The following is a 112,320-nucleotide window of genomic DNA, read 5'->3' on the forward strand; positions in this document are numbered from 1 at the left end:
AACGGTCAATACGGGATGGTCGTAGACATGCAGGTGCAGAAGAGAGTGCAGCCTACTGTTGTCCTGTATTGCCCCGGAAATGAAAGTAATCAGGTTTGGAATTACTCGACGGGAGTGGCCTGCACGGGAACAACTGTACAAAGTGTGACACAGCGCAGTTTTGCGATCGGCACTGTGACGCCTGTAAACAGCCAGCCAGGTAACGGATTGCAGATTGAATGGACAGCAGACGCCGAAATCTAGGAGTGAACCCATGACCTATCAAATGACAACTTACGGAGTGCTGCGCATTGAGGATTCAGCATTTATCCCGCAGGACCTGACCAACCGGGACTGGCTTGAGTATCAAGAGTGGTTGCTGTCTGGTGGCCTGGTTTTGCCATTGAATGAAACACTCGAAAAGACTGCCTCGGATAGCTCCGTGAAAACTCTGGCAAAAAAATGGCTGGCAGGTATCAGTCGCCAACCATGATTCAATCCCGGCATCCAGGGAGGATTACGCATCATGCAAATAACTGAAAACAACCTTTTAAACATCATGCCAAACGCCCGCAGCCAAGCGGGCGTTTTTGTTTCTGCGCTCAACAGCGCCATGGCTAACCGTCGCATCGATACGCCCAAGCGCATCACTGCGTTTCTGGCGCAAATCGGCCACGAGTCGGGCCAGTTGCGGTACGTGCGCGAGTTGGGCAACAACCAGTACCTGAGCAAGTACGACACCGGCACTCTGGCGTTACGTCTGGGCAACACGCTTGAGGCCGATGGTGACGGACAAAAGTACCGGGGGCGTGGACTGATTCAGATCACCGGTCGCGCGAACTATCGCCAATGCAGCCTCGGGCTGTTCGGCGATGAGCGTCTGCTGTCCTTGCCGGAACTGTTGGAGCAGCCGCAATGGGCCGCCGAGTCCGCCGCGTGGTTCTGGGAAAAGAATGGCATGAACGAGCTCGCCGACCGCGACCAGTTCAACACCATCACCCGTCGTATCAACGGCGGGTTGAACGGCTTGCAGGATCGGCTCGAGATCTGGGCGCGAGCGAGGGCTGTGTTATGCCAATCACCTGGCGAGTGATCGGCATGACGTTGCTGGCCCTGGGGGCCGCGGCGCTGGGCTGGCAGGTTCAGGACTGGCGCTATGGACGGCAACTGGCCGAACAGGCTCGGTTAAACGCAGAAGTCCTCAAGCAACTGACCCTGACCGCCGCCACCGCGCAACAAGCCGAACAGGATAAACGTCTGGCCCTCGAGCAGCGGCTCGCAGCCAGTGAACAAACCCACTATCGAGCGCTGAGCGATGCCCAACGTGATCAGGATCGCCTGCGCGATCGTCTTGCCACTGCTGATGTGCGCCTGTCAGTCCTCCTCGACGCAGGCGACGTTGCCGCAGGCTGTGCAGTGCCAGCCGCCGCCGGCACCGGCGGCGTGGATCATGCAACCGTACGCGCCCCACTTGACCCGGCGCATGCTCAACGAATTGTCGCCATCACCGACGAAGGTGATCGCGGACTGATTGCCTTGCAGGCCTGTCAGGCCTATGTCAGAGCGTTGGCGACCGAACATTTTGAATAAGCTTGTGTATTGAAAGCACAACCGGCTCGTGTACGGTGGACGCATTCCACACGATCCGGAGAGCAACGTGAAAGAGATCACTCAACTGGCAGCCGAGCTTGGCCGACGTCTGCAAGTGCTCAATGCCCACGTCACCACCGCCGAGTCCTGCACCGGCGGCGGGATTGCCGAAGCCATCACGCGGATTCCAGGCAGCTCGGCGTGGTTCGAGGCCGGTTACGTGACGTACTCCAACCGACAGAAAAACCAGCAACTGAATGTGCCGGCCGAGTTGTTCGACTCGGTGGGCGCAGTCAGTCGCGAGGTGGTCGAGGCGATGGTGCGGGGTGCGCAGGCACAGAGCCTGGCGCGGTTCGCCGTGGCGGTCAGCGGTGTGGCCGGGCCCGACGGTGGCACGCCAAACAAACCGGTGGGCACTGTTTGGCTGGCCTGGGGCGTCGGCGATGTGGTTATCAGTGAAGTGCAGCACTTCGCGGGCAATCGCGATGAAGTCCGCCGACAAACGGTGAAGGCCGCGCTAGAGGGGCTCATGCGACTAGCGGCACGAGAAATCGAAAATCAGGGGTAGGCGATCCGCGAACGCTGTGGAATAATACTGGCTACTTATACAGGTGTTGGCCGTCAGGCCTTATTGATTACGTGAGGACTTTAATGGACGACAACAAGAAGAAAGCCTTGGCTGCGGCCCTGGGTCAGATCGAACGTCAATTCGGCAAGGGTGCCGTAATGCGTATGGGCGATCAGGACCGTCAGGCGATCCCGGCTATCTCCACTGGCTCTCTGGGTCTGGACATTGCACTCGGCATTGGCGGCTTGCCAAAAGGCCGTATCGTTGAAATCTATGGTCCTGAATCTTCCGGTAAAACCACACTGACACTGTCCGTGATCGCCCAGGCTCAAAAAGCTGGCGCGACCTGCGCATTCGTCGACGCCGAACACGCCCTCGACCCTGAGTACGCCGGCAAACTGGGCGTCAACGTTGATGACCTGCTGGTTTCCCAGCCTGACACCGGCGAACAAGCTCTGGAAATCACCGACATGCTGGTGCGCTCCAACGCGGTTGACGTGATCATCGTCGACTCCGTGGCTGCACTGGTGCCGAAGGCTGAAATCGAAGGCGAAATGGGTGACATGCACGTGGGCCTGCAAGCCCGTCTGATGTCCCAGGCGCTGCGTAAAATCACCGGTAACATCAAGAACGCCAACTGCCTGGTTATCTTCATCAACCAGATCCGCATGAAGATCGGCGTGATGTTCGGTAGTCCGGAAACCACCACCGGTGGTAACGCGCTGAAGTTCTACGCCTCGGTTCGTCTCGACATTCGCCGTACTGGCGCGGTGAAAGAAGGCGACGAAGTGGTCGGCAGCGAAACCCGCGTCAAGGTTGTGAAAAACAAGGTGGCTTCGCCGTTCCGTCAGGCCGAGTTCCAGATTCTTTACGGCAAGGGCATCTACCTCAACGGCGAGATGATCGACCTGGGCGTGCTGCACGGCTTCGTCGAGAAGTCCGGCGCCTGGTACGCCTATGAAGGCACCAAGATCGGTCAGGGCAAGGCCAACTCGGCCAAGTTCCTGGCAGACAATCCGGAAATCGCCAAGAAGCTCGAGAAGCAACTGCGTGACAAACTGCTGGCCCCGGCGGCAGACGTCAAGGCTTCGCTGGCCAAGGACAAAGTTGACGATATGGCTGAGGCCGATGTCGACGTTTGAAGTCTTTGAATGACACTTGTACTCGATACCCTCGTCGCGGTGCGGCGATCCGCCATGGACCTGCTCGCACGTCGCGAGCACGGTCGAGTCGAGCTGACGCGTAAACTGCGTCAGCGCGGCGCTGAGGCGGAAATGATCGAAACAGCCCTCGACCGTTTGACGGAAGAAGGGTTGCTTTCCGAAGCCCGTTATCTTGAAAGCTTTGTTTCCTACCGAGCCCGTTCCGGTTATGGCCCTCTGCGAATTCGCGAGGAGCTGAGCCAGCGTGGTTTGCAACGTGTCGATATCGAACTCGCCCTGCGCGAAAGCGGTATCAGTTGGCAGGAGCAACTTCAGGAAACCTGGCAACGGAAATTCTCCGGGCATTTGCCGATTGATGCCAGGGAACGGGCCAAACAAGGCCGCTTCCTGGCGTATCGGGGCTTCTCGATGGAGATGATCAACCGCTTGTTCAGCGGCAAAGGGATGGACGATTGAACGGTTGAAACGAAACGGCCCGCTATGAAAATAGCGGGCCGTTTTTTTTGCCTTCAAATTACCTTGGAAGGTTCTCGGCTGCGTTGGGCGGTTTGCGGTTGGGAATGGGTCCAGTTTTCCGGCAAGTTGATGTAGTCCACCAACTCCCTCAAGCGCCCTTGATTGCGGGCGGTAAAGGCAAAAGCCAAGCGCGACAGATGACTGAACTGGGCGTCGTCGTGTTCTTCGCCGCTGTAGGCATGCTGATGGAAATGGCCGCTCAAACACAGATCGGCAAAGGCTTCCTGCATATGCTCCATCGCCTGATCGCTGAGCTTGTGATTCATGCGAATCACGAATTGCCCCTTGAGCCAGCGACTGGAGTGGAAGTTGCTATAGAACTGGGTGATCTGTTCCACCGCTTCCTCGACGGTGTAGACCAATCGCATCAGCTTCATGTCGGTCGGCAGGATGTAGCGGTTTTCCTCCAGCTGCTGGCGGATGAAATCCATCGCGCCTTGCCAGAACGTACCGCCCGGTGAGTCCAGCAATACCACCGGAACCAGTGGGCTTTTGCCGGTCTGGATCAGTGTCAGCACTTCCAGTGCTTCATCCAGCGTGCCGAAGCCACCCGGGCACAGTACCAATGCGTCGGCCTCCTTGACGAAGAACAGCTTGCGGGTGAAGAAGAAGTGAAACGGAAGCAGGTTGCCGGTACCGTCCACGGTCGGGTTGGCATGTTGTTCGAAAGGCAGTGTGATGTTGAACCCGAGGCTGTGATCACGCCCTGCGCCTTCATGGGCGGCGGCCATGATGCCACCACCGGCACCGGTGATGACCATCATGTCCGAACTCGCCAGTTTCGCGCCGAGTTCCCGGGCCAATGCATACAGCGGATGCTCGACCGGCGTGCGCGCCGAGCCGAACACAGTGACCTTGCGTCGGCCCTTGAATTGTTCCAGAACCCGAAACGTCTGCTCCAGCTCGCGCAGGGCTTGCAACGTGATCTTGGCGTTCCAGCGGTTGTGGTCTTCCTGGGCCATGCGCAGCACAGTCAGGATCATGTCTCGGTAGATGGGAATATTTGGACTGTTGGTGGAAACACGGTTGAGTTGTTCTTCGACCTGGCTGATGAGGTCGGGGCCGCTTTCCTGAAAATGACGGCTGAGCAGGTCATTCGGTTGGTAAGGCATTCAACGTCTCCTTCTGCACAGAGCGGGTCGCCCTGACGCGCGGCGTCAGGGCTGCGCTGCGAAAACACACAATCGACAGTTCCTTTTCCTGCCGCTGACAACTGATCGTGAATACTCTGAATCTAGACCCTTGCGCGTGATTGCGCTGACTTGATCATTGCGCTGCATCGCGGCGGATGGCAATCGCTTGTTGATTGTCCGGTCGATGATTTCACCGTTCGTCCGAACGTGCGCCGAACGGCAAACCCTCTGATTAACTAACCTACAGGCACCTTGCTACAACTTGGCATTACTGACCGTATGCAAGGAGCACGCTATTCAAGGATTTGTCGATAGCAAGGAGGCGGGATACGTGGCCAGAGTGATTCTGGAAATCGATACGCAGCTGTATCGGATGTTGAAGGCGTCAGCCGAGACCAACCAGGTGAGTCTCGAAGAGGAGTGCTGCCGAAGGTTGGCAGGCGGGGAGCGGCGTTCTCGTTATTTACAGGCCCTGGTGGCCGAATTGCGCGCCGAGGATGAACAGCGGCGCGCCAATTCGCGATGATTACTTCTTTTTCGCCGGAGCGGCTTTCGGACAATCCGAATCCTGGTAGCTGGCAGCGCCAACAGCCTTGTTGGTTTTCACTTCGGTGAATTCGTAACGCATGATCGCGCCTTTGGCCATCAGCTTGCGGAACGATGGGTTGTTGCAAACCGAAGCACCCAACTGGAAATATACGGCTTTGGGGTCTGCGCGCATTTTGTCGGCGTGGCTCTTTTGTACGCTCAGGTGATTGATCAACTGAGTGCCTTCAACGGTGTAGCCCTGATCAAGAATGTCTTCGTTGATTGCCCGTGGCGTGCCGACGCTGCTTTGGGCGGCGACGTTGCGCAGCTCTCTGTTCAGATTCTGCTCACTCAAGGATGCAGCTTGAGCGGTGAAGGACGACGCCAGCAGAATGGCAGCGGTGGGAACGATAAGGCGCAGCATGAAACTCTCCTGGTTCAGTGACTGGTGTTTCGACCAGCCACGTGACTGTGCGTTCAGTGGCGGCGAATTATAGGGGAGCCGGTCTGGACGGTACAGGTTTGTCCCTGTCGCTCTGGTAAACTTCCGGTCTTTATTGCCCTGCCGAGTGTTGTTCGTGTCGAGTTTCCCTGCTGTGTGGCGCCGTCCGTGATCCATCATGCCCCCAACGCCGTAGCCCGTTTGCGTGATCAGCGCGAGGACGAGGGTATCAAGCCGATTCAGGCCCGAGGCTTTCGCTCCGAGCGTTGCCGCGACTGTCGGGTAATCATCAGTCATTGCCTGTGCGCCTGGCGGCCAAGCGTCGACTCCCGCTCGGGCGTGTGCCTGATCATGACCGGCAAGGAAGTGTTCAAACCGAGCAACACCGGTTGGCTGATTGCTGATGTGGTACGGGATAACCACGCATTCATCTGGTCACGTACCGAGCCCGACCCGCAGATGCTGGCACTGCTCAATGACCCACAGTGGCAGCCGTATCTGGTGTTTCCCGGGGAATATGTCGAGCCGTCGCGGGTGACCAACACCGTCGAGCTCGAAAGCGGCAAGCGCCCGCTGTTTATTCTGCTGGACGCGACCTGGACCGAGGCGCGCAAGATCTTCCGCAAGAGCCCTTACTTTGAGCGCTTGCCGATTCTCAGCCTGCTGCCCGACAAACTGTCGCGCTACCGGTTGCGCCGCTCGACCCGCAGTGAGCACCTGTGCACCGCCGAAGTCGCGGCGCTGTGTCTGGAACTGGCAGGTGACAGCGATGCAGCGTCGGCGCTGGACGCTTATTTCGATGTGTTCAGCCAGCATTATCTGGGCGCCAAACAGCAATTGGATGTGAATGAATCGACGCCGGCCCACGCCGAGTTGCAACCCTTTATACGAAAGCCGCAGGCGGACTTGGCCCAATAGTGGCCCATACTGCACATCGCGGCGGCCGTGTTGCTTGACCACCCCGTCTTCGCTGGGCATGCTTGGCGCCGATTAGGGTGCTGCCAAGGTTTGAAACGCCGTGTTTGCTGGTTATTGGCGTTGAACGTGCCCCTGTGGATGCCGCTGCAAGCGGCATCTTGAGTTGCTTTGGCCAGAGCCGAATAGACCGGGTCTGCCATCAAAAAACAGGATCATTTGAAAAATGGCCACATACGACATCCTGATTGCCGATGATCACCCCCTGTTTCGTAGCGCCCTGCATCAAGCAGTGACGCTGGGCCTTGGCCCGGATGTACGGCTGGTGGAAGTGGCGAGCATCGCCGAACTGGAAACGCGTCTGACAGAAAAGGCTGACTGGGATCTGGTCCTGCTGGATCTGAACATGCCCGGCGCTTTCGGGTTTTCCGGATTGGTGATGTTGCGCGGCCAATACCCGCAAATTCCGGTGGTGATGGTCTCGGCGCAGGAAGAAGCCTCGGTGATGGTCAAATCCCGCGAGTTCGGCGCCAGCGGCTTTATTCCCAAGTCCAGCGACCTCAGCGTAATTCAGGAAGCCGTGCGCAAAGTGCTCGATGGCGATGTGTTCTGGCCACCGCAAGCTTTTGAAGCGGTCAGCGTTTCTGCCGAAGCCAAAGCCGCCAGCGATGGCCTGGCCAGCCTGACCCCCCAGCAGTTCCGCGTATTGACCATGGTCTGCGAAGGCCTGTTGAACAAGCAGATTGCCTATGAGTTGAGTGTGTCGGAAGCGACCATCAAGGCTCATGTCACGGCGATCTTTCGCAAGCTGAATGTGCGTACCCGAACTCAGGCGGCATTGCTTCTGCAACAACTAGAGTCAATTCCAAGCCAGTAATGGCTGGCGCGTTCACGCTTTTTTGACTTTGGTTGATCTAGCTTTCCCACTCCTTTTTGGTTGGTTTCTACTTTATGTCACCTTTCAAGGGCCAGACCGGCCTGAAACGCATTCTCAACGCTTCCGGTTACTCGCTGGATGGTCTGCGCGCAGCCTTCACCGGCGAAGCGGCATTCCGCCAACTGGTGCTGCTCAATGTGGTGCTGGTGCCACTGACGTTTTTCCTGAATGTCAGCCGTGTTGAACAGGCGCTGTTGATCGCCGTGTGTTTGCTGGCGCTGATCGTCGAACTGCTGAACTCGGCAGTGGAAGCGGCCATCGACCGCATCTCGCTGGAGCTGCACCCACTGTCCAAGAACGCCAAGGACATGGGCAGCGCCGCGCAATTCGTGGCGTTGAGCATGATCGCGCTGGTGTGGGCAGTGATTCTGCTTTAAGCGATAGTCGGCAAGACGATCTCGTCGCTGCGCTGAACACCCGCGGTGAAAGCGCGGCACAGCTCGAGAAATTCGCGCATGGCCGAGGTCTGGTACTTCTGTTTGTGCCAGATGAAGTAGAACTGCCGCGCCAGATCCATATCTGGCGTTTCTACCGCCACCAGGCTGCCGCGCCGGAATGCATCACGCAGTGCCAGTCGCGAGATACAGCCAATCCCCAGCCCCGATTCCACCGCGCGTTTGATCGCTTCGGTGTGTTCCAGCTCAAGTCGGATATTCAGCGCGCTGCGATGGTGACGCATGGCCTGATCAAACGTCAGGCGCGTGCCGGAGCCTTGCTCGCGCAGAATCCATGCCTCGTGCGTCAACTCTTCCATGCTCGCGCTACCGCGTTTGGCCAGTGGATGCTGCGGCGCGCAGAACACCACCAGTTCATCCTCGACCCAGCTCTGCACTTCGATGTCCGGATGGCTGCAATCGCCTTCGATTAGACCCAGATCAATTTCATAGTGAGCGACCTGTTGCACGATGTTAGCCGTATTCTGCACGTGCAACTTCACCTGGCTTTCCGGATGGCGTTGCATGAAGCTGCCGATTAGCAGGGTCGCCAGGTAATTGCCGATGGTCAGCGTCGCACCGACTGCCAGTGAGCCGAAACCGGACTTGCCGTTGAGCAGGTCTTCGATCTCTTTGGCCTGATCAAGCAGGGCCACCGCTTGCGGCAACAGCTGTTTGCCGAGGGCGTTGAGGCTCAGCCGTTTGCCGGCGCGGTCGAACAGCTGGCAGCTGGACTGGCGCTCCAGTTCGGTGATCGAGGTGCTCGCCGCCGATTGTGAGAGGTTGAGCAGACCCGCAGCACGGGACACGCTTTCCTGTTGGGCGACGGCGACGAAGACTTGCAGTTGACGGAGAGTAAATCGCATATCGATATAACCGATAACCCTTATCTTAATAATCCAGTTAACAGATATTGTCGTCGCTATTAGAATGCGATGCAATTGCGCACCGTCGGCCTGCCATCATTGGCGTCAAGAGACGCGCAGACCCAATATCCAGGAGTCAAACGTACATGAGCAACATGAACCACGAGCGTGTCCTCAGTGTTCATCACTGGAACGATACCCTGTTCAGCTTCAAGTGCACCCGCGACCCGGGCCTGCGCTTCGAGAACGGGCAGTTCGTGATGATCGGCCTGCAACAACCAAATGGCCGCCCGCTTATGCGCGCTTACTCGATCGCCAGCCCGAACTGGGAAGAGCATCTGGAGTTCTTCAGCATCAAGGTGCCTGATGGCCCGCTGACTTCGCAGTTGCAGCACCTGAAGGAAGGCGACGAGATCATCATCAGCAAAAAGCCTACGGGCACGCTGGTACTGGATGACCTGAAACCCGGCAAACACCTTTACCTGCTCAGCACCGGCACTGGTCTGGCGCCGTTCATGAGCGTGATCCAGGATCCCGAAACCTACGAGCGTTTCGAAAAAGTGATCCTGTGCCACGGTGTTCGCTATGTGAATGAAGTCGCCTACCGCGAATTCATCACCGAGCACCTGCCACAGAACGAGTTCTTCGGCGAAGCGCTGCGCGACAAGCTGATCTACTACCCGACCGTGACCCGCGAACCGTTCGAGAATGAAGGTCGCCTGACCGATCTGATGCGCAGCGGCAAGCTGTTCAGCGACATCGGCCTGCCGCCGATCAACCCGCAGGACGACCGCGCCATGCTGTGCGGCAGCCCGAGCATGCTCGACGAGACCAGCGAAGTGTTGAACAGCTTCGGCCTGAAAGTCTCGCCGCGCATGCGCGAGCCGGGTGATTACCTGATCGAGCGTGCGTTCGTCGAGAAGTAAGACGCAATCCCTGTGGGAGCGAGCCTGCTCGCGAATGCGATCTGTCATTAACATTTATGTTGGCTGACACAACGCCTTCGCGAGCAGGCTCGCTCCCACAATAGGTGTTGTGGTGTGACAGCAAAAAGCCCGCGTTGCCTGAGAAGGCGGCGCGGGCTTTTTCGTTTTCGGGGGTTATGCGTTGGCGGGGATGACTTCGAGGACGAGAATCTGCTCAGGCACGGGGTAATGCCAGCGCACATCCAGATCCCAGAATTGTGCGCCGTATTCACGCTCCGGGGCTGGCGTCTGATACGCCGGGCGCGGATCCTGCGCCAAACACTGCTCGATCAACTCAACCAATGGCTCGGCCAGGCGCTGTGCGTGTGTGTGCGCTTGTTGCAGCGCTGTGTCCGTCCACTGCACGTCAATCAGTTGCGGCGCAGCGCTGGCGATACTGTTGGAGGGGTCGGTGATGATGTCGGCGTAAGGCACGTAAGGTTTGATGTCGAGAATCGGTGTGCCGTCGAGCAGATCGATACCTGAGATGAACAGGCGATTGGCTTCGACCTTGTCCAGTTTCACCACGGATTGGCCAATGCCATTCGGGCGGTGGGTGGCGCGAGTGGCGAACACGCCCATGGACTTGTTGCCGCCGAGCCGGGGAGGGCGCACTTTCAGACGCGGTTTTTCTTCCAGAGCCTGGTGGAACAGGAACAGCAGCCAGACGTGACTGACCTGTTCCAGACCCTGCACGGCGTCACCCTGATCGAACGGCGGCACCAGTTCCAGCACGCCACGGGCGGCGGGTGCCAATTGCGGTTGGCGCGGGATGGCGAACTTCTCCTTGAAGCAGGAGCGGACGAAGCCGATGGGGGAGACGCTGTAAGTCATGGTTTGAGGTCAGAAGCGGGATCAGGGCGGGCATGATAACCCTTCCAACCTCAAGTCTGGTGTTGGCAGGGCTGACGCCATCGCTGGCAAGCCAGCTCCCACGGGTTGTGTGGTGCACAAAATAACGGAAACGCTCGAGAACCTTGTGGGAGCTGGCTTGCCAGCGATAGCTTCACCGCCGATTCAGAGGCTGAACCCGCCATCCAGCGGAATGATATTCCCGGTCATATATGCCCCTGCTGTACTCGCCAGACTGATCGCCAGCGCCGCCATCTCTTCCTCTCGTCCCCAACGCTTCATCGGAATCAGCGCCGTGTCCTCGGCCAATGCCTGCTCATCGTTGCCAATATGCTGGGTCATCTTGCTCGGGAATCGGCCCGGTGCGATCACGTTGACGTTGATGTGCTGGCTCACCAGTTCGCGTGCCAGAATCCGTGACAACTGATGCAAGGCGGCCTTGCTCGGCCCATAGGCATAGGCCTGCTCGCCGAAGGAGGAAATCCCCGCCACCGATCCGATATTGATGATCCGCGCCGGATTTGCCGCTGAGCCAGCCTTGCGCAATAGCGGCAGAAACTGCTGAATGCAGCTGAACACCGACGTCACGTTGAGCTGCATGACTTTCTCCCAGCCCTTGACCGGGTAGCTCTCTAGCGGCGCGCCCCAGGTGGTGCCGGCGTTGTTCACCAGAATATCCAGATGAGTGATCTGCTCGGCCAATCGAGCGGCCAACTCCTGAACGCCTTCTTCAGTCGCCAGATTCGCTGCCACGCCGTGGCATATGCCCAACGCGCCGAGTTCTTCGGCCGTTTGATGACAGGCCTCGGCATCCCGGGCGCAGACGAAAACCCGGGCGCCGGCCTCGACGAAGGCCTTGGCGATCATTTTGCCGATACCACGAGTGCCGCCGGTCACCAGAGCGGTGCGGCCTTGCAGGGAAAAGTACGGGTGCATGGCGAGTCCTGAGTGTTAGGGATCAATACACCCTAGTCGTCAGACGCGAAAAGCGGAGCCACTATTTTTGCGAGGAATGGGGGGCCATGTGCCCAGCTTCGAGTTGCAAGCTGCAAGCTACAAATAAGAGCTTGCAGCTTGCGGCTCGTAGCTGGTTTTACGCTCTCACGCGCAGCGTGAGGCCCTTGAGGAAGTTGCGCAGCAGTTGATCGCCGCACGGACGGTAATTGGTGTGGCCAACCTTGCGGAACAGCGCGCTCAGCTCAGGCTTGGACACCGGGAACTCGGCAGCCTTGAGGATTGCGTGCATGTCGTCTTCTTTCAGTTCGAAGGCCACGCGCAGCTTTTTCAGAATGATGTTATTGGTCACCGGCACTTCGATCGGCTGCGGCGGACGGCTTTCGTCCTTGCCACGTTTGAAGATCACCAGGCCGTCGAGGAAGTGCGCGATGACTTCGTCCGGGCAGCGCACGAAGCCTTCTTCGTCTTCTTCTTTCTTGTCGAGGTATTTCACCAGGTCTTCGAGGGCGATTTCCATGCCGCCGGTCTTGGTGATTTCAACGACTTTCTTGTCGCTGATGTCGAGCATGTAGCGCACGCTGCGCAATACGTCGTTATGAATCATGTGAGCAATCCTGATCTTTCGCTGTGGGCATCGCGCGGGGCGCTGCCGAAAATGTGGGGCGGCAAAACAGAGTCGTCAGAACTTCTCTTTGCCGGACATGTAGCGCCATTGGCCGACTGGCACCTTGCCGATGGACACACCGCCAATGCGGATGCGGCGCACGCTGATAACCTTCAAGCCAACGGCCTGGCAGAGCTGGGCAATGATCCCCGGCTGCGGGTTTTTCATGGCGAAGCGCAGGCGGTTTTCGTTCTGCCAGCTGGCTTTGACTGCCGGCAACTCCTTGCCCTTGTGGGTGAGGCCGTGGGTCAAGCGGTTGAGGCCGTGAGCGACCATATCGCCCTCTACTTCAACCACGTATTCCTGCTCGATCTTGGCGGAGTCGGCGGTGAGCTTGCGCAGGATTTTCCAGTCCTGGGTGAATACCAGCAGACCGCTGGCATTGGCCTGCAGGTCGGCGCTGGTGCTCAGGCGCAGGAAGTGCCCGCGCAACGGGCGTTTGCCGTAGCGGTGCTCTTCGCTCAGGGTTTCGGCGCTGATCAGCTGCATTGCGCTGTCGGTATCGATGCCAGCCGGCACGTTGAGCAAAATAGTGACGGGCTCAGGCGCGGTGGCCTTGGCGTCTTTGTCGAGCTCGACCTTTTGGCCTTCGACCTTGAATTGCGGCTCGTCGATGACTTCGCCGTCCACGGTGACCCAGCCGCCCTCAATGAACAGCTCGGCCTCCCGGCGGGAGCAACCGACCAGTTCGATGAGGCGTTTGGAGAGGCGAATCGGGTCAGTCATGACAGGGCCGTAACAAAAAAGGGGTGTGCATTGTACCTGTGTGGCGCCGGTTAAGCCCGGTTCCATTTCGGTGCGTTCGCATTACTTGTGGGAGCTGGCTTGCCAGCGATGGCATCACCTCGATGTATTTGCCAGACCGCGGCGTCTGCATCGCTGGCAAGCCAGCTCCCACAAGGATCTATGTTGTGTCAGCCGTTACCCGAGCGTTGCTCGGTTTGGCGCAACCGCATGTGCAGCAGCGGATACGGCTGGCACATGCCATCGACTTCCGAGCGTCCGATCACTTCGAAACCCTGCTTGAAGTAAAACCCCAACGCTTGCGGGTTCTGTTCGTTGACGTCCAGTTCATCGGCGTTCAGGTGCTCCATGGCGTAACGCAATAATCGCTTGCCCAGGCCTTGGCCGCGATGCGCGGGGTCAATAAACAGCATCTCGATCTTGCCTGCCGCAACACCGGCAAACCCGGTGATGCGCTGGTGGCTGTCCTTGGTGCAGATCAGCATTACCGCGTCGAGGTAGCGGGTCAGCACCAGTTTGCGCAGCAGCTCGATATAGCTGTCGGGCAGAAAATCGTGGGTCGCGCGGACCGAGGCCTCCCAGACCTGGGTCAGTTCCTGATAATCGCTGAGTTTCGGCGTGTGGATGACCGAATGGTGGCGCATGCGCGTTTGCCTCTTGTCCGTTTCAAGGGAGTCCATCCCCCGGTAAACGATAGCCGTAAAAAAGCCCCGCATCTTCCAAAAAAGAGCGGGGCTTTGGGTCATTTTGTCGCGGTGTACGGCTTGGCGGATTCGTCGCTGGCTAAATCTACCCCCTCACCCCAGCCCTCTCCCCCAAGGGGGCGAGGGGGGAAGGGAGCCGATCTTCATGGTTTTCAGAGCTTGGGTTCGACTGGAAATCCAAATCGACGCCGCTCGGAAGAACAACCCGATCAGTCCCTTCTCCCTCCGGGAGAGGGTTAGGGTGAGGGGCTTTTGACGTTCAGATCAGATCTGCTCGGCCCACAAATCGTATTCGTCAGCATCCGTCACTTTGCACCAGACCTTGTCGCCCGGCTTGAGGTTGCTGCCGTTATCGATGAACACGTTGCCGTCGATTTCCGGGGCGTCGAAGAAGCAGCGGCCAACCGCGCCTTGCTCGTCGACTTCGTCCACCAGCACTTCGATTTCGCGGCCGATGCGCAGTTGCAGGCGCGCCGAGCTGATGGCTTGCTGGTGCGCCATGAAGCGGTCCCAGCGATCCTGCTTGACGTCGTCCGGCACGATGTCCAGATCGAGGTCATTGGCCGGTGCGCCTTCAACCGGCGAGTACTGGAAGCAGCCGACGCGGTCGAGCTGGGCTTCGGTCAGCCAGTTCAGCAGGTACTGGAAGTCTTCTTCGGTTTCGCCCGGGAAGCCGACGATGAAGGTCGAACGGATGATCAGGTCCGGGCAGATTTCACGCCAGTTCTTGATCCGCGCCAGGGTCTTGTCTTCAAACGCCGGGCGTTTCATCGACTTCAACACTTTCGGGCTGGCGTGCTGGAACGGGATGTCCAGGTACGGCAGGATCTTGCCGGCGGCCATCAACGGGATCAACTCGTCGACGTGCGGGTACGGGTAAACGTAGTGCAGACGCACCCAGACGCCCAGCGTGCTCAGCGCTTCGCAGAGTTCGGTCATGCGGGTTTTCACCGGCGCGCCGTTCCAGAAACCGGTGCGGTATTTCACATCAACGCCGTAGGCGCTCGTGTCTTGCGAGATCACCAGCAGCTCTTTGACGCCGGATTTGACCAGTCGCTGGGCCTCGTCGAGCACATCACCCACGGGACGGCTGACCAGTTTGCCGCGCATCGAGGGGATGATGCAGAAGCTGCAGCTGTGGTTGCAGCCTTCGGAAATCTTCAGGTAGGCGTAGTGGCGCGGAGTCAGCTTGATGCCTTGCGGCGGCACCAGATCGATCAGCGGGTTGTGGTCTTTGCGCGGCGGCACGACGTCGTGCACAGCGTTGACTACCTGCTCGTACTGCTGCGGACCGGTCACGGCCAGCACGCTCGGGTGCACGTTGCGGATGTTGCCTTCTTCTACGCCCATGCAGCCGGTGACGATGACCTTGCCGTTTTCCTTGATCGCTTCGCCGATCACTTCCAGAGATTCAGCCTTGGCCGAGTCGATAAAGCCACAGGTGTTGACCACCACGACGTCGGCGTCCTGATAAGTGGACACCACGTCATAGCCTTCCATGCGCAGCTGGGTCAGGATCCGTTCGGAGTCGACCAGAGCTTTCGGGCAACCCAGGGATACGAAGCCAACCTTTGGATTGGCTGGCGCAGGAGTGGTGGACATGTCTAACCTCGGTATTTTGTGACATCGATTGCCTGACGCGGGAATCGACGGATGGGCGCTTAGGGCGCGCCTCTGATCAAAAAGTGCGCAATTCTATCGACGAGCAGCTCTCTTGACCAGCTTTATGCAGGGAAATACGACGAGTGCTGCGCTATGCTTCGCGCCGTAGCGTTTTACTGAATTTTTACAGTCAAGAAAACGTCTGTTACAAGGCGTAAAAACGCGCATGCTGCACCACAAAGCATAGTGCTTCATTCGAAGAAGCCGGTCTGGAATCAGGAGTTGTTGGATGGGTCAGGCAAGTAGTCACGCGGCAGGCGCCGAGGGTTCGGCCTCTAAACCGCTGAGCATGCTGGTCGCGGCGGTCGGGGTGGTTTATGGCGACATCGGCACGAGCCCGTTGTACACCCTCAAAGAAGTGTTTTCCGGCGGTTACGGTGTGCCGGTCAATCACGATGGCGTGCTAGGCATTCTGTCGTTGATCTTCTGGTCGCTGATCTGGGTCGTGTCGATCAAATACATGATGTTCGTGCTGCGCGCCGATAACCAGGGCGAGGGCGGGATCATGGCACTCACCGCGCTGGCGCGACGAGCAGCGGGGGAACGCAAGAAGCTGCGGTCGTTGCTGGTGGTCTGCGGACTGATCGGTGCGGCGCTGTTTTACGGCGACAGCATGATCACCCCGGCGATTTCCGTTCTGTCGGCGATTGAGGGGTTGGGCCTGGCGTTCGATGGCATTGATCACTGGGTGGTGCCGCTGTCACTGGTCGTCCTGGTCGCGTTGTTTCTGATTCAGAAGCACGGTACGGCACGCATCGGCATCCTCTTCGGGCCGATCATGGTCACTTGGTTCCTCGTGCTCGGCGCCCTCGGTGTCTACGGCATCAGCCACTCGCCTGAAGTGCTGCACGCGATGAACCCGATGTGGGCGGTGAATTTCTTCGTCGTCCATCCCGGTATGGGCGTGGCTATTCTCGGCGCTGTGGTGCTGGCGCTGACCGGTGCCGAAGCGTTGTATGCCGACATGGGACACTTCGGCCGCAAGCCGATTGCCCGTGCGTGGTTCCTGCTGGTGCTGCCAGCGCTGATGCTCAACTACTTCGGTCAGGGCGCCTTGCTGCTGGAAAATCCGGAAGCGGCGCGTAACCCGTTCTATCTGCTGGCGCCGAGCTGGGCGTTGATTCCGCTGGTCGGGCTGGCGACGATGGCCACGGTGATCGCCTCGCAAGCGGTGATTTCCGGCGCGTTCTCCCTGACCCGTCAGGCGATCCAGCTCGGTTACATTCCGCGCATGTACATTCAGCACACCTCCAGTGACGAGCAGGGCCAGATCTACATCGGTGCGGTGAACTGGGCGTTGATGGTTGGCGTGGTGCTGCTGGTGCTGGGCTTCGAGTCGTCCGGCGCGCTGGCCTCGGCCTATGGCGTGGCGGTGACGGGCACCATGTTGATGACCACAATTCTGGTGTCGGCAGTCATGCTGCTGCTGTGGAAATGGCCACCGATCCTCGCGGTGCCGGTGTTGCTCGGCTTCCTGCTGGTGGACGGTCTGTACTTCGCCGCCAACGTGCCGAAGATCGTGCAGGGCGGTGCGTTCCCGGTGATCGCCGGTATCGCGCTGTTCGTGCTGATGACCACCTGGAAGCGCGGCAAGCAACTGCTGGTCGAGCGTCTCGACGAAGGCGCGCTGCCGCTGCCGATCTTCATCAGCAGCATCCGCGTGCAACCGCCGCATCGCGTGCAGGGCACCGCGGTGTTCCTCACTGCGCGTTCCGACGCCGTGCCACATGCGTTGTTGCACAACCTGTTGCATAACCAGGTATTGCACGAGCAAGTGGTGCTGCTGACGGTGGTTTATGAAGACATCCCGCGCGTACCACCATCCCGGCGTTTCGAGGTGGATGCCTACGGCGACGGCTTCTTCCGGGTGATCCTGCACTTCGGCTTCACCGACGAGCCGGACGTGCCGCAGGCGCTGAAGCTGTGCCATCTGGATGATCTGGACTTCAGCCCGATGCGCACGACGTACTTCCTCAGCCGCGAAACGGTGATTGCCTCGAAACTCGAAGGCATGGCGCGTTGGCGCGAGGCGTTGTTCGCGTTCATGTTGAAGAATGCCAACGGCAACCTGAGGTTCTTCAATCTGCCGCTGAACCGGGTGATTGAGTTGGGGACGCAGGTGGAGATGTAATCCCGTCCCATTGAAAAGCCCCCGTCAGCCTAGTGGCTGGCGGGGGCTTTTTTGTTTCTGGCTTAATCCACAAATCCAGATCAAAAGATCGCAGCCTTCGGCAGCTCCTACAGGTTTCGCATTCCATGTAGGAGCTGCCGGAGGCTGCGATCTTTTGATCTTCAAACCTCTACAAGCTTTCAGGCTTCTCTGCTTCGGACTCGGTCTTCGTGCGCGCAGGTCGTGGCAGCAGCGCTTGTATCACATCGTCGATCAGGGCCTTGCCCATCACCGTCAGATAGTGCGCGGCCCAGGCATGGCGGTCGGTGTCTTTGGCGTAGGCAGCGTCTTCTGCGAAGGATTTGGCGAGGTACAGCAGGTCGGAGGATTGGGACAAGGCATCGATGATCGGGATGCCGGAACGAACGTTGAAAAAGGCTTCATTTGCGTTGTAGAGGAAGGGGGTGAAGCCGATGGTTTTCAGATCAGATTGATTGCTCATGTTCAATTCCCTTGATTTCGAGAGCTGCCGCATCCGATACCAAGCGAATGGGTGGCAGCTGTGCGCAGGTTGGTAAACCGGGGAATCAAGGAAACCGGCACGCCCGAAAGCGTCCCACACACAGCTGCCATAACACTGGACAACAGACGGAAATACGCCTGAATCGTGTTAGGTGCGCTGTTGCGCCTTATTCCACCGGGTTACCAAGCCCGATCGCTGAATGGGTCAGCGACGTGCGGAGAGTATCCCGTCAAAAAACAGCGCAACAGGGCGGCAAGGCGCCGCAACACGCGGTTCGGAGTTTGCCTACAAGGTCTGTGGGCGTCATCCGATATTGCGAGACTGGAAGTAAACGAAACTAAACGTCTGGCAGATATGCCTGGAGGAATTGATATCCGAATCCAGCGCAATGCCCCGTGGGAGCGAGCCTGCTCGCGAATACGTACTGTCAGTCAACGAATCTGTTTACTGACCCACCGAATTCGCGAGCAGGCTCGCTCCCACAGGAAATTTTGGCGGCTGCCGGAATGTAAAAAGCCCCCGCAACTGCAAAGTGGCGGGGGCTTTTTGTTGGAGCGTTTCAGATCACTCTTCAGCCACCTGACTCGCCGCCTGACGCTTCTGGATCAAGTCCACCAGACGCTTTGCCAGCGCAGGATAGTTCTCATCGAAGTGATGACCACCCGGCAGTTTCACCGCTTCACCCACCGCAGTCTTGTCAGTGCAGCCGCTTTCATCGGCCTCTTCTTCACCATAAATGCACACGACCTTGGCCGGTGGCAGTTTGGCCATTTCCGGGCCGGTGGCGGCTTCTTTGCCGGCGTTGCCGAGCCAGCCTTCGACTTCGATTTCGAAACTGCCGGTGCGGGCGAAGGCCAGCAGGATGATTGCGTCGACGCGCTGCTGCTCGGTGTCCGGCAGGCGGTTGTAGATCGCCGGCAGGACGTCGGCGCCGAACGAATAACCGGTGAGGATGAAGCGCTTGGTGCCCCATTTCTGCCGGTAGTGTTGCATCAGTTCGGTCAGGTCCAGGGCGCTTTGTTCCGGGCTCTTGTGCTGCCAGTAGTAGCGCAGGGTGTCGATGCCGACGACCGGGTAGCCGATCTTGGCCATTTCACCGGCCACGTCGCGGTCCAGGTCACGCCAGCCGCCGTCGCCGGAGAGGAACAGGGTTACAGTGTCCTTGGCCTGACCGGCCGGCACTTCAACCACCGGGATCGCCAGACCACCATTGGCCTTGTCGCCACCGACGAGGATCTTGCGCAGTTCGTTGTTCAGCACTTGCGGCAGGTTGATGTCGTAGTCGCTGATGCTGGTTTCGGCGTTCGGTTGATCGCGCACAAAATCCGCGCTTGCGTCGTCCGGGTTGTCGTTCCACGCCACCAGCCAGTGGCCGTGGGCGGCGGCTTTCGGCAGCAGGTGAGTGCAACCGGGTTTTTCTAGCGCGAGGTCGACGGAGATGGCCTGAGCCTTGTCGTCCTTCTGCTCGGACAACCAGCGCCAGGCCAGCACGGCGCCCGGGCCGATGCCGCTCACGAGTGTGGCCGGGCCGTTCAGTTCACGCAGACCGGTTTGCAGGGCGCGGCTTTGCAGCAGGCAGTCCTTTGGCAGAATCACCTGAACGATCTGCGCCGAGGCGCTGCGGCTCAGGGTGCTCAGCTGTTTGTCGCTGAGTTTCTGTTCTTCGGTGACGGCCACCAGCACCTGCGCCTTGGGCTTGGTGCCAGGGATGACGCGGGTCATGGCGGTGCCATCGGCCGGTTTGAGCTGTTCGAGGGTCGGTTCCGGTGCCGGGCGTTTGAGGTACCAGAAACCGCCGCCGGCAATCACGGCCAGCACGATCAGTGCGGCCAGGATGTACTTCAGGGAGCGTTGAATCATCAGCGTTTCACCAATCCAGTCAAGCCGCCCGCGATCAGGGCAGCAGTGTCGGCCAGCGCCACCAACGGATCGAGTCCGGCGGGCACGGCCATATAACGGGGTTCCCAGTCAGGCTGGAATTTGTCTTTGAAGCGGCGCAAACCTTGGAAGTTGTACAGCTGCTCACCACGGCGGAAAACCATCGAGCCCAGCCGCTGGGTCAGCGGTGCACCACGCCGGGGTTGCAACCCCGACAACGGCACCATGCCCAGGCTGAAGCGCGCGTATCCGTGACTCTTATAGTGTTGAATCAGGCCGACCATCATGAATTCCATGGTCAGTTTTGGCGCGTCCGGGTGTGCGCGCATCAGGTCGAGACTGGCCAGGTCATGGCTGTAGGTCTCGAGCAGATTGGCAAACGCCACCGGGCGGCCTTCGAAGCGAATCACCGCGATGCGGAAATGCTTCAGGTAATCGTCGCTGAAACGGCCGAGGGAGAAGCCTTTCTCGCGCACGTTCTTTCCGGTCAGCCAGGCATCGGAAATCACCTTGAGCTCATCCATCGGCGCCTGACCCGGTTCATGGATCTCCAGCGACAGGCCGTCGCGGGTGCCCCGGTTCCAGGTGTAACGCAGATCCTTCATCTCCTTGCCCTTGGCTTCGAGGTCAAAGCGGGTGAGGTCGACCCGCGCTTCTTCGCCAAGCTTGATCGCAGTCAGGCCGATGTCCATGTAGTACGGCAGGTTTTCCGCGCGCACTTGATAGAACACAGGGCGGGCGTGGTGGATGTCGCACAGGTCGCGGAACTGCCAGATCATCTCGGCCCTTTGCTGGCCGGGGCCGATCGGGTCGTACAGGGCTACCAGACTGCGGCCACGGCGGGCGTACATCAGGAACGCTTCGTCGTTCTGGTGAAACAGCAACGCCTTGTCACCGGTCAGCGCGAGGCCGCCATCGGGTTGCGACGAGGCCATCAGAATCTTTGAGGCGCGATCCAGTTCGTCCGGCGTTGGCAGGTGAATGACCGGGCGCGCGGTGCGCAGCAACCAGGTCAGGGCAATCACCAGCAACAGTACTGCGGCGCCGAGCAGCGAACGCAGCCCGCGTGGGGCGTCAGCGTCGAGGGTGAACTGCCACCAGAGTTGATGGCTGTACGGCACGTCTTGATAGGCGAACAGCAACAACCAGGCTGAAGCACCCAGCACACACAGGCTGGCTACCAGATACAGCGGCGAGAACGGCAGTTCGGTCAAGCGGCTCGGGCGATAGAACGAGCGGCGGAACACCCCAAGAAGACTTGCCGTCAGGGTCATCAACAAGGCTTCTTCCCAGTCGAAACCCTTGAGCAGCGAGAGCAGGGCGCCGACCAGCAACAGAATGGTGGTCAGCATCCACGCCGCCGACAACCGGCGTCGCAAGCCTTGGGCCAGCAACAGACACAGCACGCCAATCAGACTGGCGCCGAAGTGCGAAGCGTCGACCAGTCGATGCGGGATCAGAAAACCGATGTGCTCCAGGCGCGTATCGATCTCTGGAGTGGCGCCGGAGAACAGCAGCACTACGCCGGACAGAAATACCAGCACCGCCAGAATCGGCGCGGCCAGACCGGATGCTGCGCGCATGGTCTGGGTCTGAAACAGGCGCTGGCCTTCGTTGATCAGCAGCAGCACGCAAGCTACCAGCAGCGGCGCCACTACGTAGATCAGGCGATACAGCAGCAACGCAGCGGCGAGTGGAGCGGCACCGAGTTGGTTGGCGAAGGCGGCCAGCAGAATCGCCTCGAATACCCCGACGCCGCCCGGCACATGGCTGAGCACACCAGCGGCCAGGGCCAACAGATACACCAGCAGAAACGCGCCAAACGGTGGGGCTTCCGGCAGTAACAGATAAAGCACGGTGGCGGCAGCGGCCACGTCGAGGGCGGTGATGACGAGTTGCATGAACGTCAGGCGTCGACCCGGCAGGCGCAAGGTGCGGCGGCCGGCCTTGACCAGCAGGTTGTGCGCCAATGGCTGTTCCGGCAAACGCCGACGATAGATGCCGATCGCCAGAATCGCGCCCAGCAGGAGTACGGCGCCAGCAACAGTGCCGAGCAAACCTTTAGACAACCCCAGGGCCTGGGATGCGCCGGGCAGATCGCTGAGGGTCGCGAGTGCAGCCAGCGGTGGCAAGGCGCAGCCCAGTGACAGGCTGGCGAACAAGGTCATGCGCGCGACTTCCGATGCGCTCACGCCAAGCCGTGCATATAAACGGTAGCGCACCGAGCCGCCGGACAGCAGCGACAGACCGATCGCGTTGCCTATCGCAAACGCGGTGAAGCCGCCGAGGGCCAGCGTGCGCGGTGGCAATGTCACGCCAGCGTAGCGGGCAGCCGACCATTCATAGCCCAGTAGAATAATGAAGCCGACCACGGTCGCGCCGAACGCGCCGAGCAGGGCGGGTTTCGGTACCTCGAGAATCGAGTCGTGCAAGGCATCGAGATCGAGTTCGGCGAGCAAATGGCGACAGGCAATCAGTGCGATGGCAAACAGCAGCAGAGTGACCGCCAGACCGATGGGTTGACGGTATTTGCTTAACCGATCCAGCAAGCGCAAACGCTCGGGTTTGATCGGATGTTCCGCTGTGACATTGCCTTGTGGATCAGACGAGTTGGCGCGCATCAATCACCTCTTGGATTGTGCGCGACAGGATGGAGGTATCCAGCCAAGTTACCAATCCCTGTAGAAAAAAATAATCACAAAATATTACGCCTCTCGCCGAGGCTCGGCGAGGGCAGTCATGGATTGCAGGCGTCTGCGCCGCGACTCAAGCATAGTCGCAACTCGGCGTTTCTGATGATCCTGGACGGTTCACTGCACGATGACAGCTCATTGTTGCGAAAGGACTTTTTCAGCAGATACAAAAAAGGCCACTCTTTCGAGTAGCCTTTTTTGATGTTTGGTTGCGGGAGCCGGATTTGAACCGACGACCTTCGGGTTATGAGCCCGACGAGCTACCAGACTGCTCCATCCCGCGTCTGTGTGGCGGCATTCTACAGGCGAACGGCGGGGTGTCAACCGCTAATCCCGTAAAGGGTCAAATAAGTGCGAAATAGCGTCAAACGGTCGCACGTGACGGGTAACCCTAAGAAATGCAACGAATTCCCGTTTGGAGGAGGGCACTCCCTGCAGTCTTCCTTTTACAAAACAAGCGCGCACAAAAAAGGCCACTCTTTCGAGTAGCCTTTTTTGATGTTTGGTTGCGGGAGCCGGATTTGAACCGACGACCTTCGGGTTATGAGCCCGACGAGCTACCAGACTGCTCCATCCCGCGTCTGTGTGTCGGCATTCTACAGAGGATCGCCGGGGTGTCAACCTTCAATCTGGATAAAATTCGTTGAGGTTCAATCGGTTAGCGCTTTTCTTGATGTTTGAAACAGGCCGCAGGGCAGGTGGGGCAAGGCTTTCAGCTCTATTGGCAGTCGTTCTTCGATTGAGAAAATAAATTCACCGAAGCTTTCCTACCGTAGGAAAAGAACATTCTGACCACTGGTGCTATATACAGTTGCGAGTGAGATACTGCCGATCCGGTTCGCCACGTTTCCTTTTCTGACATGACTCAGCGAAAAATCATCCACGTCGACTGTGACTGTTTTTACGCCGCCATCGAGATGCGCGATGACCCGCGTCTGGCCGGCAAGCCTTTGGCGGTGGGCGGGTCGGCGGATCGGCGCGGGGTGATTGCCACCTGTAATTACGAGGCGCGGGCGTATGGCGTGCGCTCGGCCATGTCCTCCGGCCACGCTCTAAAGCTGTGTCCCGACCTGACCATCGTCAAGCCGCGCATGGATGCTTACCGTGAAGCGTCTAAGGAAATTCACACGATTTTTGCTGATTACACTGACTTGATCGAGCCTTTGTCGCTGGATGAAGCCTACCTCGACGTGTCGGACAGCGCGCATTTCGGCGGCAGTGCCACGCGAATTGCCCAGGACATCCGCCGCCGCGTTTCCAATCAGTTGCATATCACTGTCTCCGCAGGCGTGGCGCCGAACAAGTTTCTGGCGAAGATTGCCAGCGACTGGAAGAAGCCCAACGGTTTGTTCGTGATCACCCCGGATCAGGTCGAAGACTTTGTCAGCGGCCTGCCGGTCAGCAAGCTGCACGGTGTGGGCAAAGTCACCGCTGACAAACTGGGCCGACTCGGCATCGTCGACTGTCAGCACCTGCGCGAGTGGGACAAGCTGGCGCTGGTGCGCGAATTCGGCAGTTTCGGTGAGCGAATGTGGAGTCTTGCTCGTGGGATCGATGACAGGCTGGTGCATAACGACAGTCGCCGTCAGTCGATCAGCGTGGAAAATACCTACGACGTTGATCTACCGGATTTGCGCAGTTGCCTGGACAAGTTGCCCGAGCTGCTCGAAACCTTGAAAACACGTATGGCGCGAATCGACAGCAGTTATCGGCCGGGCAAACCGTTCGTCAAAGTGAAGTTTCACGACTTCACCCAGACCACATTGGAGCAGGCCGGGGCAGGGCGGGATCTGGGCAGTTATCAGTTAATGCTGACGCAGGCATTCAATCGCGGGGGTAAACCGGTGCGGTTGCTTGGGGTCGGGGTGAGGCTGGAGGACTTGCGGGGTGGGTTTGAGCAGATGGAATTGTTTGAGCGGTAGCCGTGGTGGTGTTACTGATATCGCTTTCGCGAGCAGGCTCGCTCCCACATTGGTTCTGTGTCGTGCACAAATTCAATGTGGGAGCGAGCCTGCTCGCGAAGCTACTGCTGTTAATTCGGTCCTGGATCCGCGACCAATCGCCCGGCATCCTTGGTCAGCGACTTGAGAAACTCAGACTGCAACTCAGGATCGTTACGCGTCAACTCGATCAAGCTCTGTTCCAGTTCGCTGGCTTCTTCTTCCAGCCCCAGTTCCGAGAGACGTTTGACCCGGTGGACCCACTCGCTGACTTCGTCATCTTCCAGATCGTCGTAGATCAGCCCGTGCGCTTCCAGCAATTTTCCGCGCAAGTGGCTGCTGATCATCAGGGATGAGTCAGAGTGCACGTCATCCTTGGCATCCTCGACGCTGATCTGCAATTTGCCGACATGGTTGAGATCATTCTCGGCAAACGGACTGTCGAGCAGGTTCAGACGCAAAACGCCGTTACGGTCGGTGGTCATATCGAAGGTCTGCTTGCCAGCCTTGACCTGCACTGGACGCTCGCTCCACGGCAGGCTCGAATACTCCGTGCGCTTGTCGCGCTGGATTTCATCGATGCCAGCGAGGTTCTGTTGCGCACGACCGTTGGATTGCACGTTCATGAACGGGTTGAGCCCGGCAAAACCGTAGCTGAGCCAGTCCCGGGTCACGCTGTCCGGCAGATTGCCGAGCGCGAAGACGTTGACCACGTTCGCGCCGACGCCACCGACCACCGCCACCGCGCCCAGCGGAATCTCGTAGACTTCGCGCCAGGGTTGGTAAGGCGTGTAACGATCGTAACGGCGGGTGACTTCGAACTCGGTGACTTCGAAAGTCTTCTGCTCGTTGATCTTTACGCGTCGCTGCGGCAGCTCAAGCACCTTGGGCTCACCGACATCAATCTGCAGGCGGTGATCGAGCAGTTTTCGCTCGACCCGCTCTTCGTGCTCGCTGCGTTGTGACATGTGATTGGCACAGCCGCTGACCAGCAGGGCACCGCACAGGGCGGTGCCTCCGAGGCCCAAGGTGTTTCGCTTGAACATGACGTCTCTATCTGGTTTCAGCGGCGGATACGGGCCTGAAGGAAGGACAATACGTCAGCCACCGGCAGCGCTTGCGCCTCGCCCTCGGTACGGCTCTTGTATTCCAGGTTACCTTCGGCGAGGCCGCGGTCACTGACCACGATCCGGTGTGGAATGCCGATCAGTTCCATGTCTGCGAACTTGATGCCCGGGCTGGTTTTCTTGTCGCGATCATCCAGCAGCACTTCGAAACCGGCCGCAGTCAGTTCTGCGTACAGCTTGTCGGTGGCTTCGCGCACCTGCTCGGTTTCATAGCGCAGCGGTACGAGGGCGACCTGGAACGGCGCAAGAGTGTCGCTCCAGATGATGCCGTTTTCGTCGTTGTTCTGCTCGATGGCGGCTGCCACCACACGGGACACGCCGATACCGTAGCAACCCATTTCCAGGGTGACAGGCTTGCCGTTCTCGCCCAGCACTTCGCACTTCATCGCTTTGCTGTACTTGTTGCCCAGCTGGAAGATGTGCCCCACTTCGATGCCGCGTGCGATTTCCAGAGTGCCCTTGCCGTCCGGGCTTGGGTCGCCAGCAACCACGTTACGCAGGTCGGCCACGGTTGGAACCGGCAGATCGCGCTCCCAGTTGACGCCGAAGTAGTGCTTGTCGTCGATGTTGGCACCGATAGCGAAGTCGCTCATCAGTTCGACCGAGCGGTCGATGATGATCGGCAGTGGCAGGTTCAGCGGGCCGAGCGAACCGGCGCCGGCGCCAATCGCGTCACGCAGGTCGGCGTCGGTGGCCATGACCAGCGGGCTGGCAACGCCAGGTTGCTGGGCTGCCTTGATTTCGTTGAGTTCGTGGTCGCCACGAATGACCAGAGCGATCAGCTTGCCTTCTTCTTCGGCGCGCACGATCAGGGTCTTGATGGTCTTTTCAATCGGCAGATTGAATTTTTCCACCAGTGCGGCAATGGTCTTGGTGTCTGGCGTATCGACCAGGCGCAGCTCTTCGCTCGCAGCAGGGCGCGAAGTTTCCCGCGGCACCGCCTCAGCCTTCTCGATGTTCGCCGCGTAGTCGGAGCCGTTACTGAAAGCGATATCGTCTTCGCCGGATTCGGCCAGTACGTGGAACTCGTGGGAACCAGCGCCGCCGATCGAACCGTTGTCGGCTTCAACCGGACGGAATTTCAGGCCCAGACGAGTGAAGATGTTGCAATACGCCTGGTGCATGCGGTCATAAGTGACCTGCAACGACGGCTGATCGGCGTGGAAGGAGTACGCGTCCTTCATGATGAATTCGCGGCCGCGCATCAAGCCGAAGCGTGGGCGGATTTCATCACGGAATTTGGTCTGGATCTGGTACAGGTTGATTGGCAGCTGCTTATAGCTGCTCAACTCGTTGCGCATCAGATCGGTGATCACCTCTTCGTGGGTCGGGCCCGCGCAGAAGTCACGACCGTGGCGGTCTTTGAAGCGCAGCAACTCAGGGCCGTATTCTTCCCAGCGCCCCGATTCCTGCCACAGCTCGGCCGGTTGGGTGCTCGGCATCAACACTTCCAGAGAGCCGGCGGCGTTCATTTCTTCGCGAACGATGGCTTCAACCTTGCGCATGACCCGCAAGCCCATCGGCAGCCAGGTGTACAGGCCCGAGGCGAGTTTGCGGATCATGCCGGCACGCAGCATCAGCTGGTGGCTGATGACGACCGCATCGGAAGGCGTTTCTTTCTGTGTGGCGAGCAAAAATTGACTGGTGCGCATGGTTGGCCGTTGTCGGTTGCTGAGACTGGAAATGACGGAGCAGTGTACCGGCGAGTTTTGCTGACGTACAGAAGTGCGGCCGGCAGTGAGGTCCAACGGCGGGATTCCTCCCGCCGGTGGCGCAACGTCTTACGATTCGTCCACGAGTGGCGTCGGTACAGGCTCGGGCGTTGGCGTCGGGCCTTCGCGGCGGCTTTCCTGGAACCAGTGCAGCGCGATCAGCACCAGTGTCGGCACACCGAGCAGTGCAGTGATCAGGAAGAAGTTGTGATAACCGAACTTCTCGACCATGACCCCGGAGTAGCCGCCGATCAGGCGCGGCAGCAGAAGCATGATCGAACTGAGCAGCGCGTATTGCGTTGCGGAGAACTTCAGGTTGGTCAGGCTCGACAGGTAAGCGACAAATGCAGACGTCGCCAAACCGGAACTGAAGTTGTCCAGGGAAATGGTCACCATCAGCATCTGCAGGTTCGGGCCCATGTCGGCGAGCATCAGGAACAGCAGATTGGTGCCCGCCGACGCTGCGCCGCCGATGAGCAGGATCGGCAGAATGCCGAAACGCACAATCAGCAGTCCGCCCATGCCGGCGCCGACGAGGGTCATGATCAGACCGAATATCTTGCTGACACTGGCAATCTGATCCTTGGTGAAACCCTGGTCGATATAGAACACGTTGGCCATCACGCCCATCACCGTGTCCGACATCCGATAGGTGGCAATCAATCCGAGCAGCAGCAGCGCTTGCCAGCGGTAGCGCAGGATGAAGTCGTTGACCGGCGTCAGCACCGGTGCCAGCCCGCGACGACCCATGGCCGACAGGCACATTGCGGTGAGCAGCGTATAGAGGATGGCGCGCAGGAAGGCGCGGTCTTCCAGCAGCAGGTCGAGCAGACTTGCTCCTTCGAACAGCACGCTGGCGAAATCGGTGTTGTAGAGCTGGGTGAACATCGCCGGCACAGACACTAACAGGACGATCAGCACGAACACGGACATCAGTTGATGCATGAAGGTGTAGCGCCCGGCCTGCAACTGCGTGCGCAACGGTACAGGCGGTTCGCGCATGAACAGCGTTGTCAGCAGGGCAGGGATCATTAGCGCGCCAAACAGCAAGTAGGTGCCGGCCCAGGCCGAGTGCTGATAGTTGAAGCCGGTTGAGCCAAAACCTTCAGCGAAAAACAGTGCGCCGGCAGTCGCCAGCAGCGCGGCTATGCGATAGCCGGACATATAACTGGCAGCGAGTGCGGCTTGTCGGCTGTCGTCGGCAATTTCCAGACGATAGGCATCGACCGCAATGTCTTGGGTCGCGGAAGCGAAGGCAACGATCACCGCAATGGCGATCAGCCAGGACAGATGCTTCTGCGGATCGCAAAAGCCCATGCCGATCAGGCCCAGGATCACCAGTGACTGCGAAAGCACCAGCCACGAACGGCGACGGCCAAGCTTGCCCAGCAACGGCAGGCGCCATTGGTCGAGCAGCGGTGACCAGACCCATTTGAATGCGTAGGCGAGACCGATCAGGCTGGCGTAGCCGATGGTTTCACGGGCCACGCCGGCTTCACGCAGCCAGACCGACAGCGTTGAGAACACCAGCATGTACGGCAGGCCGGCGGCGAAACCCAGCAACAACAGCACGAGCGTCGAAGGACTGGCATAGGCGGCGAGCGCGGCGCGCCAGGTTTTACGGGGCATGGGCTGAAGTCTGCCTCAAGATTGCGGGAACAAAGCGCGCACTCTAACCGCAGTGCTCTACCGGACGCCAGCCATGGCGTTGAATATCCACACGATTGTTCAGGACGGTGATGCCTTCCATGCGCAAACGCGCGCGTTGTTCATCGCCCGAGGGACTGCCTGCCGGCAGGCTGATCCGACCGCCGGCGCCGAGAACGCGGTGCCAGGGCAGTTTGGTGTCGCTGGGCAATTGGCTGAGCGTGCGGCCGACCCAGCGGGCGGCGCGCCCCAACCCGGCGAGATCAGCCAATTGACCGTAGCTGACGACTTTACCTGCGGGCACTTGCGCAAGGGTCGAGTAGAGCGCCGTGCGTCGGATTTGCGCCTCGCTTTCGCCTTCATGGATCGGGTCTGTCACGTACGCGGTTCCTGAGCGGGGTCGAATTAATGCCTGAAGCGTAAACCCTGATCGGCCAGTTGAGAAATGAACTCAATGGAAATAGTCCGGTCAGTCCTTGTCAGGGTCTTATTCCTCCGGATAATGCCGATCCTTTTACGCAAACTTGAGCCCTCGATTCGCTTATGTTTTCCAGAACCTTGCTGTGCCTTGCTGTTTGTAGCGCATCCACGCCCCTGCTTGCCGACACCGTCTGGATGAAGAACGGTGACAAGCTGACCGGCACTATCACTGTGTTCGACGGCGGCAAGCTGTTGATCCAGACCAAATATGCCGGAGCCGTCACGATTGACTGGAAAGAAGTCAAAACCCTGGACAGTGATCAGCACCTGCTGGTCAAGCAAGATGCCTACACGGGTGAAGTCTCGAAATCGCTGACCGCGGCTGACGACGGCAAGGTCACCCTGGCCAATGGCGAAGCGCCGAAGACCGTGGAACTGGCGAGCATTCAGCAGATTCTCAAGCCCAAGCCGGTGGTCGAGGATCTGGTGTGGAAGGGCAATGTCGATCTGGCGCTGGACTATCAGCGTGCGGAGAAGGACACCGACGATTACGACATCGGCTTCAAGACTACGGCGCGGCACGGTCGCTGGCGGCACATTGGCGAAGGCGAATACAACCGTGAAGTTCAGGACGATGTGACCACCACCGACAACTGGCGCGCCGAGTACTCCCTTGACCGCTTCCTGACCGATCAGTGGTTCTGGCAGGGGCGTCTGAACTATAAGCGCGATCACATCGAAGAGCTGGCGCGTCAGCGTGTCGTCGGTACCGGTCCTGGCTACCAGTTCTGGGATGATGAGTTGGGGGCGTTCTCGCTGGGCTCGCTGCTCAACCGCACCGATTACGAATACAAGGATGGCAGCAAGGACAACTTCTATTCCGTTGCCATGAAGTGGGACTACAACCGCTACCTGATCGGCAAGAAGGTCGAATTCTTCACCAACGGCGAAGTTGGCAAGCCGTTGTCCAACGTGGCCAATTACGCGCTGGATGCAGAGATGGGCTTGCGCTACAAGGTCACCGAGTGGGCCTCGCTTAACCTGAAGGCCGAGCGTGACATCATCAGCGGTACCAATGATGCAGATTTGAACAAGACCCGTTATACCGCTGGGTTTGGCGTAGCTTGGTAACGTAAAGCAAAAGATCGCAGCCTTCGGCAGCCCCTGGATTCAGGAGGGGTTGCCGAAGGCTGCGATCTTTTTTTTGCGCCTGAAAAACAGACGCCCACAAAAAAGCCCCGCTTTTAAGGGCGGGGCTCTTTTCTAAAGAAGCTACAAGTTAGATAACTTGTACTTCCTCAGCTTGCATGCCTTTCTGACCGCGGGTAGCGATGAAAGAAACCTGTTGGCCTTCTTTCAGGCTTTTGAAGCCGTCGGATTGGATAGCTTTGAAGTGAACGAACAGGTCGTCACCGGATTGTGGAGTGATGAAGCCGAAGCCTTTTTCATCGTTGAACCACTTAACGGTACCGGTTTGGCGATTAGACATGGTGTAACTCCTTGAACAAAGATAACTGCGACGCAGGAATTGCCCTGGCCGAGACTGAGTGCAAAGAGCAGGAAAAATTCTTGTAGATGGTTGGATCGAAATTCAACATATCGTGTAGAGATTCTCAGTGACACAAGCAACACAGTGACGCCACCTTAACCGGTTTTTCGGAACGTGCCAATGTTTCTTGCAAAGGTTTCTTTGATTTCAGGATCAGCGGTTCCGCGGATCGTCGCCACGCCCCGTATTTCCGGGGAGTTCGGCGAGAATTGCACCGCGCACTTTGAACGCGGCGGCGCGACCGGTAAGATGCCGGACAGAATTTTTCCACCTCGCTATTCAGGACACCCGCCATGAGCATCAAATCGGACAAGTGGATTCGCCGCATGGCGCAGGAACACGGCATGATCGAACCGTTCGTCGAGCGCCAGGTGCGTGGCAGTGACGACAACCGCGTGATCTCCTATGGCGTGTCGAGCTACGGCTACGATGTGCGTTGCACCAGCCACTTCAAGGTGTTCACCAACATCAACTCGGCCATCGTCGATCCGAAAAACTTCGACGCCGGCAGCTTCGTCGACATCCATAGTGACGTTTGCATCATTCCGCCGAACTCCTTCGCCCTGGCCAGCACCGTCGAATACTTCCGTATTCCACGCAACGTGCTGACCATCTGCCTGGGTAAGAGCACCTACGCGCGTTGCGGCATTATCGTCAACGTCACCCCGCTCGAGCCTGAGTGGGAAGGCCACGTGACGCTGGAATTCTCCAACACCACCAATCTGCCGGCAAAAATCTACGCCAACGAAGGCGTGGCGCAGATGCTCTTTCTTGAATCCGACGAGGAATGTGAAGTTTCCTACAAGGATCGCGGCGGCAAGTATCAGGGCCAACGTGGCGTGACTCTGCCGCGTACCTGATTCGTCCATCCGGCGGATGTCGGGAATTCTTTGGCGGGCAGACACTCTATGGGGTGTACTGCCCGTTTTTGTGTCTGGCAAAACGGGCCTTCGCCGAGGAGTGCCCCATGAAGATCGATCCGCATATCAGTGCCGAACTGGCAAGGCTTGAGCCCAATCAGATTGGCGTTTTAGCCTGGTCCTTGTTGGCACATCCGCCCATCAGCATGGCCGGCGGGATTCCTGGTCAGCCTGATCCCGATACCCCCAACGAACAACCGACCGAGCCGGGCGAACCGACCCTTCCGGATGAGCCGCCACCGGCACCTGTCGCCTGATTTGCACTAAAAAACGCGCTAAATGACGCGCTAAATGAATGGTCGGTCAGTAGAGGTCCGTAAAGACTTTAACTGACTGGCCAAATTTCGTTGTCGCCGATGACAAAAATCCTGCAAGTCTCGTCGCGGTTGACCTGATACCCACCGGTAAACGCACCGAACGCCGGCATCAGGCTGATGCGCTCACCGAGTTTGAAACAGGCCAGACGCAAGCTCTGCCGGCCTTTGCCGTGCAGCCGGTAGACCGGGTGCACGTGTCCGGCCAGCACATGTCTTTCAGCGTGGGGATCGGGCTCGTGTTGCAAGGCGAACGGGCCAAGCAACAGCGGCTCCGGCACCACGCGAATGTTCAACGATGCGGGCGGGTCACCCGCGCGTTTGTCGTGATTGCCGCGAATCAGCGTCATCGGCAGATCAGCGTGGCGCGAACGCCATTCGAACAGCGCACTTAACGTGCCTGGCGCATGGGAGCCCGGGCCGTGGAGAAAATCGCCAAGAAAGATCAGTTGCCGACAGGGCAGTTTCGCCAACAGTCGATCAATCACGGCGATGTTGCTCGCCGTCGTGCCTTGCGGAACCGGCTGACCGAGGCTGCGATAGGCGGCAGCCTTGCCGAAATGCACGTCGGCGATCAACAGCGCTTGCTGCGCCGGCCAATACAGGGCCTTTTCCGGTAACAACCAGAGCTCCTCACCGGCCAGACGAACGGGGTAGGGCGCATTCATCAGGCCTTGCCCTTGTCGGCTGATTGCTCCAGATCACCCACCATCCGTCTGATTCGGTCAGCGAGTTTTTCCGAGCTCATGCTCTCACGCATGCGTTCCACCAACAGCGGAAAGCCTAAGGGTGTAGGACGTTTGATCAGGTGTACGTCGAGTTTCATGCGATTGATGTGCTCCAGCGTCTGTTCAAGCCTGTGAATATCCAGTTCCTCTCGCAGGACTTCTTCCCCGGCCTGCGCCAGCAGCAGGTTGTCAGCGTCATATTGTTTGAAAACCTCGAAAAATAAACCGCTGGAGGCCTGCACCTGTCGGGTACTTTTTGGCGCGCCGGGGTAACCGGCGAACACCAACCCGGCAATTCGGGCAATTTCGCGAAAACGCCGCAGGGCCAGTTCACCGGCGTTGAGGCTGGCCAGCACATCGCGCAGCAGATGTTCGGGGCTGAACAGTTCGGCATCAAGTTGCTGCGACCAATCAACCGGGGTGGCGCTGAGCAACTCCAGACCGTAATCGTTGACCGCAATCGAGAACGTCACCGGCTGACGCTGACTGGCACGCCACGCGAGCAGGCTGGCGAGCCCCAGGTGCACTTGGCGACCGGCAAACGGATAGAGGAAAAGGTGCCAGCCTTCGCGGGATTTCAGCACCTCGACCAGTAAGTTGTGCGTCGTGGGCAGGCCAGACCAGCGCGCCTGGGTTTCCAGCAAAGGGCGCAGGGCCTGCATTTCCGGCCCGACAAATTCACCCTGTGCGGCGGCGGTGAAGCGTGCCACTACCGCCTCGGCCAATTCATTGGAAAGCGGCATGCGCCCGCCATTCCAGCGCGGTACGGCGGCTTTTTTCGCGGTGCTGCGTTTGACGTAGGCGGTCATGTTCTCCACGCGTACCAGCTCCAGCAGACGTCCGGCAAACAGAAAGCCATCACCGGGCTTGAGCCGCGCAATAAAACCTTCTTCGACGCTGCCCAGCTGCTTGCCGCCGCCACCCTTGCTCCAGAACTTCAGCTGAATGCTCGCGTCGCTGACGATGGTGCCGATGCTCATGCGGTGCCGCCGCGCCAGCCGCGCATCTGGCAAGCGCCAGACACCGTGCTCATCCGGTTCGACTCGTCGGTAATCCGGATACGCTGTCAGAGACATCCCGCCATGGCGTACGAATGCCAGCGCCCAGGCCCAATCCGCCTGTGTCAGATCACGATAAGCCCAGGCGCCGCGGACTTCTTTGTACAGCTCCTCGGGGATAAATCCGCCACCCAGCGCCATGCTGACCAAATGTTGCACCAGCACATCCAGCGGTTTTAGTGGTGAGCGTCGCGGTTCGATACGCCGTTGCGCCACGGCATCGCGGGCAGCGACAGCTTCGATCAGATCGAGGCTGTGGGTGGGCACCAGCGTCACTCGTGAGGTGCGTCCCGGTGCATGGCCGGAACGCCCGGCGCGCTGCATCAGGCGGGCGACACCCTTGGCCGAACCGATTTGCAGCACGCGCTCCACCGGCAAAAAATCCACGCCCAGATCCAGGCTGGACGTGCAGACCACTGCCTTCAAATGGCCGTCCTTCAATGCCTGCTCTACCCAGTCGCGGGTGTCACGGGACAATGAGCTGTGGTGCAAAGCGATCAACCCGGCCCAGTCCGGCCGCGCTTCAAGCAGCGCTTGATACCAGATTTCCGACTGCGCCCGGGTGTTGGTGAACACCAGGCTGCTGGCGCAAGCGTCGAGTTCGGCGACTACTTGCGGGAGCATCTTCAGACCGATGTGTCCGGCCCAAGGAAAGCGTTCGATTGTCGGTGGGAGGAGGGTGTCGACCTTGAGGGATTTTTCACTCTGGCCCTGAATGCTGACGCCACCGCCCTGTGGGATCAGCACCTGCTCGGCGTGGGATTGATTACCGAGTGTGGCGGAGACGCCCCAGACGATCAGGTCTGGCTGCCAATAACGCAGGCGGGCGAGGGCCAGTTGCAGTTGCACGCCGCGTTTGTTGCCGAGCATTTCGTGCCATTCGTCCACGACGATCATGCGCAGGGTCGACAGTGCGCTGTGTGCATCGGCGCGGGCGAGTAGCAGCGTCAGGCTTTCCGGGGTGGTAATCAGCGTGGTCGGCAGACGTCGGCTCTGGCGCGCACGTTCGCTGCTGCTGGTGTCGCCGGTGCGCAGGCCGATGCTCCACGGGATCTGCAGATCGGTCACCGGCGTTTGCAACGCGCGGGCGGTGTCGGCGGCGAGGGCGCGCATCGGCGTGATCCACAGCACGGTCAGGGGTTCGGCAACGGGTTTGCGTTTGCGCACCGTTTCAACAACCGGCGCGGATCGAGCGAAACGGTTGAGCGCGGCAAACCACACCGCATAGGTTTTACCGGCGCCGGTGCTGGCGTGGAGCAGTCCGGACTGGCCGTTTTTTACGGCGGCCCAGACCTGTTTCTGAAAGACGAAGGGTTTCCAGGTACGGGCGCTGAACCAGGTTTTTGCAAGGTCGGGAGATTTCGCCATGCCGGCTGCGCGCGCTCTGGAGGGGTTCTTCCAATGACCGCGGCTTGGCAGGACAAGTTTAATTTTGTGGGTGATGGATTTCCCTGTGGGAGCGAGCCTGCTCGCGAAGGGGACTGAACATTCAAAATCAATGTGACTGACAGACCGCTTTCGCGAGCAGGCTCGCTCCCACAGGGTTTACGTGTGTAGCTTATTTCAGGTTGCCACTGAGGAATTGCTTCAGGCGTTCGCTTTTCGGATTGCCCAATACGTCTTCGGGGGCACCTTCCTCCTCCACCAAGCCCTGATGCAGAAACAACACCTGGCTCGACACCTTGCGGGCAAAACTCATCTCGTGCGTCACCATGATCATCGTCCGGCCTTCTTCCGCCAGGCCCTGGATCACCTTCAGCACTTCACCCACCAGCTCCGGGTCAAGCGCCGAGGTCGGTTCGTCGAACAGCATGACTTCCGGCTCCATCGCCAATGCCCGGGCGATTGCCACGCGTTGCTGCTGGCCACCGGAAAGAAACGCCGGGTACTGATCCGCCACGCGTGCCGGCAAGCCGACCTTGTCCAGATAGCGCCGCGCGCGATCCTCGGCTTCCTGTTTGCTGCAACCCAGCACCCGGCGCGGGGCCATGGTGATGTTTTCCAGCACGGTCATGTGGCTCCACAGGTTGAAGTGCTGAAACACCATCGCCAGTCGCGTGCGCAGGCGTTGCAGCTCACTTGCGTCAGCGACGTGCATGCCGTGATGGTCGGTGACCATGCGGATGGCCTGGCCATCAAGGCTCATGGCGCCGGCGTTGGGTTGTTCGAGAAAGTTGATGCAGCGTAAAAACGTGCTTTTGCCCGAGCCGCTGGCGCCGATCAGGCTGATCACGTCGCCGGTCTTGGCCTTGAGCGACACGCCTTTGAGCACCTGATGGTCGCCATAGCTTTTGTGCAGGCCTTCAACGGTCAGTTTGTACATGGGACAGACATCCTCAAGGCGAAAGTAGGTAGCCGCTGCGATAGGCTTCGGCGCCCGCGACGTGGGCGATCACCATGCCGGCCGTGGCCATGCGCCGCAGCGAACGGGCGTACATCAGGCCGGCAGTGGTGCAATGAACGGGGGTGATGCGATCGTTGATCGGGTCGATGATTTCGGCGATCTGTTGGCCCGCCTCCAGGTATTGCCCCGCTGTGGCGGTGTAGACCAGCAGGCCGCCGACCGGCGTGGTCACTGGTTCCACCCCGGCCAGTGGTGTGGCGGGGTACGGCAATGGCGGCTGCGGTTTTGTCTCACCGACGATGGCGTCGGACTGGATCAGATAATCGATCAGCGCCTGACAGTCGCGGCTGGCCATGGGGTGATTGACATCGCCCTGACCGCGCAACTCGACGGTCACTGAAAAACTGCCCAGCGGAATCTCGAACTGTTCGCCGAAACGTTCCCGCAGTTGCCACCACAGCAGGGTGAAACACTCATCGAACGACTGTCCGCCGGAGTCAGTGGCCAGCAGACTGGCCTGCGAGCCCATGTAACGCGCTAGCGGCTCGACCTGCGGCCACGCTTCGGGCGTGGTGTAGAGGTGAACCACCGATTCGAAATCGCAGTGCAAGTCCAACACCATGTCGGCATCGCAGGCCAGCCGTTGCAGGGTCAGGCGCTGTGATTGCAGTTGCGTGCTGGCGGTCTGGCGGGCGAGGGCGTGGCGCAGGCTGGTGCGGATCAGTTCGAGGTTGCGTTGCGGGTCATCGCCCAGCTGGCCCTCGATGGCGTTGCCGATTTCTTCGCTGAGGTCGACGAACCAGCGATTGAAATTTTGCCCGCTCTCCAGTTCGTAGCGGCCCAGTGGCACGTCCATCAGCACTTGTTCGAGGCCGATCGGGTTGGCCACCGGTACCAGCACGATCTCGCTGCGCAAACGGCCGGCCGCCTCCAGCTCTGCAAGGCGCTGCTTGAGATGCCAGGCCACGAGCATGCCGGGCAATTCATCGGCATGCAGCGAGGACTGGATGTAGACCTTGCCTCTGGCCTGTTCCGGGCCAAAGTGAAAACTGTGAATCTGTCGTGCGGTCCCCGGCAGCGGGGCGAGCAGGTCATGTATCTGGTGTCGCATGTTCTTTCTCTTTATTCCTGAAAGCGCGGCTTAGTGAGTCGGCCCGAGGAAGGCCAGCCATCGGCGTTCGGCGAGGCGAAACAGGCCGACCAGCGCAAAAGTAATGGTCAGGTAAATCAGCGCGGCGATGCCGAACGATTGAAAAGTCAGAAAGGTCGCCGAGTTGGCGTCCCGGGCGACTTTCAGGATGTCGGGGATGGTCGCGGTGAAGGCCACGGTGGTCGAGTGCAGCATCAGGATCACTTCGTTGCTGTAGTAAGGCAACGAACGCCGTAGGGCCGAGGGCATGATCACGTAGGCATACAGCTTCCACCCGGTCAGACCGTAGGCCTTGGCCGCTTCGACTTCGCCGTGATTCATGCTGCGGATCGACCCGGCGAAAATCTCCGTAGTGTAGGCGCAGGTGTTCAGGGCAAACGCGAGGATCGTGCAGTTCATCGCATCGCGAAAGAAGCTGTCGAGGATCGGCTGCTCGCGCACGGCGGCCAGGCTGTAGATGCCGGTGTAGCAAATCAGCAGTTGAATGTAGAGCGGCGTGCCACGGAACAGGTAGGTGTAGAACTGCACCGGCCAGCGGATATAGAAGTGCGGGGAAACCCGAGCGATCGACAGCGGAATCGACACAATGAAGCCGATGAAGATCGAAGCGCTGAGCAGCCACATCGTCATCGCCAGCCCGGTGATGTTCTGGCCGTCGGTATAAAGGAAGGCTTTCCAGTATTCCTGCAGGAGTTCGATCATCGTACGGCCTCCCGGGAACCGGCGGCATAACGGCGTTCAAGCCGGCGCAGGATGAAATTCGAGGCACTGGTGATCAGCAGATAGATCAACGCGGCGAGGACCAGGAAGTAGAACAGTTGATAAGTGCTTTTACCGGCGTCCTGCGCGGCTTTGACCAGATCGGCCAGACCGATGATCGACACAAGCGCCGTGGCCTTGAGCATCACCATCCAGTTGTTGCCGATGCCCGGCAGGGCGAAGCGCATCATTTGCGGGAACACCACGAAGCGAAAGCGCTGGCCGCGTTTGAGGCCATATGCAGTGGCGGCTTCAACCTGCCCGCGTGGTACGGCGAGGATCGCGCCACGAAAGGTTTCGGTGAAATACGCGCCATAAATGAAGCCCAGGGTCAGCACACCGGCGCTGAACGGGTCGATCTCGATGTATTCCCATTCCATGTAATCGGTCAGCGACGTCAGCCAGGTTTGCAGGCTGTAGAAGATCAGCAGCATCAGCACCAGATCCGGCACCCCACGAATCAGCGTGGTGTAGAGCTGGGCGGGCAGACGCACCAGTTTGACTTTTGACAGCTTGGCACTGGCGCCGAGCAGGCCGAGCAACACGGCCACCAGCAGCGACATCGCCGATAATTTGATGGTCATCCAGGTGCCTTGCAACAGCAACGGGCCGAAACCCTGAAGGCTGAACGCGGAGAGCCCCAGATTTTGTAAGAGGTTTTCGAACATAAATCAGCAACCTGAGCGGATGGAAAAGGCGCCCATCGAGGATGGGCGCCGGGGCATTATTTGCCGCTGTACAGATTCAGATCGCCAAAGTGTTTCTTTTGAATCTCGGCGTATTTGCCGTCGTCGTGTAACGCTTTGATACCTTTATCCAAAAGCGCTTTCAGCTCAGTGTTACCTTTCTTAATACCGACAGCAGTTTTGGCCGGCAGCAATTCGCTGTCGACGGGCTTGCTGACTTCGTAGCCTTCACCTTTTGGCGACTTCAGGAAGCCCAGTTCGGCTTGCAGCATGTCCTGAATGGCGGCATCGAGACGGCCAGAAGTCAGGTCGGAGTAAACCTGATCCTGATTCTGATAGGCCTGAGTCTTCACGCCAGCCTTGTCCAGCACGGCTTTGGCGTAGGCTTCCTGAATGGTGCCTTGCTCGTAGCCAACGGTTTTGCCCTTGAGGGACGCGACGTCTTCGCTCAGGCCGGAACCCTTCTTGAACACGTAAGCGGTCGGGCCGGAGAACAGTTCGCTGGAGAAATCGATGACTTTCTCGCGAGCCGGGGTCACGGTCATCGACGAGATCACACCGTCGAATTTGTTGGCTTTGAGGCCCGGAATCATGCCGTCGAAGTCACTTTCGACCCACTTGCACTTGACCTTCAGTTCGGCGCAGATCGCGTTGCCCAGATCGATGTCGAAGCCTACCAGGCTGCCGTCGGCCGCTTTCGACTCAAACGGTGCGTACGAAGGGTCAACGCCAAAGCGCAGCTCTTTGTATTCCTTGGCCAGCGCGGAGCCAGCGGCCATGCACAACGCCAGTGCAGAAAGGGTCAGCAATGCTTTTTTCATTATTCAATCCCTAAGAACCAATATGAGCGCTTGTGGCGCAGAATTATTGTTACTGGAACGCGTACGACCTATAGAAAGTAGCAATTTCCGAACCATAGTCCCGAACAAGTGTTTTAAAAGGTGGGATTAATAGATAAGCAGAAAATTGATGCACGGAAACGGGCATCGCAAATGTGATGCACTTTTTGTGTGCGAGATCGTTCCCGTGCGGTGCGTGGGAACGATCGCGGGTGAGGGTCAGGCCAACAGATCCTGCAACGTCGCCAGGCTATCGGCCTCGTCCACAGTCTTGTCCTGCCGCCAGCGCAGCATCCTGGGGAAACGCACGGCGATTCCGCTCTTGTGCCGGCGCGAGAGGGCGATGCCTTCAAATCCCAGTTCAAACACCAGGCTTGGTTTTACACTGCTGACCGGGCCGAATTTTTCCACGGTGGTTTTGCGCACAATGCTGTCGACCTGTCGCATTTCGGCATCCGTCAGCCCTGAATAGGCCTTGGCGAACGGCACCAGTGCGCGCTGACTGGACTCGGGCGGGCCGTCCCACACGGCGAAGGTGTAATCGCTGTACAGGCTGGCGCGGCGGCCATGACCGCGTTGTGCATAAATCAATACCGCGTCGACACTGAAGGGGTCGACCTTCCATTTCCACCACACGCCCATGTCTTTGGTGCGGCCCACGCCATATAGAGAATCGCGTGCCTTGAGCATCATGCCTTCGACGCCCAGGCGCCGCGAGGCTTCGCGCTGACGGGCGAGGTCGAACCAGTCCGTGCCGGTCAATACTGGCGAGGGCAGCAACACCTGGCTATTGCAGCGGGCGATGACATCCTCCAGTTGCGCGCGGCGCCGGGCTTGCGGCTGATTGCGCCAGTCTTCGCCTTGCCATTCCAGCAAGTCGTAGGCGAGCACCACGACCGGTACGTCTTCGAGGATTTTCTTGTCGAGGGTTTTGCGCCCGATTCGCTGTTGCAGCAGGGCGAACGGTTGCACCGCGGGCGGCTCGGTCGATTGCGGATCAAAGGCATCTTCGGTGTGCGGACGGGTGCTTTTCCACACCACGATTTCGCCGTCGATGACCGTGCCATCGGGCAAACCGTGGACCAGCACATCCAGTTCGGGGAAGCGCTCGGTGACCAGTTCTTCGCCGCGCGACCACACCCATAACCGGCCGTCACGCTTGACCACTTGCGCGCGAATGCCATCCCACTTCCATTCCACCTGCCAATTGCTTGCAGGGCCGATCAGCGCTTCGAACTCCTCAACCGGTTGCGACAAGGCATGTGCGAGGAAAAACGGGTACGGCTGACCGCCGCGCTGAGCATGCTCGTCGGCAGATTCTGCGGCGATCAGCTTGAGATAGCTGGCTGCGTCGGGCCGATTCGACAGGTCGGTGTAACCCACCAGACGTTGGGCGACACGTTTGCTGTCGAGCCCGGCCATCGACGCCAGTGCGCGGGTCACCAGCAGTTTCGATACGCCAACGCGGAAGCTGCCGGTGATCAGTTTGATGCACAGCATCAGGCTCGGCCGATCCAGTTGCGCCCACAGTGCGGGCAATTGCAGTGAAAGAGACTCCGGGGTTTCACCGCGTAGCGGTAGAAGTTTGTCCTCGATCCATTCGGCGAGGCCGGCGTCGGAGCTGTGCGGGTTTTCCGGCAGTACCAGCGAAATGGTTTCCGCAAGATCGCCGACCGATTGATAGCTCTCCTCGAACAGCCATGGCGTCAGCCCGGAGACCGCGACCGCCAGTTCGCGCAGCATCCGCACCGGCACCAGTTGCCGTGGCCGGCCACCGGACAAAAAGTACACCGCCCACGCCGCATCTTGCGGTTCGGCCTTGGCGAAGTAGGCCTGCATGGCGGCCAGTTTGGCGTTGCTGGACGTGGTGGCGTCGAGTTCGGCGTACAACTCGGCGAAAGCTTTCATGCTGGTATCTCTGCGATGGTCGGAGTGGCTGCGGCGCTATCTTCTTCGTCATCGCCGTATTCGGTGTTGAAGCCTTGGGCATCGAGACCTTGCTCGCGCAGATGGCGCACCAGCACACCAATTGAGCCGTGAGTGACCATCACCCGTTCGGCGCCGGTCTGGTCAATCGCCCATAGCAGACCGGGCCAGTCGGCGTGGTCGGACAGCACAAAACCGCGATCGACCCCACGCCGCCGACGCGTGCCGCGCAGGCGCATCCAGCCACTGGCGAACGCGTCGCTGAAGTCACCGAAGCGCCTCATCCAGGTGCTGCCGCCGGCTGAAGGCGGTGCGATGACCAAGGCCTGGCGCATGATCGGATCGCTTTTTTTCAGATCACCGGCGTAGATCGTCGGCGGCAGGTATACGCCGGCGTCGCGGTAAACCCGGTTCAACGGTTCGACAGCGCCGTGGCTGAGGATCGGCCCGAGGCTTTCGTCGATGCCGTGGAGGATTCGCTGGGCTTTGCCGAAGGAATAGCAGAACAACACGCTGGCCTTGCCGGCGGCGATATTGCCTTTCCACCATTCGTTTATTTCGCTGAACACCTGCGCCTGCGGCTGCCATCGATAGATCGGCAGGCCGAAGGTCGATTCGGTGATGAAGGTGTGGCAGCGCACCGGTTCGAACGGCGCGCAGGTGCCGTCCGGTTCGATCTTGTAATCGCCGGAGGCGACCCAGACTTCACCGCCATATTCCAGGCGTACTTGCGCCGAGCCGAGCACGTGACCGGCCGGGTGGAAACTCAAGGTGACACCGTGGTGGGTCAGGCGTTGGCCGTACGCGAGGGTTTGGAGGTTGATGTCCTGTCCCAGGCGCGAGCGCAGAATCCCTTCGCTGGCGCTGCTGGCCAGATAATGTTGGTTACCGGTGCGGGCGTGATCGCCGTGGGCATGGGTGATCACCGAACGCTCGACGGGGCGCCAGGGGTCGATATAGAAATCCCCGGCGGGGCAGTACAAACCTTCCGGGCGCGCGATAACAAGATCCATGTCATTGCCAGAATGGGGGGCTTGTTAGCTATGAGGTTGTCGCGAAGGTGGAAGTTCTATTGGATTTTCAGGGGTGAAAATCAAAAGATCGCAGCCTTCGGCAGCTCCTGCATTTGTCTGTGTAGGAGCTGCCGAAGGCTGCGATCTTTTGTTCTTTGTCTTACTTGCCCGGTGTCAGGGTCAGACGCGCCTTCCCATAAACCCGATCAAAGTTCTGTGGCTGCATCGGCAATCCGATGTACTGCCCCTTGAGCCACTGATCGATGCCGTTAAGGTAATTCGGGCTAAGCGGATTCCCCGATTGCCCTGTGCCGTTCTGCCCCATCAAGGGTTCGGTCTGACCGAAGTCGACGATAAAGCGCATCGATGGCGCGCGGGTAGTAGTGAAGTCCTGACCCCAGGCAAACGCCGAAGTATTCAGCGTCGTGTGATCGCCGCCTGCCGCCAGCGGCCCGCGAACGGTCTGGCCATTGGCGTTCTTCCACGCATAGCTGTGCAATTTGCCCCACTGCCAGGTCTTGTGATCACCGCCCAACTGACTGTCGCCAGCGTTGATCGCCGCCGCCAGGCTGCGGGCGAGAATCACGGCCTTGTCTTCTTTTTGCGGCGTGCGAAGGTCATCCCAGAACGGACTGTCCTCGCGCTCCAGCAAATGATCAGCCTGCGCCGCGTAGGACAATTCGCCGTTAGCGATAAACGCTTTCCACGCCGGGCTGGATTCCGGACCGAGTTCGTCGAGGAAGATCTGTTTCATGCTTTCTTGCAGGAACAGTTCATAGATCGCCGCATCAGCCGAAGTCGGGCTGAGTTTGCCGTCGAACGCCATCAACCGCGTGAACGCCTCACGCGCCTTGCTGCGATCGGCTTCCGGCAGCGCATCAATCGCCTGTTTCAGCGGCTGCTTCATGCCTGGCGCGTCGAAGACTTTCTTCAGTTTGGCGGCGAATGTTGTGGTCTGGTCGTATTGCATGGCGATCACGCTGCGGCTGTCGTGCTTGCCGCTGCCGGCCAGTTCTGCCAGACGCTCGCCGCGTTCCGGCGCAGCCCAGGAGTTGGATAACTGCATGCCATAACCATGCGGGATGACTCGCTGGTTGGCGGTGCCGAGCCAGCCTTGCGCCGGGTCCTGATCGTAGGGGTGCAGCATCGGGTCGGCGTAACCGTCCCAATCATAACGACCTTCCCAGCCCGGCGATGGCAGCAGGCCTTCGCCTTCACGGCGATTGGGGAAGCGCCCGGTGACTTGCCAACCGATGTTGCTGGCGTCGGCGAATACCAGATTCAACGCGATAGCGCGGATTTCCCGGCTGGCGTCCGACGCGCGTTCAACGTTCTGTGCACGGCTCAGATCAAAAAATGCGTCCAGCGATTTGTCGTCGGTGAAGCTTGGCGTCTGCAAGGCCAGGCCGTAGCCGCTGCCTTGCGCCGCAGCCTTGGCACTGTTGAGCAATGCGCCGTGACGGGTTTCGTACACCGCTTCGCGAATCGGCCGCTGGCCTTTGACGAAGTAGGTTTCGTTGCGCACGCCCAGTGGCTGCCATTTGCCATTGACCTCGTAGGTCAGGCTGCTGCCCTGGCGACGGATTTTTTCCAGGAACAGATCCTGATTGTCGCCGAGCACGCTGCTCATGCTCCATGCCACTTTGCCGTTGAAACCACCGAGCACCATCGGCAGACCGGCAACGGTCACGCCGGCAGCCTGATATTTCGGCGCGCGGATCTGCACGAAACTCCACAGCGACGGCGCGGCCAATGGGCCGTGACTGTCGCTGGCCAAGAGACTTTTGCCGCTGCGGCTGCGTTGCGGGGCGATGGCCCAGTTGTTCGAAGACGTGGCACCCAGCAGGTTCAACGTCGACAGCTGTTGGCTGGCGCTGCTCAATTCGCTCAGGCCGGGGATCTGCCCGTTGAGCTTGAGGCCTTGCAGCTTGTCGGCTTCGCCCAGCGGCAGGTTTTCGTCAGGCGCCGACGGGGTCAGCCATGCAAGCTTGTCGGTGGTGACGGTCTGTGCCAGTACCAGCGAAGCGATTTCTTCCGGCAGGTTGGCCGACTGGCTGAAGTTCAGCAGGACGAAAATCAGCGCCGAATCTTCTGGTTTCCAGTATTCAGGCTTGTAGCCACTGGAGGCGAGGTCGCCCGGCAGCTTGTCGGCATAGCGGAACAGGTAGGCGTTGACGCCCCGCGCATAGACTTCGAAGAAGCGCTTGAGCCGAGGGGAGGAGGCTTTGTACAGCTCACCGGCGCTCTTCTTCAGATTGACCGCGCGCATGTAGCGGTCGGCGTCGAGCATCGACGCGCCGGACATTTCCGCGAGACGGCCCTGAGCCAACAGGCGCAGGGTGACCATCTGATTGATGCGGTCGCTGGCGTGGACATAGCCAAGGGCGAACAGGGCGTCGTGGAAGCTGTTGCTTTCGATCAACGGCATGCCCATGGCATTGCGGCGCACTGAAACGTTCTGCGCCAAACCCTTGAGCGGTTGCACGCCAGAGGTGGGCGGGAGGGTGTCCTGAGCGTTCCAGGTCTGACAACCGGTCAGGCTCAAAACACCGGCCACTGCTGCGGCAACGCCGAACCGGGGAAGAAAATGTGTGAGGGCTGGCGAGGCCATGGCAAAGCTCCTGCGGGGGTGTAGAGGCTGGGGGCGCAATAAAGGCGCTACGTTAGTGAGCAGGAGGATGCCGCGCAAGCGGGGCGAGTGGTTATTTCTTGCCACTGATCGATGATCGTTTCATGGCTTGCCTGGTTGAAGGGAGAGATGCTGAACTGCGGCAAATCAAATGACCCTCGCGAGAAAACCGCCATGGAGCTTCAGGCCAACGCTGCACTGATCATCATCGACCAGCAAAAAGGCATCCTGCATCCGCGTTTGGGGCGGCGCAATAATCCACTGGCTGAAGAACGAATTCTCGATTTGCTGAGTTTTTGGCGGCGCAGTGGGCGGCCGGTGATTCATGTGCAACACCTGTCGCGCTCGCCGGATTCAGTGTTCTGGCCCGAGCAGGAAGGGGTGGAGTTTCAGCAGAGATTTATGCCCCGGGACGGCGAATGGCTGATTCAGAAACAAGTGCCGGACGCTTTTTGCGCCACCGGGCTGCAAGTGCGCCTGCGTGAGGCGGGGATTGGGCAGTTGATCATCGTTGGCGTGGCCACCCACAACTCGGTGGAGTCCACGGCGCGCACGGCGGGCAACCTGGGGTTTGATGCGTGGGTGGCGGAGGATGCATGCTTCACGTTCGACAAGGCTGATTTTTTCGGCACGCCGCGTTCAGCTGAAGAGGTGCATGGGATGTCGCTGGGGAATCTGCAGGGGGAGTATGCGACGGTGGTCAGGGTTGAGCAGATTCTGGCGGCAGGCTGAACCTTACTGAATGTGCCGGCCTCTTCGCGAGCAGGCTCGCTCCCACAGTAGATTGCATTGCAACTCAAGGAACTCCGTCACTGCTGGAGCTGGTTTGCCAGCGATACCGGTGTATCAGGCGACATTTCGGCCGGGAGTGCCGGCCTCATCGCTGGCAAGCCAGCTCCCACAGGATTTGCGGTGCACACAGGTGTCGTGCCTGGCACCGGTCAACTGTGGGAGCGAGCTTGCTCGCGAAGGCGGTTGATCAGGCGAAGGAATAGTTCGCCCGGAACATCACGCCCCGTGGCACTTCTTGAATTTCTTGCCGTTGCCGCAAGGGCAAGGGTCATTGCGGCCGACGTCTTTCAGGGCGTTGCGCACCGGTTCCTGGTGGGCGTGGCCGCAGTTCGGGCCGTGAACATGGCCGTGGTCGTGATCGTGATGATGGTCATGATCATGATCGTGGTTGCAATCAGGGCCATGGACATGAGGTTGTTGGGTCATCGGTGTTGCTCCGGAATTAAATCGGCGGGGATTATCACGCCATTGCGCTCAAGGTGCACGTAGTGAGCGATGAATAAACCGGTTTCCATTTCCCCCTGCAATCGATAAGGAATCTGCTGCTTCGAGTTTTTCAGCATTTTCACCACGTCTTTTACCTTCGGCCACAGGTTGGTACGGATCGGCACTTTGAAGTACGCGCTGTGTTTGGGGCCGACGGTAAACCAGTGTTCATGCTCCCCTTCAGCCAGCAACATGTCAGCCAGATGAATACGGTATTCCAGGCCGCGCACGGTCAGATCGCTGTCGTTGGGATTGTCGATGCGAAAGTGCAGGATAAACCTCTGCTCGAGGAGTTTGGCGCGCACCACTTCGACTTTTACCAGGTGCACGGCGGGGTCGCGGGTGTCGTCGGCGAACCATGAGGCGCAGCCGCCGAGCCCCAGAAACAGGAAAAAGGCGAGGGATTGCAATGCGCGTCGTTGAGCAAACATGGAGTAGCTCCTTTTGTTGCTCAGTCTAGCCCTAAAAGATTGGCCGGTTTTTTCATCTCAAGCGCCGAAATAACCTGCACAGCACTTCTTGAACTTCTGCCCGCTGGCGCACGGGCAACTGTCGTTGCGCCCCAGTTTCAACTGCACCGTCGGATCGATGAAATACCAACGCCCGGCGTTCTGCACAAATGAAGAGCGTTCGCGGTGGCTATGTTCACCCTGGCTGTCGTGCCAGCGCGCGGTGAAGGTGACAAAGGCGTGTTCCGGCTGGCCGCCGAAGACTTCCGAGCTTTCGACCTCGAGGCCCAGCCAGGTGCTTTGCGCGCTCCAGGCGCCGATCGATTGCCGGTCCAGCCCTGCTTGCTGGGCTGGCAGGGTGGTCGCCACCAGATAATCGATCAGCCCCAGCACATAGGCGCTGTAGCGCGAGCGCATCAAGGCTTCGGCGCACGGGGCCGGGAGGCCTTCGTGATAATGACCGCAGCAGGCATCCAGCAGATTACCGCTGCCGCAAGGGCAAATGGCTGTACTCATTGCATTACCACCAGTATTTCCCGAAGTTTTCCGGATTGGCCCAGAACCGTGAGTTGAGCCAGTCGGGGACTTGTTTGTAGTCAAGCAGATCATAAGTGAACAGAGTCAGAACCTGCTCGTCGCGGGCAAAGCGCTCACTGGCTTGCAGCGCCAGCGAATAGAAATCGGTTTCCTGCCAGCCACTGGCCGACAGATCCGCCAGCACCGCAATGCGACTGGCGTTGAGATTACGAATGCCACCCAGCAGATTCAGGCCGTCGCGCTTGGGCAAATGTTCCAGGCAATCGACTACAAGGGCCAGATCGAAACGCCGCGCCGCCAGTTCAGCAGGCAAGGCTCCCGGGGCCGCGTGGGCCACGCAGGTGTCCGGGTGGGCTGCTTTAAAAGCGGCCAATGCCGGAAATTCACTGGCGCCGATCACCAGCAATCGCGCCGGGGCATAGCGATCCAGCAAAGCGGCTAACGCCTGTTGGGGCGTGCGGGAAGAAATGGCGGCGTTCATCGAAGCTCCTCAATCAGACCGCCAAGACTAGCCTGCCTGACTGTGGCAGCAAAGAGCCCTGTCTCGCAGGTTTCCAGCCAAAGCGCCGAAGTCCTGTGAACACGGTGGCAAACAGCAGTCGTCTATTGCTGGCGGAGATTAAAACTCCGGTCTTTACTCCCTGAATCGGTTTCAAGCCGATCCCTCAGGAGAAAACTAGATGAGCATAGTTCGGACAGCATTACCCTTGGTTCTGCTAACCAGTGTGTTGACTGGTTGCGCAGGTTTGCAGAAAACCGACTGGCCGACCTGTGCTGCGGTCGGTGGTGTCGTCGGTGCCGGTCTCGGCGCGACCGAGAGCGCCTCTTGGGCGGGCGGCGGCGCACTGATCGTCGGTGGTATGGCGGCGGCCTATTGCTGGGTGCACGGTGATGGCGACGAAGACGGCGATGGCGTGCCGGACAGCCGCGACAAGTGCCCGGGCACGCCTAAAGGTGTGCAGGTCGATGCAGATGGTTGCCCTCCACCAGTCCCGGCGCCAGTGGTTGAAGAAGCCGTAGTGGTCAAGGAAGAAACCATCGTCATCCGCGATGTTCACTTCCAGTTCGACAAAGCCACGCTGACCGGCGCTGACAAAATGGTGCTCGACAAGGTCGCCACGCGCCTGAAACAGGAATCCTCGACTGCGCAACTGACCGTCACCGGTCACACCGACAGCGTGGGCAGCGATGCCTACAACCAGAAACTGTCGGATCGTCGTGCACACTCGGTGGTCAAGTACCTGGTCGAGAGCGGCATACCGCAGGGCAGCTTCGTTTCGGTGACCGGTGCCGGTGAAAGCCAGCCAGTTGCGGATAACAAAACCGCTGACGGTCGTGCTCAGAACCGTCGTACTGAAATCAAAATCAACCGTTAGTCCTCTTGCATCCGCGGCTTGTGCAGTCGCGGATGCGGGTCTTTACTCCTGTGTAACCGGTATGGGCCGGTGACACAGGAGCGTTCACAATGACTGTTTTCTCAAGGTCTGTCTTGCCGGTGCTGCTGCTTGGCAGTTTGCTTACCGGTTGCGCCACTCACAGCGATGGCACTGCACCCCTCAATCAACGTACGTGGCCGATCTGCAGCCTTCTTGGCGGGCTGGTCGGCGGCGGGCTCGGCGCTATTGAAAGCGCTGGCTGGGCCGGTGGCGGCGCAGCGCTGGGGATTTTGACCGGCGGACTGATCTGTTACGCCCAGGATGGCGATGAAGACGACGACGGCGTGTTCGACCGTCGCGACCGTTGCCCGGATACCCCGGCCAACACGCCAGTCGATCACCGTGGCTGCCCACTGCCACAGTATCCGGTCGTTGAAAAACCGGTCGAACCGGCGCCGCAAACCGAAATCGTCACCTTGAGCGATGCCGGCGATGTGTTGTTCGCATTCGACAAGTCCGACCTGACCCCGGCAGCGACAGCCCAGCTCGATACCCTGATGGACAAACTGCGCAACGCCGACGTGGTCAGTATCAAGGTAATCGGTCATACCGACAGCAAAGGTTCGGATGCGTATAACCAGGCATTGTCGGAACGGCGCGCCAGCAGTGTGGCCGCTTACCTGCTGAGTCAGGGGCTCGCACCTAACAAACTCACCAGTGAAGGGCGTGGCGAGGGTGAGCCAGTGGCTGACAACGCAACGGACGAGGGCCGCGCGCAAAACCGTCGCGTGGAGTTACATATCAATCGTTAGGATGGGTCTGTAGTCCGCAAGCTAGAGCTGTCGGACGGCGATTAGTGTCGATCCGGCAGCCATTTGGCGGCTGCATAATGATTTTTCATTTTTGCCTCTGGCTTATCCCCCGCAGAAGCCGTTACTGTGCGCCCAAAGAATAATTCGCAACACGGGGGAGCGTATGAAAGTGTTTTGGGGGCTGGGGCGATTATTGACCCTGCTGTTCTGCTGCGTGGTGCTGGCTAATCAGCTGGTGCCGTTCGTACATCCGCTGCACCTGTTGGTCAATCTGGCCGGCGGTCTGCTGTTGCTGATCCATGTGCTCGAAATGCTGCTGTGCAATCGCAGTCTCAAGGGGCGTCCGCACCCTTGGCGTGATCGTGCCCGCATCCTGTTGTTCGGCGTATTCCACCTGCAAACCATCCCGGCCCCGGCCGCTCCGGAGGCTTCTTCCCATGCGTAAACTTTGTCTGCTCGCTGCATTTATCAGCCCGTTGGCCTGTGCCCAGGTGGTCAGCGTCGAAACCAATTCCCTGATGCGCCTGCCCAACACCGCCGGCACCTTGCAACTTGAAAAACTGGAAGTGGCCGATTACGGCACTTTGCTGATTCCCGCCAATGTGACTGAGTTGAGTGTCGGTGAGTTGCGCCTCGGCCATGAAGCACGGATCGCTATCGTTCCGGGTGAGCAGGCGCTGGACATGAAAGTCAATCGCGCAGAACTGAGCGAAGGCAGCCGGATCACCGCTCGCGGTGCCCCGGGGACTTATGAAAAAGCCGCCCGCGCAGGGCGCAATCTGAATTTGCAATTCAAGGCATTGAGCGCACCGCAGCTGCAAGTCGATGCGCGCGGTGGCACGGGCGCGCCGGGGTTTGTCGGGCTCGATGGTGGCAACGGTGAAGATCCGGGCTGCACCTATGGCTCGGCCGGGCACGGTGCGGATGGCAGTGACGGCAGCGATGGCCAGCCAGGTGCACCAGGTGCGCTGGTACGGCTTGAAGTACCGCGCGAATTTCCGGTCGAGCTGATCAAGGTCAATGTGGCTGGCGGCGCCGGTGGCCCGGCGGGGGTTGGTGGCAAGGCTGGTAAGGGTGGCAAGTCCAAGGGCTGCCTGGTGTACCGCGCCGATGGCGGCAAGAGCGGCAAGGCGGGGGCTGATGGTCAGCCGGGGCCTGTGGGTGCGGCGGGTGCGGTGACTGTGCAGCGCCTGTAGAAGCTCTCCCTCACCCCAACCCTCTCCCCCCGGGAGAGGGCCAGGGTGAGGGGCTCTTGATCTTTAGTCAGCGCAGATCAGAACATCGGCCGAGCCGCCGCAATCGCCACCAGCACCAACCCGACAATCAGGTTAAGTCCCACCACCCGCCGAATCCGCCCCAGCACCGCCGCACCCGCCGGCCAGTCCTTCGCCTCAACCGCTTTGCGCAACTCCGGCAGCATCAGCCCCTGAATCCGGATAAACAGCGCGGTCATCACCACATACAAACCCATCATCACCTGCACGTATTTCGGTGCGGTCTCGAACCCGACTTGCTGCAGATGCAGCATACCCACGCCGCTGATTGGCAACAGGATCACCGCGACCCAGACCCAGCGGAAAAAACCTTGAAATACTTCTACCCACAGCGTCAGCCGATTGGGACCGTCCAGAGCCTTCATAGCCGCGGGGCGCAAGACTATCCAGGCGAAAAACATACCGCCGACCCAGACTAAAGCGGCCAGTACATGCAGGGGATAAACGAGGCTAAAAGGTGTCATTGGGGCACTCCGTTCTGCGCGGGATTAATTAGCGGGGTATGATAGCCGTCATCCGAAACCACTGAAAATTTATCCAGCGTTTTTTGCGCCCGACAATTCATGATCAGCACTGAACTCAAAACCACGATCCAGGGCGCCTATTCGCGTTTTCTAGAGGCCAAGAGCCTCAAGCCGCGTTACGGCCAGCGCCTGATGATCGCTGAAATCGCCAAAGTCCTCGGGGATATCGACACCGACGACGAAGGCCGGCGCAGTGGCGACCCCGCGATTGTCGCGGTGGAAGCCGGCACCGGTACCGGCAAAACCGTGGCCTACAGCCTGGCGGCGATTCCGACAGCGAAAGCTGCCGGCAAACGCCTGGTGATCGCCACCGCGACGGTGGCCCTGCAAGAGCAGATCGTCTACAAGGACTTGCCTGACCTGATGCGCAACAGCGGGCTGAATTTCAGCTTTGCGCTGGCCAAGGGCCGTGGTCGCTACATGTGTCTGTCCAAACTCGACATGCTGTTGCAGGAAGGCCACGCGCAAACCGCCACCGCTCAGCTGTTCGAAGAAGAAGGCTTCAAGATCGAGGTCGATGAGGCCAGTCAGAAGCTGTTCACCAGCATGATCGAAAAGCTCGCCGGCAATAAATGGGACGGCGACCGCGACAGCTGGTCGACCGCGCTCGAAGACGCCGATTGGGCGCGACTGACCACCGACCACAGCCAATGCACCAACCGCCATTGCCCGAACTTCGGCCAGTGCGCCTTTTACAAGGCGCGCGAAGGTATGGGCAAAGTTGATGTCATCGTCACCAACCATGACATGGTCCTGGCTGACCTGGCATTGGGCGGCGGCGCTGTACTGCCAGACCCCCGCGACACCATCTACGTATTCGACGAAGGCCATCACCTGCCGGACAAGGCTATCGGCCATTTCGCCCATTACACGCGTTTGCGTTCCACCGCCGACTGGCTGGAAACCACCGCCAAGAACCTCACCAAGCTGTTGGCCCAACACCCGTTGCCGGGCGATCTTGGCAAACTGATCGAGCAAGTGCCGGAGCTGGCGCGTGAGATCAAGGCCCAGCAGCAGTTCATGTTCAGCGCCTGCGAGCAAGTTGCCGATTTCAAACCCGGCGAAGACGTCGAAGGCCGTGAGCGGCCGCGCCATCGCTTTGTCGCCGGGGTCATTCCCGAGCACATGCGTGAAATGGGCATCGAGTTGAAAAAAGGCTTCTCCCGCCTCAATGACCTGTTCACTCGCCTGACCGACCTGCTCAAGGAAGGCATGGATGGCGAGGTCAACATCGGCATCGCCAGCAATCAGGCCGAAGAATGGTATCCACTGTTCGGCAGCCTGTTGTCGCGGGCGTCCGGCAATTGGGAGCTCTGGACCGCGTTCACCGCCGAAGACCCGGAAGACAGCCCGCCCATGGCGCGCTGGCTGACCTTGGCCGAAAGCGGCTCGCTGTTTGATATCGAGGTCAACGCCAGCCCGATTCTCGCCGCTGAAACCTTGCGCCGCAGCCTGTGGAATGTCGCCTATGGTTGCCTGGTCACCTCGGCCACTCTGACCGCCCTCGGCACGTTCGACCGCTTCCGCATGCGCGCCGGTCTGCCGAAGAAAGCCGTCACCGCCGTGGTGCCGAGCCCGTTCCATCACGCCGATGCCGGCGTGTTGCGGGTGCCGGATCTGAAGGCCGACCCACGCGATGCTCCCGCCCACACGGCGGCGATCATCCGTGATTTGCCGGACCTGGTCGAAGGCTCACGCGGCACGCTGGTGCTGTTTTCTTCGCGCAAACAGATGCAGGACGTGTTCGATGGTCTGGACCGTGACTGGCGCAAGCAAGTGTTCATTCAAGGCAACCTGTCGAAACAGGAAACCCTGAACAAGCACAAGGCGCGGGTCGATGGCGGCGATTCCAGCGTGCTGTTCGGTCTGGCCAGTTTTGCCGAGGGTGTCGACTTGCCGGGCGCGTATTGCGAGCACGTGGTGATCGCCAAGATCCCGTTCTCGGTACCGGACGACCCGGTCGAGGCGGCACTGGCGGAGTGGATCGAAGCCCGGGGTGGCAATCCGTTCATGGAAATCTCGGTGCCCGATGCCTCGCTGAAACTGGTTCAGGCCTGCGGTCGTCTGCTGCGTACCGAAGAAGACCGCGGCACCATCACCTTGCTCGATCGGCGGCTGGTCACCCAGCGCTACGGCAAGGCGATCCTCAATGCGTTGCCTCCTTTCCGTCGTGAAATATCCTGAGACATCGGTGGGCAGTTTTGCCCGCCGCGTTGTCTATCTCTCTGCCATCGCTTTTCCATTGGCCATTTGGTCGTTAGGGAGAACTCCGTTCTTATGATCCGCCGTTCGTTGCCCGCCGTATTTGCCTTGATCTTTGCTGCCCCGTTGCTGGCGGCGCCTGCTGGCCAGCAGACTCTGTTCAACTTTGTCCGTCCCGCCGACGTGGTGAAAATCGCCACCGAAAACGCCGACCTGCCGCAAGCCAACGCCGAGCAAACCGCTGAAGGTGAAGTGCTGCGCCGGGTGACGTTCAACGCGGTGGCACGTCCGACGTTGCGTCTGACCCCGCAAACCGGCGCTTGGGACTGGTCGCAGTCCGGCATGATGAGCCTGCGCATTCAGAGCGCGATGAACTGGGCCGTGACGGTCTACGTGCAGATTCAAAGCAACAACGGCCAAACGCTGACCAGTCGTGTCGATCTGCCGGCCGGCCCGGCGCAAACCTTGCTGGTGCCGTTGGTGGCAAGTTCGCCACTGAGCCAAGGCATGAAGGCCGGTCCACCGATGCCGATGACCGTAGATGGCCAGCGCATTCTGCTGGCCAGCAGCAGCGGTGAGATTGATCGCAGCCAAGTGGTATCGGTGAGCCTGTCGATGGATCAGCCGAAAGTTGCCCAAAGCCTGCTGCTTGAGCGCTTTGGTGTGCAGGACGGCGAAGGGATCACGCAAGCGGTGTACGGCAATCTGGTCGACGCTTACGGCCAATCGACCCGCAGCAAATGGCCGGAAAAAGTCTCCAGTGACGAGCAACTCAAATCCGCCGCCGGCAAGGAACAGCAACAGCTGAAAACCTGGCTTGCCGAGCGTGAAAAGTCCTCACTGGACAAGTTCGGGGGCTGGAGCAAAGGTCCTGCGTTCAAGGCCAGTGGTTTTTTCCGCACCGAAAAACGTGACGGCCGCTGGTACCTGGTGACGCCTGAAGGGCATCCGTTCTACTCCCTCGGCGTCAACACCGTCAGCCCCGAGGTCAATCAGACCTACGTGGCCGGGCGCGAGTGGATGTTCGAATCCCTGCCAAAACCCGGTGAACCTCTCGCCAGCCATTTCGGCGAAGGCGATAACCGTGGCGGCAACGGCGCCGATCAGGGCCGAGGCTACGGCAACGGGCGCTGGTATGACTTCTATGGCGCCAACCTGCAGCGCTTGAATGGCGAACCGTGCAAACCCGACAGCGACGTCAAGGCCGGGGTGGCCGAAGCGGCCAAGGCTGGCGCGGCTGAGGAAACCGCCGTCAATGCCGCAGAACCGATTGCCACCTCTGAGGAGCCCAAGGCTGGCGTCGCTGAGGCGGCCAAAGCGGAACCGGTTGCACCAGCGGCTCAACCGCCCGCTGCCACGCCGTGTACTGCCACGGTCGATGAGCAGAAGTGGGCCAGTCATACCCTTGATCGTCTTCAGGCCTGGGGTTTCAACACCCTCGGCAACTGGAGTGCAGACGCCGTGGTCGATGCCGAGCGCGTGCCGTACACCTTGCCGCTGTCGATCGTCGGCGATTACACCAGCATCAGCACCGGCAACGACTGGTGGGGCGCGATGCCCGATCCGTTCGACCCGCGTTTCGCCATGGCGACCGAGCGTGCCGTGGCCATCGCGGCCCGCGATCATCGCGACGATCCATGGCTGATCGGCTATTTCGCCGATAACGAGCTGGCGTGGGCCGGTCCCGGCGACGATGCGCAATCGCGTTACGCGCTGGCTTACGGCACGTTGAAAATGACCACCGACGTACCGGCCAAACGCGCGTTCCTCAAGCAGTTGCGTGACAAATACCGCAATCAGGCGGGGCTGTCGCAGGCATGGGGTATCGATCTGCCGGCGTGGGAGTTGATGGAAGATCCGGGTTTCGTGCCGCCCATGCCGAACCCTGAGCATCCGGAAATCGAAGCCGATTTCAAATATTTCCAGAAAGTCTTCGCTGACACTTATTTTAAGACCATCTCCGACTCGCTGAAATGGCATGCGCCGAATCAACTGCTGCTCGGCGGTCGTTTCGCCGTCAGTACCCCGGAAGCAGTCGCGTCGTGCGCGCAGTATTGCGATGTACTGAGCTTTAACATGTACACCCTAAAGCCGCAGGACGGTTACGACTTTGTCGCGCTGGGCGCTTTGGACAAACCGGTATTGATCACCGAGTTCAACTTTGGCTCGACCGATCGCGGCCCGTTCTGGGGCGGCGTGACGCAACTGGCCAAGGAAGAGGATCGCGGCGCGGCGTACGCCAGCTTCCTCAAACAGGCGCTGAACGAGCCGTCGATTGTCGGGGTTCACTGGTTCCAGTTTCTCGATCAACCCGTGACCGGGCGTCTGCTGGACGGCGAGAACGGGCACTTCGGTCTGGTCGGTGTGACGGATCTGCCGTATCAAGGATTTGTTGACGCGGTGCGCAAGGGCAATTTGCAGGCTGTCGATCAGCTGGGCAAAGAGGCCGCGAAACCGCCGGCTGCGGCGGCTCATGAAGCTGAAGGCGGCCGCAAGGGTGAGGCGGGTAAAGGTCCGGGTGCGGGCCACTCGGGTGGGCATTCCGGCAATGGTCACTGAGTTTTAGATAGCCAGGATCGCAGCCTGCGGCAGCTCCTACATGAGATTGCGTTCTCTGTAGGAGCTGCCGCAGGCTGCGATCTTTTGATCTTCGGTTAGAGATGACCACCGAGCCCACAGCTGTTCCCAAACCCCTCAAGGACTGGAACAATGCGGGCCACTTTGTAGAGCGTTTTCGCGGGGGAGTTGCGGGTGCAGATTCAGGGACATTACGAGCTTCAGTTCGAAGCGGTGCGCGAGGCTTTCGCCGCACTGTTCGACGATCCCCAGGAACGCGGCGCAGCCTTGTGCATTCAGGTCGGCGGAGAAACCGTCGTCGATCTCTGGGCCGGTACTGCCGATAAGGATGGCGCCCAAGCCTGGCACAGCGACACCATCGCCAACCTGTTCTCCTGCACGAAAACCTTCACGGCCGTCACCGCGTTGCAACTGGTTGCCGAAGGCAAACTGCAACTGGATGTTCCGGTCGCGCGCTACTGGCCGGAATTCGCCGCCGCTGGCAAAGAATCCGTCACGCTGCGTCAATTGCTTTGTCATCAGGCAGGTCTGCCGGCTCTGCGCGAACTGCTCGCGCCCGAAGCGCTTTATGAATGGCAAACCATGGTGGACGCCCTTGCGGCTGAAGCGCCGTGGTGGACGCCGGGCACCGGTCACGGTTACGCCGCGATCACGTACGGTTGGCTGGTCGGCGAACTGCTCCGTCGTGCCGACGGTCGCGGGCCGGGTGAATCGATCGTCGCCCGTGTCGCCAAGCCATTGGGTCTGGATTTCCATGTCGGTCTGGCGGATGAAGAGTTTTATCGCGTGGCGCATATCGCTCGCGGCAAGGGTAATGCTGGCGACGCCGCTGCTCAGCGACTGCTGCAAACGACGATGCGTGAACCCACTGCCATGACCACCCGCGCTTTCACTAATCCGCCGTCGGTGCTCACCAGCACCAACAAACCGGAATGGCGCCGCATGCAGCAACCGGCGGCTAATGGCCACGGCAATGCGCGCAGTCTGGCCGGGTTCTACGCGGGACTGCTTGATGGCAGCCTGCTCGAAAGCGACATGCTGCAAGAGCTGACCCGCGAGCATAGCCTCGGCGAAGACAAGACCCTGTTGACCCGCACCCGTTTTGGTCTGGGCTGCATGCTCGATCAACCGGACGTGCCCAATGCCACCTACGGCCTCGGCCCAGGGGCTTTTGGTCATCCGGGCGCGGGCGGCTCTATCGGTTTTGCTGACCCGGAGCATGATGTCGCGTTTGGTTTTGTGACAAATACGCTTGGACCGTACGTCTTGATGGATCCGCGTGCGCAGAAGCTCGCGCGGGTGCTAGCCACTTGTCTGTAAAGTATCACCCGAGGTTCCAGGGCCGGAACCTCGAAAGGTTTTTCGATTCAAAGCGTCTGTTTATCCGGGCGAAAGTGCTCTGATTTTTCATTACTTCATTTTGTGGATTTTCAATGTCAGCTAAAACGACTCTCGCCCTGGCCCTGTGTGTTGCGATCACCGGTTGTGCACAGACTCCTAAAAACGACGCGGACGGCGGCACCTGGTGGCCGTTCGGTTCCTCCGACAAAGTGGCGGCCAATGAGCCTGCACCGACTCCAGCTCCAGCTCCGGCGCCGCTGAAACCTGCCGCCACCGCGCCGGTTGCCAAGGCTGAAAGCAGCAATCCCTGGTACTGGCCGTTCGGCTCCGATGATGCCGCTGCCAAAGCTGACATGAAGGCCGAAGTAGCCCCTGAAGCCAAGAAACCGGTCTCTGTCGCCAAGGCTGAAGCTGACGCAGGTGGAAAATGGTGGTGGCCGTTCGGCGGCAAGGATCAGCCTGTGACCAAAGCGGTGCCGATGCCGGATCCGAAAGTCACCCAGGCCTGGCTCGACGATTACGAGCCGCGTCTGCGCACCGCCATCAAGGACAGCAATCTGCAACTCGAGCGCCGCGAAAACGTGCTGGTGGTCACCGCGCCGGTCGAAGGTTCGTTCAACCCGGATCGCCCGGCGATGTTGCTGCCAGTCACCCTCGGCCCGTTCACTCGTGTGGCGAAAATCCTCGAAGCCGACCCGAAAACTGCCGTGCTTGTACTTGGTCACAGCGACACCAGCGGTGCTGCTCCAGCCAACGTCAAACTGAGCCAGGAACGTGCCCAGGCCATTGCGGCGATTTTCCGCCTCAGCGGTTTGCAGCGTGATCGTCTGATGCTGCGCGGCATGGGTTCTGAAGCGCCACGTGCGGCCAACGACAGCGTTGAAGGCCGTGCGTTGAACCGTCGTGTGGAACTGCTGGTGACCCCGCAAAACACCATGGTTGCGTTGCTCAGCAAATACAACATGCCGGCGCCGAAGCCAGTGACCCTGGTTGCCGCGCAAGACGTCAAGCCAGTGGCCAAACCGGTGACGCCAGCCCCGGCCGCGAAGAAAGCTGCTGTACCAGCCGCCAAAAAGGCCCCGGCCAAGAAAGCTGCCGCCAAGGCTCCGGCGAAAAAGGCTCCGGCCAAAGCTCCAGCGAAGAAGACTGCTCCAGCCAAAGCCGCGGCGACCGACAAGAAAGTCGCCGCCACCGATGCCGCCAAGAAGTGATCCGCTAACGAAAAGGAATGCGCCATGACCCAGGCTCTGGCAGATATGCGTCGTGATTACACCCGTGATGGCCTGACCGAGGCGCAAGCCCCGGCCGAGCCGTTTGCGCTGTTCCACCAGTGGTTTGCCGATGCGGTGAAAACCGAGCAGGCGCCGGTGGAAGCCAACGCCATGACCGTGGCCACAGTAGATGCGGACGGGCGTCCGCATTGCCGCATTCTGTTGCTCAAGGGCCTGGACGAGCAGGGTTTCACCTTCTTCACCAACTACGAAAGTGCCAAGGGTCAGCATCTGGCAGCGAATCCGTTCGCGGCCATGACCTTCTTCTGGCCGACCCTTGAGCGTCAGGTGCGCATCGAAGGTCGGGTGGTGAAAGTCACGCCTGCAGAGTCCGATGCGTATTATCAAGTGCGTCCATTGGGCAGCCGTCTCGGTGCCTGGGCGTCGCCGCAGAGCCGTGTGATCAACGGGCGAGGGGAGCTGGAAGATTTGCTCAAGGCCACCGAGCAGCGCTTCAGCGATACCCAGCCGGATTGCCCGGAACACTGGGGCGGTTACCGCTTGCTGCCCGAGCGCATCGAGTTCTGGCAGGGCCGTGCGAGCCGACTGCACGATCGCCTCAACTACCGTTTGCAAGGCGCCGACTGGATTCTTGAACGTCTGGCACCTTAAGCAGTCTACCGAGCGAGATAGCCTGCCGCTGCGGCCTCCAGCCACATCGGCAGGTCTCTGCGCTTGATCTTCAGCGCCTGAGCGCGGGCCAACTGATCGAGCATGAAGGCACGTTTGCCTTCATCCTTGCCGGCCAGTGACAGCGCGAGGTCGCGGTCCATCCAGCGTTTGATCCGCAAGTACAACCACCCGTGGAAGTACAGACCGGCGACGGTGGTAACGACGATGATGAAGTAATCCATGAAAATCCTCGGAGCGGTGGCGCAGGATCGGTCATTTGGCGCTAAGGTTGGGATTCTGAGGGAAGAGCACAGGCGTCTGTACCTCGCCTGAATGAAAGCCAATTTATCCGCACTGCGTCGTGACAGACGTCAAGCTGCGGAGTTTAATGAATAGATGTTCTTTTGGAGTTGATGCTATGCGTAAGTCTGTTCTGCTGGTTGCTTCCTTTTCCACGATGGCGATGTTGCTTACCGGTTGCCAATCGAGCCTGACCGGTGACTCCTACTCCCGTGACGAAGCGCGTCGCGTGCAGACGATTCGCATGGGCACCATCGAATCCCTGCGTCCGGTCAAAATCGAAGGCACCAAGACCCCGATTGGCGGCGCTGCAGGCGCTGTGGTTGGCGGTGTTGGTGGCAGCGCTATCGGCGGCGGCAAGGGCAGTATCGTTGCTGCTGTCATCGGTGCGGTGGCGGGTGGTCTGCTCGGTTCCGCAACCGAAGAAGGCCTGACTCGTACTCAAGGCGTGGAAATCACCGTTCGTGAAGACGACGGCAGCATGCGCGCCTATGTGCAGCAGGTTCAGGAGAATGAAGTGTTCCGTGTTGGCGAGCGGGTACGGATTTCGACTGTTGGCGGGACTAGCCGCGTTTCGCACTAAGCGAGAGCAAGCGGTAAAAGAAAACCCCGATCAGGTGGAAAGAATCGGCAATGTTATGATTGCCAGTTTAGTCCACTCGGTCGGGGTTTTTAATGCCTGTAGCTTTTTCATACATTCGCTTCAGCAGTGCAGAGCAGGCTCATGGTGATAGCCTCACACGCCAGCAAGAGTACGTCGCCAAATGGCTTCTGGCCCACCGTGAATACGTTCTGAGTGGTGCAAGCTTCCAAGACCTTGGCATCAGTGGTTACTCCGGCAAGCATCTTGAAAATGGCTTTGGCAAGCTTCTCGCTGCTGTTGAGAATGGTGTTATTAAGTCAACTGATGTTGTTCTGATTGAAGCCATCGACAGGGCAGGGAGGCTTGAACCTTCCGTAATGCTCCACCTGCTAACAGGCATTGTGAACGCGGGTGTGAAGCTGATCACACTGGACGATGGGATCACATACAGCAACGATCCCAACAATTCGAACAACCTTTTTCTTCTGGTCGCCAAGGTGCAACAGGCGCATCAGTACAGTGACGCGTTGAGTCGAAGGATCAAGGACGCCTACACCCGGAAAAGGGAAAAGGCCGCTGCTGGTGATGGTGTCAAACGACACACACCAATATGGCTGACTTCCGAAGGTGAGCTTGTCGAAGGTCTTGCTCCGATCATTGTCCAAGTATTCGAGGACTACGCAGATGGTCTTGGCGAGCGTCGAATTCTTACCCGCATTCGTGGCAAACACCCGTCAGTTGAAACTACAAATCCCACCACATTGAAGCGTTGGTTGCGAAACCCCACGGCTATCGGACGCTGGAACGATATCGAGGATGTGTATCCTGCCGTCATCAGCAAAGAACTTTGGTATCGGGTGCAGAAACGTTTGCAAGAAGCATATGTCCCTCGGTCAGCTCCGTCGAAGTATCTGTTGTCTGGGTTGGTTCGGTGTGGGCGGTGTGGCACCAATTACTGTGTCGTGGACACGAAGCGTTCACCCGCTGTGATGCGTTGCTACCGGCGTCATCGTCAAGGCGCCGATGGGTGTACAAATGGCAGTTCGATTCCTATGCACGTGCTCGATTTCGTTCGCAGCCAGACAATGTATGGTGCCATGCAGCGTGCAGCTCAGAGTCGGAATCTCACGTCAGGTGAGAAGCGGTTGATTGAGATTGACGGGGAGTTGACCGAGCTACAGCGTCAGTCTGCCAATCTCGCGGACTCTCTTGCCGAGTTTGGAATGCTTCCTCCCATTCGCGCCAAGCTGGAGCAGGTGACAGTATCGATTCAAAGGCTTGAGCAGGAGAGGGCGTTGCTCAAAGTTGCACCGGCTCCTGTGTCCATAGATGACATGATTGATCTCCAACATACACTGCTGGATGACGATCAAATGAGGTTGAACGCACTGCTACAAGGCGTGGAGTACGTCATTGTATGTGACGGCGCCACAATCACCGTAGATGAGCCACACCTTCAAACCCAAGGCGAGCGCCAGGTGTACGAGTACAAGGGCTCAAATCGGTCTACAGAGACGTACAGGGTGATTGAGAACAACCACACTGAGCATCATCTTGATATGCCCAACTCCAAGCGCGTGGCTGCTGCAATCGTGGAGTTTGAAAATACTCCAATCACTCAGCACCTACGCTGGAACGGCACGGAGTTTGTTGAAGAAAGTGCCTGAAGGTTTGGAGCATATCAGGAGTCTTGCGTTGAGCAATCGGCGCCAGAAACTCTTTGAAAACCTATCGAAAACCGCTGTAAAACCTCATCGACTTTCGTCACGTAGCGAACTGCCACTCCCGGTTCATCCCGTGTTTACTGGATAAAATGGAGCTTCGAACCAAGCAAAGGCCGGATTCCGCACCGGAAATCAGTTTCTACAGATTCGCACTGCAAAGTACGAAGGATAGGCTCAGTACAATGGCACAAGAGCCACTTTCTAGATCAACTAGTTCACGCCGTGTCAACTATTTAGATTGACAGGGGATGGCGGTTTGTGTAATATCCTCCGCCTGTCTCGAATGACAGACCGACACCTCGAAGAGCCTCACTCGAACACTTTTACAACAGTGTTTCAGATTGGGGCTTTTTTGTGGGCGTCATTAACCAAACCCAACCGGCATAACCCCGAGGTACTGCCTATTGAAATGAACTTGAACAAGGAGAAAAATCCAATGGAACAAAGTGAACGTAAACGAATTGCACGCAAACACACTCGCGTCATTGAAGGGTTGATTGTTGATTTAGCTACCGGCGAATGGCTTGGAAGCTACACCACTCACACCCCGACCCCTGCGCCCTATGATTACCCACTGCCGTCCCAGGCTGCTAGTACCCCAGTAACATTCGCACGTCACGAGCTTGACCCGGAACCACACCCTGACGTTATCGAAGTGGAAGTGGAAGGCTTGCCAGATGGTGTTATTGATCTGGACGCACAACGCAGTAAGCGCGGGCCAAAGCCCAAAGTGACAGTCAACCAGTACGCCAGTTTCTTGAGGGTGGCCCACGATGAGCGCTGCGGATGGCTTGATGATTACGTCTTTGGTTCCTGCTATGTAGTGGCTGGTGACAGCAATGAAAAGTTGAACGTAAAACCATCCCATGTACTACGGGCGTGCCTTCTGGACGTAATCAGTGTTGAAGTCGTGAAACGCGTGATTCGCCTTGAAGGACTACGCACCATAAGCGACCAGCAAGCACGTAGAGTCTGTCAGTGTGCAAGGCTCGCCATTGGCGGAATGGAACTCTATCTTGAACGCAATCCGACTGTACTCCAGCAGCTCCGGCACGAAGTGGATTTTGCCGAGTCGTACTATGCTGATAGTGCGGATGCCCTGCAAGAATTGGCTGGAGTTTAATTACGCTCGGATAAGAGAGAGAAGCGAACGACCTTTGGCAGAGGTTTTTCACGACAAGGTAGTTCGCACATTGAGTGGACTTACTCCAGTCGGTACGACTGAGCTTGATACTGCTCGAACGTTCGCTCAAAGCTGATCCACTTGAAAAATATCAAGAATAAAAATAGATAATACCAAGCAACTTAAAAGAGAGGTTACTACTGACAGGCAAGCCTGTCGTGTCAACCCTGACCACCTGCGGTGTTCTTTCTGCACCAACAAAAGAAGATCAAGAGCAAGATCACAAGCGAAGAGCTGGATTTGTGTAATTTTTGTTTGTTACTGAAGTACATTCGGAGGAATGTCGGCGGCCACGCCGGAGCTGAGTACACTTGAAAACTGACGTTTTCGGTGCAAAGACTTTGGTGCGAACACACTTCAGCGGAGCTGGGAAGGTATCTGCTCAAAGCTCCGCTGTACATATGCAACAACTATTGAAGGTAGAAGTACAGAAACACCACTACCAGAATCACAAAGATCACTCGACCTTGAAATACATCAGAGTTCAATTGATCATTCTTTATTTGTTTGTAAGTGTCGGTATCATTCAAGCCTTGCGTCTTGTAGTGCACGATCTGATTGATTTGTTTGTCCAGCTTCTTGTTGTGTGCGTCATTGCTCCGCATAGTCACGCCCCAAGCCAACAACCATAGACCTCCGGTCAGAACGGTCATGATGATGTGCAGGATGTGATTGGTTTTCTTCTTCTGGGTAGTCAGTACAAACAGTTTCTCGTTCATGTTCTGCCCTTACTCGGTCTGAGGTTGGTGTACCCAATGGCTCATTGGATAATGAATCAACGCAGCCAACCAGTCGCTGTCATGGCGGTTTTACCGCTGGGAAGCTGTATCAGGGCAGACTTGTCACCATTCTTAGGCCCTTCGATAAAATTGACCTTGGTAGCAGTTGAAATCGTTCGGCACTTCCCCGATCCGATCAGGCGTTCAGCCTCATCTTCGTCCTGATCAAGCGATGCCTCTACCAGCTTTGTCCAGTCTCCGGCTTTGAAGCAAACCATTGAACCAGCAGCCAGTGTTCGCTTTGGGTAGGTGTCGGCCATAGCGGTAGCAGACGCGATCATGGGCAGCAGGCACAGCAAGCGAGTAACGGCGTTCATCAAGCGTTCCTTTGGTATGGCAGGTAGAGGCAACAATATCCCAAATTCAGATATCTGAAAACCAGATATAGGTTGGAGGCTGCTCATCTCGCAGTTGTCCAGCCATGCCTAAGACGATCTACAAACCCGAACACGCAGTCCTGCTGACCCTATTGAAGAAACACAGGAAGGCGGCTGGTCTGACTCAAGTACAGTGTTCAAAGGCTCTGGGGCGTCCACAGTCCTTCATGAGCGACGTAGAAAGTGGGACACGTCGGTTGGATATCGTGCAGCTTCGAGATTTGTGTAAAGTCCTGGGAATTGGCTTGCAAGACCTGATTACCGAGTTTGAAAAATCCTTGTCAGCAGATGACGCTACGACAGTTCAATGATTACTCCCAGTCGTCCATGTGCTGAGGTACGATCCCTGCAACCCATCAAGGACGACAGCCATGCCAGACAACACAGAGACCCATATTGCCACCGCAGATGTGCTGACCCTCCTTCTCCACAACCAGCACGCGCTTGCAGCAGCGATTGAAGAAGTTGCCCTATGGGCGAAAGCCAGTGGTTCAAGCGAAGCCCATGAAAACGCCGTCACTGCATTGGAAACTCTCGATGCGAATGCATCTGCCATCACTGCTGGTATTCTCAAGCTTCGACAATAGCCCTACCCACACGAAAGTCGGCTCATGAAGCCTTGTTGCGGAATCCTCGATACACCCAGCCAATCAGCCAGCCAGCTATGTACATCCCCACGCTCAACGCTAGCCAAATACCGAAGGCGGTAGTTAATGTCTCCCTTCGCTCTTTGGGTAACGCAGCGAGTTCCAGCGGAAGGTTTTCATTCTCCTTGCGAATGTCTTCTTTCAGGCTGGCGATGTATTCGCCCCGACCGGGATAGTCATTCTCCTGTGCTGAAGACTCCTTCAGGTAGCGTGTCAGTTGTTCAACTCTTGAATCGTAGTTTCTGGTGATTCTCGATTCAGTTGGGAGTAACAGATAGGCGTACCAGCCGATGAATATCGCCAGTATCAGGCTCACTACAATCCACAGCCGTTGCCATCCATTCATGTTGGTCTCCGTTGGAATGTCTACAGCATCTACTTGGTGGCCGTGCTGTAAGCCGCTTTGAGTACCCCAGCTACAGCAGGTAGCAACATGATCGTCATCGCCTTGAGGTAATCCCGCCCATCTGCCCAATCCCAGTGCCGTACATCCAGCGGATCAAACACGGTCAGGATGAACAGGGCAACTGCTGCCCAAGCAACCGATACAAATATCCACCCCCTCACCGAACGGCTTTGCCTGCTCCACAACCCTTTCTTGTTCGTGCTGGGTCGCCGCCCAATGATCTTTGCAAGCTTCTCACCCTCGGCCTCTGCATCACTCGCCCGCTTGGCCTTGATTTGGTTGTCACTGGCTAACAACCGTTCGAAGACACGCATGATTTCTACAGGTGGTCTGTCACGCTTTGCTTCGGCAGTGTTGAAGCGCCCCCGGACGGAGTCAAACACCGGCTGTAGATCATGCGATGGTGCAAGCCCGATAGCCAGATACGCACGCCATGCCTTGCCGATTTGATCGGTGTCCATTGCGGATAATTCGTTGTCTTGATTCCCAAGCCATGCCCTGAGAGTTTCCCAATCCTTTCGGGTGCCTTCCGGAGCCTTGGCATCCAGTGCCAGTTCTCTCAGCATCCCTACATAGAAAACGCCAGCGTTTGCCATCAGGTTGGGAGGGTTGGTGCGTTCCATAGGGGCGAATTCCATGTGAGAGCTGACTAAGGTGGCAGCGGCTGGAAGCCTCCGCCAACACCTCAGGAAGCCCATTGGATATCGCATTGGAATCGGCTTAGCAGTCAATTGCCCCTTTGAGCGATTGAAGTGCGGGCCGAAGTTCTTCCAGCCAGTTTGTGTCCAAGACATCGAATGCATGTACGAATACGTTTGCTGCCCCACGTTCGAAAATGCCTCGACTTGTAACATTATTGTGGAGCAATACGAGCGTTGGCAGGTCTAGCATCAAAGACATGGTCGTTTCAATCTGGTTCCACTCAGTGGGCAGGTTGAGATTCTTCTCGATAGGCACGTGTTTGACGGTGCCGCTGTGCATGAAAATTTGAGGAAGGCCGAGCACGATAGTGCATTGGCACTTCTGCATTAGTCGTCGAACATCTTCAAATGGAGAACGTAGCGGTACCTGGCTTTTGCCAATGGTGTTTGCTTTGAATCCAGAGTCTTCGAGCAGTCGGTAGAACGGCTCGAGATTTCTCTCAATCACTGGAGGAGCCCAGTTCGGACGGGAAACGAAGGTCTCTATCACTTTGACTCCTAACGTTTGGCTCAGGCATGGGGAGGAGAGCGTAGCACGGAGGTTTCGGAGGCAGGCGGTCTTGTACTCAAGTCTGAAGTTGGTGGGAATGACGATCCCAAACGAACTTCACTTTCGTGAATACTCGGGCAACAAGCTTGGATGATGCGCGTTCAATTGGGTACACCCTATCGACCACTCGTCGGTGAATACAGAATGTGTATTCAATAGGGTTTGATTTATATTTTGAACACGTCGATACTCTGAACCTCTAGAGGCAAATGAATACAGAGGGCGGTATGTCGAACATTGGCTATGTACGGGTTTCATCCACTGACCAAAACACAGATCGTCAGTTGGACGGCGTTGCACTGGATGAAGTGTTCACTGACAAGGTGTCAGGCGCTACAACAGACCGTCCAGAGTTGCAGGCGATGCTCCGTCACATCCGCAAAGGTGATGTTCTTCACGTCCACAGCATCGACCGTCTGGCTCGTTCATTGGAAGACTTGCTGTCTCTGGTTAAAGGCATGATTGCAAAGGGTGTTGCAGTGCAGTTCCACAAGGAGGGACTCCACTTCACTGGTGAAGCCAGTCCTATGCAGGAACTCATGCTGGGCCTGCTAGGTAGTGTTGCTCAGTTCGAGCGTGCATTGATCCGTGAGCGTCAGGCAGAGGGCATCCAGAAGGCCAAGGCAGCAGGCGTCTACAAGGGGCGTGTGAAGACTGTTGATGACGAAGCCATTCGCAAGGCAATGGCAGAAGAGGGCGCCTCATTCCGCAAGGTTGCAAAGGCTCTTGGAGTCAGTTTGAGCAGCGTACAGCGGGCAATGAAAAACTAGTCTCCCTGACGGCCCTGCAAGCTCGCCCGAGGCGGGCTTCAGCGTTTAAGGTGCGACGGGCCGCCTTGAGGGAGCACGCTCTGTACGGCCTTGTGTAGCCTGTGAGGGCGGTGTCTTATTTGTCGATTTCGTGGGTTTCTATTTACCCCCATCGCACTGTGTTAAGCAGCTCTGATGGAGCGATGGATGTACAACAGACTTATTTTTTCAGGCTGCTACACAAGCGACCCCACCCTATAGCTATTCCCAAAAATCGTCGGGGCCAGGAACTGGCTGGATCGAGTGATGTAGAATCCGCTGCCCGCCCATACCTTCAGTTTCAACACGTGCAGGATGACAGTCCTTTGGTGTGGGCGGGCACTAGCGTACTTTTCCAGCCAGAAACCCAAACGCTTGCGAAGGTGCTCGGAAAATTCCAGCGGAAAAATGGGATTGGCCAATATCGCCCTTACGGCGCTTCTACTGGTATGCAGTCTTCACCCTCAAGAGTTTGGCGATCTTTTTGAGTGAGTCGTGATTCTTGCGGACTGCCGTGGGTTTTGGCTTCGCTGCCAGAGAGGCGAAAGGTGGGCTTGTGTCTCTTGTCTCATGGCCTATTCCATTCAGCTCGCGTGACGCCTCTACAATGTTCTCCCTTGATGGCAACCGAAAAAAGAACGCTGCCAATCGATAGCAGACAATCACCTCAGCCTTCGATACCAACTCGGCGGCGTGGTCGTAAACCTTGGCGGATATCTCCGCGTCCTCTACCCCGTTAGTGATCTTGGCTCGATGGCGAAGCAGTGTGTTGGCTGTCAGACCAATAGCGCTCTTGAACTGCTGCACGGGTTCAATCACGAGTTTCAACACAGCCTGACTGACGATGAATATCAGTATCCCGCCGAAGATGGTGAGAAGGAATTGTAGCCATTGAAACGCAACGCTTGAGGGCATAAGGCTCGGCCATGTCTTGGATGAACTGGAAGGCTACGCGGTAGCTTGGCACCATGCCATCGTCACACCTTCTCCCAGGCAGTGGAAATCAATTGTCCTTGAATCCCGGCAAGCCTTGAGCTGCCCGCCACTCTTTCACCGTCTGTGTGATGCCTGATGCCGAATCATCAGCGCCGTCTTCTGGGTAGAAAATCAGGTCGGACCCGGCAGGGTGCTCGCTTACCTCTTCGAAGAGAAATACCATCTTGTCCACTTCCGGCTCCGTACCATCGTGGCTGATGATGCGCTGTAGCAGGGCTTCGAATTCGCTTTCCACGCATTCGTTGAATGTGTTTTTCACGGTGCTTGCCTGTCGTTCCTGTGGATTTCACATGTTGCGTATCGCCTCATTTTCATCAAGCACAAACTCCATTCCGATACCCACTTCTTTCAACACCTCAGTAGCGCGGTCAATAAAGAATTCGCCCTGCTCTGGGAGTTCATACAAGCCGTTGATACGGATGATGGGGTGCTTCCCGAGCGCATTAGGTATCTCGGTATAAATCTCGCCGCTTTCGATGAATGCAACGTATGTGTTGAGCTTGTCTTGCAGTAGTTGCAGGTGTTCGCCTTGTTGGGTTTTATCGCCCCATTCAAGGTGATCAGAGATAATCAACACCACATTGTCAGGTTCCCATGTGGGGATGACCCAGATATCGATTACATCAGGATTCGTAATGGACATGTCTGCTCCTTCAGGGTTTAGGTCGGAAAATTTCGACTTTGGTCGGTGGGATTTCAGTGCCTCCGGGGAACCCCGGCTTCCCCTTGCCTACAACAGTTGCACCGCTTTCTTCGATCTCTGGGAAGGCAATTTTCTGGTTACGGGTTAGCGGCGCCGTGTCGGACGATTTGCATTCGAAGCATGAAAGCTTACCGTCCGCATCACGTCCCAGCATATCAAACCTCGTCTTCGTTCCGCTTTTGGTCTTGACGGTCACTTCTCGCCCGAGTTCGGGCTGCGTCTCGCGTAACTCATCATATTTAAAGTCTTCGAACGCCTTGCCCGCTTCCTTGTTCTTTTCAAGCTGCGTACTGAGCACAATGTAAATTGGCTGAATACCCGAGTCAGGAAACCAGATGATTGCATCTTGGAAGTCTGGTGGGTGTGCAGGGTTCGCCAACACCGTGTCAGCTTGTGCGGTCGGGGGATAAACCCACACTGGTGGTAATTGCGGAGCACCTTCCAGTGCAGGAATGCCCAGTACGCCATCAGGGTTTGCCGCTGGCGTCCAAGTGAGCCCAATCCCGTTGCCGATGTCAGCAACATATGTCTCACCGACTTTATCGCCCTTGATGACAGGGACATTCTCCCAATCCGTTTTACCGCCCGTGTAGAAGCCGTAGGCGTTAACGGAGCCATCCGGCAAAGTCTTCACGTTGACGCGTACACGGGTGCGACCAGTTTCAAGCGTTGCGTATTGATCGTTCTTGTAGAAGGCGCTGTCCGGTGAAATGCTGGTGTTCGGGATCAGCATCCCAACCGTACCTGTTACAAAGCCAGCAGCAACAACACCTGATCCTTTCAGCAGGCCCAGTGATAGCGACCCGCCAAGACGTTGAGCAATTGCACTGCCAGTTGCAGACCCGCCCACCAGTTGGAGTGGGGTGCCTTGGGCGGTAATCGCTGCCCCGGTTCCAAGCACAGCCCACAGTCCGTAGTCGGCCAGTTTCTCAACAGGCACAAACCCGGATGGGTTCTTGTGGTCGATCACACCGTCAGGGAGGTTGCAGCTCTTGGCAAACACACAGCCCATTGTGTCGGGCTTGTCTTCTGGTTTTGGTGATAGGTCTTTGTATTCCGCCCAACGCTGGGCATGGATATCGACAGGCTCAACACCGCTGTAGCGGTAGCCCTTCGGCGGGTTGGGTACATAGCCAGACATGCAGCTTCCTTTCGTCCTTGGGGAATTCCAGCCTGTAGCTGGGCAGCATCGACATTAGCGGGAAGTTCAAGCAATGGCTGTAGGACAAATCCCAAAAGCGTTACTGATTTTTCCCTGCCTTCCGTGTCATTGGTGCGGGGAAGAAGGATACCGAGTTGGGAAGAGCTCTTGAATGATGGCTATTGGCCCTGAATAGGGTGGGGGCCGAATCTTTTCTCGATTTGATCATAATTATGCATATTGTTGCTGACTGGTCGGGGTTTTTATATATTTACCGGGTGCTCACGTTACACGTCAGCTGGAAAAAGCACTGATGGTCATGAACTTTTTTGGCGAGTAATTTTTCCAACGCCTCAAACTGATGCACTTCAAGATCGTAGCCTTCCCATCCCCATTGTTCTTACGTCCAACCCATGATGAGTTTTATTTTTTCATCATGTCCGCACGGAAGTTTTTCCTCGAATACGAGAAGGTCAGTCGTTTTGTCGAAGGCCTCAATGATGTAGATCATGTGCAGTACTACCAGTTGTCGCTGTACTCAAAAGCAATTTGATAGTCGTATATGTCCATGGCGATAGGGTGCTGAAAAAAAGGCTGAATAATGTCGACCCAGTGTCCTAGGACATTGAATCCTCCATTGTTGATATTGTTTTCCACTGGGATCCCCAATGCATTTAGTACGGACTCATCGTCGCCTAAATCCTTGGACAATTCCTCGCCTTGCCCAATGGCGGTTCTCTTGTCGTACCACTCCAAAACTATTTTCAGTCCCATCATTACCTCACAAATATTTTTTTCGGATGCTTCTTTCAGGCTTGGGATCTTCTCGTCGTTCCCCTGTCACAGGGTCAAACGCTCCCAAATGGGCTCCATCACTTGCACGATATTCTTCCAGTTCACCGTGCATTGAGTCCCATTCGTAAATTCTCTTGCCCTTTGAATCTGTCCATCGTTTTCGAAGTCCTCCACCACCTTGTACCGGATTCATTTTTTTGGCGGTCTTCAGACCGGGGAACGCGGTGATTTCTTCTGTTTTCGGAGGTTGATGATAGCTATGTCCCGCGGTCGCTAAACCTTTACGCGCCTCGTTGATTACGATGTAGAGCGGTTTGACACCCGACCCCACCGGAAACACCAGAATGAAATCCCTGTACTCCGGCGGATAAACCGGATTCACCAGAATCCCCTCTGCCGCTTTCGTCGGTGGATAAACCCAGATATGCGGTGCTTGCGGTGCAGCCTCAAGCGCTGGAATACCGAGGATGTCTGAGCCATCCACAGCAGGCGTCCAGAACAGTTCGGTGCCTTCACCCAGATCGGCGACGAACCGGTCGCCGCGCGCGGTGAACTGCACGACATCGACCATTTCCCAGTCGCGGTTCTTGCCGGTGTAGAAGCCGTAGCCCTTCAAACTTCCATCAGCCTGTTGCTCGACGCTCAACCGAACACGAGTTCGCGCCTGCTGAAGTCCGCGCAATTGCTCATCGGTATACAGCGCGCTGTCGCCAAGGCTCGATGGCATGAACAGCGCTACCAGGCCCACCAATGGCGTAATGACTGCGCTGGACACAATCGCGGGCAGTGTTTCAAAAGCCGAACCCGCCAATGCAAAACTGCCAAACCCTGCCGGGATGGCAGTTGCACCGATTTTCTTGAGATGAAATCCACCGGTCTCATCAGCCTCGCGAGCACCGAGCAGAATCAGGTCGCCGTAGTCTTTCAAACTATCGGTCGGCACCATCCCCGAAGGATTGGAGTAATCAATGATTGCGTCCGGCAACTTGCAGGACTTGGCAAATACGCAGCCGGCGCGGATGGGCTCAGGCTTTTTGGCGGCAACTTCACGGCTACGCTCAAAAGCATCCTGCCGCGCCAACATGGCGTCATAAGCGTTTTGACGAGCGTCGCGTTCAGCGAGTTCGCTGGCCGTCATGTAGCGGTAAGTGACGTGATGGCCGTCGCCCGCGGGTGGGTTGGAAACCCGGGGAATGTCCTTGTTGCGAGCCACTGATCGTCCTTTCGTTCATCCATCGACAGCCCCTTGGAAAGGGCTGCATGACGTTAACGAAGCAGGAAAGTTGTGGCTGTAGGACGAGTCGCTAAAGAGGTAGGGATTGTTCGACTAAATCAATTTATCGAGCACGAATTCTTTGAACCAAGGGGGCTGGATGTCTGATTTGATTTCAATAAGCTCGCCATCAGTGATCTCCGCTATTTGCGTCAATCCTTCACTACCTTCGTCCGAGTTGTCAAAAATGTACGCTCTGTTGGATGTCAGGATGGCTTCAGACAGAAGCTCAAGAGATCTCCAGTAACGTGCTTCTATTTTGTCCGGAGGAACGCTGTGCCCGCCTTGGGATACACGATAGGCAACCCTGGCAATGTTGATCTGAGGATCGGCGGTAGCGACGTAATAAACGTACACCCTGTAACCGGACTGATGGGCTTCGGCGAGCAGGCTGACTTTGTCCGAGGAGGACATAACGGTTTCGAACGTAAAACTAATGCGTTCTTTGATCAATGATCTACGTATGAAATCGGAAAGCGCTGATGCGACGTAGGAGTCGATTTCAGTATTTGAAAAGCTTAGGCGTTCACCATCAATCTTGAGGGAATCGAGCTTTGCTAGCGAGTGCGGGAATTTCTGAAGTAGGGGATGCTCACGTAAAAAGTCAAAGATAGCTTCTTTATGAGCTTCGATACGATAGGAGGTGAAGTCAAAAAACCCGGTGTCTTTTATTGAGCGTTCAATGTCATCAGGATTTATGTAATTGCCCAGTAAATGTGCGGGAACGAGGCGATTGAAGGTGCTTTTTCCTGATCCGTTCGGGCCTGCAAATATCCGTATTCTTGGTGTGCTCAAAAAGTAACCCGTTTTGAAGATTTATTGATGTGCAGGCGAGTGCCGCTTTTTAGGTTTCCATAGGTGCCGATTGAGCGCAAAGCAATCGAGCTATTCTCTGTTACTTCAAACAACTGGCCATCTTTAGCAACAAGAACCGATGCGCCGTTGGCAAGAGCCATCTTATAGGCGTTGCTGAATGCCTTCAGAGCAATATCTGGAATCCGAGACTCCTGCACGGCAATCTGATCGTCCGTCATTGGGCGTTTTTCTGCTTTACGGGACATATTTGACTCCAGATAACTGTGTTGAGAAAGTACTGGTTTCTACGAAAGATATAGCACACTTGCCGGGTTCAGAGCAGAGCCCCTTCGCTTGGAGGGGCTCTGCTTTTTGTAGAAATGTGCGTCTCAGGCGCTTTGTATCGTGCTCTTGCGACTGGCCGCTGCCGTTACCGCATAACCAATCAACGCGGCGAACAGCGAGCCGGTCAGGATGCCCATCCGGTCCATGCCCGCGTATTCACTTGCACCCGGAACAAAGGCCAGCGAACCGACAAACAGGCTCATGGTGAAGCCAATCCCGCAAAGAATCGCGACTCCCAGCACCTGACCCCAATTGGCACCCTGAGGGAGGGCGGCGATGCCCGTCTTCACGGCCAGCCAGGTCAGGCCGAACACACCGACGGTCTTGCCCACCAACAGGCCCACGGCAATGCCCATGGGTACGAGATGGGTGAAGCTTTCGACGGTGACGCCACTCAGCGACAGGCCAGCGTTGGCGAAGGCGAACAGTGGCAGGATGCCGTAAGCGACCCAAGGATGCAGCGCGTGTTCGAGGGTCAGCAGCGGCGAAGGCTCGGCGTTTTTCGTGCGCAGCGGAATGCAGAAGGCCAGGGTTACGCCGGCCAATGTCGCGTGCACACCGCTCTTGAGTACGCACACCCACAGGATCAGGCCGATGATCATGTACGGGCCAAGCTTGACCACGCCGAGGCGGTTCAGCGCCACCAATGCGGCGATGCAGGCCGCTGCCAGACCCAGCGACAGGGTCGAGAGATCGCCTGAGTAGAAGATTGCAATGATCACGATGGCGCCAAGGTCATCGATGATTGCCAAGGTCATCAGGAACAGCTTCAACGACACCGGTATGCGTTTGCCAAGCAGAGCCAGCACGCCGAGGGCGAAGGCGATGTCGGTGGCGGTCGGGATCGCCCAGCCGTCGAGGGCAGCAGGGTTGTCGCGGTTGAGGAACCAGTAGATCAGCGCCGGCACCAGCATGCCGCCAATAGCGGCCGCGCCGGGCAGGACGAGCTGCGATGGCTTGGACAACTGACCGTCGAGCACCTCGCGCTTCACTTCCAGGCCGATCAGCAGGAAGAACAGCGCCATCAAGCCGTCGTTGATCCACAGCAGCAGGGGTTTAGCGATTTTCAACGCACCGATCTGCGCCACCACCGGGGTGTCGAGCAGGCCGCTGTACAGCCACGAAAGCTGTGAGTTGTTGATAATCAAAGCGAGGATGGCCGCGGCGATCAGTAATAGACCGCTGGCAGCCTCCAACTGAAAGAAACGCGTGAAAGTGCTACGCAGAGGCAAGGTCGCTCTCCATCGATAAGTCAAAAAGGTGGAACACCCTAACCCGTACCGTTAGTTGTTAAAACAAAAGTTATATTCTTTTTTGTTATATGTCGTTACAACGCGTCTGCTGCACAGCCAAGGTCAGCCTAGCAGTTGCCTGGCACATTGAGACTCAGCTGTATCTGTGCGCGATGCAGGAATTTTTCTAAGCTTGCGAGAGAGCCTTCGAGGAGGCTGAACTCCTGTCCGATTCGACCGAGAACCCTGACCATGAGCGACATCCGACAGTGGGCCCGCGAAGCCATCCGCATCATTGAAGCGGATTTTCAGCGCAGCGCCGACACCCACCTGATACCCTTGCCGCTGCCGGGTTTTGCGGGCATCGAGTTGTACTTCAAAGACGAATCCAGTCATCCGACCGGCAGCCTCAAGCATCGCCTTGCCCGCTCATTGTTCCTCTATGCTCTGTGTAACGGCTGGCTCAAACCCGGTGCGCCGGTGATCGAAGCGTCCAGCGGTTCGACGGCGATTTCCGAAGCGTATTTCGCGCGCATGCTGGGTCTGCCGTTCATTGCAGTGATGCCGGCGACCACGTCCAAAGAGAAAATTGCCCAGATCGCTTTCTACGGTGGGCAAAGCCACCTGGTGAAAGATCCGACGCAGATCTACGCCGAATCCGAACGCCTGGCTCGCGAGCACGGCGGGCACTTCATCGACCAGTTCACCTATGCCGAGCGCGCCACCGACTGGCGGGCAAACAATAATATCGCCGAATCGATTTTCCAGCAGATGCGCTACGAGCAGCATCCCGAGCCGAGCTGGCTGATTTCCAGCCCCGGCACCGGCGGCACCACCGCAACCCTAGGCCGTTACGTACGCTATCGCCAGCACTGCACCCGCGTGTTGTGTGCGGACGCCGAACGTTCGGTGTTCTTCGATTGCTACCGGACTGGCGACGCCAGCCTGCGCCTGGATTGCGGGTCGCGGATCGAAGGCATCGGTCGGCCACGGGTGGAGGCTTCCTTCCTGCCCAAAGTGATCGATGCGATGGTCAAGGTACCGGACGCCTTGTCACTGGCGGCCATGCATTATCTGGCGCAGCGGCTGGGACGGCACGTCGGTGGGTCGAGCGGGACCAATCTGATTGGCGCACTGATGGCGGCGCAGCAGATGAAAGCGGCGGGGGAGTCGGGTTCGATCGTGGCGATTCTGTGCGATGGCGGCGAGCGTTATGCCGACACCTACTACGATCAGCAATGGCTCAAGGCTCAGGGGTATGAGCTGGACGAGTTGATCGAGGCAGTGGCGGCGAGTGCCGAACGCGGTGAGGCATTACCAACCTCGGTCCTGCGCGCCAATATCTGACCTACCGAAAACAATTGTGGGAGCTGGCAAGCCAGCTCCCACAGGGTTTTATGCGTTGCAGGTGCTAAGCGTCAGGCATCCAGCCCCAAAATGTCCCGAGCCACGGCCTCGGCAATCCGAATTCCGTCCACGCCCGCCGACAGAATCCCGCCCGCATAACCCGCACCTTCACCGGCGGGGAACAAGCCCTTCACGTTCATGCTCTGCAGCGTTTCGTTGCGCGTGATGCGCAGTGGCGACGAGGTGCGCGTCTCGATCCCGGTCAACACCGCATCGTGCAGCGAGTAACCGCGAATCTGCTTCTCGAACGCCGGCAAGGCTTCGCGGATCGCTTCAATAGCGAAATCCGGCAGAGCCAGCGACAGATCACCCAACGCGACCCCCGGCTTGTACGACGGTTCGACTTCACCCAGTTCGGTCGAAGGAATGTCGTTGATGAAGTCGCCGACCAGTTGCGCCGGAGCCTTGTAATCGCTGCCGCCAAGGATGAACGCGTGGGATTCCAGGCGTTCCTGCAGCTCGATCCCGGCCAGCGGGCCGCCCGGATAATCGACTTCCGGGGTGATGCCGACAACGATGCCGGAGTTGGCATTGCGCTCGTTACGCGAATATTGGCTCATGCCGTTGGTGACCACCCGGTTCGGCTCGGAAGTCGCCGCCACCACGGTGCCGCCTGGGCACATGCAGAAGCTGTAGACCGAGCGACCGTTCTTGGCGTGGTGCACCAGTTTGTAGTCGGCGGCGCCGAGTTTCGGGTGGCCGGCGTATTTGCCCAGACGCGCACGGTCGATCAGCGATTGCGGATGTTCAATACGGAAGCCTACCGAGAACGGCTTGGCTTCCATGAACACGCCACGGCTGTGGAGCATGCGGAACGTGTCGCGGGCGCTGTGGCCGAGGGCCAGAACCACATGTCTGGAGTGCAGGGTTTCGCCGCTGGCCAGTTGCACACCGACCAATTGTCCGTCTTCGATGAGCACGTCGCTGACGCGCTCCTGGAAGCGTACTTCGCCACCCAGTTCGCGGATCTGCTCGCGCATGTTTTCAACCATGCCGGTCAGACGGAACGTACCGATGTGCGGCTTGCTGACGTAGAGGATTTCTTCCGGTGCGCCGGCCTTGACGAACTCGTGCAGAACCTTGCGGCCAAGGAACTTCGGATCCTTGATCTGGCTGTACAGCTTGCCGTCGGAGAATGTACCCGCGCCGCCTTCGCCGAACTGCACGTTGGACTCAGGGTTAAGCACACTTTTACGCCACAGGCCCCAGGTGTCCTTGGTGCGCTGGCGCACTTCGGTGCCGCGTTCCAGAACGATCGGCTTGAAGCCCATTTGCGCCAGCAGCAGGCCGGCGAAGATTCCGCAGGGGCCGAAACCGACCACGATCGGGCGCTGGTTCAGGTCACTCGGCGCCTGGCCGACGAATTTGTAGCTGACATCCGGCGCCACGTTGACGTTACGGTCGTCGGCGAACTTGCCCAACACCTTGGCCTCGTCGCTTACGTTGAGGTCGATGGTGTAAATGAAGCACAGTTCGGAGGACTTTTTGCGCGCGTCGTAGCTGCGCTTGAACAAGGTGAAATCGAGCAAGTCATCGCTGGCGATGCCCAGACGCTGCACGATGGCAACGCGCAGGTCTTCTTCGGGATGGTCGATTGGCAGCTTGAGTTCAGTGATTCGTAACATGGCGAGGATCCGGGTTCGCGGGGCGCACAACTGCGCCAGGGCGTTTGAAGGCCGGGATTATAAGCCGCAAAGGCCGGATCCGGTGAGGCTAAAACACTCAGTCGTTACGCGATCCGCCGAAATACCCGCAGCCGCGCTGCACCTGGCCATCGATGCGCAACTCGGCGCTCATGTGCTGCACGCTGCCAGTGCTGCTGTCGACGCAGCGCTGCGGTGCGACCCACAATTCGATGCGCTGATTGTTGGCTTCACTGCTCAGATTGAAGCGGCCATCGCCCAGTTGTTCTTCGACATAAGGCACGGCGAGTGGTGGCTGACCGTCGCGGTCGATGACCATGCCTTTGCCGCTGACCTTGACGTTCCATTCCGGGCCATGGCCGGCAGCACGCAGGATCAACAGCTTGAAATTGGGGTCATCGCAGGCCGTGCCCGAGCGCTCGACGCGATACAACTGAGTCAGATCGAGTCGGTCGCCGGCGACCTTGCCGCGCACGTCGGCGAACAGCTTGCCTTGCTCATCGGCGAGGGTAGCGGCCTCTTGCAGAACGCTGGTGCCGCCGATGTCGTTGACCACGTATTGACGCTGATCCTGACACGGCTGGAACACCAGTTTGCCGTCGGCAGCGGTCAGTTGCCCCTGCATCCGTGTCTGCCCCACATGGGAGGCACTTTCACGCTGGCCATCGAACAACTGGCACGCGGCGAACAACGGCAACAGGGCAACAAGGACTAACGAACGGGCAACACGCATCTTCGACTCTCCAGACAAGTGCCGCCACGTTACTGAGGCCAGCCGCCGATCACAAGGTTTGTGTAAACGCTATTGAGTGGCCTCCAGCGCCATTGCATAGTGATGCTTTGTCGAGGAGCGGTGGCGAAGGAGATTTGGATGCAATGGAAAACCATGATGTTGCTGCTGATGATGGCGGGAGCCGGCGCTGGCCAGGCAGCCGACCTCCAATTTACCTCTTCTGCAGACTTCAAACGGCTGCAAATACTGCTTGAGGATCAAGACGGGGCCAACCCGGACCACGTCGAATTATCAGTCACCCTGACGGCCGAAGCGGCGAAGCGCGCTCAACAAGTGAGCCTTGCAGCGATGGGGCAGCCATTGACCGTATCGATCAATGGCCTGCCGGTCACCACGGCAACGGTGCATTCCGTTTTGAGGGAGAGGTTCCGGATATCGATAGAACGTCCCGTGGCCAAAAGACTTTTGCCGACCCTGATCAACTAAGTCTCATCAACCGACGTGAAATGTCTGGCCTGTCTGCAAGCCTTCGACACTTTTGGCGTAGGCCAACGCCACGTCCGCCGCAGGAACGGGCTTGTAGCCACGGAAATACGGTGCGTATTTACCCATCGCTTCCAGCAAAACGTTCGGGCTGATCGAGTTCACTCGCAAACCGCGCGGCAGTTCGATGGCGGCGGCACGGACGAAGCTGTCCAGCGCACCGTTGACCAGTGCAGCCGAGGCGCCACTGCGGATCGGATCGTGGCTGAGCACCCCAGTGGTGAACGTGAACGAGGCGCCGTCATTGGCGAATTCGCGGCCGATCAACAGCAGATTGACCTGACCCATCAGTTTGTCTTTGAGGCCGAGTGCGAAGCTGTCTTCACTCATTTCTCCCAGCGGGGCGAATGTCACGTTGCCGGCGGCGCAGATCAGTGCATCGAACTTGCCGGTCTGCTCGAAGAGCTTGCGGATCGACGCGCTGTCGCTGATATCGACGTGAAAGTCACCGCTGGTACGACCGATACGAATGACCTCGTGGCGTTGCGACAATTCTTTATCCACGGCCGAACCGATGGTGCCGCCAGCGCCTATCAACAGAATTTTCATCGTGCTGTGCCTCAAGTGATTGAACGAGGTTTCAATCTAGAGTGGTTTTTCCTGCGGATAAACGCGCTAATGGGCAACCTTTAGTTTTCAAATGGAAACAATCCGTGAGCGAAATGGATGATCTGGCCGCGTTTGCCGTGTTGATCGAGGCTGGCAGTTTCACCTTGGCAGCGCAGCAACTGGGTTGCAGCAAAGGCCAGTTGTCCAAGCGCATCAGTCAGCTGGAAGCGCGGTTTTCCGTGGTCTTGCTACAGCGTACGACCCGACGTTTGAGCCTGACCGCCGCCGGTGCGGCATTGTTGCCACAGGCGCAGGCACTTGTAGTCCAAGTGGAAAGGGCACGTCAGGCATTGGCGCGGTTGAAGGACGACATGGCCGGCCCGGTGCGTATGACGGTTCCGGTTTCGCTGGGGGAAACCTTCTTCGACGGTCTGCTACTGGATTTCTCGCAGCAATACCCCGAAGTGCAGATCGAGCTGGAACTGAACAACAGTTATCGCGATCTTTCGCGGGATGGATTTGACCTGGCGATTCGTAGCGAAGTCGCCAATGACCAACGGCTGGTGGCCAAACCGCTGCTGGCCTGGCAGGAAATGACGTGTGCCAGTCCTGACTATATCGAGCGCTTCGGCGAGCCAATGACGCCACAGGCGCTGGCCGAACACCGCTGTTTGCTCAACAGTCACTACAGCGGTCGCGAGGAATGGTTGTACCACCAGCAACACGAATTACTGCGGGTGCGGGTGTCGGGGCCGTTCGCCAGCAACCATTACAGCCTGCTCAAGAAAGCCGCTCTCACCGGCGCCGGCATCGCCCGGTTGCCTTCGTACCTGCTGCAGGAAGAATTGGCTGACGGGCGATTGCGCTGGCTCCTGCGCGACTACCAGACCCGGCGCATGCCGATGTACCTGGTGCACCCGTATCAAGGCGGGTTGCCTAAACGCACGCAGGTATTGGCAGACTATTTGATCGGCTGGTTCAAGCGCAGCGGCGAGGCGCTCGACCGCCTTCAGCGCTAATTCCGTGGGAGCGAGCCTGCTCGCGAAAGCCGTACATGGCGCAACACATTTGCCGAATGTGAAATCGTATTCGCGAGCAGGCTCGCTCCCACACGCAATTGCTCAGCTTGCGAATCGACGGGCGATCAGGTGATCGATCGAGAGCTTGCCCGGACCGGTTGCCATCAAGTAAAGCAACACCGCCGCCCAGATGCCGTGGGTCGGGTATGCATCCGGGTACACAAATAACTGAATGGTCAGGGTCATGCCCAGCAGCGCCAACGCCGAAAAGCGTGTAGCGAAACCGATCAGGATCAGAACAGGGAAGAAATGCTCAGCAAACGCCGCCATGTGCGCGGCGATTTCGGGTGAAAGCAGCGGCACTTGGTATTCGCTTTCGAACAGCGGAATCGCCGAGCCGGCCAAGTGTGGCCAGCCCAATTGAAAGGTGCCGTCGATCAGATCGATGGCCAGGCCTTCGACTTTGGTTTGCCCTGATTTCCAGAACACCGCCGCAATCGAGAAGCGTGCAAGAAAAGCGATCAGGCTGTGGGGGATTTTTTCCAGCAGCGCGATGGCGCGGATAATCAGGTTATTCATGGCTGTTCCTTGAATTTCAGATGAGTGATGGCGTTGTGCGCGATCAGCAGACCGAGGGTTTGGGCCAGATCGAATGGCGGACTGTTTTCTGCCGCCGCCAGCAGTGGCTGGCCTTCGATCAAATGGCGGATGAACGTGCTGGCGCCGGGTTCGAGGGCAAACACTTCAACCTCCAGGCCGTTGCGCAGTACCAGAGCGTGCTGTTCACGGGTGATGTCGATGCCGGCGAGTGTTGCTTCCTGCTGGTGCGCCGCCCAGATCGCAACCACGGCATAGGCTGAATCAAGCAGATGCAGGGACGGGTGCAGTTCGAAACGCAGCTCGCTCAATACCTGCGGGGCGTTCAGGGCCGCGGTGATCTGTTCCGGGCGCACTGGCTCGGCATCGGCGGCGTGGTAGGCGCGGGTGCGCAAGTGTTCCAGGCGCGCGATGTCGGCCAGATAGGGCACGCTGCAGGCTGGTTCAAACGCGCCTATGAAATCCGCAAAATCTTCGCCGTAACGGCTCATCAACGGACTTCGCGGCGGCTGGCCCTGGACGAAAATGGCCGCCATGGCGCGAAAGAATGCCTCGCCAACCAATTGCATGACCACCGGGCAACTGTCCGTCAACGCGTTGATCAACGAACTCTGCACGTTGTTGCGATACACCGCGAAACGGCTCTCAGGATCGGCGCCGTTGGCACTGCACAAACCTTCGGGGCAGGGCGATCCAGGGTTGAGCAGCGCGGCGCAGAAAGCGGCGTGAGTGCTCATGACGAACGCCTCACACGCTGCAATAACTCATCGGCCTGCTGCGCTTCGGCCAGCAACACGTTGAACGGCGGCACCTGATTGTCACGCTCGATCAGCGTCGCCACCGGGCCAATGCGCTCCAGCACTTGGCGATACAAATCCCAGACCGCTTGATCAATGGGCGCGCCGTGATCGTCGATCAGCAAGCGGTCGCCGAGGCTGTCGGAATCTTCGGCAAAACCGGCCAGATGAATTTCGCCGACCGTGTGTAACGGCAACGCATCGAGGTAGGCCAATGGATCGCGCTGATGATTCACGCACGACACGTAGACATTGTTGACGTCGAGCAGCAAACCGCAGCCGCTGCGACGGATCACTTCAGCAATGAAATCTGCTTCGTCGATGGTCGAATGCCGGAAGGCCAGATACGTCGCTGGATTCTCCAGCAGCATGGGGCGTTTGAGGGTGTTCTGCACTTGGTCGATATGCTCGCAAACACGTTTCAGCGTCGGCTCGTCATACGCCAGTGGCAACAGGTCATTGAGGAACACCGGGCCGTGGCTCGACCATGCCAGATGTTCGGAAAAGGATTGCGGTTGATAGCGCTCGATCAACTCCCCTAGACGCTGCAAATGCTGAACATCCAGTGGCCCTTCAGCGCCGATGGACAGTCCGACACCGTGCAGCGATAACGGATATTGCTCGCGAATCAAACCGAGAAAATGATGAAATGGACCGCCGGCAACCATGTAGTTTTCGGCGTGGACTTCGAAAAAGCCGATGTCCGGCTGCGAACCGAGCACTTCGCGAAAGTGCCCGGTCTTGAGCCCCAGCCCGGCACGGGGCGGGAGCGCTGCGCAGGCTACCTGAGTGCGGGTGAGGGCATGGTCGTGGGGTGTGAACATGATCGTCACTCAGGCAGGCGGCAGATCAGGACTTGGCTTTGAACTCGCTCATCTGACCGAAACCGGTCGGCGAGGTCTTGCTCTCGGTGGTGGCGCAGGTGCCTTCCGGAACGAGTTTCCAGGCGTTGGCCTGGTAATCCGTTTTCGAGGTGCCGGCACAAGTGGTACCAGCGCCCGCAGCGCAATCGTTCTTGCCTTTCAATGCCACGCCGAAGCATTTTTCCATTTTGGTGTCGGCAGCTTGAGCGGTCGAAACGCTAGCGATGCTCAGCGCGGAGCCAAGGGCCAGAACCAGTGCGGTGGCGGACAGGGTGCGGGTAGTAGCAGTCATGGTGTTTCTCCAGATTCAGCTCGGGGTTTTACAAGCGAAATGTGCTTGCTTGTCCCTCTAGAGAAACGACATGGCGATGCGTTACAGCCCCGTACAAATCTTTTTCAGAAAATACGCCATCCCTGTGTAGGAGCTGCCGAGGGGGGGGGGATTTGACGGGCACAAAAAACGGCCCGAAGGCCGTTTTTTTGTTTGGCGCAACCCATCAACCGCCGAGATACGCCTCGCGCACTTTCGGGTCGGTCAGTAGCGCTTCACCGGTGCCTTGCATGACCACGCGGCCGTTCTCCAGAACGTACGCACGGTCGGCGATTTTCAGCGCCTGGTTGGCGTTCTGCTCGACCAGGAACACCGTCACACCGTCCTTGCGCAGCTGTTCGATGATATCGAAGATCTGCTGGATGATGATCGGTGCCAGACCCAGCGATGGCTCGTCGAGCAGCAGCAGTTTCGGCTTGCTCATCAGCGCACGGCCGATGGCGAGCATTTGCTGTTCGCCACCGGACATGGTGCCGCCGCGTTGGGCGAAGCGTTCTTTCAGGCGTGGGAAAAGTCCGAGAACCTTGTCCATCTGTTCCTGATAGTCGCCCTTGTCGGTGAAGAATCCACCCATGGCGAGGTTTTCTTCAACGGTCAGACGGGCAAACACCCGACGACCTTCCGGGACCACGGCAATGCTCTTGCGCATGATCTGCGACGAGTCCTGGCCGACCAGTTCCTCACCCATGTAGCGGATGCTGCCGCTGTGCGCTTGCGGCGAACCGCACAGCGTCATCAGCAGCGTGGACTTGCCGGCACCGTTGGCGCCGATCAGGGTCACGATCTCGCCCTGACGGACTTCGACGTTGACGCTGTGCAGGGCCTGGATCTTGCCGTAGAAGGTGGAAACGTTTTCGAACTGCAGCATTTACGCTTCCCCCAGGTAGGCTTTGATCACTTCAGGATTGTCGCGGATCTGTTCCGGCGTGCCGTCGGCCAGAGGCGTGCCCTGGTTGATCACAACGATGTGGTCGGAAATGCTCATGACCAGTTTCATGTCGTGCTCGATCAGCAGCACGGTGACGTTGTGCTCTTCACGCAGCATGCTGATCAGCGCTTTGAGGTCTTCGGTTTCCTTCGGGTTCAGGCCGGCGGCCGGTTCGTCGAGCATGAGGATCCGCGGACGGGTCATCATGCAGCGGGCGATTTCCAGACGACGTTGCTGACCGTACGCCAGGGTGCCGGCAGTACGGTTGGCGAACTCTTTGAGGTTGACCTTATCTAGCCAGTACTCGGCAAATTCCATCGCCTCGCGCTCGCTTTTGCGGAACGCCGGGGTCTTGAACAGGCCGGACAGGAAGTTGGTGTTCAGGTGACGGTGCTGGGCGATCAACAGGTTCTCGACCGCCGTCATGTCCTTGAACAACCGCACGTTCTGGAAGGTGCGCACCACGCCTTTGAGGGCGATCTTGTGGCCCGGCAGGCCCTGAATCGGCTCGCCGTCGAGCAGGATGCTGCCGCCGCTAGGCTGGTAGAAACCGGTCAGGCAGTTGAACACGGTGGTCTTGCCCGCGCCGTTCGGCCCGATCAATGCAACCACCTGTTTTTCCTTCACGGTCAGGGCCACGCCGTTGACCGCCAGCAAGCCGCCGAAGCGCATGCTCAGGTTTTCAACTTTAAGGATCTCGCGGCTCATTTTCGCAACTCCATGTGTGGGCGTTGCATCGGCAGCAGACCTTGTGGACGCCAGATCATCATCAACACCATCAGGGCACCGAACATCAACATGCGGTACTCACTGAACTCACGCATCATTTCCGGCAACAGGATCATCACCACGGCAGCGAGGATCACGCCCAGCTGCGAGCCCATGCCGCCCAACACGACGATGGCGAGAATGATCGCCGACTCGATGAAGGTGAACGACTCCGGTGTCACCAGGCCTTGGCGGGCGGCGAAGAAGCTGCCGGCAAAACCGGCGAACGCAGCACCGAGGGTGAACGCGGAAAGCTTGATCACGGTTGGGTTGAGGCCCAGCGCGCGGCAAGCGATTTCGTCTTCACGCAGCGCTTCCCACGCACGGCCGATCGGCATGCGCAGCAGGCGGTTGATGACGAACAGTGCCGCCAGCGCCAGCAACAGGGCAACGAGGTAAAGGAAGATCACCTTGTTGATCGAGTTGTACTGCAGGCCGAAATACTCGTGGAAGGTTTGCATCCCTTCTGCGGCTTTGCGTTCGAAGGTCAGACCGAAGAACGTTGGCTTGTCGATGTTGCTGATGCCGTTCGGGCCACCCGTGATTTCGGTCAGGTTACGCAGGAACAGACGGATGATCTCGCCGAAGCCGAGGGTCACGATCGCCAGATAGTCACCGCGCAAACGCAATACCGGGAAGCCCAGCAGGAAACCGAACGTCGCCGCCATCAGGCCGGCAATCGGCAGGCAGATCCAGAAGCTCAGGCCGTAGTAGTGCGACAACAGCGCGTAGCTGTAGGCGCCGACGGCGTAGAAGCCGACGTAACCAAGGTCGAGCAGACCGGCCAGACCGACGACGATATTCAGGCCCAGGCCGAGCATCACGTAGATCAGGATCAGCGTTGCAATGTCCACCGCGCCACGGGAGCCGAAGAACGGCCACACCAGCGCCAGCAGGATCAGCGCAATGATGAAATAGCGCTGGGTGGTCGGCAGGGTCAGGAAGTTGCTGGCCTTGGCCGGGATCAGCGGCATGCCCGGCGAGGAACGCCAGGCCTTGCTGATCTGCTGGTTGAACAGCACGCGCAGGAACATCAGCACCGAGCAGATGGCGATGGTCGCCAGAACAGCCGTGCTGGTGTTGTGCACTTCCAGATTGATGCCGACGATGGTCAGTTTCAGACCGAGTACCGGGTAGGCCACGGCCCACACCAGCAAGGCACTGAACAGTGCCTGTTTCAGATTCCTAGTCATACTTTCTCAACCTCCGGACGGCCCAGAATGCCGGTCGGACGGAACAACAGCACCAGAACCAACAAGCCGAAAGCCACGACGTCCTTGTACTGGTCGCCGAAGATATCGGCACCGAAAGCTTCCGCCACTCCAAGCACCAACCCGCCGAGCATGGCGCCGGGAATGCTGCCGATCCCACCCAGTACCGCGGCGGTGAAGGCTTTGAGGCCGACGAGGAAACCGGCGTTCGGGTTGATCACCCCGTATTGCATGCTCAGCAGCACAGCCGCGACGGCCGCCAGCGCAGCACCAATGACGAACGTCAGGGCGATGATGTTGTTGGTGTTGATGCCGAGCAGGTTGGCCATCTTGATGTCTTCGGCACAGGCGCGGCAGGCGCGACCCAGACGAGAGCGAGAGATGAACAGTGTCAGGCCGAGCATGGCGATCAACGTGACCACGAACACCACGATCTGCATGTAGGAAATCAGCACTTCTTGTGCGCCACCTGGCCCGAAGACGATGTTGCCCGGAATCAGGTTGGGGATAGCTTTGTCCTTGGAGTCTTGCGCCAGCAGAACCGTGTTCTGCAGGAAGATCGACATACCGATGGCGGAAATCAGCGGGATCAGACGGTTGCTGCCGCGCAGGGGGCGGTAGGCGATCCGTTCGATGCTGTAACCGTAGGAACTGGTAACGACGATGCTGGCGATGAACGCCGCCGTCATCAACAGCGGGACACTGTCGAGTCCCATCATGGTGAGCCCGGCGATGGCGATGAACGCCACGTAGGAGCCAATCATGTACACCTCGCCGTGGGCGAAGTTGATCATTCCAATGATGCCGTAAACCATCGTGTAGCCGATGGCGATCAGGGCATACATGCTGCCAACGTTCAGGCCGTTAACCAGCTGTTGGAAGAAGTGATAGATGTCAGGCATTACAGCGCTCCTAAAAACCTGATACGCATTTCACTGGTGGAGTCATTTTCCCGCCCGGCCCCGTGGATCTTTATCCACTTCGAATCCGGGTTTTGCCAGCGAACCGCTGATGACGGTTTTGAGATTTTCAGGTGGGGAGACTGGCGGATCACGCCAGCGCGGCCCTATACATTCGTAAAACAAAGCCCACGGCACGCCGTGGGCTTTATTGGCAGTCAGTCTGGCAATGCCTTACTGAGGCGAAACTTCAGTTTTAGGTTTGCCGTTGTGCCACTCGTAGACTACGAATTTGAAGTCCTTGAGGTCGCCCTTGGCGTCGTAGCTCAGGTCGCCAGTCGGGGTCTTGAAGGTGCCGGCGTGAATGGCTTCCGCCACTTTGGTCGGGTCTTCGGACTTGGCAGCCTTGATGCCTTCGGCGATCAGGGTCACGGCCGAGTAGGACGGGAACACGAACGGGCCGCTCGGGTCTTCTTTCTTCGCTTTGAATGCATCAGCCAGGGCGATGTTGGCAGGGTCCTGGTCGAAGGATTTCGGCAGGGTCACCAGCAGGCCTTCGGCAGCGTCTTTGGCGATCTGGGTGATCGAGTCGTTACCCACGCCTTCCGGCCCCATGAACTTGGCTTTCAGGCCTTTTTCCTGAGCCTGGCGCAGGATCAGGCCCAGCTCCGGGTGGTAGCCGCCGTAGTAAACGAAGTCGACGTTGGCTTGCTTGAGTTTGGCAATGATTGCCGAGAAGTCCTTGTCGCCGGCGTTGACGCCTTCGAACACGGCAACTTTGGTGCCTTTCTTCTCAAGGGTGGATTTGACGGCAGTGGCGATGCCTTCTCCGTACTGCTGCTTGTCGTGCAGCACGCCGACGATTTTCGGTTTGACGTGATCGGCGATGTAGTTACCGGCGGCAGGGCCCTGGGCGCTGTCCAGACCGATAGTACGGAAAATCATTTTGTAACCACGGGCGGTGATGTCCGGGCTGGTGGCAGCCGGGGTGATCATGATCACGCCTTCGTCTTCGTAGATGTCCGAAGCCGGTTGAGTGGAGCTGGAGCACAGGTGACCGACCACGAACTTGACGCCGTCGTTGACGACCTTGTTCGCAACCGCTACCGCTTGTTTTGGATCGCAGGCATCGTCGTATTCAACGGCTTCGAGGTTCTTGCCGTCGACGCCGCCCTTGGCGTTGATCTGTTCGATGGCCATTTTCGCGCCACTGAACTGCATGTCGCCGTATTGGGCTACTGGACCGGTCTTGGGACCGGCGATACCGATTTTGATGGTGTCAGCTGCGAACGAATGGCTGGCAACCCCGGCCAGAACCATAGCGGCAAACAGTTTGGAAATCTGCTTAGTAGCCTTAGTCATAGTGCTCCACTCTTACTGTTGTAATTTTTTTTTGAGTTCTGGCGCCGTAGCAGCAGAACCGGGTCAGATATCTTTGCAATACCTTCCGGAAATGCCCTCGGCAACTGTACCGGTACAGTGTAGAGCGCCGGTTGTTGGCCTGGGAAGCAGGCGCCGAGGGACAAAACTTGAGGGTGTCGCATTTTTGAATGAAAAAGACAGAATTGCGGCGGGGCGTTCGTGGGCATATATCCCAATCAACAGCATTCCTTGGCCTTCCTGCGCTTTTCGTTCGGTGCAGCTTTTTGCAACCGGGTTTTTCTGGCGGACCACCGACGTTATTATTCGCGTCGATTTCTTTTCCGGACAGAACCCATGAACCAAGAACCTAGCACCCTCTATGCCAAGCTGCTTGGTGAAACCGCATCTATTACCTGGAAGGAGCTGGAGCCGTTCTTCGCCAAGGGTGCCCTATTGTGGGTCGACCCGAGCCTGGATCTGATCGCCGCCGCCGAAGCCGTGGCCTCGGATGAAGGCGAGAAAGTCGCTGCCTGGCTGGCCGAAGACAAGGTCGCCAAGCTGTCTGAATCGCGGGCGCTGGATCTTTTCGAGCGTGACCCTGTGCTGTGGGCGGTGGTGGTCAGCCCGTGGATTTTGATCCAGGAAAGGGCAGGCGAATAAGCGTGCGCACCTTATTGGTGCGCGACATCATTCAAAGAAAGTGTGTAGCCGAGTAGCGTGATGGCACGTTGCCGTAGAGATTCGCCACAGGCAGGGGTGGCATAACGGTGACGTAAACGTAACGAGCACAGTTTAGTAAGCCGCCTGACGGCTGCTTAATTGTTTCTGGATGTTGGATCGGCTGAAATTTTCAGTGAATTTGATGGCCTCATCGCTGGCAAGCCCGCTCCCACAGGGTCGGTGTTGAACACACAACCTGCGCACGACCACAAAAACTGTGGGAGCTGGCTTGCCGGCGATTGCGGCAACTCGGTCTTGGATCAGACCGAAAACGACTTCCCGGTATGGTTATTCAGCGAAATAACCTTGGTCTTGCCAATCCGGTGACGGTAGATCTCGCGCAGGTATTTGATCGACTTCTTTACGCAATCACGCGACAGACGAATGTCGTTGATCGAGACAAACTTCTCTTTATCGTTGATCAGTTCGCGGTACTTCTTCTCGTACATCGGTTTGATCGCGTACCAGTTGGTGTCGAGGATCTTCGCCGGGTTTTCGAACTCGTTGAGCAGTTCATCGATGCGGTCTTCGTCGAATTCTTCATTGATGATGAAGTCGAGGATCGAGTTATCCAGCGTTTCGTCGAAACGGTACGGATTTTTCGCGAAACAGCGTTTGATGAACGCGACGATCAGTGTCAGGAAGTCGTCCGACAGGCACGGGCTCTTGGCGATCAACGTGGTCAGCGACAGGTTGGCCGAGGCGCCGATCACCAGTGCGTAGCGCTTGAGCGTGGTGTTGGGGAACAGGCTGTTGAGGTGCGTCTTCAACCGGTTCAGATCCATATACGACAGCTTGTAGTCCTTGGGCAGCGAAACGATCGAGACCACCGACGAGCAGTTCTTGAAGAAATGCAGGTCGTGCAGGGCAGCGGCGTCGTAACCGGAATTCTTGTACTGCTCGAGCGAGGCGCGATAGCGCTTGGACTCGATCGGCAACAGGCTGATGCCTTCGATGGCTTGGGTGACCTTGTTGAAGTGCGGCAGGTCGATCGAACGGAAGAACAAGTCGTCGATGTTCAGACGCTGCGGTTCTTTATCGAACACCTTGAACTTGTCGCTGCTCGGCGGCGGGGTTTCCGGCACCACCGATTCGGCGTAGGCAATCGCCACCGGGCCGGCCAGGCTCATGAACAGGTCGTTGGCGTCAAGGCGAATGGTTTCGCCGATGTCGATGCCGGCGCGACGGAAGTAGTTCTGGTCGTAGTCGGTGGTGACTGCCTGCGCCGTCAGAATGTTGAAGATCTGCTGCGAGATGTACTGGTTGGCGTGTTTCTCCATCGCATTGACATCAATGTTCTGGATGTTGCCGTCATCGTTCTCTTCGGCGTAACGCATGATGTCGTTGGAGATCAGCATCATCGCGTTCCATGGGCGGATACGGCCCATGACGCTGGCTTCGCTGCTGTCTTCATTGGCGAAGTTGTAGGAAAAATCCCATTCTTCCGAAAGGTATTTGCACAGCAGACGACCGGCGTTGATGTGCAGCGCCTCGGACATTTCGCTGCGGTGATCGGAAATGTTCGGCAGCACACAGATGCCGCTGGTGAAGATCGGTTCAAACACGAACGAATGACCGCTTTTGCCGTCGTGCTCGTCCATCGGTTTGGTGTCGAACGTCTTGTTCATGTACGAGTGCTGCTGGGCCAGGCCAAATTCCGAGGCCATGCCCGACCCCGTACCGCCGCCGGCACTGAAGATCGAAAAGTACAGGCGCGACTGGTTGGCCTTGATGCCGCAGCTGTCGATCAGGTACGAGTGGATCATTTTCCAGTCAGGACTGGAGAAGCGCTGGGTGTCCTTGTTGAGGATGATCTTCGCCAGATACTGGCCGAGGATCGGCGCGTTACCGGCACCACCGGCGTGGACTTCGGACAAGTCCATGATTTTCATTTTGCTGTAGTCGCGCAGGAAGCCGCTCTTTTCGCTCTTGCGTGAGAAACGGATGCGTCCGGCGATGTCCTTGTCGAGGTCGCCGAGCATGACCAGCGGTTCCACCAGGAACACCGGTTTGCTCGCTTTGCTGGTGCCAAGTCGCAGGTTGTTTTTGATCCACTGCGCCGGGCTGTAGCCCTTGTCGGCCGAACGCCGGTCGGCTGCACGGTCTTCGTTGTTGAATTCATTGAGGTAGAACTTGCGCGCGTTGTACACCAACTCCGCCACATCGAGGGCGATGTTGGAGCCGCAGCGACCGAGGCCGATCAGGCATACCGACGGGAATTCCTGATCGCTGTGCTGCTCGTTGTCGCCTTCCAGATGCGGCGGGCGCGGGAACACCATGTCGCGCAAACCGTCGAGGTTGTCGAGGATGCGGTCGGTGTTGGTTTCGGTGAAGTACAGGTATTGCTGGGTCGACAGCGGGCGCGAGGGAACCAATGGCTTGGACGATGACGGGCTGTTGGCGGCAGGGCTCAAGGTCAGATCGGATACCGCTGTGGCGGAATTATTTTTAGAATTCATTGTGCGCCATGTACCTGGACTGGGTTGGCCCGGTGACTGAATGTCAGCGAACCTCACGGAATAAGATGTCGCGTCTTTTTTGCGCGAATTTGGCCCGAGCGTCAGGGACTTGGCCTGACCGTCGCTTGGGGGGAATCCTTTCCTGATCGTTGATAAATCGGCCATTATTCAGCGATCTTTAATCAAAAAGAGGCTAAATGATGTCATCGCTACCTTCGTTGGGGTTTGCCGGAATTGGCCTGATGGGCCTGCCGATGTGCCGACGCCTGCTGGCGGCGGGTTATCCGCTGACGGTGTGGAACCGCAATCCGGCCAAGTGCGCACCACTGGTCGCGGCCGGCGCCCGACAGGTCGCCAGCCCTTCCGAGCTGTGCGAACACGCCGACGTGGTGATGTTGTGCCTGGCGGATACCGCCGTGGTGCGCGAGGTGGTGTTTGGCCCGGCCGGTGTCGCCGAGGGCGCGAAGGGCGGTCAGTTGCTGGTGGATTTTTCCAGTCTCGAACCTACGGCCACTCGAGAGATGGCCGCGCAATTGCTGAGTCAAACCGGCATGGCCTGGCTCGACTCTCCGGTGTCCGGCGGTGTGGTCGGCGCCGAGGCCGGCAGTCTGGCGATCATGGTCGGTGGTGAGGCGGCAGATCTTGAGCGCGTACGCTCGGTGCTGCTCAATCTTGGTCAGCGCGTTACGCACATGGGCGGCGTGGGTGCCGGTCAAGTGACCAAGGCCTGTAATCAGATGATCGTCGCCTGCAATGCACTGGTGATCGCCGAAGTGGTGGCACTGGCCGAGCAGGCCGGGGTCGATGCGCGCTTGATCGCTGAAGCGCTGGCCGGTGGTTTTGCCGATTCGAAACCGTTGCAGATCCTCGCCCCGCAAATGGCCGAGAGCCGTTTCGAACCGGTGAAGTGGCACGTGCGCACGCTGCTCAAGGATCTCGACACCGCCGTGAAATTCTCCCGCGAGCAAGGCTCGGCCACGCCGATCAGCGGATTGGCCGCACAACTGATGCGCCTGCATGGGGCGCAAGGCTTTTTGGAACAAGATCCAGCGACACTGGTGCAAATGTACCGCGCGCCAGAATCAACGGATTGACCGAGTGTGATTGTTTGCGTTGATTGATTTCTTCCAGCACCGGGCGTAGCTCGTCCAGCGGCACCGGGCGGCTTAGCAAGTAACCCTGGATGAAGTCGCAGCCGGAGCGTTCGAGGAATTCGTACTGCTCCAGGCTTTCGACGCCTTCGGTGACCACCTGCAAATGCAGGGTATGGGCCATGACGATGATCGCCTGGACGATCTCCATGTCTGCTGTCGCCTTGGGAATGTCGAGGATGAACGAACGGTCAATTTTCAGCGTGTTGAGCGGCAAGCGCTTGAGGTAAGCCAGTGACGAGTAGCCAGTGCCGAAGTCGTCGATCGACAGCGACACGCCGAGGGCGCGGATCTGCCGCAACAGCACCAGAGTATCGGCGATATTGCCCATCAAGGCATTTTCGGTGACTTCCAGTTCCAGACGTTCCGGAGCGACGCCAGCGGTGCGCAACGCATTTTCGATTTCGTCGGCCAGTTCTTCGCGAGCGAGGTTCAACGGCGAACAGTTCCAGGCGATTTTCAGTTCTTCGCAGCCATGTTTCGACAGCTCGCCGAGGTCCTTGCAGGCCCGGCGCAGCACCCAGTTGTCCAGCTCGGCAATCAGGCCATTGTTTTCCGCGATGCTGATAAATGAGTCAGGTGTCAGCAGACCACGAATCGGATGCTGCCAGCGGATCAGCGCTTCGAGCTTGGTCACCCGACCGGTTTTCAGTTCGAAGATCGGTTGGTAATACAGCGTCAGGCCGTTTTCTTCGCGCAGTGCGTGGCGCAGTTCTTCTTCGAGTTGCAATTCGAGGGTCGCGCGGTTTTTCAGGCTGGAACTGAAAAAGTGCAGGCCATTGCGCCCGGCACCCTTGGATTGATACAGCGCCAGATCGGCGTGCTTGAGCAATTCTTCGCAGGTGCTGCCATCTTCAGGAAACAGACTGATGCCGATGCTGGTGGTCATCACCATGCGGCGTCCGGCCAGTTCTATCGGCTCCTTCATCTTGGCCATGATCCGCTGGGCCATGTTGCGCGCCTCATCGCGGTCGCGCAGGCTGATCAGGATGCAGAACTCGTCACCGCCGAAACGCGCGACCACATCTTCGTGGCTGCGCACCGAACCTTTGATGTGATTGGCAATGACCTTGAGCAGGGCATCACCGGCGTCGTGGCCAAGGCTGTCGTTGATGCGTTTGAAGTGGTCGATGTCGAGAAACATCACCGCGAGCATGCCGCCTTCGGTGGTTTTCTGGCTGAGCTTCTCGGCAAAGATCTGATTGAAGCCGCGGCGGTTGATCAGGTTGGTCAGGGCGTCATAGTTGGCCACTTGTTGCAGCGCCATGCGCGCCTGATCAAGTTGGCTGAGCAGGGCGTTGACCCGGCGCAGGTCGTTTTCCTTGTTCTGCAGTTTCTTGTCGAACAGCGCTGCGCTGATCGCGCTGCTCAGAATCAGCAGGATGATCAGCGCGACTGTCAGGCCCAGTTGCAGCTGGCTGGTATCGACGGGCGTCGCGGGGAGGCTGCCCTCGGGCAACACCAGTTGCAGGGCTGCCATTCCCGTGAAATGCATGCTGAAAATGCCCGCGCCGAGTATCAGCGCCGCGCTGTATTTGAGTAGTTGATGAGCCATGCCACTGCCTTCGCGCAAGTAACCGGCTACCCACAGCGCGGCGAAACTGGCGCCGATGGCGATAGCGATCGACAGCGCAAACAGGGACGGTTCGTAGTACGCAGTGGCGCGCGATTGCATGGCGGCCATACCCACGTAATGCATGCCGGCGATGCCGAGGCCGATGAGCAGTGCGGTTTTCAGGTAGAGCACCAGGCTTGGCTGCGCATGGCTCAGTGTGTACATCGCCAGCCACGAGGCAAGCAGGGCGATCAACAGGGAAAACAGGGTGATCGGCAGGTCGTACTGGATTTCAATCGGCGCCTGAAAGGCGAGCATGCCGATGAAATGCATGGCCCAGATGCCGCCGGCCAGGCAGGTGGCGCCTATCCAGCGCCACAATCGCTGGGAACTCGGGTCGTCGGCGTGGGCAACCCGCTCGGCCATATCGAGGGTGGCAAAACTCGCAGCGCAGGCAACCAGATAGGCCACCAGCACCAGCAAGGGATTATGTGTGCAATCAAGAATGACCTGCCCGCTCTCTGGCAGTTCGTAAACGAACTGCAAACCAAGCCACTCCATAGCACGCCCCGTCTCTGAAGTCCTACCGCGCGGTTAACGCTGGCTGAAGACAGAAGTATAGAGGCGGTTTTCGGGGAGCAAGCGGTAGTGGCACATTGGCGCTAATGATTTCGGCATTAGCGTCATAGCGATTGGCGCTAAGGGTCAGGCGCTCTTTTCAAAGGGGATTTCGGCCCAGTCCGGTTGTAGAGGAGGCAGTCCGAAACGGGCGCGCGCCTTGTCGCAATCGACATTTTGCTCGCCGTTTTCCCAAGACGACTCGAATTCACGGCAGGTACTGGAGCGTTTGTCATAAATCGAACAGCTCACGGTGCTGCCAACGTCACCCTCCAATGCGGTGCATCGAGGCGATTTGCAGTCGGTGCCGTTCATCGCTACCCGGCTGGGAGAGATTTGAGCCACCAGCTCATCGGGCACTGTACCCCCGGACGAAGCACATTCACCCCAGAAAAAAGACACGCGAAAATGGGAACAGCAGGCACCGCAATTCAGACACGGACTGACTTCGGACATTGGGGAGGGTATCAAAGGGATTGATCGGGAGATCCGGACGGATCCGGCGGCCATTCTAGGCTTCGCAACGGCAATGGGAAGGGGGGCTTGAAACTATTTTTTTATGGCAAGGTTTTGCTGCAAAAGCCCCGAATTTACGGGGATTGCAGACTTATCAAGGACTTACGTTTCGTTACAGTGACATGGCCCTATATCAGGCAGACGAATGATCACAGACAGCCGCCACAGCGCTGACTAGATTGCAGGTTCCGGGCTCGGATGCGTTGGCAGTGAAGCCCTATAACAATAAAGAGACGGACCCATGCAGAACTCGACCCAAGCGGCGAATGCCTGGCGCATTCTGTTCCTGCTGTTCCTCGCCAACCTGTTCAACTTCTTCGACCGCACCATCCCGGCGATCATCATCGAACCGATCCGCATGGAATGGCACCTCAGCGACTTTCAGCTGGGCATCGTCGGTACGGCATTCACCATTGTTTACGCGATCGCCGGGTTGCCGCTTGGGCGCATGGCTGATACGGGTTCACGCAGCAAACTGATGGGTTGGGGGCTGGCGACATGGAGTGCGTTGACCGCCGTCAACGGGCTGGTCGGCAGTTTCTGGAGTTTCCTGATCGTGCGCATGGGCATCGGCATTGGTGAGGCCAGCTATGCGCCGGCCGCCAACTCGTTGATCGGCGATCTGTTCCCGGCTCATCGCCGGGCGCGGGCCATGGGCATCTTCATGCTGGGGCTGCCGCTGGGGTTGCTACTGGCGTTCTTCACCATCGGCTGGATGGTCAAGGCGTTCGACAGCTGGCGCGCACCCTTCTTTATCGCCGCCGTGCCGGGCTTGTTGCTGGCGGTGTTCATGTTTTTCATCAAGGAACCCAAGCGCGGGGCGGCGGAAAGCGTGCAGGTGTCCCAGGAGAAAGTCGACAAGCCGATCCGCCGGATCCTCGCTGTGCCGACCTTCCTGTGGCTGGTGATGGCGGGGCTGTGCTTCAACTTTGCCACTTATGCCTGCAATTCGTTTCTGGTGCCGATGCTGCAGCGTTATTTCCTGATGCCGTTGCAGGAAGCGGCGGTGGCGACCGGTGTGATCGTCGGCGTGACCGGGCTGATCGGTTTGACCCTCGGCGGCTGGATTGCCGACAAAATCCACCAGCGGGTGGCTAACGGACGTCTGTTGTTTGCGGCATTCAGCCTGATCATTTCGACATTGTGCACGGCGTGGGCGCTGCACGCCGGACGGATCGAGATAGGTCTGTTTGTTGCGGTGTTCAGCCTGGGTTGGCTGTTTGCCTACAACTTCTACACTTGCGTGTACACGGCGATTCAGGACGTGGTCGAACCGCGCCTGCGGGCCACGGCGATGGCGTTGTTCTTTGCCGGTTTGTATTTGCTGGGCGGAGGATTGGGACCGGTGGTGGTAGGCGGGTTGTCGGATCATTTCGCGCACACGGCGATGTTGGCAGCTGGGGCGCAGCAGATGACCGAAGCGTTCAAGGCTGTCGGGCTGCATGACGCGATGTACCTGATTCCGGTGGCGCTGTTCCTGACCATGGTGTTTCTGTTTTTGGCGGCGCGGTGTTTTGTGCGCGATGCGCAGCGGATGAAAGAGGGGTTGGTGGCTGTGGTTGAGCCTGATGTTGCAGTAGCGACTGCATAACCGCTATCGCTGGCAAGCCAGCTCCCACAGGTCCTGAGGTGATCACATGATTTGTGGGCGACTCCATCACTGTGGGAGCGAGCCTGATCGCGAAAGGGCCATTAGCATCACTGGCCAAATAACAGGCAACCAAAAAGGCCCGCATCGCTGCGGGCCTTTTTGTTTTTCACCGGTGAAGCAGGGCGGTTTAACCCGCCACCAATACCCGGATCGCTTCCAGGCGCAACGCCGCTTTATCCAGCATCGCCAGGCCCTGCTCACGCTGCTCGCGCAACGCAACCAGTTCGCTGTCACGTACGGTCGGGTTGACCGCTTGCAGCGCGGTCAGGCGCGCCAGTTCTTCGTCGGTGTCGGCCGCCAGACGGCGACGGGCCTCGGCCACGCGCTCGGCGTGACGCGGGGTGATCTTCTCTTCACCGGCGTTGATCCGTGGCGTCAGCTGATCGCGCTGGGCCTGGATGAACTTGTTGGCGCTGGCACGTGGCACGCTTTCGAGCTGATCGTTCAGCGTCTCGAACGAAACGCGTGACGACAAGTCGTTGCCGTTGGCATCCAGCAGGCAGCGCAGGGCGGCCGGCGGCAGGTAACGGCCCAGTTGCAGCGAACGCGGGGCAACCACTTCGCTGACGTAGAGCAGTTCCAGCAACACGGTGCCCGGTTTCAGCGCTTTGTTCTTGATCAGCGCGACGGCGGTGTTGCCCATCGAGCCGGACAGCACCAGATCCATGCCGCCCTGCACCATCGGGTGTTCCCAGGTGATGAACTGCATGTCTTCGCGCGACAGCGCCTGGGCGCGGTCGTAAGTGATGGTCACGCCTTCGTCGTCGCCCAGCGGGAAACTGGCGTCGAGCATCTTCTCGCTTGGCTTGAGGATCAGGGCGTTTTCCGAATGGTCTTCGCTGTCGATGCCAAACGCATCGAACAGGGTTTCCATGTAGATCGGCAGGGCGAACTGATCGTCTTGCTCAAGGATGTCCTCAACCAGCTGATCGCCTTCGCCCGAACCGCCGGAGTTGAGTTCCAGCAGGCGGTCGCGACCGGTGTGCAGCTCCTGTTCCAGACGCTCGCGCTCGGTGCGCGCCTCGTCGATCAGCGCTTGCCACTCGCTGTCGTCGGCTTCTTCGAGCAGCGGCAGCAGGCGCGGGCCAAACTGATGCTGCAGGGCGTTGCCGGTCGGGCACGTGTTGAGGAACGCATTCAACGCTTCGTGATACCACTGGAACAGACGCTCTTGCGGGCTGGTTTCCAGGTACGGCACGTGCAGTTCGATGATGTGCTTCTGACCGATCCGGTCGAGACGACCGATACGCTGTTCCAGCAAGTCCGGGTGCGCCGGCAGATCGAACAGCACCAAATGGTGAGCGAACTGGAAGTTGCGACCTTCACTGCCGATTTCGGAACAGATCAGTACCTGCGCGCCAAACTCTTCGTCGGCGAAGTAGGCGGCGGCGCGGTCGCGCTCAAGGATGTTCATGCCTTCATGGAACACCGTGGCCGGGATGCCGGAGCGTACGCGCAGGGCGTCTTCCAGGTCCATCGCGGTTTCGGCGTGGGCACAGATCACCAGCACTTTGGTGCGCTTGAGCATTTTCAGCTGATCGATCAGCCACTCGACGCGTGGGTCGAATTTCCACCAGCGCTCTTCTTCATTCGCATCCGGCTGCGCCTGGAAGCTGACTTCCGGATACAGCTCGGCGTGGTCGCCCAGCGGCAGTTCGAGGTATTCGTCCGGGCACGGCAACGGGTACGGGTGCAGATTGCGTTCCGGGAACCCCTGCACGGCGGCGCGGGTGTTACGGAACAGCACGCGGCCGGTGCCATGGCGGTCGAGCAGTTCACGCACGAGGCGGGCACTGGCTTCGGTGTCGCCATCGTTGACCGCGGTCAGCAGGGCTTCGCCTTCGTTGCCGAGGAAACCGTGGATGGTCTTGTGAGCTTCAGGCGACAGGCGCCCTTTGTCCAGCAGCTCCTGAACGGCTTCAGCCACCGGGCGATAGTTTTCGCTCTCGGCGCGGAAGGCGGCCAGGTCATGGAAACGGTTCGGATCGAGCAGGCGCAGACGGGCGAAGTGGCTGTCCTGACCCAGTTGTTCCGGGGTCGCGGTGAGCAGCAACACGCCAGGAATCACTTCGGCCAGTTGCTCAACCAGCGAATACTCGGGGCTGGCCTTCTCTTCGTGCCAGACCAGGTGGTGCGCTTCGTCGACCACCAGCAAGTCCCAACCGGCGGCGAACAGCGCGTCCTGGGCTTTCTCGTCTTCGACCAGCCACTCCAGCGCAACCAGCGCCAGTTGGGTGTCTTCGAACGGGTTGGCGGCATCGCTTTCGATGAAGCGTTCTTCGTCGAACAGCGCAACTTGCAGGTTGAAGCGGCGGCGCATCTCCACCAGCCACTGGTGCTGAAGGTTTTCCGGCACCAGGATCAGCACGCGATTGGCACGGCCCGAGAGCAGTTGGCGATGGATCACCAGACCGGCTTCGATGGTTTTACCCAGGCCCACTTCATCCGCCAGCAATACGCGTGGCGCGATGCGGTCGGCGACTTCACGGGCGATGTGCAACTGGTGCGCGATCGGTTGCGCGCGCACGCCGCCCAGACCCCAAAGCGCAGATTGCAACTGGCGGCTGGTGTGTTCGAGGGTGTTGTAACGCAGGGAGAACCACGCCAACGGGTCGATCTGCCCGGCGAACAGACGGTCGCTGGCCAGACGGAACTGAATGAAGTTCGACAGCTGGGTTTCCGGCAGGGTGACGGCTTCGTTCTGCGCGTTGAGGCCGTGATAGACCATCAGGCCATCGACGTCGTCGACTTGCTGGACAGTCATCTTCCAGCCTTCGAAGTGGGTAATGCTGTCACCGGGCGAGAACCGCACGCGGGTGAGGGGCGCATTCCGTAGCGCGTACTGGCGGGTTTCGCCAGTGGCCGGGTAAAGCACGGTCAACAAGCGGCCATCCTGTGCCAGAACGGTGCCTAAACCAAGCTCTGCTTCGCTGTCACTGATCCAGCGTTGCCCCGGTTGATACTGCTGCGCCATGCTGCCTGACTCCCACCTTGAAAAAGCGGGCTATCTTAACGGAATGCAGGCTTCAGGGCCAAAGGATTAGGCGCAGCGGCAAGTTTTTAGCCACAAGCGTGTAGCACGCCTAATGCGGTCATCTGTCAGTTTGCGAAGGTTGTGGGGCACCAGTGAGTGCCAACCCTGTCACAAGTTTGCGACCAGTGGCTCAAGGCACCTTCGCCGCAGCCGATAGCCTGCTGACAGGAGACCTCTTATATGTTGCCACCGATGCTCCCCTTGAGCGTTGTGCCAGTTACTTCCCAGCAGGATCCGATTCGTCAGCGACCGGACATTCCTCCTGTAGTGCCGGTGCAGGAAAGCTCGAACGAAAGCACGATCGATCTGCAAAAGCGTGATCCTGAAGAGGACGGTTTGCTGCTGCGCGAAGAACAGCGTCGCCAGCAGGAGCGTGATCGCCGTCGCCGCGAAGCCGATGAAGACCCTGAAGAACACCTCGCCGTGCCCGGCGATGAACTCAATGCCGACAACACCGTGCCCGTCGTGCCGCTGATGGAAGATCAGCCGCGTCAGGGTTTGTGGGTCGATATCGAGATCTGATATTCGTCGTTTACATGAAATGTTCTAGAGCGTTGGTGCTGGCGACTGGTCAGCGCTGGCGTCAGGCTGCATTATTGGCGCAGTCCTGCCGTTGTCGCGGCAGTTGTGATTATTTTTAGCGATGTATGTTGCCATGAGCCAAGACGACAAACTGATCGACCTCAATTCCGAGCGTGCCAAGCGCGTACATGACATCAAAGAGAAGCGCTTGAACGAAGTGCGCAATGCCTTCGAGCAGGCAATGCCATTGGGGAAGTCGAAGAAAAAATCGAAGAACAAGCCGAAAAAGCGTTGATCTCCTCCTGCATCCGTTGATGCATGTCAGTTATTTCCCCTCCTTTGCGTTCTGTGTTGGCCGGACTTGATCCTGGTCAATTATTGCGCCTGCGTGTTTGGTTAACTTAGTTCCATCGCAGCAGAGCAGGTTCAGGAGGCCAGTCATGTTTTTCGATAACGTGGTTTTTGCCGGAGTGCTGACTGTCGGCCTCATGGTTCTGTTTTTTGCAGGGTTTGGATTTTTTATCTGGAAGGATGCGAATAAGCGCAAGAAGTGATTCTTCTGGATTGATGAGCACGCAAGGCATTTTGGGCGACTTCGGTTGCCCTTTTTTTTTGCCTTGGCGGCCTGTGGGCCGACCAGGTTGTTGGGGTTTTGGGTTTATATCCGTTGCTGCGGTTATGGCTGCTTAGGGTTCCGCCCTTACGGCGGGTCACTTTTTCCAGACGCCGGGGTGCCGGCCCAGCGAAAAAATAACCAAAAAGGCTTTGCCCTGACGTTCGGCCCGCTCGCTGGGGCTCGGGGTTCCTTCGCTCCGGGTTCATCCGGGGCATCGATTCCGGTTTGCTTCGCTGCACCTCCTTTCGATGTTCTCCCCGGATGAATCCCTCCACTCAGCCTTCCGACGGGCTTCCAGATCAAGATCAAGAGCTGCACTCGAGCTAACGCTCATTGTGTTGAGTGGTGGGAGAGCATGCGGTCGGCTTTGGTTTTGAGGTGAATTTGCCCCTCATCGGAACGCCGCCCGCCCAGCCCTCTCCCGAGGGAGAGGGGGCCAATTTCTGTTGGTTAGAAAACTTATATTCGACTCGGAATCCCAGTCCGGCATCCTTCTACCAAACAACTCGTTCAGTCCCCTCTCCCTCCGGGAGAGGGTTAGGGTGAGGGGCTCTTGATTTGCTGCGCCTTCGCAGGCCGTGCGCCGGGGCAAAGCCTTTTAGGTTAAGGGCGAAACCCTAGGCAGCCATCACCGCAGCCAAGGATATGGCCCCAAATCCCAAACCAAAAAAAGGCGCGATCCTTTCGAATCGCGCCTTTTTCATTTCCAGCTATCTATCAGCTACCCAACGCCTTGGACGCCAGCCAGAACAACCCGGCGGACAGTGCCACGGTCGCTGGCAGGGTCAGTACCCAGGCCAGCAGGATGGTGCGAACCGTACCGCCTTGCAGGCCGCTCTTGTTGGCGACCATGGTACCGGCCACGCCCGAGGAGAGGACGTGGGTGGTGGACACCGGCAGGCTGAAGATGTTGGCCATACCGATCAGGGTCGCGGTAGTGATCTGCGCCGACATGCCTTGCGAGTAGGTCATGCCTTGCTTGCCGATCTTCTCGCCGATGGTCAGTACTACGCGTTTCCAGCCGACCATGGTGCCCAGGCCGAGGGCCAGAGCGACCGCCAGAATCACCCAGAACGGGGCGTATTCGGTGGTGGTGGTCAGGTCTTTGCGCAGTTTGTCGAGGTCAGCCTTTTCGCGTGGTTCCAGACCAGGCAACTTGCCGACTTTCTTCGCAGTGTCGTCCAGGCACAGCAGGTAGCGACGGACTTCAATACGGCTTTCGGAAGACAGCGAGCGATAGTCCGCAACACCTTTGAGTGTGTGCAACAGGGCGGTGATGGTCGGTTCGGTCTGCTGCGGGTTGCAGCGGAATTTCTCCGGCAGGTCGCCTTCCACGCTCTTGCCCAAAGCCAGGAATTCACCCAGCGAATCGCTGTTGCGCTGGTAGAACTGGCTCAGGTGCAGCGTCGCGTCGCGGGTGCGTTCGATCTGGTAGGTGGTGCTGTTCAGGTCGAGGACGAACTGCGCAGGTACGATACCGATCAGCACCAGCATGATCAGGCCGATGCCTTTCTGACCATCGTTGGAACCGTGCACGAAGCTTACAGCCATGGCCGAGATCACCAGAACCAGACGATTCCAGAACGGTGGGTGCTTCTTGTCGTCGAGCTTGCGGCGTTGTTCCGGCGTCTTGTGCATCTTCGACAGCGGGCGCCACCATTTCAGACCGATCAGCACCAGCGCCGCGATCAGGAAGCCGGCCATTGGCGAGAACACCAGCGAGGCGCCGATGTCGATCGCCTTCTGCCAGTTCACACCATCGGCCAACGGAATGTCGTTGATCAGGGCGTTGGCCAGGCCGACACCGAGGATCGAACCGATCAGGGTGTGCGAGCTGGAGGCCGGGATACCGAAGTACCAGGTGCCAAGGTTCCAGGCGATTGCCGCGGCGAGCAACGAGAACACCATCGCCAGCCCGTGGCCGGTGTTCACATTGATCAGCAGCTCAACCGGCAGCAAATGGACAATGGCATACGCCACGCCAACGCCACCCAGCAGAACGCCGAGGAAGTTGAACACGCCGGAAAAGAACACCGCCAGGTGAGGCGGCATGGCTTTGGTGTAGATAACAGTGGCTACCGCGTTAGCGGTGTCATGAAATCCATTGATGAACTCGAAGGCGAGGACGAATGTCAGGGCGAGCAGGAGGCTCACAAGCACCCAAGCATCCAGTCCGCTGAATAAATCGATCATGAAGGTTTTCTGACCCGGTCGTAAGGGGGCGCGATTATGCCAGAAAAGTCTCGAAATCGATGCCCTACCTGCTAATCAGTAACACTCTTATTCGAATTAATTTGTTGCAGCGCATTAAAACCAAGCGGCGCGCAGGGTCTTTCAAGTTACTGAATTTATTGGGAAAGGCCAGTGATGGCGGGGCTTTTGACCGATAAAACACGGGCTCATACGCTTGTCTGAAATATAAATGAAACCTGTAAGAAGCTTCCTATCACCCTGTAGGACGGGGTAATGGCTGCTGCCCGCGGATAGCGGGCGCACAGGGCATCGTCGTCACACCGCGCTTGTAAACGGTGCGCACTGACCCTCGAATATCAAAACCGGTTGGCTCATGGCTCTTCGGCTTTGAGTTCCTTTTCGATCTTTTCGATTTCCTGCTTGAAGACCTGATCCTGAACGGTGGGGCGCTTGCGCCACGCCTTGCGTTCTGGTTCTGGCTGAGCGGCGTAGGTGGTGACTTCCCCGCCGTAAACTTCCTTGTAACGTTGTTCCTGGCGCTCAAGTTCCGCGCGCAGTTCGTCTTTCGTCACAGTGCTACCTGTATGAGTTGAGTTAAATGTCTGGTGAAACGCACTGCAACGAATCGATTGAGCAATCTACCGAAGACCAACACCTGAACAGGCGTTGCTGGGATCGGCAAGACGATCAAGACTTGCGTCTAACAGGCGGCTACGGCACCAGATTAAAACTGACGCAGCATCAGTTTCCAGTTTCAGCGAGCGTTGGCATTACATTGACAATAAGTGCCAGGCGCTGGCCGGGGCCGACAGCGATGGACATCGCTTCAGCGGGTGACGACCCCGGTATTTGAGAACGGGGTCCCACTGAGGTGCATTATAGCGGTCGATTCGGGAATGACTATCTTTGCCAAGTTAAAAACGGTTCCGGATGTGTGATCGTTTTGTTACTCGCAACTTTTATCGCTAGTTGAACTGCGCACAGACCGTTATTTGCCAAGTGATCTGTTTTTGACGTCATTTAGTCGAGCAACTCAGACGAAAATTCAATGTGCCGACGAAGTCAGCAAACGTCACGTGAGGTCAGGCAAACGCTACCTGATCAATTGCGATAATCGGTCGGCGGTTCGATAATCGCCCAATCTTCGCGTCGCTACCCTTGTGCATCCCGCCGCGAGCCGCTTGTATAGCCATCGATCCGTGCCGGATAAGGACCTGAAATGAACGATCAAATGCGCAACTCCTTCACTTCCGTGGCGCCGCCGATCGTCGCCTCGCCGGCCAAGCGCATTCAGGCGCTGACGGGGGATCCGGATTTCATGACCTCGCTGGCCCGTGGCCTGGCGGTGGTTCAGGCATTTCAGGAGCGCAAACGGCACCTGACCATCGCCCAGATCAGTCATCGCACGGAAATCCCCCGCGCTGCCGTGCGCCGTTGCCTGCACACCTTGATCAAACTCGGCTACGCCACCACGGACGGTCGCACCTACTCGTTGCTGCCCAAAGTGCTGACCCTCGGCCACGCTTATCTGTCGTCGACGCCGCTGGCCGTGTCCGCCCAGCCCTACCTCGACCGCATGAGCGAGCAACTGCACGAAGCCTGCAACATGGCCACGCTGGAGGGCGATGACATTCTGTACATCGCCCGTTCGGCGACCACCCAGCGTTTGATCTCGGTGGATCTGTCGGTGGGCGGGCGCCTGCCGGCATATTGCACGTCGATGGGGCGGATTCTGCTGGCGGCGCTGGACGACACGTCGTTAGGTGAATACCTCGACCACGCCGAACTCGTTGCCAAGACCAGCCGCACGATCCACACCCCGGACGCCTTGCTCGAATGTTTGCAGCAAGTGCGGCAGCAGGGCTGGTGCATTGTCGATCAGGAACTGGAACAAGGCCTGCGCTCGATTGCCGTACCGGTTTACGACGCTTCCGGCCAAGTGGTGGCGGCGCTCAACGTCAGCACCCACGCCGGTCGTGTCAGCCGCACCGAGCTGGAACAGCGCTTTCTGCCGGGCCTGCTCAGCGCCAGTCGCGACCTCAGTGCGCAACTGTTTGCCTGATGAAGCTGTTCGATAAACGCACAGTGTTGCGTTTATCGAATTGACGCTAAAACCCCTGGATCATTAATGTCGCGGCAGCGTCATCCGGCGCTGATGTGAATGAGCTCGCCGGACTGCCGACTCCCATAATAATGACAAGAGGCAACTCACCATGCGCACGCTCCCAGACTGTCTCCGCACTGATCGCTGTTGCCGGATTCAACGCAACGCCTGATCCCGACCTTCTATTCTTGTGCCTGTGCCGCTCTCTGGCCGGCCGCCGTTCGACTGCGTTTTTTGCGTGGAATAAAAATAATGAACCAGCCTCAGTCCGCTGTGGGTAACTGCCTCGACGTGCAGACCTTCATCAATGCTCAACCGATCTCTCGCTATCAGTGGCGGGTGGTGATCCTGTGTTTCCTGATTGTGTTTCTCGATGGCCTCGACACCGCAGCGATGGGCTTTATTGCCCCGGCGTTGTCGCAGGATTGGGGTATTGATCGCGCCAGCCTCGGCCCCGTGATGAGCGCCGCGTTGATCGGCATGGTCTTCGGCGCACTCGGTTCCGGACCTCTGGCAGACCGCTTCGGACGCAAAGTCGTGCTGGTCGGCGCGGTATTTCTGTTCGGCGCATTTAGCCTGGCGTCGGCCTACGCCACCAACATCGAAGAGCTTTTGGTCCTGCGTTTCCTCACCGGGTTGGGCCTGGGCGCCGGTATGCCCAACGCCACTACGCTGCTCTCGGAATACACCCCGGAGCGCAAGAAGTCGTTGTTGGTGACCAGCATGTTCTGCGGCTTCAACCTCGGCATGGCCGGTGGCGGGTTCATTTCGGCGAAGCTGATCCCGGCGTTCGGCTGGCACAGCCTGTTGCTGATCGGCGGAATTCTGCCGCTGATTCTCACCGTGGTGCTGGTGTTCTGGCTGCCGGAATCGGCGCGCTATCTGGTGGTGCGCAACCGTGGCACTGACAAAGTGCGCAAGACGCTGGCGCCAATCGATCCGGTTACCGTCGCCCAGGCCTCAAGCTTCAGCGTGCCGGAACAGAAAACCGTCAAGGCACGCAACGTGTTTGCGGTGATCTTCTCCGGCACCTACAGCACCGGCACCTTATTGTTGTGGCTGACCTATTTCATGGGCCTTGTGATCGTCTATTTGCTGACCAGTTGGCTGCCGACGCTGATGCGTGACAGCGGCGCGAGCATGGAGCAGGCAGCGTTCATCGGTGCGCTGTTCCAGTTCGGCGGGGTGTTGAGCGCGGTCGGCGTAGGCTGGGCGATGGACCGGTTCAATCCGCACAAGGTCATCGGCACTTTTTACCTGTTGGCCGGGGTGTTTGCCTACGCGGTGGGGCAGAGCCTGGGCAACATCACGCTGCTGGCGACGCTGGTGCTGGTGGCGGGGATGTGCGTCAACGGCGCGCAATCGGCAATGCCGTCACTGGCGGCGCGGTTCTATCCAACCCAGGGCCGGGCGACCGGTGTGTCGTGGATGCTCGGGATCGGCCGCTTTGGCGCGATTCTCGGGGCGTGGATGGGCGCGACGTTGCTCGGATTGGGCTGGAATTTTGAGCAGGTGTTGACGGCATTGGTGATTCCGGCGGCGTTGGCGACTGCTGCTGTCGTGATCAAGGGCATGGTCAGTCATGCGGATGCGACTTGAGTTTCAGCGTAGGAATATTCGTTGAAGGTTCCGCCCCCTTCGCGAGCAGGCTCGCTCCCACAATGGAATGCATTTCAAATTGTGGGAGCGAGCCTGCTCCGGGCGGCGCTCCGACGAAGCTTTTGATCTGATTGATAGGCTGACAACAATCTGTTCGATAAACGAACACTCAGTCGATTATCGGATTGTTTGGTGATTTTCACAGGCTTAATCTTCAGTGACTCCGGCGCTGAACCTCGCGCCTTTTTATCACTGGCGATCTACTACAAAAACGGGAGCCCGCTCCATGGCTGAGATCCTTTCGCTGCACGACGCGGTGAAGCAATTCGTCAACGACGGCGACACCGTTGCGCTCGAAGGCTTCACTCACCTGATCCCTACGGCGGCGGGTCATGAAATCATTCGTCAGGGCAAGAAAGATCTGACGCTGGTGCGGATGACGCCTGACCTGATCTACGACCAACTGATCGGTGCCGGCTGTGCGCGCAAACTGATTTTCTCTTGGGGCGGAAATCCGGGTGTGGGTTCGCTGCACCGTCTGCGCGATGCGGTCGAGAAGCAATGGCCGCAGCCACTGGAAATCGAAGAACACAGCCACGCCGACCTGGCCAATGCCTATGTGGCTGGCGCTTCAGGCCTGCCGTTCGCGGTGCTGCGCGCCTACGCCGGTTCCGATTTGCCCAAGGTCAATCCGCTGATCAAGTCCGTCACTTGCCCGTTCACCGGTGAAGTATTGGCGGCGGTGCCATCGGTGCGCCCGGACGTCACGGTAGTCCACGCGCAGAAAGCCGACCGCAAAGGCAACGTGCTGCTGTGGGGCATTCTCGGTGTGCAGAAGGAAGCCGCACTGGCCGCCAAGCGCTGCATCGTCACCGTCGAAGAAATTGTCGATGACCTTAATGCCCCGATGAATTCCTGTGTTCTGCCGACCTGGGCCCTGAGTGCGGTTTGCCATGTGCCCGGTGGCGCGCATCCGTCCTACGCCCACGGTTACAACGAGCGCGATAACCGTTTCTATCAGGCGTGGGACCCGATCGCCCGCGACCGTGAGACGTTTACTGCGTGGATCAACGAATACATCCATGGCAGCGCTGATTTCAGCGAATTCCAGGCCAAGTTGGCCGCTGCTTCGGAGGCCAAGTAATGACTTACACCACCAATGAAATGATGACCGTCGCCGCGGCCCGTCGCCTGAAGAACGGCTCGGTGTGTTTCGTCGGCATCGGCCTGCCCTCCAAGGCTGCCAACCTCGCACGCCTGACCTCGTCGCCAGATGTGGTGCTGATCTACGAATCGGGCCCGATTGGCGCCAAGCCAAGCGTGTTGCCGCTGTCCATCGGTGACGGCGAGTTGGCGGAAACCGCTGACACCGTGGTGCCGACCGGTGAGATTTTTCGCTATTGGTTGCAGGGCGGACGCATCGACGTCGGTTTTCTCGGCGCGGCGCAGGTCGACCGCTTCGGCAATATCAACACCACCGTGGTGGGCGACTACCACGCGCCGAAAGTGCGTCTGCCGGGTGCCGGTGGCGCGCCAGAGATTGCCGGTTCGGCGAAAAGCGTGCTGATCATCCTTAAACAGTCGGCGCGTTCGTTTGTCGACAAGCTCGATTTCATCACTTCGGTCGGTCATGGCGAGGGCGGTGATTCGCGCAAACGCCTGGGCCTGCCGGGCGCTGGCCCGGTCGGCATCATCACCGACCTGTGCACCATGGAGCCGGAAGAGGGCACCCATGAGTTCGTGGTCACCGCGCTGCATCCGGGCGTGACCCGCGAGCAAGTGATCGCCGCCACCGGTTGGGCCATCCGTTTTGCCGACAATGTCGCCACCACTGCCGAACCGAGCGAAGTCGAACTGACCGCGCTGCGCGATCTCGAAGCGCGCACCGCGGCGGCCCACGGTCAGGCACCGGGAGAAGCATGATGCGTGACGTTTATATCTGCGACGCGATTCGCACCCCCATTGGCCGTTTCGGCGGTGGTCTGGCCGCCGTGCGCGCCGACGATCTGGCTGCTGTGCCGATCAAGGCGCTGATGGAGCGCAATCCATCGGTGGACTGGAACGCAATCGACGAGGTGTTCCTCGGTTGCGCCAACCAGGCCGGCGAAGACAACCGCAACGTCGCGCGCATGGCGTTGCTGCTGGCGGGCCTGCCGGAAACCGTGCCGGGCGTGACCCTCAATCGCCTCTGCGCTTCGGGCATGGATGCGATTGGTACCGCGTTCCGTGCTATCGCCAGCGGCGAAATGGAGCTGGCGATTGCCGGCGGCGTAGAGTCGATGTCCCGCGCGCCGTTTGTGATGGGCAAGGCTGACGCGGCGTTTTCGCGCAACATGAAACTGGAAGACACCACCATCGGTTGGCGTTTTATCAACCCGTTGATGAAGGCGCAGTACGGCGTCGATGCGATGCCGCAGACTGCCGACAACGTCGCCGATGACTATGAAATTTCCCGCGAGGATCAGGACGCTTTCGCCCTGCGCAGTCAGCAACGTACTGCGGCCGCGCAGGCAGCCGGCTACTTCGCCGAAGAAATCGTCGAGGTGCGGATTGCGCACAAGAAGGGCGAAACCGTGGTCAGCCAGGATGAACATCCGCGTGCCGACACCACGATTGAAGCGCTGAGCAAACTGAAACCGGTCAACGGCCCGGACAAAACCGTCACCGCCGGCAATGCCTCCGGGGTCAACGACGGCGCGGCCGCGCTGATTCTGGCCTCGGCTGACGCGGTGAAAAAACACGGCCTAACTGCCCGCGCCAGAGTGCTGGGCATGGCCAGTGCCGGCGTAGCGCCACGGGTGATGGGCATCGGCCCGGTGCCGGCGGTGCGCAAACTCATCGAGCGCCTTGGTCTGGCGGTCGGTGATTTTGATGTGATCGAACTCAACGAAGCCTTCGCCAGCCAAGGCCTGGCAGTGCTGCGTGAATTAGGGCTGGCGGACGATGCCGCGCAGGTCAACCCGAACGGCGGCGCGATTGCCTTGGGGCACCCGTTGGGCATGAGCGGTGCACGGCTGGTGCTGACTGCCCTGCATCAGCTGGAAAAGACCGGTGGCAAGAAAGGTCTGGCGACCATGTGCGTCGGAGTTGGCCAAGGTCTGGCGTTGGCCATCGAACGCGTCTGACGCAGCCGTGACGAAGAAGAACAGAGGAAATCGAAATGTCTGACAAGCCTGGTTACCGTCGCCCGCAGGAAGGCACCCAGCCTGAGTACCTGCACCCGACGTATCAATCCACCAATCTGCGCTCGCCGTCCAAGCCGTTGGTGTTTCTGCCGCATTCGCTGTCGGAAATCACCGGTCCGACCATCGGCGCCGAGCGTGTTGCCGAGAAGGACAACGACCTGACCGCCCAACACGACGGCGAGCCGCAGGGCGAGCGCATCATCATCCATGGCCGTGTGCTCGACGAAAACGGCTTGCCGGTGCCGGGGATTCTGGTGGAGATCTGGCAGGCCAACGCCGCCGGCCGTTACAACCACAAGCGCGATCTGCACGACGCGCCGCTGGACCCGAACTTCACCGGCACCGGCCGCACCGTGACCGATGCCGACGGCTGGTATCAGTTCCAGACCATCAAGCCTGGCGCCTATCCGTGGGGCAACCATCACAATGCCTGGCGGCCGGCGCACATCCACTTTTCGCTGTTCGGGCCGAGCATTCTCACCCGACTCGTCACGCAGATGTATTTCCCCGGCGATCCGCTGCTGGCCTATGACCCGATCTACAACTGCGTGCCAGATACGTCGGCCAAGGAACGTCTGATCGCCAGTTTCGATCTGGAGAAAACCATTCCGTCCTACGCCCTCGGTTATCGCTGGGACATCGTGCTGCGCGGGCGTGAAGCCACGCCGATGGAGAAATAAGATGACGCTGACTGCGACCACGTCCCACACCGTCGGGCCGTATTACCACATCGGCCTGACCTGGCTGAACCGCGAAAACCTCGCCAATGAACAAACCCTCGGCGAGCGCGTGGCGATCACCGGTCAAGTGGTGGACGGCAACGGCGATGTCGTCAACGACGCCATGCTTGAAGTGTGGCAGGCGAATGCCGCTGGCAAGTACGACCACCCGGAAGACGAGCAGGCCAAACCCCTCGATCCGCATTTCGAAGGGTTTGGCCGGGTGCCGGTGGATGCGCAGGGGCGCTTCCGTTTCACCACGATCAAACCGGGTACGGTTGAGGGCCTGAAGGGCTCGACCCAGGCGCCGCATCTGGTGGTGCTGGTGTTTGCACGCGGGTTGGTGAAGCACTTGCTGACGCGGATCTACTTTGAGGGTGAGCCGGCCAACGTTGCTGATCCGCTGCTCGAATGCGTGCCGGCCGAACGTCGTGCGACGTTGCTGGCCAAACCGGATGCGTCGGGGGTTTATCAGTGGAATGTGATTTTGCAGGGCACTGATGCCGAGACGGTGTTCTTCGATTATTGAGATCAAGAGCAAAAGATCGCAGCCTTAGGCAGCTCCTGCATTTGGAATGTGCTTTCTGTAGGAACTGCCGAAGGCTGCGATCTTTTGATGTTCCAGCTTGTGGAACGGGACTGTTGCAAAGTGTGTCTAGACTCTGACTGTCCCTATTGAGTGAAAAATAATGACAACCCAGACCGCCCATTACACCGGCGAAGAGCGCAGCAAGCGCATCTTCGCGATTGTCGGCGCTTCGTCCGGCAACCTCGTCGAATGGTTCGACTTCTACGTCTACGCCTTCTGCGCGATCTATTTCGCCCCGGCGTTTTTCCCCTCCGACAATCCCACCGTACAACTGGTCAACACCG

The 112,320-nt window shown here is 58.5% G+C and carries 116 protein-coding genes and 2 tRNA genes (2 of these 118 only partly in view); 50 read left to right on the forward strand and 68 right to left on the reverse strand.

The genetic code is table 11. From position 1 onward, the window contains the following. The 7 genes from H8B20_RS00540 to recX all read left to right on the forward strand — a co-directional run. Positions 1-243 carry the final stretch of a carbohydrate-binding protein CenC gene (locus H8B20_RS00540; protein WP_210622065.1) on the forward strand. Its footprint begins 960 nt before the window's first position, so the window shows 243 of its 1,203 coding nt (coding positions 961-1,203); its start codon lies off the left edge, out of view; it ends in the stop codon at positions 241-243. 10 nt (positions 244-253) lie between these two features. Next, positions 254-472 carry a hypothetical protein gene (locus tag H8B20_RS00545; RefSeq protein ID WP_210622066.1) on the forward strand — a complete coding sequence of 73 codons (219 nt, stop codon included), beginning with the start codon at positions 254-256 and terminating at the stop codon, positions 470-472. A 33-nt stretch (positions 473-505) separates the two neighbouring features. Further along, positions 506-1,072 (forward strand): glycoside hydrolase family 19 protein, encoded by a 567-nt coding sequence (locus H8B20_RS00550; protein WP_210622067.1) that lies wholly within the window; start codon positions 506-508, stop codon positions 1,070-1,072. Next, the gene (locus H8B20_RS00555) at positions 1,051-1,569 is read left to right on the forward strand and encodes a lysis system spanin subunit (protein ID WP_210622068.1); all 519 of its coding nucleotides are present in this window, start codon (positions 1,051-1,053) and stop codon (positions 1,567-1,569) included. Before H8B20_RS00550 ends, H8B20_RS00555 begins: the two co-directional genes overlap by 22 nt. A gap of 67 nt (positions 1,570-1,636) precedes the next feature. Beyond that, complete coding sequence (locus tag H8B20_RS00560) at positions 1,637-2,137, forward strand: CinA family protein (protein WP_210622069.1); 501 nt, start codon at positions 1,637-1,639, stop codon at positions 2,135-2,137. Between the two features lie 83 nt (positions 2,138-2,220). Further along, positions 2,221-3,279 (forward strand): recombinase RecA, encoded by a 1,059-nt coding sequence (recA, locus tag H8B20_RS00565; RefSeq protein WP_042557927.1) that lies wholly within the window; start codon positions 2,221-2,223, stop codon positions 3,277-3,279. 9 nt (positions 3,280-3,288) lie between these two features. Next, positions 3,289-3,756: a recombination regulator RecX gene (gene recX / locus H8B20_RS00570; protein WP_210622070.1), complete on the forward strand. Its 468-nt coding sequence runs from the start codon at positions 3,289-3,291 to the stop codon at positions 3,754-3,756. Positions 3,757-3,809: 53 nt separating this feature from the next. On the opposite strand, the gene H8B20_RS00575 is transcribed toward recX, so the two are convergent. Further along, positions 3,810-4,928, reverse strand: coding sequence for an LOG family protein (locus tag H8B20_RS00575; RefSeq protein ID WP_210622071.1), 1,119 nt, complete (start codon positions 4,926-4,928; stop codon positions 3,810-3,812). 352 nt (positions 4,929-5,280) lie between these two features. On the opposite strand from H8B20_RS00575, the gene H8B20_RS00580 reads away from it, so the two are divergent. Next, a complete protein-coding gene (locus tag H8B20_RS00580; RefSeq protein ID WP_003222272.1) occupies positions 5,281-5,475 on the forward strand; it encodes a hypothetical protein in 195 nt (64 codons plus the stop codon). On the opposite strand, the gene H8B20_RS00585 is transcribed toward H8B20_RS00580, so the two are convergent. Continuing rightward, positions 5,476-5,901, reverse strand: coding sequence for a PA3611 family quorum-sensing-regulated virulence factor (locus tag H8B20_RS00585; RefSeq protein WP_042557929.1), 426 nt, complete (start codon positions 5,899-5,901; stop codon positions 5,476-5,478). A gap of 189 nt (positions 5,902-6,090) precedes the next feature. Between H8B20_RS00585 and H8B20_RS00590 the strand changes: the two genes are divergently transcribed. The 3 genes from H8B20_RS00590 to H8B20_RS00600 all read left to right on the forward strand — a co-directional run bounded on the left by H8B20_RS00590 (position 6,091) and on the right by H8B20_RS00600 (position 8,148). Further along, positions 6,091-6,837: a tRNA-uridine aminocarboxypropyltransferase gene (locus tag H8B20_RS00590; protein ID WP_210622511.1), complete on the forward strand. Its 747-nt coding sequence runs from the start codon at positions 6,091-6,093 to the stop codon at positions 6,835-6,837. A 223-nt stretch (positions 6,838-7,060) separates the two neighbouring features. Beyond that, complete coding sequence (gene erdR / locus H8B20_RS00595; protein WP_042557931.1) at positions 7,061-7,711, forward strand: response regulator transcription factor ErdR; 651 nt, start codon at positions 7,061-7,063, stop codon at positions 7,709-7,711. A 74-nt stretch (positions 7,712-7,785) separates the two neighbouring features. Next, a complete protein-coding gene (locus tag H8B20_RS00600) occupies positions 7,786-8,148 on the forward strand; it encodes a diacylglycerol kinase (RefSeq protein ID WP_042557932.1) in 363 nt (120 codons plus the stop codon). Here the strand turns inward: H8B20_RS00600 and H8B20_RS00605 are convergent. After that, positions 8,145-9,071: a LysR family transcriptional regulator gene (locus tag H8B20_RS00605; RefSeq protein WP_042557933.1), complete on the reverse strand. Its 927-nt coding sequence runs from the start codon at positions 9,069-9,071 to the stop codon at positions 8,145-8,147. The genes H8B20_RS00600 and H8B20_RS00605 overlap by 4 nt on opposite strands. Positions 9,072-9,217: 146 nt before the next feature. Here H8B20_RS00605 and fpr point away from each other — a divergent pair, with 146 nt between their 5' ends. After that, entirely contained in the window at positions 9,218-9,997 is a 780-nt protein-coding gene (fpr, locus tag H8B20_RS00610; RefSeq protein WP_003443014.1) for a ferredoxin-NADP reductase, read from the forward strand. Positions 9,998-10,171: 174 nt separating this feature from the next. Here fpr and tsaA read toward each other — a convergent pair whose 3' ends face one another. The 6 genes from tsaA to rimO form a co-directional block, all read right to left on the reverse strand. Next, complete coding sequence (gene tsaA / locus H8B20_RS00615) at positions 10,172-10,870, reverse strand: tRNA (N6-threonylcarbamoyladenosine(37)-N6)-methyltransferase TrmO (protein ID WP_210622072.1); 699 nt, start codon at positions 10,868-10,870, stop codon at positions 10,172-10,174. Positions 10,871-11,053: 183 nt separating this feature from the next. After that, a complete protein-coding gene (locus tag H8B20_RS00620; protein WP_210622073.1) occupies positions 11,054-11,824 on the reverse strand; it encodes an SDR family oxidoreductase in 771 nt (256 codons plus the stop codon). 157 nt (positions 11,825-11,981) lie between these two features. Then, positions 11,982-12,449: a YehS family protein gene (locus H8B20_RS00625; protein ID WP_210622074.1), complete on the reverse strand. Its 468-nt coding sequence runs from the start codon at positions 12,447-12,449 to the stop codon at positions 11,982-11,984. Between the two features lie 75 nt (positions 12,450-12,524). Further along, positions 12,525-13,235: an rRNA pseudouridine synthase gene (locus tag H8B20_RS00630; protein ID WP_042557937.1), complete on the reverse strand. Its 711-nt coding sequence runs from the start codon at positions 13,233-13,235 to the stop codon at positions 12,525-12,527. Between the two features lie 188 nt (positions 13,236-13,423). Continuing rightward, complete coding sequence (locus tag H8B20_RS00635; RefSeq protein ID WP_210622075.1) at positions 13,424-13,897, reverse strand: GNAT family N-acetyltransferase; 474 nt, start codon at positions 13,895-13,897, stop codon at positions 13,424-13,426. A 324-nt stretch (positions 13,898-14,221) separates the two neighbouring features. Next, positions 14,222-15,559: a 30S ribosomal protein S12 methylthiotransferase RimO gene (gene rimO, locus H8B20_RS00640; protein ID WP_042557939.1), complete on the reverse strand. Its 1,338-nt coding sequence runs from the start codon at positions 15,557-15,559 to the stop codon at positions 14,222-14,224. 349 nt (positions 15,560-15,908) lie between these two features. Here rimO and H8B20_RS00645 point away from each other — a divergent pair, with 349 nt between their 5' ends. Next, the gene (locus H8B20_RS00645; RefSeq protein WP_401234561.1) at positions 15,909-17,750 is read left to right on the forward strand and encodes a potassium transporter Kup; all 1,842 of its coding nucleotides are present in this window, start codon (positions 15,909-15,911) and stop codon (positions 17,748-17,750) included. Positions 17,751-17,919: 169 nt separating this feature from the next. Here the strand turns inward: H8B20_RS00645 and H8B20_RS00650 are convergent, their stop codons facing one another. The 5 genes from H8B20_RS00650 to H8B20_RS00670 all read right to left on the reverse strand — a co-directional run bounded on the left by H8B20_RS00650 (position 17,920) and on the right by H8B20_RS00670 (position 23,403). Beyond that, a complete protein-coding gene (locus tag H8B20_RS00650; protein WP_115146423.1) occupies positions 17,920-18,231 on the reverse strand; it encodes a DUF3077 domain-containing protein in 312 nt (103 codons plus the stop codon). A gap of 585 nt (positions 18,232-18,816) precedes the next feature. Next, entirely contained in the window at positions 18,817-20,112 is a 1,296-nt protein-coding gene (locus tag H8B20_RS00655; protein ID WP_210622077.1) for a virulence factor family protein, read from the reverse strand. After that, a complete protein-coding gene (gene mprF / locus H8B20_RS00660) occupies positions 20,112-22,751 on the reverse strand; it encodes a bifunctional lysylphosphatidylglycerol flippase/synthetase MprF (RefSeq protein ID WP_210622078.1) in 2,640 nt (879 codons plus the stop codon). The genes H8B20_RS00655 and mprF overlap by 1 nt, the downstream gene beginning before the upstream one ends. Before the next feature lie 278 nt (positions 22,752-23,029). Then, positions 23,030-23,106, reverse strand: a tRNA-Met gene (locus tag H8B20_RS00665). Positions 23,107-23,326: 220 nt separating this feature from the next. After that, positions 23,327-23,403, reverse strand: a tRNA-Met gene (locus tag H8B20_RS00670). A 280-nt stretch (positions 23,404-23,683) separates the two neighbouring features. On the opposite strand from H8B20_RS00670, the gene dinB reads away from it, so the two are divergent. Next, positions 23,684-24,745, forward strand: coding sequence for a DNA polymerase IV (dinB, locus tag H8B20_RS00675; RefSeq protein WP_047299997.1), 1,062 nt, complete (start codon positions 23,684-23,686; stop codon positions 24,743-24,745). Positions 24,746-24,855: 110 nt separating this feature from the next. Here the strand turns inward: dinB and H8B20_RS00680 are convergent, their stop codons facing one another. The 4 genes from H8B20_RS00680 to H8B20_RS00695 form a co-directional block, all read right to left on the reverse strand. Then, positions 24,856-25,809: a hypothetical protein gene (locus tag H8B20_RS00680; RefSeq protein ID WP_210622079.1), complete on the reverse strand. Its 954-nt coding sequence runs from the start codon at positions 25,807-25,809 to the stop codon at positions 24,856-24,858. Positions 25,810-25,826: 17 nt separating this feature from the next. Then, positions 25,827-27,542 carry a proline--tRNA ligase gene (locus tag H8B20_RS00685; RefSeq protein WP_200613534.1) on the reverse strand — a complete coding sequence of 572 codons (1,716 nt, stop codon included), beginning with the start codon at positions 27,540-27,542 and terminating at the stop codon, positions 25,827-25,829. Positions 27,543-27,671: 129 nt separating this feature from the next. After that, positions 27,672-29,231 (reverse strand): AmpG family muropeptide MFS transporter, encoded by a 1,560-nt coding sequence (locus H8B20_RS00690; RefSeq protein WP_210622080.1) that lies wholly within the window; start codon positions 29,229-29,231, stop codon positions 27,672-27,674. Between the two features lie 43 nt (positions 29,232-29,274). Next, positions 29,275-29,628: an MGMT family protein gene (locus tag H8B20_RS00695; RefSeq protein ID WP_115146429.1), complete on the reverse strand. Its 354-nt coding sequence runs from the start codon at positions 29,626-29,628 to the stop codon at positions 29,275-29,277. Positions 29,629-29,792: 164 nt separating this feature from the next. Between H8B20_RS00695 and H8B20_RS00700 the strand changes: the two genes are divergently transcribed. Continuing rightward, a complete protein-coding gene (locus H8B20_RS00700; RefSeq protein ID WP_210622081.1) occupies positions 29,793-30,800 on the forward strand; it encodes a DUF481 domain-containing protein in 1,008 nt (335 codons plus the stop codon). A gap of 148 nt (positions 30,801-30,948) precedes the next feature. On the opposite strand, the gene H8B20_RS00705 is transcribed toward H8B20_RS00700, so the two are convergent. Further along, the gene (locus H8B20_RS00705) at positions 30,949-31,158 is read right to left on the reverse strand and encodes a cold-shock protein (RefSeq protein ID WP_002554837.1); all 210 of its coding nucleotides are present in this window, start codon (positions 31,156-31,158) and stop codon (positions 30,949-30,951) included. A 353-nt stretch (positions 31,159-31,511) separates the two neighbouring features. Between H8B20_RS00705 and dcd the strand changes: the two genes are divergently transcribed. Beyond that, on the forward strand, positions 31,512-32,078 hold the full coding sequence (gene dcd / locus H8B20_RS00710; protein WP_010462661.1) for a dCTP deaminase: 567 nt from the start codon (positions 31,512-31,514) through the stop codon (positions 32,076-32,078). Positions 32,079-32,185: 107 nt separating this feature from the next. Continuing rightward, positions 32,186-32,395, forward strand: a complete 210-nt coding sequence (locus tag H8B20_RS00715) for a hypothetical protein (RefSeq protein ID WP_042557949.1) — start codon at positions 32,186-32,188, stop codon at positions 32,393-32,395. A 68-nt stretch (positions 32,396-32,463) separates the two neighbouring features. On the opposite strand, the gene pdeM is transcribed toward H8B20_RS00715, so the two are convergent. The 10 genes from pdeM to H8B20_RS00765 all read right to left on the reverse strand — a co-directional run bounded on the left by pdeM (position 32,464) and on the right by H8B20_RS00765 (position 45,566). Then, positions 32,464-33,120, reverse strand: a complete 657-nt coding sequence (gene pdeM / locus H8B20_RS00720) for a ligase-associated DNA damage response endonuclease PdeM (RefSeq protein WP_210622082.1) — start codon at positions 33,118-33,120, stop codon at positions 32,464-32,466. Continuing rightward, entirely contained in the window at positions 33,120-35,606 is a 2,487-nt protein-coding gene (locus H8B20_RS00725) for a ligase-associated DNA damage response DEXH box helicase (protein ID WP_210622083.1), read from the reverse strand. The genes pdeM and H8B20_RS00725 overlap by 1 nt, the downstream gene beginning before the upstream one ends. A 190-nt stretch (positions 35,607-35,796) precedes the next feature. Continuing rightward, entirely contained in the window at positions 35,797-36,561 is a 765-nt protein-coding gene (locus tag H8B20_RS00730; protein ID WP_200613512.1) for an ABC transporter ATP-binding protein, read from the reverse strand. 13 nt (positions 36,562-36,574) lie between these two features. Next, positions 36,575-37,693, reverse strand: a complete 1,119-nt coding sequence (locus H8B20_RS00735; protein ID WP_210622084.1) for a succinylglutamate desuccinylase/aspartoacylase family protein — start codon at positions 37,691-37,693, stop codon at positions 36,575-36,577. A gap of 30 nt (positions 37,694-37,723) precedes the next feature. Then, positions 37,724-38,434, reverse strand: a complete 711-nt coding sequence (locus H8B20_RS00740; RefSeq protein ID WP_047300003.1) for an ABC transporter permease — start codon at positions 38,432-38,434, stop codon at positions 37,724-37,726. Further along, entirely contained in the window at positions 38,431-39,159 is a 729-nt protein-coding gene (locus H8B20_RS00745) for an ABC transporter permease (protein ID WP_042557956.1), read from the reverse strand. Before H8B20_RS00745 ends, H8B20_RS00740 begins: the two co-directional genes overlap by 4 nt. A gap of 56 nt (positions 39,160-39,215) precedes the next feature. Further along, positions 39,216-39,998: a transporter substrate-binding domain-containing protein gene (locus H8B20_RS00750; protein WP_042557957.1), complete on the reverse strand. Its 783-nt coding sequence runs from the start codon at positions 39,996-39,998 to the stop codon at positions 39,216-39,218. A gap of 237 nt (positions 39,999-40,235) precedes the next feature. Then, the gene (locus H8B20_RS00755; protein ID WP_210622085.1) at positions 40,236-41,924 is read right to left on the reverse strand and encodes an ATP-dependent DNA ligase; all 1,689 of its coding nucleotides are present in this window, start codon (positions 41,922-41,924) and stop codon (positions 40,236-40,238) included. Beyond that, positions 41,921-42,955, reverse strand: coding sequence for a ligase-associated DNA damage response exonuclease (locus tag H8B20_RS00760; protein ID WP_210622086.1), 1,035 nt, complete (start codon positions 42,953-42,955; stop codon positions 41,921-41,923). The genes H8B20_RS00755 and H8B20_RS00760 overlap by 4 nt, the downstream gene beginning before the upstream one ends. Positions 42,956-43,115: 160 nt before the next feature. Beyond that, on the reverse strand, positions 43,116-45,566 hold the full coding sequence (locus H8B20_RS00765) for a penicillin acylase family protein (RefSeq protein WP_210622087.1): 2,451 nt from the start codon (positions 45,564-45,566) through the stop codon (positions 43,116-43,118). 192 nt (positions 45,567-45,758) lie between these two features. On the opposite strand from H8B20_RS00765, the gene H8B20_RS00770 reads away from it, so the two are divergent. Continuing rightward, complete coding sequence (locus H8B20_RS00770; protein ID WP_210622088.1) at positions 45,759-46,316, forward strand: cysteine hydrolase family protein; 558 nt, start codon at positions 45,759-45,761, stop codon at positions 46,314-46,316. 276 nt (positions 46,317-46,592) lie between these two features. Here the strand turns inward: H8B20_RS00770 and H8B20_RS00775 are convergent, their stop codons facing one another. From H8B20_RS00775 to H8B20_RS00790, 4 genes are read right to left on the reverse strand one after another with little or no spacing between them, the layout of a single operon-like run. Beyond that, complete coding sequence (locus H8B20_RS00775) at positions 46,593-46,802, reverse strand: SEC-C metal-binding domain-containing protein (protein WP_008083915.1); 210 nt, start codon at positions 46,800-46,802, stop codon at positions 46,593-46,595. Continuing rightward, complete coding sequence (locus tag H8B20_RS00780; RefSeq protein WP_210622089.1) at positions 46,799-47,293, reverse strand: LEA/WHy family protein; 495 nt, start codon at positions 47,291-47,293, stop codon at positions 46,799-46,801. The genes H8B20_RS00775 and H8B20_RS00780 overlap by 4 nt, the downstream gene beginning before the upstream one ends. Before the next feature lie 57 nt (positions 47,294-47,350). Beyond that, positions 47,351-47,827: a YchJ family protein gene (locus H8B20_RS00785; RefSeq protein WP_115146436.1), complete on the reverse strand. Its 477-nt coding sequence runs from the start codon at positions 47,825-47,827 to the stop codon at positions 47,351-47,353. A 4-nt stretch (positions 47,828-47,831) separates the two neighbouring features. Continuing rightward, entirely contained in the window at positions 47,832-48,329 is a 498-nt protein-coding gene (locus H8B20_RS00790; protein WP_210622090.1) for a DUF6231 family protein, read from the reverse strand. Positions 48,330-48,528: 199 nt separating this feature from the next. On the opposite strand from H8B20_RS00790, the gene H8B20_RS00795 reads away from it, so the two are divergent. The 4 genes from H8B20_RS00795 (at position 48,529) to H8B20_RS00810 (ending at position 51,232) form a co-directional block, all read left to right on the forward strand. Beyond that, complete coding sequence (locus tag H8B20_RS00795) at positions 48,529-49,224, forward strand: PA1041 family peptidoglycan-binding anchor lipoprotein (RefSeq protein ID WP_042557964.1); 696 nt, start codon at positions 48,529-48,531, stop codon at positions 49,222-49,224. 89 nt (positions 49,225-49,313) lie between these two features. Beyond that, positions 49,314-50,036 (forward strand): PA1041 family peptidoglycan-binding anchor lipoprotein, encoded by a 723-nt coding sequence (locus H8B20_RS00800; protein WP_210622091.1) that lies wholly within the window; start codon positions 49,314-49,316, stop codon positions 50,034-50,036. Positions 50,037-50,199: 163 nt separating this feature from the next. Further along, on the forward strand, positions 50,200-50,481 hold the full coding sequence (locus H8B20_RS00805; protein ID WP_047300010.1) for a DUF1145 domain-containing protein: 282 nt from the start codon (positions 50,200-50,202) through the stop codon (positions 50,479-50,481). Continuing rightward, positions 50,474-51,232 carry a hypothetical protein gene (locus tag H8B20_RS00810; protein WP_047300011.1) on the forward strand — a complete coding sequence of 253 codons (759 nt, stop codon included), beginning with the start codon at positions 50,474-50,476 and terminating at the stop codon, positions 51,230-51,232. The genes H8B20_RS00805 and H8B20_RS00810 overlap by 8 nt, the downstream gene beginning before the upstream one ends. A 77-nt stretch (positions 51,233-51,309) precedes the next feature. Here H8B20_RS00810 and H8B20_RS00815 read toward each other — a convergent pair whose 3' ends face one another. Beyond that, on the reverse strand, positions 51,310-51,774 hold the full coding sequence (locus H8B20_RS00815; RefSeq protein ID WP_047300012.1) for a CopD family protein: 465 nt from the start codon (positions 51,772-51,774) through the stop codon (positions 51,310-51,312). A gap of 99 nt (positions 51,775-51,873) precedes the next feature. Between H8B20_RS00815 and dinG the strand changes: the two genes are divergently transcribed. From dinG to pdxH, 5 genes are all read left to right on the forward strand, one after another. After that, positions 51,874-54,018: an ATP-dependent DNA helicase DinG gene (gene dinG / locus H8B20_RS00820; RefSeq protein ID WP_042557969.1), complete on the forward strand. Its 2,145-nt coding sequence runs from the start codon at positions 51,874-51,876 to the stop codon at positions 54,016-54,018. A 93-nt stretch (positions 54,019-54,111) separates the two neighbouring features. After that, on the forward strand, positions 54,112-56,595 hold the full coding sequence (locus H8B20_RS00825) for a beta-galactosidase (protein ID WP_210622092.1): 2,484 nt from the start codon (positions 54,112-54,114) through the stop codon (positions 56,593-56,595). Between the two features lie 192 nt (positions 56,596-56,787). Next, entirely contained in the window at positions 56,788-57,933 is a 1,146-nt protein-coding gene (locus tag H8B20_RS00830; protein ID WP_210622093.1) for a serine hydrolase domain-containing protein, read from the forward strand. 113 nt (positions 57,934-58,046) lie between these two features. After that, positions 58,047-59,165, forward strand: coding sequence for an OmpA family protein (locus tag H8B20_RS00835; RefSeq protein ID WP_210622094.1), 1,119 nt, complete (start codon positions 58,047-58,049; stop codon positions 59,163-59,165). Between the two features lie 24 nt (positions 59,166-59,189). Beyond that, on the forward strand, positions 59,190-59,837 hold the full coding sequence (pdxH, locus tag H8B20_RS00840; protein WP_042557973.1) for a pyridoxamine 5'-phosphate oxidase: 648 nt from the start codon (positions 59,190-59,192) through the stop codon (positions 59,835-59,837). Positions 59,838-59,842: 5 nt separating this feature from the next. Here the strand turns inward: pdxH and H8B20_RS00845 are convergent, their stop codons facing one another. After that, entirely contained in the window at positions 59,843-60,079 is a 237-nt protein-coding gene (locus H8B20_RS00845; RefSeq protein WP_047300016.1) for a hypothetical protein, read from the reverse strand. Positions 60,080-60,255: 176 nt separating this feature from the next. On the opposite strand from H8B20_RS00845, the gene H8B20_RS00850 reads away from it, so the two are divergent. The 3 genes from H8B20_RS00850 (at position 60,256) to H8B20_RS00860 (ending at position 63,567) form a co-directional block, all read left to right on the forward strand. Beyond that, a complete protein-coding gene (locus tag H8B20_RS00850) occupies positions 60,256-60,720 on the forward strand; it encodes an outer membrane lipoprotein (RefSeq protein WP_016771369.1) in 465 nt (154 codons plus the stop codon). A 92-nt stretch (positions 60,721-60,812) separates the two neighbouring features. After that, positions 60,813-62,387 carry a recombinase family protein gene (locus H8B20_RS00855; RefSeq protein ID WP_210622095.1) on the forward strand — a complete coding sequence of 525 codons (1,575 nt, stop codon included), beginning with the start codon at positions 60,813-60,815 and terminating at the stop codon, positions 62,385-62,387. 493 nt (positions 62,388-62,880) lie between these two features. Then, positions 62,881-63,567 carry a hypothetical protein gene (locus tag H8B20_RS00860; protein ID WP_210622096.1) on the forward strand — a complete coding sequence of 229 codons (687 nt, stop codon included), beginning with the start codon at positions 62,881-62,883 and terminating at the stop codon, positions 63,565-63,567. Between the two features lie 470 nt (positions 63,568-64,037). Here the strand turns inward: H8B20_RS00860 and H8B20_RS00865 are convergent, their stop codons facing one another. Next, complete coding sequence (locus H8B20_RS00865) at positions 64,038-64,346, reverse strand: hypothetical protein (protein ID WP_210622097.1); 309 nt, start codon at positions 64,344-64,346, stop codon at positions 64,038-64,040. Positions 64,347-64,402: 56 nt separating this feature from the next. Beyond that, complete coding sequence (locus tag H8B20_RS00870) at positions 64,403-64,723, reverse strand: hypothetical protein (protein ID WP_210622098.1); 321 nt, start codon at positions 64,721-64,723, stop codon at positions 64,403-64,405. Positions 64,724-64,827: 104 nt separating this feature from the next. Here H8B20_RS00870 and H8B20_RS00875 point away from each other — a divergent pair, with 104 nt between their 5' ends. Continuing rightward, the gene (locus H8B20_RS00875; RefSeq protein ID WP_210622099.1) at positions 64,828-65,094 is read left to right on the forward strand and encodes a helix-turn-helix domain-containing protein; all 267 of its coding nucleotides are present in this window, start codon (positions 64,828-64,830) and stop codon (positions 65,092-65,094) included. Between the two features lie 60 nt (positions 65,095-65,154). After that, entirely contained in the window at positions 65,155-65,370 is a 216-nt protein-coding gene (locus tag H8B20_RS00880; protein ID WP_210622100.1) for a hypothetical protein, read from the forward strand. Positions 65,371-65,392: 22 nt separating this feature from the next. On the opposite strand, the gene H8B20_RS00885 is transcribed toward H8B20_RS00880, so the two are convergent. From H8B20_RS00885 to H8B20_RS00895, 3 genes are all read right to left on the reverse strand, one after another. Continuing rightward, positions 65,393-65,776, reverse strand: a complete 384-nt coding sequence (locus tag H8B20_RS00885) for a hypothetical protein (RefSeq protein ID WP_210622101.1) — start codon at positions 65,774-65,776, stop codon at positions 65,393-65,395. A gap of 29 nt (positions 65,777-65,805) precedes the next feature. Further along, on the reverse strand, positions 65,806-66,459 hold the full coding sequence (locus tag H8B20_RS00890) for a hypothetical protein (protein WP_210622102.1): 654 nt from the start codon (positions 66,457-66,459) through the stop codon (positions 65,806-65,808). Between the two features lie 97 nt (positions 66,460-66,556). After that, complete coding sequence (locus H8B20_RS00895) at positions 66,557-67,027, reverse strand: hypothetical protein (RefSeq protein WP_210622103.1); 471 nt, start codon at positions 67,025-67,027, stop codon at positions 66,557-66,559. Positions 67,028-67,314: 287 nt separating this feature from the next. Here H8B20_RS00895 and H8B20_RS00900 point away from each other — a divergent pair, with 287 nt between their 5' ends. Then, positions 67,315-67,857, forward strand: a complete 543-nt coding sequence (locus tag H8B20_RS00900) for a recombinase family protein (protein ID WP_210622104.1) — start codon at positions 67,315-67,317, stop codon at positions 67,855-67,857. Positions 67,858-68,316: 459 nt separating this feature from the next. Here the strand turns inward: H8B20_RS00900 and H8B20_RS00905 are convergent, their stop codons facing one another. The 10 genes from H8B20_RS00905 to nhaA form a co-directional block, all read right to left on the reverse strand. Next, positions 68,317-68,790, reverse strand: a complete 474-nt coding sequence (locus H8B20_RS00905) for a hypothetical protein (RefSeq protein WP_210622105.1) — start codon at positions 68,788-68,790, stop codon at positions 68,317-68,319. An 88-nt stretch (positions 68,791-68,878) separates the two neighbouring features. Next, the gene (locus H8B20_RS00910; RefSeq protein WP_210622106.1) at positions 68,879-69,130 is read right to left on the reverse strand and encodes a bacteriocin immunity protein; all 252 of its coding nucleotides are present in this window, start codon (positions 69,128-69,130) and stop codon (positions 68,879-68,881) included. Between the two features lie 27 nt (positions 69,131-69,157). Further along, positions 69,158-69,514, reverse strand: coding sequence for a DUF6572 domain-containing protein (locus tag H8B20_RS00915; protein WP_210622107.1), 357 nt, complete (start codon positions 69,512-69,514; stop codon positions 69,158-69,160). A gap of 10 nt (positions 69,515-69,524) precedes the next feature. Beyond that, entirely contained in the window at positions 69,525-70,715 is a 1,191-nt protein-coding gene (locus H8B20_RS00920; protein WP_210622108.1) for an S-type pyocin domain-containing protein, read from the reverse strand. Between the two features lie 400 nt (positions 70,716-71,115). Continuing rightward, a complete protein-coding gene (locus H8B20_RS28440; RefSeq protein WP_419186955.1) occupies positions 71,116-71,226 on the reverse strand; it encodes a DUF7683 domain-containing protein in 111 nt (36 codons plus the stop codon). A gap of 8 nt (positions 71,227-71,234) precedes the next feature. Further along, positions 71,235-71,492: a colicin E3-like toxin immunity protein gene (locus tag H8B20_RS00925; RefSeq protein WP_395602003.1), complete on the reverse strand. Its 258-nt coding sequence runs from the start codon at positions 71,490-71,492 to the stop codon at positions 71,235-71,237. 4 nt (positions 71,493-71,496) lie between these two features. After that, on the reverse strand, positions 71,497-72,723 hold the full coding sequence (locus H8B20_RS00930; protein WP_042557975.1) for a colicin E3/pyocin S6 family cytotoxin: 1,227 nt from the start codon (positions 72,721-72,723) through the stop codon (positions 71,497-71,499). A gap of 114 nt (positions 72,724-72,837) precedes the next feature. Next, entirely contained in the window at positions 72,838-73,578 is a 741-nt protein-coding gene (locus tag H8B20_RS00935) for an ATPase (RefSeq protein ID WP_200613460.1), read from the reverse strand. Beyond that, the gene (locus tag H8B20_RS00940; protein ID WP_042557976.1) at positions 73,575-73,844 is read right to left on the reverse strand and encodes a hypothetical protein; all 270 of its coding nucleotides are present in this window, start codon (positions 73,842-73,844) and stop codon (positions 73,575-73,577) included. Before H8B20_RS00940 ends, H8B20_RS00935 begins: the two co-directional genes overlap by 4 nt. Positions 73,845-73,967: 123 nt before the next feature. Next, positions 73,968-75,155 (reverse strand): Na+/H+ antiporter NhaA, encoded by a 1,188-nt coding sequence (nhaA, locus tag H8B20_RS00945; RefSeq protein ID WP_042557977.1) that lies wholly within the window; start codon positions 75,153-75,155, stop codon positions 73,968-73,970. Between the two features lie 252 nt (positions 75,156-75,407). On the opposite strand from nhaA, the gene H8B20_RS00950 reads away from it, so the two are divergent. After that, positions 75,408-76,502, forward strand: coding sequence for a PLP-dependent cysteine synthase family protein (locus H8B20_RS00950; RefSeq protein WP_401188175.1), 1,095 nt, complete (start codon positions 75,408-75,410; stop codon positions 76,500-76,502). A 71-nt stretch (positions 76,503-76,573) separates the two neighbouring features. Here the strand turns inward: H8B20_RS00950 and H8B20_RS00955 are convergent, their stop codons facing one another. Together H8B20_RS00955 and H8B20_RS00960 are read right to left on the reverse strand one after the other, a co-directional pair. Further along, entirely contained in the window at positions 76,574-78,187 is a 1,614-nt protein-coding gene (locus H8B20_RS00955; protein WP_210622109.1) for an NAD(P)/FAD-dependent oxidoreductase, read from the reverse strand. A 97-nt stretch (positions 78,188-78,284) separates the two neighbouring features. Beyond that, complete coding sequence (locus tag H8B20_RS00960) at positions 78,285-78,938, reverse strand: COG3650 family protein (protein ID WP_042557980.1); 654 nt, start codon at positions 78,936-78,938, stop codon at positions 78,285-78,287. A gap of 138 nt (positions 78,939-79,076) precedes the next feature. On the opposite strand from H8B20_RS00960, the gene H8B20_RS00965 reads away from it, so the two are divergent. Next, complete coding sequence (locus H8B20_RS00965) at positions 79,077-79,424, forward strand: hypothetical protein (RefSeq protein ID WP_042557981.1); 348 nt, start codon at positions 79,077-79,079, stop codon at positions 79,422-79,424. A 6-nt stretch (positions 79,425-79,430) separates the two neighbouring features. Here H8B20_RS00965 and H8B20_RS00970 read toward each other — a convergent pair whose 3' ends face one another. Continuing rightward, on the reverse strand, positions 79,431-80,030 hold the full coding sequence (locus H8B20_RS00970) for a short chain dehydrogenase (RefSeq protein ID WP_047300020.1): 600 nt from the start codon (positions 80,028-80,030) through the stop codon (positions 79,431-79,433). 104 nt (positions 80,031-80,134) lie between these two features. On the opposite strand from H8B20_RS00970, the gene H8B20_RS00975 reads away from it, so the two are divergent. Beyond that, complete coding sequence (locus H8B20_RS00975; RefSeq protein WP_210622110.1) at positions 80,135-81,049, forward strand: LysR family transcriptional regulator; 915 nt, start codon at positions 80,135-80,137, stop codon at positions 81,047-81,049. A 102-nt stretch (positions 81,050-81,151) separates the two neighbouring features. Here H8B20_RS00975 and H8B20_RS00980 read toward each other — a convergent pair whose 3' ends face one another. The 9 genes from H8B20_RS00980 to H8B20_RS01020 all read right to left on the reverse strand — a co-directional run bounded on the left by H8B20_RS00980 (position 81,152) and on the right by H8B20_RS01020 (position 88,805). Beyond that, complete coding sequence (locus H8B20_RS00980) at positions 81,152-81,628, reverse strand: DoxX family protein (protein ID WP_210622111.1); 477 nt, start codon at positions 81,626-81,628, stop codon at positions 81,152-81,154. After that, positions 81,625-82,383 (reverse strand): HvfC/BufC N-terminal domain-containing protein, encoded by a 759-nt coding sequence (locus tag H8B20_RS00985; RefSeq protein ID WP_210622112.1) that lies wholly within the window; start codon positions 82,381-82,383, stop codon positions 81,625-81,627. Before H8B20_RS00985 ends, H8B20_RS00980 begins: the two co-directional genes overlap by 4 nt. After that, positions 82,380-83,267 carry an MNIO family bufferin maturase gene (gene bufB / locus H8B20_RS00990; protein ID WP_210622113.1) on the reverse strand — a complete coding sequence of 296 codons (888 nt, stop codon included), beginning with the start codon at positions 83,265-83,267 and terminating at the stop codon, positions 82,380-82,382. Before bufB ends, H8B20_RS00985 begins: the two co-directional genes overlap by 4 nt. 25 nt (positions 83,268-83,292) lie before the next feature. Then, positions 83,293-83,598: a BufA1 family periplasmic bufferin-type metallophore gene (locus tag H8B20_RS00995; protein WP_210622114.1), complete on the reverse strand. Its 306-nt coding sequence runs from the start codon at positions 83,596-83,598 to the stop codon at positions 83,293-83,295. A gap of 205 nt (positions 83,599-83,803) precedes the next feature. After that, positions 83,804-84,505 (reverse strand): ABC transporter ATP-binding protein, encoded by a 702-nt coding sequence (locus tag H8B20_RS01000; RefSeq protein ID WP_019580929.1) that lies wholly within the window; start codon positions 84,503-84,505, stop codon positions 83,804-83,806. Then, positions 84,506-85,273: a high-affinity branched-chain amino acid ABC transporter ATP-binding protein LivG gene (gene livG, locus H8B20_RS01005; protein ID WP_042557989.1), complete on the reverse strand. Its 768-nt coding sequence runs from the start codon at positions 85,271-85,273 to the stop codon at positions 84,506-84,508. Then, on the reverse strand, positions 85,270-86,526 hold the full coding sequence (locus H8B20_RS01010) for a high-affinity branched-chain amino acid ABC transporter permease LivM (RefSeq protein ID WP_210622115.1): 1,257 nt from the start codon (positions 86,524-86,526) through the stop codon (positions 85,270-85,272). The genes livG and H8B20_RS01010 overlap by 4 nt, the downstream gene beginning before the upstream one ends. Beyond that, complete coding sequence (livH, locus tag H8B20_RS01015; RefSeq protein ID WP_042557991.1) at positions 86,523-87,446, reverse strand: high-affinity branched-chain amino acid ABC transporter permease LivH; 924 nt, start codon at positions 87,444-87,446, stop codon at positions 86,523-86,525. Before livH ends, H8B20_RS01010 begins: the two co-directional genes overlap by 4 nt. Positions 87,447-87,677: 231 nt before the next feature. Beyond that, on the reverse strand, positions 87,678-88,805 hold the full coding sequence (locus H8B20_RS01020; RefSeq protein ID WP_047300025.1) for a branched-chain amino acid ABC transporter substrate-binding protein: 1,128 nt from the start codon (positions 88,803-88,805) through the stop codon (positions 87,678-87,680). A gap of 354 nt (positions 88,806-89,159) precedes the next feature. On the opposite strand from H8B20_RS01020, the gene H8B20_RS01025 reads away from it, so the two are divergent. Beyond that, entirely contained in the window at positions 89,160-89,465 is a 306-nt protein-coding gene (locus H8B20_RS01025) for a DUF2288 domain-containing protein (RefSeq protein WP_042557993.1), read from the forward strand. 320 nt (positions 89,466-89,785) lie between these two features. Here the strand turns inward: H8B20_RS01025 and H8B20_RS01030 are convergent, their stop codons facing one another. After that, a complete protein-coding gene (locus H8B20_RS01030; RefSeq protein ID WP_210622116.1) occupies positions 89,786-91,984 on the reverse strand; it encodes a hypothetical protein in 2,199 nt (732 codons plus the stop codon). Between the two features lie 197 nt (positions 91,985-92,181). Here H8B20_RS01030 and H8B20_RS01035 point away from each other — a divergent pair, with 197 nt between their 5' ends. Further along, positions 92,182-93,078, forward strand: a complete 897-nt coding sequence (locus tag H8B20_RS01035; RefSeq protein ID WP_210622117.1) for an NAD(P)-dependent oxidoreductase — start codon at positions 92,182-92,184, stop codon at positions 93,076-93,078. Here H8B20_RS01035 and H8B20_RS01040 read toward each other — a convergent pair. Beyond that, a complete protein-coding gene (locus H8B20_RS01040) occupies positions 92,969-95,251 on the reverse strand; it encodes a putative bifunctional diguanylate cyclase/phosphodiesterase (protein WP_210622118.1) in 2,283 nt (760 codons plus the stop codon). The genes H8B20_RS01035 and H8B20_RS01040 overlap by 110 nt on opposite strands. A 144-nt stretch (positions 95,252-95,395) precedes the next feature. Next, positions 95,396-95,764: a YkgJ family cysteine cluster protein gene (locus H8B20_RS01045; protein ID WP_210622119.1), complete on the reverse strand. Its 369-nt coding sequence runs from the start codon at positions 95,762-95,764 to the stop codon at positions 95,396-95,398. Positions 95,765-96,065: 301 nt separating this feature from the next. On the opposite strand from H8B20_RS01045, the gene H8B20_RS01050 reads away from it, so the two are divergent. After that, positions 96,066-97,415 carry a spinster family MFS transporter gene (locus tag H8B20_RS01050; RefSeq protein ID WP_042557998.1) on the forward strand — a complete coding sequence of 450 codons (1,350 nt, stop codon included), beginning with the start codon at positions 96,066-96,068 and terminating at the stop codon, positions 97,413-97,415. Positions 97,416-97,602: 187 nt separating this feature from the next. Here H8B20_RS01050 and rapA read toward each other — a convergent pair whose 3' ends face one another. After that, positions 97,603-100,449 carry an RNA polymerase-associated protein RapA gene (rapA, locus tag H8B20_RS01055; protein ID WP_210622120.1) on the reverse strand — a complete coding sequence of 949 codons (2,847 nt, stop codon included), beginning with the start codon at positions 100,447-100,449 and terminating at the stop codon, positions 97,603-97,605. 240 nt (positions 100,450-100,689) lie between these two features. On the opposite strand from rapA, the gene H8B20_RS01060 reads away from it, so the two are divergent. The 3 genes from H8B20_RS01060 to ccoM all read left to right on the forward strand — a co-directional run bounded on the left by H8B20_RS01060 (position 100,690) and on the right by ccoM (position 101,585). Then, a complete protein-coding gene (locus H8B20_RS01060; protein ID WP_042558000.1) occupies positions 100,690-101,031 on the forward strand; it encodes a hypothetical protein in 342 nt (113 codons plus the stop codon). 133 nt (positions 101,032-101,164) lie between these two features. After that, positions 101,165-101,326 (forward strand): hypothetical protein, encoded by a 162-nt coding sequence (locus H8B20_RS01065; RefSeq protein WP_210622121.1) that lies wholly within the window; start codon positions 101,165-101,167, stop codon positions 101,324-101,326. A gap of 145 nt (positions 101,327-101,471) precedes the next feature. Then, positions 101,472-101,585 (forward strand): cytochrome c oxidase subunit CcoM, encoded by a 114-nt coding sequence (gene ccoM, locus H8B20_RS28105; protein ID WP_003222396.1) that lies wholly within the window; start codon positions 101,472-101,474, stop codon positions 101,583-101,585. A gap of 779 nt (positions 101,586-102,364) precedes the next feature. Here ccoM and H8B20_RS01070 read toward each other — a convergent pair. Then, positions 102,365-103,840: an inorganic phosphate transporter gene (locus H8B20_RS01070; protein WP_047300029.1), complete on the reverse strand. Its 1,476-nt coding sequence runs from the start codon at positions 103,838-103,840 to the stop codon at positions 102,365-102,367. 371 nt (positions 103,841-104,211) lie between these two features. After that, positions 104,212-104,412 (reverse strand): hypothetical protein, encoded by a 201-nt coding sequence (locus H8B20_RS01075; RefSeq protein WP_008080067.1) that lies wholly within the window; start codon positions 104,410-104,412, stop codon positions 104,212-104,214. 647 nt (positions 104,413-105,059) lie between these two features. Here H8B20_RS01075 and pcaR point away from each other — a divergent pair. The 8 genes from pcaR to H8B20_RS01115 all read left to right on the forward strand — a co-directional run. Then, positions 105,060-105,902 carry a pca regulon transcriptional regulator PcaR gene (pcaR, locus tag H8B20_RS01080; protein WP_042558002.1) on the forward strand — a complete coding sequence of 281 codons (843 nt, stop codon included), beginning with the start codon at positions 105,060-105,062 and terminating at the stop codon, positions 105,900-105,902. 294 nt (positions 105,903-106,196) lie between these two features. Further along, positions 106,197-107,543: a 4-hydroxybenzoate transporter PcaK gene (gene pcaK / locus H8B20_RS01085; protein WP_047300030.1), complete on the forward strand. Its 1,347-nt coding sequence runs from the start codon at positions 106,197-106,199 to the stop codon at positions 107,541-107,543. A 286-nt stretch (positions 107,544-107,829) separates the two neighbouring features. Further along, positions 107,830-108,687 carry a CoA transferase subunit A gene (locus H8B20_RS01090; RefSeq protein WP_210622122.1) on the forward strand — a complete coding sequence of 286 codons (858 nt, stop codon included), beginning with the start codon at positions 107,830-107,832 and terminating at the stop codon, positions 108,685-108,687. Beyond that, positions 108,687-109,466, forward strand: coding sequence for a CoA-transferase subunit beta (locus H8B20_RS01095; protein ID WP_047300032.1), 780 nt, complete (start codon positions 108,687-108,689; stop codon positions 109,464-109,466). The genes H8B20_RS01090 and H8B20_RS01095 overlap by 1 nt, the downstream gene beginning before the upstream one ends. Then, positions 109,463-110,668 carry a 3-oxoadipyl-CoA thiolase gene (gene pcaF, locus H8B20_RS01100; RefSeq protein WP_210622123.1) on the forward strand — a complete coding sequence of 402 codons (1,206 nt, stop codon included), beginning with the start codon at positions 109,463-109,465 and terminating at the stop codon, positions 110,666-110,668. Before H8B20_RS01095 ends, pcaF begins: the two co-directional genes overlap by 4 nt. A 35-nt stretch (positions 110,669-110,703) precedes the next feature. After that, on the forward strand, positions 110,704-111,408 hold the full coding sequence (pcaH, locus tag H8B20_RS01105; RefSeq protein ID WP_042558007.1) for a protocatechuate 3,4-dioxygenase subunit beta: 705 nt from the start codon (positions 110,704-110,706) through the stop codon (positions 111,406-111,408). Position 111,409: 1 nt separating this feature from the next. Continuing rightward, positions 111,410-111,976, forward strand: coding sequence for a protocatechuate 3,4-dioxygenase subunit alpha (gene pcaG / locus H8B20_RS01110; protein ID WP_047300034.1), 567 nt, complete (start codon positions 111,410-111,412; stop codon positions 111,974-111,976). 160 nt (positions 111,977-112,136) lie between these two features. Continuing rightward, positions 112,137-112,320, forward strand: the start of a protein-coding gene (locus H8B20_RS01115) for an MFS family transporter (RefSeq protein WP_042558009.1). The gene runs 1,112 nt beyond the window's last position; 184 of the gene's 1,296 nt are visible here — the first part of the coding sequence; the start codon lies at positions 112,137-112,139; its stop codon lies beyond the right edge, outside the window.

Origin of the sequence: Pseudomonas sp. P42, assembly GCF_017973755.1 — a bacterium.
GTDB lineage: Bacteria > Pseudomonadota > Gammaproteobacteria > Pseudomonadales > Pseudomonadaceae > Aquipseudomonas > Aquipseudomonas iridis.

Coding starts and splice junctions, on each gene's coding strand:
- H8B20_RS01045 (WP_210622119.1), bottom strand. CDS start 95,764: ATGTCCGAAGTCAGTCCGTGTCTGAATTGCGGTGCCTGCTGTTCCCAT.
- H8B20_RS00925 (WP_395602003.1), bottom strand. CDS start 71,492: ATGATGGGACTGAAAATAGTTTTGGAGTGGTACGACAAGAGAACCGCC.
- H8B20_RS00650 (WP_115146423.1), bottom strand. CDS start 18,231: ATGAGCAATCAATCTGATCTGAAAACCATCGGCTTCACCCCCTTCCTC.
- H8B20_RS00655 (WP_210622077.1), bottom strand. CDS start 20,112: ATGATTCAACGCTCCCTGAAGTACATCCTGGCCGCACTGATCGTGCTG.
- H8B20_RS00575 (WP_210622071.1), bottom strand. CDS start 4,928: ATGCCTTACCAACCGAATGACCTGCTCAGCCGTCATTTTCAGGAAAGC.
- H8B20_RS00605 (WP_042557933.1), bottom strand. CDS start 9,071: ATGCGATTTACTCTCCGTCAACTGCAAGTCTTCGTCGCCGTCGCCCAA.
- H8B20_RS00740 (WP_047300003.1), bottom strand. CDS start 38,434: ATGATCGAACTCCTGCAGGAATACTGGAAAGCCTTCCTTTATACCGAC.
- H8B20_RS01040 (WP_210622118.1), bottom strand. CDS start 95,251: ATGGAGTGGCTTGGTTTGCAGTTCGTTTACGAACTGCCAGAGAGCGGG.
- pdxH (WP_042557973.1), top strand. CDS start 59,190: ATGACCCAGGCTCTGGCAGATATGCGTCGTGATTACACCCGTGATGGC.
- H8B20_RS00865 (WP_210622097.1), bottom strand. CDS start 64,346: ATGAACGAGAAACTGTTTGTACTGACTACCCAGAAGAAGAAAACCAAT.
- H8B20_RS01025 (WP_042557993.1), top strand. CDS start 89,160: ATGAACCAAGAACCTAGCACCCTCTATGCCAAGCTGCTTGGTGAAACC.
- pcaG (WP_047300034.1), top strand. CDS start 111,410: ATGACGCTGACTGCGACCACGTCCCACACCGTCGGGCCGTATTACCAC.
- livG (WP_042557989.1), bottom strand. CDS start 85,273: ATGAGCCGCGAGATCCTTAAAGTTGAAAACCTGAGCATGCGCTTCGGC.
- H8B20_RS00630 (WP_042557937.1), bottom strand. CDS start 13,235: ATGACTGACCCGATTCGCCTCTCCAAACGCCTCATCGAACTGGTCGGT.
- H8B20_RS00725 (WP_210622083.1), bottom strand. CDS start 35,606: ATGGCGAAATCTCCCGACCTTGCAAAAACCTGGTTCAGCGCCCGTACC.
- H8B20_RS00700 (WP_210622081.1), top strand. CDS start 29,793: ATGTTTTCCAGAACCTTGCTGTGCCTTGCTGTTTGTAGCGCATCCACG.
- H8B20_RS00970 (WP_047300020.1), bottom strand. CDS start 80,030: ATGAAAATTCTGTTGATAGGCGCTGGCGGCACCATCGGTTCGGCCGTG.
- H8B20_RS00755 (WP_210622085.1), bottom strand. CDS start 41,924: ATGAAAGCTTTCGCCGAGTTGTACGCCGAACTCGACGCCACCACGTCC.
- H8B20_RS00965 (WP_042557981.1), top strand. CDS start 79,077: ATGCAATGGAAAACCATGATGTTGCTGCTGATGATGGCGGGAGCCGGC.
- H8B20_RS00645 (WP_401234561.1), top strand. CDS start 15,909: ATGCTGGTCGCGGCGGTCGGGGTGGTTTATGGCGACATCGGCACGAGC.
- H8B20_RS00955 (WP_210622109.1), bottom strand. CDS start 78,187: ATGTTACGAATCACTGAACTCAAGCTGCCAATCGACCATCCCGAAGAA.
- recA (WP_042557927.1), top strand. CDS start 2,221: ATGGACGACAACAAGAAGAAAGCCTTGGCTGCGGCCCTGGGTCAGATC.
- H8B20_RS00735 (WP_210622084.1), bottom strand. CDS start 37,693: ATGCGACACCAGATACATGACCTGCTCGCCCCGCTGCCGGGGACCGCA.
- H8B20_RS00705 (WP_002554837.1), bottom strand. CDS start 31,158: ATGTCTAATCGCCAAACCGGTACCGTTAAGTGGTTCAACGATGAAAAA.
- H8B20_RS00545 (WP_210622066.1), top strand. CDS start 254: ATGACCTATCAAATGACAACTTACGGAGTGCTGCGCATTGAGGATTCA.
- H8B20_RS00890 (WP_210622102.1), bottom strand. CDS start 66,459: ATGGAACGCACCAACCCTCCCAACCTGATGGCAAACGCTGGCGTTTTC.
- H8B20_RS01060 (WP_042558000.1), top strand. CDS start 100,690: ATGTTGCCACCGATGCTCCCCTTGAGCGTTGTGCCAGTTACTTCCCAG.
- H8B20_RS00825 (WP_210622092.1), top strand. CDS start 54,112: ATGATCCGCCGTTCGTTGCCCGCCGTATTTGCCTTGATCTTTGCTGCC.
- fpr (WP_003443014.1), top strand. CDS start 9,218: ATGAGCAACATGAACCACGAGCGTGTCCTCAGTGTTCATCACTGGAAC.
- H8B20_RS00905 (WP_210622105.1), bottom strand. CDS start 68,790: ATGCCCTCAAGCGTTGCGTTTCAATGGCTACAATTCCTTCTCACCATC.
- H8B20_RS00915 (WP_210622107.1), bottom strand. CDS start 69,514: ATGTCCATTACGAATCCTGATGTAATCGATATCTGGGTCATCCCCACA.
- H8B20_RS00620 (WP_210622073.1), bottom strand. CDS start 11,824: ATGCACCCGTACTTTTCCCTGCAAGGCCGCACCGCTCTGGTGACCGGC.
- rapA (WP_210622120.1), bottom strand. CDS start 100,449: ATGGCGCAGCAGTATCAACCGGGGCAACGCTGGATCAGTGACAGCGAA.
- H8B20_RS00785 (WP_115146436.1), bottom strand. CDS start 47,827: ATGAGTACAGCCATTTGCCCTTGCGGCAGCGGTAATCTGCTGGATGCC.
- H8B20_RS00920 (WP_210622108.1), bottom strand. CDS start 70,715: ATGTCTGGCTATGTACCCAACCCGCCGAAGGGCTACCGCTACAGCGGT.
- H8B20_RS00635 (WP_210622075.1), bottom strand. CDS start 13,897: ATGCGCCACCATTCGGTCATCCACACGCCGAAACTCAGCGATTATCAG.
- H8B20_RS00680 (WP_210622079.1), bottom strand. CDS start 25,809: ATGTTCAAGCGAAACACCTTGGGCCTCGGAGGCACCGCCCTGTGCGGT.
- H8B20_RS01030 (WP_210622116.1), bottom strand. CDS start 91,984: ATGAATTCTAAAAATAATTCCGCCACAGCGGTATCCGATCTGACCTTG.
- erdR (WP_042557931.1), top strand. CDS start 7,061: ATGGCCACATACGACATCCTGATTGCCGATGATCACCCCCTGTTTCGT.
- H8B20_RS00885 (WP_210622101.1), bottom strand. CDS start 65,776: ATGAATGGATGGCAACGGCTGTGGATTGTAGTGAGCCTGATACTGGCG.
- H8B20_RS00845 (WP_047300016.1), bottom strand. CDS start 60,079: ATGGATTACTTCATCATCGTCGTTACCACCGTCGCCGGTCTGTACTTC.
- ccoM (WP_003222396.1), top strand. CDS start 101,472: ATGTTTTTCGATAACGTGGTTTTTGCCGGAGTGCTGACTGTCGGCCTC.
- H8B20_RS01050 (WP_042557998.1), top strand. CDS start 96,066: ATGCAGAACTCGACCCAAGCGGCGAATGCCTGGCGCATTCTGTTCCTG.
- H8B20_RS00730 (WP_200613512.1), bottom strand. CDS start 36,561: ATGTACAAACTGACCGTTGAAGGCCTGCACAAAAGCTATGGCGACCAT.
- H8B20_RS00790 (WP_210622090.1), bottom strand. CDS start 48,329: ATGAACGCCGCCATTTCTTCCCGCACGCCCCAACAGGCGTTAGCCGCT.
- pcaK (WP_047300030.1), top strand. CDS start 106,197: ATGAACCAGCCTCAGTCCGCTGTGGGTAACTGCCTCGACGTGCAGACC.
- H8B20_RS00550 (WP_210622067.1), top strand. CDS start 506: ATGCAAATAACTGAAAACAACCTTTTAAACATCATGCCAAACGCCCGC.
- H8B20_RS00810 (WP_047300011.1), top strand. CDS start 50,474: ATGCGTAAACTTTGTCTGCTCGCTGCATTTATCAGCCCGTTGGCCTGT.
- H8B20_RS01020 (WP_047300025.1), bottom strand. CDS start 88,805: ATGACTAAGGCTACTAAGCAGATTTCCAAACTGTTTGCCGCTATGGTT.
- recX (WP_210622070.1), top strand. CDS start 3,289: ATGACACTTGTACTCGATACCCTCGTCGCGGTGCGGCGATCCGCCATG.
- livH (WP_042557991.1), bottom strand. CDS start 87,446: ATGCCTGACATCTATCACTTCTTCCAACAGCTGGTTAACGGCCTGAAC.
- pdeM (WP_210622082.1), bottom strand. CDS start 33,120: ATGAATGCGCCCTACCCCGTTCGTCTGGCCGGTGAGGAGCTCTGGTTG.
- H8B20_RS00750 (WP_042557957.1), bottom strand. CDS start 39,998: ATGAAAAAAGCATTGCTGACCCTTTCTGCACTGGCGTTGTGCATGGCC.
- H8B20_RS00835 (WP_210622094.1), top strand. CDS start 58,047: ATGTCAGCTAAAACGACTCTCGCCCTGGCCCTGTGTGTTGCGATCACC.
- pcaF (WP_210622123.1), top strand. CDS start 109,463: ATGATGCGTGACGTTTATATCTGCGACGCGATTCGCACCCCCATTGGC.
- H8B20_RS00880 (WP_210622100.1), top strand. CDS start 65,155: ATGCCAGACAACACAGAGACCCATATTGCCACCGCAGATGTGCTGACC.
- H8B20_RS00625 (WP_210622074.1), bottom strand. CDS start 12,449: ATGATTCATAACGACGTATTGCGCAGCGTGCGCTACATGCTCGACATC.
- dinG (WP_042557969.1), top strand. CDS start 51,874: ATGATCAGCACTGAACTCAAAACCACGATCCAGGGCGCCTATTCGCGT.
- H8B20_RS00685 (WP_200613534.1), bottom strand. CDS start 27,542: ATGCGCACCAGTCAATTTTTGCTCGCCACACAGAAAGAAACGCCTTCC.
- H8B20_RS00940 (WP_042557976.1), bottom strand. CDS start 73,844: ATGTCCCGTAAAGCAGAAAAACGCCCAATGACGGACGATCAGATTGCC.
- H8B20_RS00765 (WP_210622087.1), bottom strand. CDS start 45,566: ATGGCCTCGCCAGCCCTCACACATTTTCTTCCCCGGTTCGGCGTTGCC.
- H8B20_RS00780 (WP_210622089.1), bottom strand. CDS start 47,293: ATGTTTGCTCAACGACGCGCATTGCAATCCCTCGCCTTTTTCCTGTTT.
- H8B20_RS00855 (WP_210622095.1), top strand. CDS start 60,813: ATGCCTGTAGCTTTTTCATACATTCGCTTCAGCAGTGCAGAGCAGGCT.
- H8B20_RS00600 (WP_042557932.1), top strand. CDS start 7,786: ATGTCACCTTTCAAGGGCCAGACCGGCCTGAAACGCATTCTCAACGCT.
- H8B20_RS00745 (WP_042557956.1), bottom strand. CDS start 39,159: ATGTTCGAAAACCTCTTACAAAATCTGGGGCTCTCCGCGTTCAGCCTT.
- H8B20_RS01010 (WP_210622115.1), bottom strand. CDS start 86,526: ATGACTAGGAATCTGAAACAGGCACTGTTCAGTGCCTTGCTGGTGTGG.
- dcd (WP_010462661.1), top strand. CDS start 31,512: ATGAGCATCAAATCGGACAAGTGGATTCGCCGCATGGCGCAGGAACAC.
- H8B20_RS00875 (WP_210622099.1), top strand. CDS start 64,828: ATGCCTAAGACGATCTACAAACCCGAACACGCAGTCCTGCTGACCCTA.
- H8B20_RS00770 (WP_210622088.1), top strand. CDS start 45,759: ATGGAGCTTCAGGCCAACGCTGCACTGATCATCATCGACCAGCAAAAA.
- H8B20_RS01000 (WP_019580929.1), bottom strand. CDS start 84,505: ATGCTGCAGTTCGAAAACGTTTCCACCTTCTACGGCAAGATCCAGGCC.
- H8B20_RS00950 (WP_401188175.1), top strand. CDS start 75,408: ATGAGCGACATCCGACAGTGGGCCCGCGAAGCCATCCGCATCATTGAA.
- H8B20_RS01090 (WP_210622122.1), top strand. CDS start 107,830: ATGGCTGAGATCCTTTCGCTGCACGACGCGGTGAAGCAATTCGTCAAC.
- H8B20_RS01035 (WP_210622117.1), top strand. CDS start 92,182: ATGATGTCATCGCTACCTTCGTTGGGGTTTGCCGGAATTGGCCTGATG.
- H8B20_RS00850 (WP_016771369.1), top strand. CDS start 60,256: ATGCGTAAGTCTGTTCTGCTGGTTGCTTCCTTTTCCACGATGGCGATG.
- tsaA (WP_210622072.1), bottom strand. CDS start 10,870: ATGACTTACAGCGTCTCCCCCATCGGCTTCGTCCGCTCCTGCTTCAAG.
- pcaH (WP_042558007.1), top strand. CDS start 110,704: ATGTCTGACAAGCCTGGTTACCGTCGCCCGCAGGAAGGCACCCAGCCT.
- H8B20_RS00805 (WP_047300010.1), top strand. CDS start 50,200: ATGAAAGTGTTTTGGGGGCTGGGGCGATTATTGACCCTGCTGTTCTGC.
- H8B20_RS00995 (WP_210622114.1), bottom strand. CDS start 83,598: ATGACTGCTACTACCCGCACCCTGTCCGCCACCGCACTGGTTCTGGCC.
- H8B20_RS00690 (WP_210622080.1), bottom strand. CDS start 29,231: ATGCCCCGTAAAACCTGGCGCGCCGCGCTCGCCGCCTATGCCAGTCCT.
- H8B20_RS00900 (WP_210622104.1), top strand. CDS start 67,315: ATGTCGAACATTGGCTATGTACGGGTTTCATCCACTGACCAAAACACA.
- H8B20_RS00960 (WP_042557980.1), bottom strand. CDS start 78,938: ATGCGTGTTGCCCGTTCGTTAGTCCTTGTTGCCCTGTTGCCGTTGTTC.
- H8B20_RS00555 (WP_210622068.1), top strand. CDS start 1,051: ATGCCAATCACCTGGCGAGTGATCGGCATGACGTTGCTGGCCCTGGGG.
- H8B20_RS01070 (WP_047300029.1), bottom strand. CDS start 103,840: ATGATCGATTTATTCAGCGGACTGGATGCTTGGGTGCTTGTGAGCCTC.
- H8B20_RS00870 (WP_210622098.1), bottom strand. CDS start 64,723: ATGAACGCCGTTACTCGCTTGCTGTGCCTGCTGCCCATGATCGCGTCT.
- dinB (WP_047299997.1), top strand. CDS start 23,684: ATGACTCAGCGAAAAATCATCCACGTCGACTGTGACTGTTTTTACGCC.
- H8B20_RS28440 (WP_419186955.1), bottom strand. CDS start 71,226: ATGATCTACATCATTGAGGCCTTCGACAAAACGACTGACCTTCTCGTA.
- bufB (WP_210622113.1), bottom strand. CDS start 83,267: ATGTTCACACCCCACGACCATGCCCTCACCCGCACTCAGGTAGCCTGC.
- H8B20_RS00585 (WP_042557929.1), bottom strand. CDS start 5,901: ATGCTGCGCCTTATCGTTCCCACCGCTGCCATTCTGCTGGCGTCGTCC.
- pcaR (WP_042558002.1), top strand. CDS start 105,060: ATGAACGATCAAATGCGCAACTCCTTCACTTCCGTGGCGCCGCCGATC.
- H8B20_RS01095 (WP_047300032.1), top strand. CDS start 108,687: ATGACTTACACCACCAATGAAATGATGACCGTCGCCGCGGCCCGTCGC.
- H8B20_RS00760 (WP_210622086.1), bottom strand. CDS start 42,955: ATGGATCTTGTTATCGCGCGCCCGGAAGGTTTGTACTGCCCCGCCGGG.
- mprF (WP_210622078.1), bottom strand. CDS start 22,751: ATGCGCGCCAACTCGTCTGATCCACAAGGCAATGTCACAGCGGAACAT.
- H8B20_RS00860 (WP_210622096.1), top strand. CDS start 62,881: ATGGAACAAAGTGAACGTAAACGAATTGCACGCAAACACACTCGCGTC.
- H8B20_RS00985 (WP_210622112.1), bottom strand. CDS start 82,383: ATGAGCACTCACGCCGCTTTCTGCGCCGCGCTGCTCAACCCTGGATCG.
- H8B20_RS00800 (WP_210622091.1), top strand. CDS start 49,314: ATGACTGTTTTCTCAAGGTCTGTCTTGCCGGTGCTGCTGCTTGGCAGT.
- H8B20_RS00795 (WP_042557964.1), top strand. CDS start 48,529: ATGAGCATAGTTCGGACAGCATTACCCTTGGTTCTGCTAACCAGTGTG.
- H8B20_RS00815 (WP_047300012.1), bottom strand. CDS start 51,774: ATGACACCTTTTAGCCTCGTTTATCCCCTGCATGTACTGGCCGCTTTA.
- H8B20_RS00715 (WP_042557949.1), top strand. CDS start 32,186: ATGAAGATCGATCCGCATATCAGTGCCGAACTGGCAAGGCTTGAGCCC.
- H8B20_RS00775 (WP_008083915.1), bottom strand. CDS start 46,802: ATGACCCAACAACCTCATGTCCATGGCCCTGATTGCAACCACGATCAT.
- rimO (WP_042557939.1), bottom strand. CDS start 15,559: ATGTCCACCACTCCTGCGCCAGCCAATCCAAAGGTTGGCTTCGTATCC.
- H8B20_RS00980 (WP_210622111.1), bottom strand. CDS start 81,628: ATGAATAACCTGATTATCCGCGCCATCGCGCTGCTGGAAAAAATCCCC.
- H8B20_RS01065 (WP_210622121.1), top strand. CDS start 101,165: ATGAGCCAAGACGACAAACTGATCGACCTCAATTCCGAGCGTGCCAAG.